The sequence below is a fragment of the Enemella evansiae genome, from assembly GCF_004362375.1.
Lineage (GTDB): Bacteria > Actinomycetota > Actinomycetes > Propionibacteriales > Propionibacteriaceae > Enemella > Enemella evansiae.
On record NZ_SNXA01000010.1, the window covers coordinates 56,852 to 167,287 of the forward strand.

The following is a 110,436-nucleotide window of genomic DNA, read 5'->3' on the forward strand; positions in this document are numbered from 1 at the left end:
GATCAGCACGCCGATCAACTGCTGGCGGGAAAGCCTTTCGTGCAGGAAGATCCCGGCGAGCAACACGGTGAACGGCGCCGAGGACTGCAGCACCACCGAGGCCAGCCCGGCCGGCATCCCGGCCACCATCGCGACATAGAGGAAGGCGAACTGCAGCACGCCGAGCCCGATCCCGGTGCCGATCAGCCAGCGCAGCTTGATCTGCGGCCGCGGGACGAACAGCAGGGTGGGGATCGCCAGCAGGGTGAACCGCAGGGAGGCCGCGAGCATCGGCGGATAGTGCTGCAGGGCGTACGCGGTGGCCGGGAAGTTGAGCCCCCACAGCACGGCCACGCTCAGGGCCAGGAGCTTCTCGCGTGCGGTCATGGTTTCATCCTGCGCCCGGCGATCAGTGAAGGACAATCACAATGTTCTGAAGTGACGATGTAGCATCCCTTCATGGATCTTGCTCAGCTCGAAGCGCTCCGCGCGCTGGCCGAGTATGGGTCGGTGACCGATGCGGCGCTGGAGACCGGGCGTACGCCGAGCGCGGTTTCCCAACAGTTGAAGGCATTGCAGCGGTCGGTGGGTGCGCGGTTGGTCGAGCGCGACGGCCGCGGCGTCCGGCTGACCGACGCCGGGGCGGCCCTGGCCGCGGCCTCCCGCCGGGTCGCGGTGGCGATGGCGGAGTTGGAGGAGGAGTGGGCCGCGTGGCAGCAGGCCCCCGGTGGCACCGTGCGGGTGGCGACCTTCCACTCGGCCGGCGAACTGCTGCTCCCCGGGCTGCTCAACCGGCTCGGCGACCGGCCCGATCTGCGACTCGAACTCGCCGACCAGGACGTCTCCTCCGACAGCTTCGCCGCCCTCACCGGCCAGCACGACATCGTGATCGGCCACCGTGGTGACGACGCGATCCCCGCCGGCCGGGACCGGGTCGAGGTGCATCCGCTGTTCACCGAACCGGTCGATGTCGCGGTACCGGTCGATCACCGGTTGGCCGGCCGCTCCGGGGTGCGCGCGGCCGACGTCGTCGACGAGCCCTGGATCGGCGTACCACAAGGATTTCCGCTCGATCGGATCCTCACCGCGCTCGCCACCACCGCGGGCAACCCGGCCCGGGTGCGGCACCGCTCGGTGAACTTCCAGCTGGCCGAACGACTCGTCGCCACCGGGCACGGGGTGGCCCTGTTGCCGCGCCACACCACCGCGCTGCACGCCGTACCGGGGCTGGTGCTGCTGCCGGTCACCGATGTCCGGTTGCGCCGGCATGTCGAGGCGCTGGTCCATCCCGAACGCGGGGTACGCCGGGCGGTGCGCGCCGTGCTCACCGAGCTGACCGCCGAGGCCACCTCGATCGGGGCCGATACCGATGGATAGCGCACGCACTAGACATCCCTAGAAAAAGGTATCCGCCGGGCCCGGGGGCCCGGCGGATACCGGTGTCGGCGGCGTCGTCGCCGACTCAGCGCCCGGCCTCCCTCACCGCCCGGTCTCCCTCACCGCTTGGCCTCCTTCAGGGCGAAGGTGCCGTTGCCCGCCGGGATCGAACCGGTGTAGCGCTCCAGGTAGTAGTCCAGCCAGGGCGCCCGGCCACCGTGGGTCGGGATGTCGCCGGCCGGGTTCTGGGTGGCCAGGTCGAGCTTGGCCTGCTTGACCCGGATCGGCTGGTTGGTCGGGGTGACGATCCAGCTGCCGTTGCCGTCCACCGAGCCGATGCTGACCGCCAGGCTGTGCCCGGCCAGCAGCTTCCAGTCCTGCGACTTCAGCTCGAAGCTCAGCTCCCCGTCACCGGAGATCCGGGCCACGTTCTCGTTGAACATCACCGCCTGCCGGCTGCCGTCGGCCTGGGCGCCGGGGGAGACGTCCCACAGCCGCACCATCACCTGCGAGGAGGTGACACCCGGCGGCACGTCGACCTGCATGGTGACCTTCGGCGTACCGGTCAATCGGACGTCGTTCTTCACCGGTTGGCTGTAGCGGACGTAGCTGTCGGTGACCTCACCGGAGTTGCCCGGGTTGCCGGGTTTCGCGGGCTTGCGGGATCGGGCCTGTGCCGAGTTGCCGGGCGGGGCGTTCTCCATGTCCCACTTCTGACCGTTGCGCTGCCCCTGGGCCGCCTCGGTCGCCAGCGCCCGGGTGTCCCGGCCGGCGTCTATGAAGGTGCCGGACTGCAGGTTCACCGAGAAGTCGGTCCGCGGACCGGTCCAGGCGGCCTGCTGGCGCCAGCTGCCGTAGTTGTCCTGGACCGCGAAGTTCGGATCGATGACGCTCGGCTGGATGCCCTTGAGGTTCTTGTCATAGAAGCGCATCACCTCGTCGAACCAGCCCTCGCGGCCCATCTTGAGCCGACCGGCGCTGTCGGTCTCGTTGCCGCGCACGTGTTCCCACGGTCCCAACCAACCGCGTTCCTCACCGGTGTGGTTGTTCAGGTAGGTCTCCATCGCCTCGGGCTTGGTGTTGTTCTCCAGGAAGCCCTGGGTGACGATCAGCGGGGTGCTCGACCCGGCGGCCTGCGCGGCCAGGTTGCGCGCCTGCCAGTAGGGCGAGTTGTGGTCGGGATTGTTGTTGTTGCTCAGATTGTTCGCGAAGCACTGCGGATTCGACTTCTCGAAATCGGCGTTCTTCTTGTACCGATCGGTGTCGTCGGCCATCCCGGGCAGGCTCGCGATCGAGTTGTACGCCCGGGGCGTGCCGGTCACGTTCGGGCGCGGGACGCCGTTGCTGAACAGGTAGTTGTAGAGATCCCACACCGGTTCCTGGGCGACCACCGCCGACAGCCCGGGGGTGCCCAGGTTGTTGCCGATCAGGCCGGTGACGCCGTCGTAGGACTTGCCGTAGAGGCCGACCTTGCCGGTCGACCAGGGTTGGGTCGCCGACCAGCGGATCGCCGCGTCGACATCGGCCTGCTCCCCGGGGCCACCCCAGTCGAGACAGCCGGTGGAGCCGCCGAACCCGCGCAGGTCCACCAGCACCACGGTGTAGCCGCGCTCCATCAGCTGCCCGCCCTCGATCAGGTCGTTGAAGCGCTCGGAGGGGCCGGTCTGGCTGAACCCGTCGTCACCGGTCTGGCCGATATGGGCGAAGTAGGGCCCGACCGACAGGATCACCGGGGAGCGGTCGGTGGGCTTCAGGTTGGCGGGCCGCAGGATGTCGGCATGCAGTTCGACGCCGTCGGTGGAGCCGAAGTAGTCCTCGCTCCAGGCGGCGCCGTCGGGCACCCGGTCGTTCTGTGCGTTGGTGATGCCCGGGGCGGCACCCACCGGCGCGGGTGCCGCGGCGGTGTCGGTGGCGGCCGGCGGTGCGGCGTACGCCAGCGCGGGGCCAATTCCCAGCGTCAGGGGTCCCAGCGTCAGGGCCGCGGTGGCGGCCAGCAGGGGTCGGCGGAGCATGGAGGTGCACCTTTCGTCGTGCCACAACGGTGTGGCTGGGGTGTGACGTGTGTCAGCAACCTAATCGGTGCTCCCCCGACTGTCCATGGTCTGACCAGTGTCGTTCGGGTTGAGCGTGGTGCGGGGCGACGCCCGCGTCAGAGGTCGATCCGGTACCGCAGCTTCGCCGGATGGGGCGGGTACTCGGTCGCCTCCACGGTGCCGTCACCGACCCAGCCGTGCTTGGCATAGAAGGCCCGGGCGCGATGGTTCTCGGCCAGCACCCAGAGCCGGGCGCTGGCGTACCCGCGCTCGGCGATCGTCCGCAATCCCTGCTGCAGCAGGCGATGCGCCAATCCGGTACCGGCCTCGGTGGCGAGCACGCCGAGGTGGTCGATCCAGTCCTCATGGGTGGCGCAGTAGCCCAGGCCGGTCCCGTCGCGTTCGGCCCACCAGATCAGGTACGCCGGATCGGCCAGTTCGCGGTGCCACTTCGCCCGGATCTCCTGCACCGGAAAGGGAAACTCCGCCGGCGGGAAGATGTGCGCGAACGCCGGGGTGGTGATCCGCTGCTCCAGCAGCGCGCCGGCATCGGCGTCGGCGGGGCCGGCCGGCCGCAGCGTCGCGGCGCTCACCCGTCGGCGAGCGCGGCCAGGGCCGCACCGGTGAGCCGCTGCGAGGTCCACTCGCTCAACGGCAGCGCGCCGATCGAGCGATAGAACGCGATCGACGGTTCGTTCCAGTCGAGCACCGTCCACTCCAACCGCGGATAGCCGCGCTGCACGCACAGCTGCGCCAGCGAGGCGATGAGTGCCTTGCCGTAACCCTGCCCGCGCTGGGATTCGTCGACCCACAGGTCCTCCAGCCAGATGCCGTGCCGGCCGGTCCAGGTGGAGTAGGTGAGGAACCAGACCGCGATCCCGACGATCCCGCCGTCGCGCTCGACGACGTGCGCGAATGCCTTCGGCTCGGTGCCGAACAGCGTCTCGGTGAGCTGCGCCTCGGTGTTCGCCACGGCGTCGGGTTCCCGCTCATAGGTCGCGAGCTGTTGGATGCAGCGCAGGATCCCGGCCGCGTCACCGGCGACCGCGGGACGCAGCACCGCCCCGCCGGTCAGCGTGCGCGGCGGCAGCGGGGCAGTGGTCACCGCCCGCCCTGCTGGTGCTCCGAGGACAGCACCGAGATGCCCGGCTTTCCTTCGTGCACGATCTTTCCGGGGTTCAGATTGCCCTTCGGGTCGACCCCGTCGAACAGTTCGCCGATCATTCGCTCACCGGCCGGGGAGACGTCCTGGCTCATCCACGGGGCGTGCTCCAGACCCACCCCGTGGTGGTGGGACAGGGTGCCGGAGGAGTCGATGAAGGACTGCTGGATGGCCCGCTTCACGTGGTCGTACTTGTCCAGCACCTGCTCGGAGTCGTCGGCGATCGCGAAGGTGAAATAGAGGCAGGCGCCGGAGTGGTAGTTGTGCGAGAGGTGGCACATGATGTAGCCCTGCGAGCCCACCTCGGCCATCGCCTCCTCGGCGGCGGCGATCGTGTTGTCATACAGCGGTTCCAGCTTGGAATAGGGTGCCGCGGTCTCCGACACGTCCGCCGCCGCGCCCCGGTCCAGCAGGAAGTCGCGCAGGTAGGGGGTGTCGAACTTCTTCTGGTCATAGAGCGCGCCGGGGCCCTTGCCGACGACCATGCCGCCGTGCTCGGTGACGAGCTCCTTGACCAGCTGCTTCTGCCGGGCGACGTGCGCCTTGGAGCCCTCGAAGCCGATGAAGCTCATGCACAGCTTGTCCAGATCCCAGCCGCGGCGCTGCAACAGCTTGAAGATCGCCTCGGTGGCGTACTTCTTGACGCCCTTCTGCTTCTTCTGGGTGGCGAAGGAGAAGGCGGTCTCGCGGGGATCGGAGACCCGGGCCACGATCACCTGGGCCTCGGACTTGCTGATCGCCTGCATCGCGCGCAGCGCCCGGGACCAGTCGGGGAAGAAGTACGCCAGCACCACCCGCTCCTCGGGCAGCCGGTGCACGTTCACCCAGGCCTCGGTGATCACGCCGAGCCGGCCCTCCGAGCCGAGGATCATCTCCCGCACGCTCGGGCCGGTGGAGGTGGCCGGTAGCGGGTTGAGCACCAGCACGTCCCCCGGCTGCACCATCCGCAGCCCGCGGGTGACATCGCCGATGTCGCCGTACTTGTCGGACTGCATGCCCGAGGACCGGGTGGCGATCCAGCCGCCGAGGGTGGAGTGGGTGAAGGAATCGGGGAAGTGGCCCATCGTCCAGCCGCGCCGGTTCAGCTGCTCCTCCAGCGCCGGGCCGAGCGCGCCGGCCTGGATCCGGGCCAGCCCGGCCTCCTCGTCGATCTCCAGCACCTTGTTCAACCGGCCCAGATCCAGCGAGACGACCTGGCGGTCCTCACCGGCCAGCGGCTCCAGGGCGCCGACGATGTTGGACCCGCCGCCGAAGGGGATCAGCACCGCATCGGCCTCGACCACCGCGTCGACGACCCGGCGTACCTGCTCCTCGTCGGCGGGGTAGACGACCACATCGGGCACCCGCTTGAGCTGGCTGCGGCGCATCCGGATCAGGTCCCGGACGGACTTGCCGAAGGTGTGCACCACCCGGTCCATGTCCTCGGTGACCACATATTTCTCACCGAGCGCGTCGACGAGCTGGCCGCGCAGCGGGTCGCCGAGCCGGGAGGCGGGCACCTCGATCTCGTCGAAGGCCGGCGGCCGGCCGGCGGGGGCATCCAGATCCAGGCCGACCTTCTCCAGCACGAACGGCGCGAAGTTCGGCTTGTCCTCGTGGTGGAAAGCGACGCCGTCGACACCCCAACCCCACCACTTCATGTGCTTGACGCCGTTCATTGGTCGTTCTCCTTCTCATCGGGCGAATCGAGGCTCCTGGTCATCTTCTCCGCCAGCGCGGCCTCTTCGTAGTCCTGCATCCGCGGCAGGCCGACGGCCTGGGCGGTGGTGTCGTGCAGTTCGCGGATGTAGCTCGCGATCCGCTCCGAGAACTGGTGTGCGGTCTCGCCGGGCTCGGCCCACATCGGATCGCCGAAGACGACGTGCACCGACGGGCGACCCCAGCGCGGCAGGCTGGCGCCGCGCGGCATCGCCAGCGCCGCACCGACCAGGGCGACCGGGAGGCAGGGCACATTGCGGGAGATGCACAGCGCCGCGACCCCGGGGGTGAACCGGCCCATCGCCTTGGTCCTGGAGCGGGTGCCCTCGGGGAAGAGCAGCAGCGGTACGCCGTCGTTGAGCAGGTGGCCGGACATGCCGCGGGACCGGGAGCCGCGCTCACCCTTCTGCCGCTGGCTGAAGCCGCGTTCCACCGGGAAGGCGTTGAAGAACAGCGAGGTGGGGGCGCGCCGCCAGAAGGATTCGAAGAAGTAGTCGGCGGCCGCCCCGGTGGCCAGATGCCGGGACAGCCGGCGCGGCAGGCCGCCGATGATCAGCGGGGAGTCGAGGTGGGAGGAGTGGTTGGAGACCACGATGAAGGGGTCGGACAGGTCACGCAGCCGCTCCCGGCCGTGCACCGTGACGTCCACCAGGCCCCACACCGCGGGCTTCAGCATCAGCTGCTGGGCCACGAATCGCGCCGCCCGATGGCCACGCGAGGTGTAGCGCCCTCTTTCACTCACCGCCACAGACTAGTGCCCCCTTCAGTGCCGCCGGGAGGTCAGCCTGGCCGAGATCGTGCGGATCACCGACCGCGGCAGGAACTTGGCCACCGTGATCGCGGTCTTCCACAGCGGGGTCGGCACCGAGATCACCCGGCCGCGGTCCAGGTCGACGAGCGCGTCGGCGACCAGCCGGTCCGCATCGATCCAGGCCCAGCTGGGGATCGAGCTGGCGTTGATGTTGGCCCGATCGTGGAATTCGGTGTGCACCCAACCGGGGCAGAGCGCGGTCACCGTCACCCCGGTGCCGCGGAGCTGGGTGGCCAGGCTCTCGGAATAGCTGGTCACCCAGGCCTTGATCGCCGAATAGTGGCCCATCGCGACGAAACCGGCGGTGGAGGAGGTGTTCAGGATCCGGCCGTGCCCGCGGGCCTTCATCGCCCGGGCGGCCGCGCCACCGAGAACCAGCACCGCCCGGCACATCACGTCCAGGGCCCGCTCATCGACGGCGGTGTCGGGGTTGAGCAGGTTGGAGCTGAGCCCGAAACCGGCGTTGTTGATCAGCACCTCGATCGGCCGGTCCGGGTCCTCGAGCCGGTCCGCGACCCGCTGGGTCTGCTCCCGGTCGGCCAGATCGGCGGTCAGCGTCTCCACCTCGACCCCGTAGCTGCTGCGCAGCTCCGCGGCGTAGGTCGCCAGTCGGTCGGCGTCGCGGGCGACGAGCACCAGATCGTCGCCGCGGGCGGCGAGCTGGCGGGCGAAGGTCGCGCCGATACCGGCCGTTCCTCCGGTGATCAGGGCAGTGGGCATGCCCGCACCCTATCGACGCCGGTACGCCGGGTGCGAGCCGTGACCACTGGCGGCGTACCGGCGGCGTATCGTGCCGGGGGTGGCCGATGACCAGTCCGAGGCGGTGCGCGCGGATCCCGCGCTCGCATGGCACTACACCAACGGGCCGGGGCTGATCTCGATCCTGCGGTCGCACACCCTGTGGGCCACGTCGGCGGCCTTCCTGAACGATCGGCACGAGGTGCAACTGGGGGGCCGGCTGATCGCCGAGCGGGCCGCCGCCCGGGCGGCCGGGCAGGGGCGGCCGGAACTGGACGAGCGGCTGCGGCGGATCTCCGAGGACGGGCTGGGGCCGGCAGCGTCCCGGTTCTACATCCTGTCGGCATCCCAGTTGTGGGATTCGCTGGCGATGTGGCGGCTCTACGGCGGCGCGCAGGAGTCGTACGCGATCGGGCTGGACACCCGCGAGCCGCTATCGGTGCTGAGCGGACGGTCGACCGGTGCGGACGACCCCGGCCCGGTACCGGGGTTGTTCCTGCAGCGGCAGAGCTGGGCCCCGGTCCGCTACACCCCCGAGCGGCAGGCCGAACTCGCCGACACCGTGCTGGACGGGATGGACGCCCAGCTCGCCGAGCTGCGCACCCTCGGCATCGACCCCGGGCAGGTGCCGGATTCGGCCGCCGATCGGGAGGCCGCTGAACCCGACCCGCGCGATCGCTTCGACACCCAGTTGCCGGCCGCAGTGCGGGACAAGATGGCCGCGCTGTTCGAGGACATGCAGCAGGCGCTGCTGCTGATCAACCATCCCGGCTTCATCGACGAGCGGGAGACCCGCTACTCGCTGATCCTGCAGGCCCACCCGGGGTTTGCGGAGGCGGTGCGGGCCGAGGACGCGGCGCTGAACTACCGGCCGACCGGCTACGGCATCGCGCCCTACCTGCGGCTCACCGGCGCGGCACCGGGTCCGGCCGAGCGGACCGGCAGCCTGACCTCGACCGCGCGCGCCCTGCCGGTCCGGGCCGTGGCGATCTCCCCCTCACCCAACGGTGCGGTCGCCGCCGACTCGGTACGCCGGTTGCTGGCAGCGTCCGGTTACGGGGAGGTACCGGTGCTGCGGTCGGAGATCCCGTTCCGCGGTTGAGTGCTCAGACGCGTTCGCGCAGCCAGTCCAGGTCGGCGCGGTGTTCGTCGACCCCGCCCGGGGTCTCCAGCATCAGCGGTGCCCCGGCGAGCCGGCAGACCTCCGCCAGGCCCTCGGGATCACAGTTCCCGCTGCCCAGGTTGGCGTGCCGGTCGGCGCCGGAGTCGAAGTCGTCGCGGGAGTCGTTGATGTGCACCAGGTCGATCCGGCCGGTGATCTCCTGCACCCGGCCGACCAGGCCGAGCAGTTCGTTGCCGCCGGCGTGTGCATGACAGGTGTCCAGGCAGAAACCGACCTGGTCGCCGCCCTCGGCGGAGAGCACCGCGGCCCAGAGCCGCTCGATCCGCTCCAGGTGCCGGGCCATCGCGTTACTGCCGCCGGCGGTGTTCTCGATCAGCACCGGCACCGGCATCTCCAGCCCGTCGATCGCCTTGCGCCAGTTGTCGAAGCCCTTCTCCGGATCGTCCTTGGCGCCGAGATGTCCGCCGTGCACGATCACCCCGGCGGCGCCGACCTCGGCGGCCAGGTTGACGTGCTGCTGCAGCAGCTTGCGGCTGGGGATCCGGATCCGGTTGTTGAAGGTGGCGACGTTGAGCACATAGGGAGCGTGCACATAGAGCGTCACCCCGGCATCGGCCGCGGCCTGCCTGAGCCCGTCCGCACCCCCGGCGTACGACACCACCGGCGCCTTCCAGCCCTGCGGATCCCCCAGGAAGAACTGGGCCACGTCGGCGCCTCGCGCCACCGCCTCGGCCACCGGATCGGTCTGTTCGACATGGGCTCCCATCAACATGCCGCCGACTCTAGCGAGCCGCCCCGACACCCACCCCGACACGAAGATGTCAGGGGTTATGCACGGTCGCAAGGGGGTCCGACCATGAGGTTGGACCCAAGAGATCAAAAGGTCAGGCGGGCAGGCCGAGTACGCCCGGGTCGAGGTGTGCGTCGATCGCGTCGGCGACCCGGTTCAGCATCGTCTCCCGACGCTCCGCGAACCCGGGTACGCCCGCAGCGGGCCGCCAGTCCGATCCGGACTCGGCCGCGATCCGGCTCAGCCAGGCCCGCCGGAAGGCATCGGATTCGAAGCAGCCGTGCCACATCGTCCCCCACAGCGGACCGAGCCGCAGCCCACCGGGGAACGGATCGGCCTCGGCCACCGGGGCCACCGACCCGTGATGGACCTCGTACCCGGCCACCTCCAGACCCTGCCAGACACCCCTCGGCAGCCCGAGGGTCTTCTCCGCGGTGAACGTCACCCGGGTCGGCAACAGCCCCAACCCGGGCACCAGACCGGCACCGGATTCGACCGGGTCGTCCAGGGTGTCGGCGAACATCTGGAAGCCACCGCAGATGCCCAGCACCGGACGGCCCAGGCGGACCCGCTCGGCGATCGCCTCGGCGAGTCCGCGTTCGCGCAGCCAGCCCAGATCGCTGACGGTGGCGCGACTGCCCGGCAGCACCACCAGGTCGGCACCGAGCACCGTCGCCGGGCTCGCGGTGACCAGCACCTCGACCCCCGGTTCGGCGGCCAGCGCCTCCACATCGGTGGCGTTCGAGACCCGCGGCAACCGGACCACCGCCACCCGCAGGCTGCCCTCACCCGGGCGTACCGCCGCCTCGCTCCAGCGGTCCGGCCGCAGCGCATCCTCGGAGTCGATCCAGACCTCGGCCAGCCAGGGCAGCACCCCGGCGAACGGGACACCGGTGCGGGCGGTGATCTCGTCCAGGCCGGGTTGCAGCACCGCCTCGTCGCCGCGGAATCGGTTCACCACAAAGGATCTCAGCAGTTTCTGGTCGGCCGGATCCAGCAGCGCCCAGGTGCCGTAGAGGGCGGCCAGCAGCCCGCCGCGGTCGATGTCGCCGACCACGCTCACCGGCAGCCCGAATCGTCGCGCCAGGCCGAGATTCACATAGTCACCGCGACGCAGGTTGATCTCCGCCGGGCTGCCCGCACCCTCGCAGATCACGACGTCGAAGTCGGCGGAAAGCTCTTCGTAGGCGGCGAATGCGGCCTCCGCCAGGTGCTGCCGGCCGGTTGCATAGTCACCGGCCTCCAGGGTCTCGGCGGCCCGGCCCCGGAGCACCACGAACGCGCGCCGATCGCTGCCCGGTTTGAGCAGCACCGGGTTCATCGCCGAGCTGGGTGCCACTTGGGCGGCGACGGCCTGGGTCCACTGCGCCCGACCGATCTCGACCGCACCGCCGTCCGGATCCAGGCACACCATCGAGTTGTTCGACATGTTCTGCGCCTTGAACGGTGCGACCCGGATTCCCTTCCTGGCAAGGGATCGGCAGATGCCGGCGACCAGCAGCGACTTGCCGGCATCGGAGTTCGTACCGGCGATCAGCAGCCCGCTCACTCGTCGACCTGGGCGGCGGCGGCCTGGGCGGACTTCACCACCGAGGGCATGCCGAGCCCGTCGAAGGCCGACCCGACCAGGCGTACGCCGCTGCCGGTCAGCCGCTCCCGCACGCTCGCGATCCGGGCCGCATGCCCGACCTCGAGCTGCGGGTACGCGCCGTTCCAGCGGGTGACCAGGCTGTCGAGCGGCCGCTCGGCGATCCCGGTGAGCTCGGCGACCTCCTTGTGCACCTGGCGGGCGATCGCGGTGTCGTCGTGCAGGTCGAGCACATCGCTGCCGGCGCGGCCGGCGGAGGCCCGGATCACGAAGACCTCGTCGGAGGACAGGTGCTGCCACTTGCGGGAGAGGAAGGTGGCGGCCTTCACCATCCGACCGGAGCGGGAGTTCAGCAACAATCCGTTTCCGCCTGCCAGGGTTGGATTCTTCGCGACCGCGGCCGGATAGGCGAGCACGATGGTGGCCACGTCGGCGACCCGGCCGAGCGCGAGCTCGGCGGCGACCTCGGGGTGGTGCGGGGCGAGCAGGTCACCGGCCACCCGGGCCGGGACGGCGAGCAGCACCTCGTCGGCGACCAGCGTCTCGCCGTCGGTGACCACCTGCCACTCGGCCCCGGTACGCCGCAGCTCCCGCGCCGGCGTACCGACCCGTACCGGCGCCTCGGCCGCCAATGCGTCGACCAGCCGCCGCAGGCCGTCGTCGAAGGAGGCGAACATCGGCACCTTCGCCGCACCCGGTGGCGGGGTGGGCCGCTTGCGCAGCACCAGCGAGCGACCCTCCCGGGCCACCGGCAGCAACTGGGGGGCGGTGGAGACCAGGCTGAGCCGATCCACATCACCGGCGTGCAGGTTGCCGAGCAGCGGGTCGACGAAGGTCTCGGTCACGGCCCGGCCGAAGCGCCGGCTGGTGAAGGCACCGACCGATAGGTCACCGGAGATCTTCCGCGCGAACAGCGGCTCCATCCCGGCGCGGGCGAGCGCGATCGGGGAGAGCAGTCCGGAGCGGATCACCGGCCCGAGCCGGGTGGGGCCGGTGGGCCCGACGCCGGCCGGCAGCGGGGTCAGCCCGCGCCGGGTGTGCAGCCAGGAGCTGCCGGGATTGGCGCCGACGACGGACTCGGTGAGCCCGAGTGAATCGACCAGGGCGGCGAGCTGCGGGGCGCCCAGGTGCATCGCCTCGGCGCCCACGTCGACCGGGAGCCCGCGGAAGTCCACGGTGCGGACCTGACCACCGACCCGGTCACCGGCCTCCAGCACGCTCACCGGATGACCCCGGTCGATCAGTTCCCGGGCCGCGACCAGCCCGGCCAGTCCGGCTCCGACGATGACGATGCGCTTCACCCCGGCGAGGTTACTCGGGAAATCGGGACCTCGATCCCAGGTCGAAGCGGGGCTGCTCGGATCACCGCTGCTGAGGTAGCCTGAATCCATGAGGCGCACACCCAGAAGGCCCCTGCGGGTCAAGGCCCGGACGCAGCCGCGCGTCCCGGTGGCCGCGCTCGCCGCCGCGCTGTTCGCCTTCGTCGCCCTGACGCTGGTCGCGCTGCTGGGCCAGGGCACAGTCACCGGTTCGGGGCTGCTCGCCGACACCGGTTCCAGCCTGAGTGCGTGGGGCCTCGGCGCGATCGCGGTGATCGTGCTCGTCGGCATCGCCTGCTTGGTGATCGGCCGGCTGCGCGGGAACTCCCACACCGACTGACGCACACCGCACAGACGCGGAGAGCCGCCCAGGACTCGAGGTCTCGGGCGGCTCACGCTTTGGACGGCCCTGCCAGTGCGCCTCTCGGCGAGTGGCCGCTCGCAGCGGCTATGGGTTGGGGCCCGGGGCATGTCCAGGACCGTCGCTGGGTACAACTGTCGGCCGTCCGGTTTTGTTCCCGGGTGGCGCGAGTCATTCGGCGTAGGCCAGGACCCGCGGGAAGAGCACGTTGTTCTCCTTGTGCACGTGCTCGTGCAGATCGCGCTCCATCCGCGCGAGCCGCTGCATCACCTGCTGATAGGACTGGCACCCGTCCGCCGGCGTACGGAAACCGTCGGTCAGTCCATGCAGCTCGGTGAACAGCTCACCGACGTAGTCGTGCTCGCGGAGCATCTGGGTGATCGGGCTGCGCAGTGCCGTCGCGAGCGGCCCCCGGTCACCGGGGGCGAGCGCGTCGAGCCGCTGCAACCGGGGGAAGATGATCCGCTCCTCCTTGAACAGGTGCGGTTCCAGGTCCGCCATCGCCAGCCGGTACGCCTCAGCGACTCGGGCCAGTTCGTGGTGCCGGGTGCCGTGCACCCGGTGCACCTTGTCCAGCAGGGTGCCGAGCGGACCCATCTCCCGCCACAGGTAGCGGTGGTGCACCTCGATGATGTGGGCCGCCAGGGCCCCGACATCCAGCGACTGCCATTCGGGGGCCGGTTCGGGATCGGGCAGGTTCAGTGCGGAGGCGACCAGCTCGGCGTCCAACTCCGCGGCCGCGCAGGCCTCCCCGAGTGTGCGGGCCCCGCCACAGCAGTAGTCGAGCCCGAAGCTCTCCAGTACGCGCGCCCGGCGCGGGTCCGCGGTGACCAGGTCACCCAATTGCTGGGTGACCGGAATCGCTGTGCTCATGGGTCTTCCTTCCATCGGTGCCGGGCAGTCGGGCCTGCCAACTGGCGGCGGGGGTGTTCGCGAGGTCGTGCAGCAACGCACCGCGGGCTCTGCTCCACGCCTGGTGGACGACGCAGGGGGTCAACCCACCGCAGGGCCGGTCGACGACCACGCACTGTCCGGTGTCGGTGGGTCCGTCGACGGCCTCGATGACCTCCAACACGCTCAATCGCCCGGCCTCCGGGTGCAGCAGATATCCGCCGCTGGGCCCGGGCTCGGAGCGGACGAATCCGGCCTTGACCAGCGGATTGACCACCTGCGCGACGAAACCGGGGGTGGTGTCGAGTGCCGCGGCCAGGGCGCCGGACTTCAGCCGGCCGCGCTCGGTCAGCACGGTGATCGCCTGCACTGCGAGCTCGGCTCGCCGCGTCACCTCTAGTCTCATAGTAGGAGACTAAACAATTCATCGGGTGGGGTGCAGCAGGTCAGACCACAAACCGCCACGCCGTCCAATAAGGTAACGATTCGGTCACGGCCCGGGCCACCGACTATCCGCTGTGAACCGGCACACACCAGTGTTGCTCCCACGACGAGGCCTCACCCCGGGCCCGTGCGACCACGGTTGCGGGGCAGGTGACTCCAGGGGGGACGATGACCGCAACCAGTGACCAGACATCGTCCTTCGCCGCGGCCGACATCGGCCGACCCGAAACCCCCGCGGGCCGGTTACGAGCCCGTCGACAACCCCGGTGGATGGCGGCCGGTGTGTTGGCGATCGCGCTCGGCGGACTCGGGGCGACCCTGCTCTGGCAGGAACTCACCACCGCCCAGCAGGTGGTCGTGGTGCAGCGCACCATTCCGCGTGGCGAACCGATCCGCGCCGGTGACCTGCGCGCGGTCGAGGTCGGCAGCATCTCCGAGGTCTCCACCGTTCCGGCTGCCGAGATCCCTTCCCTGGTTGGGAAACGGGCGTTGGTCGACCTGTCCGAGGGATCGATGCTGCCGAACGGTGCGGTGGGTACGCCCAGTCTGGACCGCGGCGTCACCCAGGTCGGGCTCAAACTTGCCCCGGGGCGGTTGCCGAGCGGCGAACTGCCCCAGGGCACCCCGGTCCGTCTGGTTCCCCTGGAGGACCAGCGGCAGGGCCCGGGGCAGAGCGCGGCACCGCTGCCTGCGGTGATCACCGCCAGCATCGCCTCACCCCCGCGGACCGGGCCGGACGGCGTCGCCACCCTCCTCGACGTCCGCGTCGACCAGGCCCTGGCCCAGCAGGTGGCCGAGCTCGCGGCCGCCGAACGGCTCGCCCTGGTCAAGGAAGCCGGTCGGTGAGATGGCGCTGCTGCTGCTCACCTCCGCGGCCGGTGCTCCGGGAGTCACGACCACCGCGCTGGGGCTGGCGCTGCACTGGTCGGGGGACTCGTTGCTGGTCGATGCCGACCGGCAGCCCTCGCAGGCGATCCTCGCCGGGCACCTGCACGGCGTCTCCGGTCTGGGCCGCGGCCTGACCGGTCTCGCCCGGGTGCAACGGGAGCGTCGTCCGCTGGCCGCCGAGCTGACCGTGCACTGCCTGCGGCTGGGCAGCGCGGACGAGGAGCACCGCCGGATGCTGCTGCCCGGCTTCAGCCATCCCGGCGCGCCGGCGCTCTTCGGCCCCGTCTGGGGTGAACTCGCCGACACCCTGCACCGGCTCTCCCTCGGTGGCACCGGTGTGGTGGTCGACGCCGGTCGGATCGGTGAGGGCCTGCCCGCCCCGCTCGCCGCGGCCGCCGATGTGGTCCTGGTGGTCACCCGCTGCACGCTGCGGCAGCTCGCCGGCGTACGCCTCCAGCTGCCGGTGCTGCAGCAGCGGATCGACCAGCTCGGCTCCGGAACCGCGCTCGGACTGCTGCTGATCGGCCCCGGGAATCCCTATGGGGCCAAGGAGATCGCCGAACAGTTCGGCGTCGAGGTCTGGGCGAGTCTGCCGGAGGATCCGGCTGCGGCCCGGGTCTGGTCCGATGGTGACCCGGCACCTCGCCGCTTCACCCATTCCCCACTGGTGAAGGGAATCCGCTCGGCCGTGTCCTCCCTGGCGATCCGCACCCAGACCACCCAGGTCCGCTCATGAGCAGCGGGCCGCAGGTTCGCCTGGACCAGGTCGAACTGTTCCATGCACCGGTGCTCGACCCCAGCAGCGCCCCCGGGCTGATCACCGGCATCCCCACCGCGTTCAGTCCCGACCAGCTCGCCGAGACCCACCGCCCCGTGCGCCGCGCCGAGGGAGCGGTGGACTGGGGCCTGGTGGTGGCGCTGCGGCGTACCGCCGGCACGCGGATCACCGAACAGCTGCAGCACGAGGCGGATCAGCAACGACCGCTGAGCGAATCGGATCGACGTCGGATGAGCCACGCCACGATCCGCCGGGTGGTGCACGAACGCGCCGAGCAGTTGCAGGCCGAGGGCCAGGCGATGTGGTCCACCGAGCTCGAGGAGGCGTACACCCGCGCGGTGGAGAGCGCGATGTTCGGTTACGGCCGGTTGCAACCGCTGTTCGAGATCGCCGAGGCCGAGAACATCGAGATCCACGGGCACGACTCGGTGGTCGTGCAATACGCCGACGGCACCCGCCGCAGCCATCCACCGGTCGCGGACAGCGACGACGAACTGGTCGAGGCGATCCGCTTCCTCGGTGAGCAGGCCAGCCCGAGCAGGCCCTTCGACGACGCACATCCCACCATGACCCTGGCGCTGGGCGACCGTTTCCGGTTGCACGCCATCGGTTTCGGACTGGCCTTCCGGCCCTCGGTCACGATCCGGCAGCACACCCTGGTCGATGTCACCCTGCCCGATCTGGTCGCTGCGGGCATGCTGCCCGAGGCGGTCGCACGCTATCTGCACGCGGCCATCCAGGACCGGCGGTCGATCGTCATCTCCGGTGACCAGGGCGCGGGCAAGACCACCCTGCTCCGCGCCCTGATCGCGGCGATCCCCGACACTGAACGATTCGGGACGATCGAGACCGACTACGAACTGCTCACCCATCTGCAGCCGACCCGCCGCAACATGATCGCCCTGCAGGCGCGGATCGGCCTCGGGGAACGCCAGGACGGTCGGCCGCTCGGTGAATACACGGTGGCCGATCTGCTGCCCGAGGCGCTGCGGCAGAACCTGACCCGGATCGTCGTCGGCGAGGTGCGCGGCGTCGAGGCGGCGGCCATGTTCGAGGCGATGAGCGCCGGGGCCGGCACGATGAGCACCACCCACTCCCACTCGGCCTCGGCGACGATGGACCGGTTGGCGATGCGGATCGCCCAGGGCGGGTCCCTGCAGATGGCCGATGCCTACCGCCAGATCGCGCACAACATCGGCTTCCTGGTGCACGTGACGCTCATCGACGACACCTGGCGCGGTGGGACCCGGCAGCGGTTCGTCTCCGAGATCCGCCAGCTCACCGGCACCTTCGAGGGTGAGCGGCCCACCACCCATCTGTGCTACCGCAGTCTCGGCCCGGGTGACCCGGAGACCTTCTTCCGGCCCGATCCGCTGACCAGCCAGGAACTCGCCCGGTACGCCGCCGCCTGGCCGGGGCGGTCGTGAACGCCGCACTCGCGGCCGCCGTGGGCGCGCTGCTGGCGGCGGGAATCCTGATGCTGGTCCACGGTCTGATCCCGCGACCGGTCGCCGAAACCTCATCCAGCAGGGAAAACCTGGCACAGCGCTGGGCGCGGCTCAGCCGGCGACCGCCTGGACCCAGGGGTCGGCGCCGGGACCGGTTGCTGCTCATCGCACTGGGTGCCGGGCTGATCGGCTACCTGGCCACCGGGTGGCTGCTGCTGATCCCGCTGGCGCCCCTGCTGGTGCTCGGTATCCCTTATCTGCTGGGTGATCCGCCCAATCGCGAGGTCGAACTGCTCGGTGCGCTGGATCGCTGGGTGCGGTCGCTGGCGGCGACGCTGCCGATCGGCCAGTCGATCGTCGATGCCATCCGCGGTTCGGTGCGGACCGCCCCCGAACTGCTCGTACCACACCTGCGGCACCTGGTCGGCCGGCTCGATCAGCGGTGGAGCACCCGCGACGCGCTCACCGAGCTCGCGGACCGGTTGCACAGTCCCGATGCCGATGCGGTGCTGGCCGCGCTGACCCTGGCCGCGCATCGGGGTGGCACCGGCGCCACGCTGACCCTGAACGAGCTCTCCGATTCGATCAGCGAACGGCTGAAAGCCCTGCGAGACATCGAATCCGAGCGGGCGAAGCCGCGGGTCGTGGTACGCCAGGTCACGGTGATCAGCGTGCTCGTGCTCGGCGGCGCGCTGCTCACCGGGGGTGAGTTCTTCGCGCCCTATCGGACCCCGCTGGGTCAGTTGATCCTGGCCGTGCTGCTCGCCGCCTACGTCGCTGCCCTCGTCGCGATGCGGCGGATGACCGCGCCGGTCCGCCGGGAACGGATCCTCACCTCCGGCCAACAGGCCGCCGATCGGGTCGAGACGGGCGCGGAATGACCGGCCAGCAGCTCTCCGGACTGGTCCTGCTCACCGGCATGCTGATCGCCGGCGGACTGGCCGCGGTGGCGTACGGTCTGCGTCGCAGCCATCCCCGGTTGGCCGATGCGCTGGCCGAACTGGACGGCCACCCCGCCGGTGGTGTGACGGCCCCGACGGCGAGCGCGACCCGGGGCAGTGAACGGGCCGGGCTGTGGCTCTACCAGCACAGCCCGATTCCGTTGCACAGCAGCCAATTGCGGCTGCTCGAGCTGCGCAACAAGTCGGTGGCCGAGTTCTTCGCCGACAAACTCGTGCTGGCGCTGCTCGGGCTGTGCGTGCCGACGATCCTCGGTGCGGTCTTCACCATCGCGGTCGGCATCCCGGTGACCGTACCGGCGGTGCTCGCCCTGGTCGGGATGCTGGCCGGCTGGTTCGCGCCCGATGTCCAGCTGCAGCGCGCCGGCGAACGATCGCGCAGCGACGCCCAGGAGGCACTGTTCAGCTACTTCGATCTGGTCACCCTGGAACGGTTGGCGAATCGGTCGGCGACCCAGTCGCTGCAGTCGGCGGCGATGGCCTCGGACCATCCGTTGTTCCTGGCGATCCGCGGCGCCCTGCTGCGTGCCCGGCTGGAGCAGCAGGCACCGTACGCCGAGCTGCGCCGGCTGGCCGACCGGCTCCGGTTGCCGCAGCTCGCCGACATCGCCGATGTGATGCAGCTGGACGAACAGGGTGCGGCGGTGGCGGGCACGTTGCGGGCCCGGGTACGCGAGCTGCGCGACGCGCACCTCACCGAGGCCCGGATCGCCGCCCACGCGGTGAGCGAACGGATGACCGTGTTCATGGCGATCCCCGCGATGGTGTTCGGTCTGATCTTCCTGGTACCCCCACTGATTCGGCTGATCGGCTGACATCGACCCCCAGAAATCGGCCTGTAGAGGGTGGGAGCACTCAGCAACCACCCGGGGCCCGCACCGAAGGAGACCAACGATGACCCGCACCAATCCGCTGCACCTGTTGCTCGGGGTCCTGCTGACCCTCGCCGCGATGGGTGGCAGCGCGCCGCCCAGGCGCGACGAGCGGGGCCTGTCGCAGTCGACGGAGAACGCGATCCTGCTGGCGGGGGCGGTGACGATCGCCGGTCTGGTGATCGCGGCGGTCACCGTCTATGTGCAGGGCAAACTGCCCAAGTGAGCCATCGTGCACACCAGGGATGAGCGGGGCCTCAGCGAATCGGTGCAGTGGGCCATGCTCACCCCGGTGCTGCTGCTCACCCTGCTCGGCGGCATCCAGGCGGGCCTGTGGTGGCACGGCCGGAACACCGTGCTGCATGCCGCCGCGGCGGCGGCCGAGGCGGAGTCCGCGCTCGGCAGCGGGCAGGGTGCCGGGTCGAGCGCAGCGGCATCGATCGCGGCCGCGGGCGGGCTCACCGGTGTGGAGGTCTCGGTACGCCGCAGCTCCTCCACCGTGGATGTCGAGGTCACCGGCCGGATCCCCCTGCTCGTCGACCTCGGCATGAGCCGGGTCACCGAACGGGCCAGCTCACCGGTGGAGCACCGATGAGGCGCCGCGATGAGGCCGATCGCCGGGGTGAGCGCGGGGCGACCGCGCTCGAGGTCGCGGTGCTGACACCGGTGGTGCTGATGGTGGTGGCGGTGATGGTCGGCGGTGCCCGGGTCTGGTTCGCCCGTGCCGCGGTCGCCGATGTCGCGCACAGTGCCGCGCGGGCCGCCTCCTTGGCCCGCGATCCCGGGGCCGCACGGCAGCAGGCCCAGGCGGCGGCCGCCACCGGATTGTCCACCGCGGGGCTGCGCTGCACCGGGCGGTCGGTCAGCGTCGACGTCAGCGGTTTCGCGGTCGCGGTGGGTACGCCGGCCCAGGTCACCGCGCGGGTGCAGTGCCGGGTCGAGCTGGCCGACCTGATCGGGTTCGGGCTGCCCGGTTCGGTGGACGCCTCCGCCGAGGCCGTCTCGGCGCTGGACACCTACCGGAGGCGCTGATGCGATTCGTCCGCGGCCTGCTCGCCCTCGCGCTGCTGCTCGGCACGATCGGCGGCGCGCCCTGGCTGCTGCTCCGCGCCGGCCGGCTGGGTGAGTTGGCCCGGTTGTCGACCGATTTCCCCGCCGTGCTGCTCACCCCGGACAACGGCACCCTGCTGCTCGGTGTGCTCACCCTCCTCGGCTGGCTCGCCTGGGGTGTGTTCTCCCTGTCGGTGCTCGGTGAGCTGCTCGGGATGCTCAGCGGGCGGCGGATCCGGGTCCGGCTACCGGGTCTCTCCCGCCCGCAGGCCCTCGCCTCGGTGCTGCTGGTGAGCGTCGCGGCGATGCTCACCGCACCGGCGGCCACCGCATCGGCACTGCCACCCGAAGGAACCCACCCGGTGCCGACCCCCGACCATGTCGCCACCGCCGACCAGACCCCGACCCCGGCCTCGGAACCTGCCGCCGAACAGTGGCTGCGGCACCGGGTGCAGCGCGGGGAGAGCCTCTGGACGATCGCGGAACAACACTACGGTGACGGCCGGCAGTGGGCACGGATCGCCGAGGCCAATCCGTTCGTCACCGATCCCGACGAGATCGAGGTCGGCTGGTTGCTGAGCCTGCCCGGGATCCAACCGGCGCCGGCAGCGGAACCGGCACCCGACCCGCCACCGGCACCCGACCCGCCACCGGCGCCACCGCCGACCGCCACGCCGACACCGGGCACCGCACCCGCCCAGCTGTGCGCCATGCCGGCCGCGATACCGCCCCCGCCGGCCGCCGAACCGGTGGCGAACCAGACCCGGACGCCCGCGGACCCCGCGCTCACCCCCGCCGCACGGATCGCGTTGGCCGCCGCCGGGATCAGTTCGCTGACCGCGGCCGCCCTGCTCGGCCGGGTCGCGGTCCGCCGCCAGGTCCAGCTCACCCGGCGGCCACCCGGCCGGCAGCTGCTGCCGCCGACCCCGCCGCAACAACACCTGGAGAGCGCCCTCGGCCAGGCCCAGGATCCGCTCACCCTGACCACCCTGGACCTGGCGCTGCGCGCCCTCGGCCGGCACTACCGCGCGGCCGGGGAGCCGTTGCCGTCCCTCGGGGCGATCCTGGTCGGTGAGGACCGGATCAGCATCGCGGTGGACCGGATTCCGGGCACCCTGCCGGTCGGTTTCCACGCCGATGCCACCCACCTCTGGCTGGACGCGACCGGGGCCACCGAGCTGGCCGGGCTCGGGCTCGAGGGTGAACCCTGCCCCTATCCCAGCGTGGTCTGCCTGGGCGAGCTGCCCGACGACCGGTTGCTGCTGCACGATCTGGAGACCATCGGCCTGCTCGGGCTGGCCGGTGATACGGAACCGGTGGCCGGCGTGCTCGACGCACTGCTGCTGGAGCTGGGTTGTTCCTGGTGGGGAGCGGGCCAGTCGATCACCGTGATCGGTGCCGACGCGGCCCTGCCCGAGGCGGTCGGTGAGGTCGGCATCCGGGTGTCACCCACCCTGTCCCCGGTGCTCGACGAGCTGGAGGCCGAACGGGCCCGCCGGCCCGACACCGACCGCCATCCCCGCGATCTGCGCACCCGGCCGGAGTTGGCGGAGGCGTGGCGACCGCGGGTGCTGCTGATCCACGATCCGCTCGCCGCCGGTGAACTGGAACGGCTCTCCGCCCTGACCGAGGCCCGCCTGCTGATCGCGGTGGTCGCCGATCCGCGGATCCCGGGCGCCGAGATCCGTACCGCGCCCGAGCTGTCGGTGCTGCCGAACGGGATCGAGTTCCGCGCCCAGCAGTTGGGCGCGCAGACCCGGGCCAACCTGGTCGGGCTGCTGGAGCGTACCGATGCCACCGTGACCCGGCCTGCGCCGTGGTGGTCCGCCCCGGTCGAGGAGTACGCCGAATCGCCCGACCCCTACCCGAACGTCACCCCACTGGGCCCGAGGCGGGCCGATCCGAGCACCGAGGAGCCCGCTGCCATGGACGCCCACGAACCGACCCTGCACCCAACCGCGACCCGGACGAGCGCCGCCGCGCACCCGCTGGTCCTGTTGATGGGCCCGGTCGAGCTGGTCGGCGCCCGCGGTGAGACGCCCACCCGGGCCCGCCGGCAGTGCATCGAATACTGCGCCTGGCTGTTGGAGAACCCGAACGCCACCTCGGCGATGATGGCCAACGCGCTGTTCGTCGCCGAGGGCACCCGGCGCTCCAACATGAGCCGGCTCCGTGCCTGGCTGGGTGACGACGGCGCCGGCGAACCCTATCTGCCGGACGCCTATTCCGGACGGATCTCCTTGCACAGTGCGGTTTCCTCGGACTGGCAGCGCATCCAGCTGCTCACCTTCGGTGGCATCGACCGGTGCGCCGAGGGCAACCTGGTGCAGGCCCTGGAGCTGGTCCGCGGCGCCCCGATCGCCGACGCCGCACCCGGGCAGTGGCACTGGGCCGAGGAGTTGCGGACCGATATCGCCTCGATGGTCCGCGACATCGGTCTGGTGCTCGGCGCGCGGGCGCTGGAGCGCGGGGACCTCGACCTGGCCCGCTGGGCGGCCAACCGGGCCCTGATCGCCGCCCCGGAGGACGAGCGGCTGCTCTGCCTGCGGGTGCGCATCGAGCACCGTGCCAACAACCCTGCCGAGGTGGAACGGCTGGCGCTGCGGATGGTCCGGCATGCCCGCCGGCTCAACATCGACCTGGACGAGGAGACCGTGGAGCTGCTGCAACAGGTGATGGAGGGTCAGCCCCGCAGCCGGGGCCTGCTCGCCTGAGGAGTGGTGCGATCCATCGAGCCCTCGGGCCATCCATCGAGTGCTGCAGCGCGCGACGGGTGCACCTGGGATTCGATGGATCGCCCTACCCCGTAGATTCGCTGGGGTGCGAGTGACCGTTCAGGAGTTGGCAGACCGGGTGCGCCGTTGGATCCGACCCGGAGAGCGGCGCATTCTGGGGATCACCGGGCCGCCGGGGACCGGGAAGTCCCATCTGGCCGGGGCACTGGCGGCCGCCCTCGGCGACCGGGCGGTGCTGGTCGGGATGGATGCCTTCCACCTGGCGAACACCGAACTGGTACGCCTCGGCCGCCGGGATCGCAAGGGGGCTCCGGACACCTTCGATACCGACGGTTACCTCGCCCTGCTGGGCCGGCTCCGCGACCAGCGCACCGGCACGATCTACGCCCCGGTGTTCGATCGCAGCATCGAGACCGTCATCGGCAGCGCCATCCCGATCCCGGTCGAGGTGCCGCTGGTGATCACCGAGGGCAACTATCTGGTGCACGACGACGAAGCGTGGGTGGAGGTCCGCGGGGTGCTCGATGAGGTCTGGTACCTCGACACCCCCGCCACCGAGCGCGCGCGTAGGCTGCTGGGACGGCGCCGTTCGTTCGGGTACGCCACCGAGCAGGCCGCTTCGTGGGTGCGCGACGTGGACGCCGTCAACGCCGAAGTCGTCGAGCAGAGCCGGGAAAGGGCTGACCTGATCGTGCAACTGGACAACGAACCCACCCCACTCACCGCGGCGAACCTGCCACGGTTCACCGCACCCGTCACCGCCCCCGACTATCCGCGCGACCCGGAAGGGATCAAGGTCGTGCACTTCGGCGTCGGCGGATTCCACCGCGCCCACCAGGCGATGTATTTCGACGCACTCCTCGCCCGCGGCGAGCACTGGGGAATCTGCGGTGTCGGCACGCTGCCGCAGGACACCGCGATCCGCGACGCGCTGAACGCCCAGGACCAGCTCTACACACTGCTCACCGTCGCCCCCGACGGCCGCGAAACCGTCCGGATCATCGGTTCGCACTTCGCCCACCTGCACGCCCCCGACGACCCCGCCGCGGTGATCGAACGACTGGCCCACCCGGACACCCGGATCGTCACCCTGACCATCACCGAGGGCGGTTACGGCGTCGACGATGCCACCCCCGACAGCGTACTCGGGCTGATCACCACCGGCCTGGCCACCCGCCGCGAACGCGGGCTGCCGGCGTACTCGGTCGTCTCCTGCGACAACATCCTGCACAACGGGCGGGTGGCCCGGGAGGCCATTCTCGGGTACGCCGCCCGGACCGATCCCGAGCTCGCCGACTGGATCGCCGACAATGTCGCCTTCCCGAACTCGATGGTCGATCGGATCACCCCCGCGACCAGCGAGGAGGTCCGCGCGGACGTCGCCGCGCTGGGTATCGGCGATCGGTGGCCGGTGCGCTCGGAATCCTTCACCCAGTGGGTGATCGAGGATTCGTTCAGCAACGGTCGGCCCGAGCTGGCTGCGCTCGCGGAGGCCGGCGTCCAGGTCGTCGAGGACGTCACCCCCTACGAGATGATGAAGCTGCGGCTGCTGAACGCCTCGCACCAGGTGATCGGACAGCTCGGCCTGCTCGCCGGTGCCACCGAGGTGCACGAGGTGATGCGCGATCCGAAGTTCGCGGAGTTCGTGGACGGCTATCTCCGCGAGGAGGGGCTGCCGACCCTGCCGGAGGTGCCGGGAATCGATCTGGATCGCTACTGCACCCAGCTGCTGGAACGCTACGGCAGCGAGGCGGTGCGCGACACCCTGGAACGGTTGGTGACCGACGCCTCCGATCGGATCTCGACCTTCCTGTTGCCGGTGATCGCCGACCAGCTCGCCGGCGACGGCCGCATCGAACGCAGCACGCTGACCATCGCTGCCTGGTGCCAGCGGCTCGCCTCCGGGGTCGAGATCAACGACCGCCGACGCGACGAGGTGGTCGCCGCCGCCCAGCGCGACGAGCAGACCCCCGGTGCCTTCCTCGACCTGCCGCTCTTCGGCGAGACCGGCCGCAATCCCAAGCTGCGTGAGGAATTCATCCGGGCCCGCGAACGGCTCCGGGTCGACCCGCACGTCGGCTGAGAGCCCACACGCTCAACCCCCGAGATGCGCCAGCGAGCGGGTCGAGATGAACGCCGCTCGGCCGCAGGGCGTCGCTCAGCCGGTACGCAGCGGAGGCTCATCTCGACACGCCCCGCGCTGCCTTGCTTCGCGGCGGCACCGCAGGGCTACTCGATGAGCGTCGGATCCCGCGGCACCGCAGGGCTACTCGATGAGCGTCGGGTGCGATGAGCGGCTCACCGTTCCAGTGGATCGCGTTCGCGCTGTTCGGCGTGGGCGGCCAACCGGATGACGGTGTTCGGGGCGCCGTACCCGGCGTACCCGCCGGTGCGCTGCAGCACCTCCAGATAGAAGCCGTTCCCGAGGATCGGGGTGTAGACGTGGAAGAGTTCACCACCGGTCTCGTCGCGGTCATAGAGGACGCCGCCGGAACGCAACCGGGTGACCAGCTCCGCATCGAGGTCGGGGAAGCGGGCCGCCAGGTCGACGTAGTAGTTGTCCGGCACCGGCATCAGCTTCAACCCCGCTCGACGGGCCTGCTCGACGACGGTGAAGATGTCGGAGACCGCGATCGCCACCTGGTTCAAGCCCCGGCGTGCCTCATCGGGGCGGGTACCGTCGTCGACCGAGACGATCACCCGCAGATCCCCGACCGCCGGCGTCAGCGGCCGGGACCGCATCCGCCCACCCGGCTGCATGAACTCGCTCAATGCCCCGGCCCGCATCCCGAGCACGGTGCGGAAGAACGACTGCTCCGCGGGCAGCAGGTTGGGGTCGATGGAGGCACCGACGTGGTCGATGCCCAGCCCGGTGCCCTCCTCGGCGAGCGGTGCGTCGGTGGCTTCGTCTCGCTCGTTCCTCGCTCGCTCAGCCATCGTGACGGAGGCCGGGGCGCGGAAGTCGACCTGCCAGCCGTCCCCGTGCTCACCGGCGGAGAGGAAGACCGCCAACCCACCCGGGGTGTCCAATCCGGGCAGCGGCGCATCCCCCGGTCGGCGCCGGGATCGCGCCCGCGGCCAGAGCAGCGCCTCGGCCCGGGAGGCCACATCCAACGGATCGCCGACGCCGACCCCGAGCGCGGTCACCGACAGCGGCGCCGCGGTCGGCAACGCGTTCAGCACGATGTGTGCATCACCGTTGCGCCACCAGTGCACCGGCAGGCCCCGATGCGTACCGACCTGGCTGAATCCCAACCCGGACAGGGTTTGCTGGATCCCCCCGGAGCCGAACTCACCGCCGACCGCGATCTCCACGAAGGCCGCGTCCACCCGCTCGGGCGCCGGCGGCGGATCGAAGAGTTCCACCCGCGGCCGTCGGGTACCCGCACCCTCGGCCGACCAGATCTCCCGCAGTTCCTCCTCCAGATGCAGCAACGAGCGCATCGCATCCAGCGCGGTCGCGCGCGGGTCGGCCTCCCGGACCACGTCGGAGAAGATCTCCAGCGACAGCGGCCCGCGATACCCCCGGGCGTACACCTCGGCGACCAGCGGGGCCACCTCGAGATTGCCCTGACCGGGGAAGCAGCGGAAATGCCGGGACCACTCCAGCACCTGCATGCCCATCCGCGGCGCGTCGGCGACCTGCAGGAAGGCGATCCGCTCACCCGGTACGCCGGCCAGCGCCTGGGGTCCGTCACCGCGGCCGAGCATGTGGAAGGTGTCCACCACCACCCCGACATTCGCGTGATCGCAGCGCTGCACGACATCCCAGGAGTCGACGAAGCGGCTGGTGGTCCGCCCCCAGGCCAGCGCCTCGTAACCGACCAGCACCCCGGCCTCGGCCGCCAGATCACCCACCGCAGCCAGCTGTTCGGCCATCAGGTCACGGTCCTCGGTGATCGCATCGGGTGCGACGCTGGAACAGATCAGCATCCGATCCACGCCGAGCTCGCCCATCACCCGCAGCTTGGACCGCACCCGGTGCAGCACCGCATCGAAGCGCTCCGGCGGCGTACCCTCCACATCGCGGACCGGTTGGAACAGGTCGATGCTCAACCCCAGATCGGCGCAGCGGCGGGCGAGTTCGGCGGGGGAGAGCGGGGCGGAGATCAGGTCGGCGTCGAAGATCTCGATACCGTCGAAACGGGCCGCGGAGATCGCGTCCAGCTTCTCGGTGAGCGTGCCGCCGACCGAGACCGTCGCGATGCCCTTGCGCATCACTGCCCCCGCAGTGCGGCGATGCGTTCCACCGCGAACTGGTAACCCTGCACGCCGCAGCCGACGATGATGCCGCTGGCGATCGGTGAGAGATACGAGTGGTGCCGGAACTCCTCGCGGGCGTGCACATTGGAGATGTGCACCTCCAGCAGCGGTCCGGCGATCGTCACCAGGGCGTCCCGCAGCGCGACCGAGGTGTGCGTCCAGCCACCCGCGTTCACCACGAAACCGGCCGCCTCGGTCCGCCACTGGTGCACCGCATCCAGGATCACACCCTCATGGTTGCTCTGCAGGCAGCGCGCCTCCATCCCGAATCGCGCGGCGGTCTCGGTGCACAACCGCTCCACGTCGGCCAGCGTGTCGTGGCCGTAGACCTCGGGCTGCCGCTGGCCGAGCAGGTTCAGGTTCGGGCCGTTCAGCACGGCGACGAAATCACTCATGGCTATTCTCCTCAGGCCCCGCCGCACGCCTCGCCGATTGGGCGGCGTGGAACACTGGGCACGTAGTTGGTATCAGCGAAGGGGCGAGTGGATGTCGAACCAGGCACCGGCCGAGTTGCAGCGCGACGCCGCGCGGACCCGGGCCGAGATCCTGGCGGTGGCCACCGAGGAGTTCGCCCGGGTGGGCTATTCCGGGGCGCGGGTCGACGACATCGCCGCCAAGACCCGCACCACCAAGCGGATGATCTACTACTACTTCGGCGGCAAGGCCGGTCTCTACACCGCGGTGCTGGAGGAGACGTACGCCAAGATCCGTGCCGAGGAACAGAATCTGGCCCTCGGTGACCTGTCGCCGACCGAGGCGATGGCCGAGATCGTGCGCTTCGAGTTCGACTATCACGGGGAGCATCCCGAGCTGTGCCGGCTGGTGTCGATCGAGAACATCCACCACGCCCAGTTCCTGCGCCGTTCCGAGCGGGCGATGGCGCTGAACTCGCCGGTCATCGATCTGATGGACGAGGTGCTGGAACGCGGCCACGCCGACGGCACCTTCCCCCGCCGGGCGACGGCGATGGAGGTGCATCTGCTGGTGATGTCGCTGGCGATGTACTCGGTCAACAACCGCAATTCGATCGCCGCGATCTTCGCCTACGACATGGCCGACCCGGCGCATCGCGCGCGGCTGCGGCAGATCGCGGTCGACTCGGTGCTCGCCTGGTTGTGCACGCCCGACGACTGAGCTGGTGACCCCGGGCATCGGTCAGCCGATCCCCAGCAACCTGGCGGCCGAGCCGCCGAGCACGGTGTCCCGCTCCTGCTCCGACAGTCCGACCGCCTCGACCGCGCCCACCGGGTCGCGATCGGCCAGGTCGAACGGGTAGTCGGTGCCGACCAGCACGTGCTCGGCCCCGACGTCCTCCACCAGCCGGCGCAGCAGCACCGGATCGAAGACCGCGGTGTCGTAGTAGAGCCGTTCGAAGATCGCGCTCGGCGGCAGTTCGGTGGTGTGCGCCACCGGCTTGCGGTCCCAGCCCATGTCGAGACGCCCGCGCAGCGCCGGCAGGCAGCCACCGCCGTGCGCCAGGCAGAGCGGGAACCGGTTCGCCTCCAGCACCCCGGAGAACGCCAACCGGGCGGTGGCGATCGCCGTCTCGATCGGATAGCCGACCAGCTGCGGGAACCAGAAGTCCTTCATCCGTGGCGGTTCCGGGGTCGCCGAGGGGTGCAGGAAGGTGAACACCTCACGCTCGGCGAGCAGCGACCAGACCGGTGCGTTCACCGGATCGTCGAGATCCCGGCCGGCACCCCGGGAACCGATCGCGGCCCCGCCGAGCCCCAGCGAATCCAGTCCGCGGCGGACCTCGTCGGCGGCCTGCGGGTGGCCGAGCGGTACGCCGACCAGTCCGATCAGCGCGTCGTCGCCGGCGACCAGCTCGGCCAGCGCGTCGTTGCCCCGGCGTACCAGCTCACCGACCAGCTCGCTGTCGTCGCAGGTCGAACCCATCAGGAACGGCGGCAGCGAGATCGCCTGATGGGTGACACCCTGCTGTTCCATCTCGGCGCGCCGCACGGTGTTGTCATACATCGATTCGGGCAGCGGCAGCGGCGCCCCGGCGCCGACCCCGGAGACCCGCGGGTCGATCACCACGATCCGCTCGTCCTTGCGGGACAGGTCGGCCAATTCCTGGTCCGCGAGCCATTCCAGCAACGTCAACGGCATCGCGTGCGCGTGCACGTCGACGACCGTGCGCCCCATCAGGCGCCACCCCGGACGGGCGTGTGCAGCACCGCGGCCATGCCGTTGATCCACTCGTAGATCGGCTCGTAGGCGAGTGCCTCGGTCTTCGATCCGGCCATCGCCCCGGCGACCATCACCCAGGCACGGACCTCGCCGGTGCCGTTGCCGGCCTGGGCGAGTTCCTCGTTGCCGAGATCCAGCAGCTCGTCGGGACAGCCGTCCTCGAGCATCTGCAGGAACCAGCGATCGAAGTCCTCATCGAGATCGCCGACCCGCGGCTCGCCGACGAAGTGCGAAACGCCGCCCGCACCGCAGATCGCCACCCGATCGAGGCCGTCGAAGTCGCGGATCGTCTCACCGAGCTTGACCCCGAAGTTCCATGCCTGCCGCAGCGTCATCAGCGGCGGGGTGGTGCAGTTCACCACCACCGGCACCAGCGGCAGATCCTTGCTCGGTGAGATCTTGTCGTAGACGGTCATGAAACCGTGGTCGACGATCAGCTGGTGCGACAGCGCCGGGAGCTGGTCGCGCTCGATCAACCCGGCCAGGATGTGGTCGGCCAGCGCGGGCTGCCCCGGGATGACCACCCGGTCGATGCCGAGCCACTTCTCCACCGGACCCAGATGGGTCTCGCCCAGACCGATGGAGATCTGCGGCAGGTTGTCGAGGAAGAAGTTGCTGAAGTGCTCACCGGAGACCATCACCAGGGCCTGGGCGTCGCTCTCGCGCACCGACTCGGTGAGTCGGTCGATCGCGGCGAAGAAGCGCTCGGCCTGGCCGGGCGGGGCGGACCCCGGGTCCGCCGACATCATCGGCGCGTGCGATGCCGAGAAGCCGGTCACGATTTCTGCCATCGGGTCCTCCCGGTGTTCTCCGCCTGCCGGATCTGTTCGGCCCGGAACAACTGTTTGTAGTCGGCGCGCTTCCAGCCGTTCGCGCGGCAGTAGCCGTTGATCAGCACCGGATGCACACCCAGGTCGTGGAACTCTGCCACGTCCCCGTTGCGTGCGGCCGCCCTCTCTCGCTCATCGAGTTCATAACCCTCGGTCACCAGATCGTCCGCGGCCCGATCGCTGTTCGGGTCCTCGAGTCGACGCAGGTGGTCGAACACACATTTCTGAAGTGCATAACTGGACAAGTTCCGCTCACCCCCTTGTGAAACTTAGCAAGACGAGATTAATGTACCGTCTCGTACATTGTTTGTACCAGACGGTTCATTGCTTGAGACGGCAGGACCGGACAACCCAGCCAGACCCAACCATCCAACGACGAATGGAGTGGCAGCATGACGAACGCTGCTGGCGGTGCCCGACTGAGCGCCGGTGACCACGAGCCGCAGGGCGAGCGCAGCCCCCGGAAGGCGGCCGCCTCCGGATTCATCGGCTCGGCCCTGGAGTACTACGACTTCTTCATCTACGCCCAGGCCGCGGCCCTGATCTTCCCGCAGATCTTCTTCCCCTCGGGTGACCCGACCGTCGCCATCGCGACCTCGCTGGCGACCTACGGCGTCGGCTACGTGGCCCGCCCGATCGGCGCCTTCTTCCTCGGCCGCTGGGGCGACGTGCACGGGCGCAAGAACGTGCTGGTGCTCTGCATGATGCTGATGGGCGTGTCCACCCTCGCGGTGGCCTTCCTGCCCACCTATCAGCAGGTCGGGGCGCTGGCGCCGATCCTGCTGGTGGTGCTGCGGTTGATCCAGGGCTTCGCGGTCGCCGGTGAGATCTCCGGTGCCTCGTCGATGATCATCGAGCACTCACCGTTCGGCAGGCGTGGCTATTTCGCCTCGTTCACCCTGCAGGGCACCCAGTTCGGCCAGATCCTGGCGGCGGCGGTGTTCATCCCGCTCGCCCGGCTGCTGCCCGAGCAGGCCTTCAACTCCTGGGGCTGGCGGATCCCGTTCGTGCTCTCGGTGGTGGTCGTCATCGCCGGTTACCTGATCCGGCGCCGAGTCCCGGAGACCCCGGCCTTCAAGGAGGAGGTCCGCGAGGTCGACCAGGGCGAGCTGGCGAAGGTCAACCCGATCACCGCCGCGTTCACCGAGACCGGACCGAACATGATCCGGGTGGTGCTGATGGCGCTGATGAACGTGATCCCCACCGTGGCGACGATCTTCGGGGCGGCGTACGCCACCCAGAAGGCGTACGGAATCGGGATGCACAAGGACGTCTATCTGTGGATTCCGGTGCTCGGCAACATCCTGGCCTGCATCGTCATCCCGATGGTCGGCAGGCTCTCGGACCGGATCGGGCGCCGACCACCGATCATCGTCGGCTGTCTCGCCTCCGGGGCGTTGTCCTTCGGTTATCTGTGGGCGATCGGACAGGGCAGCGTGACGCTGGCGATCGTGTTCTCGCTGGCCATGTGGGGATTCGTCTACCAGGGCTACAACGGCATCTTCCCGTCGTTCTACCCGGAGCTGTTCCCGACCCGCACCCGGGTGACCTCGATGGCCATCGCGCAGAATGTCGGCACCATGCTGACCGCCTTCCTGCCCACCATCTTCACCCTGGTGGCGCCGCCGGGAAGCACCGGCATCTGGTGGAAGATCGGTTCGATCACCTTCGCGATCACCATCATCTCCGCGCTGGCGGCGCTCTCGGCGCGGGAGACCTACCGGATCCCGGTGCAGGAGCTCGGTGAGAAGGATGCCCAGCCGATCCCCCAGGAGGAGTACCTGCGGCTGCGCGCCGAGTCCGGGAGTCGGTCCTGATGCTGCGGGTCGCCGTGGCCGGGGCGGGGCTGATCGGCCGCCGGCACCTCGCCGCGATCCAGGCGTACGCCGGGACCGAGGTCTGCGCGATCGCGGACCCGGCCCCGGCGGCCGCCGAGATCGCCGACGAGCTGGCGGTCCCGGGGTACGCCTCGGTGGCCGACCTGCTCGCCGACCAGCGCCCGGACGGGGTGATCCTGGCCACCCCGAACCTGCAGCACCATGCCGATGGACTGGCGGTGCTGCGGGCCGGGATCCCTGTGCTGGTGGAGAAACCGCTGGCCACCACGGTCGCCGAGGCGGCCGACCTGGTGGCCCTCGCGCAGGCCGGTGGCGTACCACTGCTGACCGGCCACCACCGCAACCACTCCGCGATCATGCGGACCGCCCGCGAGGTGATCGCCTCCGGTCGGCTGGGCCGGTTGGTGGCGGTCCAGGGCAGCGCCTGCTTCCGCAAACCCGATGACTACTTCGAGGTCGGCGGTGGCTGGCGACGCCGGAGCGGTGGCGGCCCGATCCAGCTCAACCTGATCCACGAGGTCGACAACCTGCACCAACTGCTCGGCCCGGTGGTCGAGGTGCAGGCGATGACCTCGGCCGCCGCCCGCGGATTCGAGGTGGAGGACACCGCGGGAATCCTGCTCCGGTTCGCGAACGGGGCGCTCGGCAGCTTCCTGCTCTCCGACGTGGCGGCCTCGGCGCGGTCGTGGGAGCAGACCAGTGGCGAGAACCCCGACTACGACCACCACGACGACGAGGACGCCTATGTGGTGATGGGCACCGAGGGCTCACTCGCCATCCCGACCATGCGGCTGAAGTCCTTTGCCGGCGAAGCTTCCTGGACCGAGCCGCTGATCGGCGAGAGGGTGCCGGTCCCGGCCGTCGACCCGATCGACGCCCAGCTGGCGCATTTCGCCGCGGTGATCCGCGGCGACCAGCAACCGGTGTGTGACGGTGCCGCCGGGCTGGCGGCCGTCGCCACCATCGACGCGATCCTGACCGCCGCCCGCACCGGCAGCACGGTCACCGTACCCACCCCCGGAAACGAGAGGAATCCCCATGCTCACGGGAAACTCGACCCTGCTCCTGCACCTCGGTGATCCGACGCACTCGTTCAAGGCACCGATGATCTACAACCCGTGGTTCGCCCATGCCGGGATCGATGCCTGCGTGGTACCGCTCGGGGTCCGGGCCACGGAGTTCGCCGCCGAGTTCGGGCTGCTGATGAAGGCGACGAATGTGCGCGGGGCGCTGGTCACCATGCCGCACAAGGTGACGGTGCTCGACCTGGTCGACGAGGTCCGCCCCGCTGCAGCCATCGCCGGTGCCGCCAACGCGGTCCGGGTGGAACCCGGCGGGCGCCTGGTCGCGGACATGTTCGACGGGGAGGGGTTCGTCCGCGGCATGCGGCGTAACGGGCGCCCACCACAGGGCCTGTCCGCGCTGGTCGTCGGTTCCGGTGGTGTGGGATCGGCGATCGCCGCATCCCTCGCCACGGCAGGGGTTTCCCGGATCGCGGTGTTCGATACCCGGGAGCCGGTGATGCTGGGCCTGGCCGACCGGCTGCGCAGCCACCATCCGGCACTCGAGGTGCAGACCGGGAGCAGCGATCCGGCGGGTTTCGATGTGGTGGTGAACGCGACTCCGATGGGGATGAACCCGGGTGACCCGATGCCGGTCGCGGTGGACCGGTTGGCACCCGGCACCTTCGTCGGGGAGGTGGTGATGACCACGGCGATGACACCGTTTCTGCAGGCGGCGCGGCAGCGCGGCTGCACCACCCAGGTCGGCACCGACATGCTCTTCGAACAGATCCCCGCCTATCTGGAGTTCTTCGGGTTCACCCCGCTGCCAACCCCCGCCCAGCTCCGCGAACACGCCCAACTCGCCGCCTGACCCATACGTTCATCGAGTAGGTCGCGCAGCGACCGTGTCCCCTACGTTCATCGAGTAGGTCGCGCAGCGACCGTGTCGAGATGAACCACCTCGATCGGCACATCTCGACACGTCCGGCGCTGCCTCGCTTCGCGTCGGCACCGCCGGACCACTCGATGAGCGTCAGCGTTCCGGCAGGCCGTGACGCTCCTCCAGTTCCCGGATCTCGGCGAGCACCGACGGTGCCCGGTTGGCGACCGACTGACCACCGAAGAGGTACGCCAGATCGAGCGTCTGCTGCAGCTGCTCCCAGCTCGCCCCCTGACGCCGCGCCGCCCAGCCGTGCAGCTTCGCCGCATCGCTGAGTCGGCTGGCCAGGATCGCGAACAGCATCAGTTGCACCGTCAGCTGGTCCAGGTCGGCCGGGTTCGACACCAGCGCTCGCGCCTTCTCCTGTGCCAGCAGAAGTTCCGGGTTGCTGGAGCGCAGCGACTCGAAGCGAGCCGCGACCCGCGGCGGCACGAAACCCATCAGCTCCCGGTAGCTGGCCAGGTAGCCCTCGATCTCGGCGTTCTGCCGTTCGCTCGTCATGGCCCGATTCTTCCATCGGCCATCTCGACACGCTGCCCCGGCTCCGCTCCGCTGCGCCGGGGCAGTTACTCGATGATCGTCAGTCGAGCTCGATGACCAGATCCGCCAGGTCCCGCGGCCGATCCTGCAGCCAGTGCCGGCGCTCCTGGGCCGCCCAGCGCTCCCAGTGCGGCTCGTAGGCGGCACCGTCCCGGGCCAGCGCCCGCTGGCGGCGTACCGGCTCGGACAGTTCCAACCAGACCGACACCGACGCCAGCGCGACCGATGCCCGGGTGATCGCCCCGCACCCCTCGATGATCAGATCCGCGGCCGGGTCGAGCGGGACCCACTCCCCGGGCCGATCGGCGGCCCAGTCCCAGCGCCGATAACCCGCGCGGTCCGAGAGGATGTCGGCGGTCACCATCGCTGCGCCGGCGGTCAGGCCGTCCCAGCCGGGATAGCAGTCGTCCAGGCTGACCACCCGCGGTGCCGGATCGAGAAGTCGGGCGAGCTCGTGCGCGGTGCTCGTCTTGCCGGATCCGGAGCCGCCGTCGAGGAGCGCCACCCATCGCCCGGGCCCGGTCAGTCCCGGCTGCAGCAGCGGTGCCAGCGCCTCGGCGATCACGAGCCCACCCAGTTGGCGGTGCCGAACCAGACCGCGGCGCCGACCGCGACCGCACCCATCACCGCACACACCAGCACACCCACCGCGTCGGCGCCCCGCAGCCGGGATTCCCTTGCCCAGCTGCGTTCCGGAGCATCCGGACCGGTCGCGCCGAAACCCTTCGCCTCCATCGCCGTGGCCAGTCGGCTGCCGCGCCGGATCGCCAGCACCAGCAGCGCGAAGGCCATCGACAACCAGCGCCGGACCCGTCCGGTGTCACCGAGGCCGCGGGCGCGGCGGGCCAGTCCGAGGCTCCGCCAGTCGTCGGTGAACAGCCCCAGCATCCGGATCCCGGCCAGCGCGCCGAGCACGAACCGCGCCGGCAACCGGGCCACCTGCGCCAATCCGTCGGCCAGGTCGGTGGGGTCCACATCGCCGAACAGCAGCACCGCCGACAGGCCGAGCGCCAGCACCCGCAACAACACAGCCACCGCCAGCAGCAGCGAGTTGTCGGTGACCCGGATCAGCAACCAGGCAAACCATTCCGCGCCACCGGGGCGCCCGTACAGTGCCATCGAGATCGCCGCCAGCATCCCGACCACGAACAGCACCGCCAGCCGGCGGGCGATCAGCCGCGGCGGGAATCCACAGACCAGCGCGGCGATGAGCACCAGCACCAGCCCGACCGCGGCACTCAACCAGTCCAGGGTGAGGATCAGCGGGATCGAGAGCACCAGCGCCATCGCGAATCGGGTCACCGGATTCAACCGATCCAGCAGCGTGTTCGCCTTCTCGGTCATCGTGCCGCCACCGCCAACCGGCGCTGCCCGAGCACCTCGATGAACGGCTCGTCATGGGTGACCGAGAGCACCGCACGCCCCTCACCCAGCATGCCCGCGACCAGGCGTACCAGGTCCAGCCAGGTGGTCCGGTCCTGGCCGAAGGTCGGCTCGTCGAGCACGATGAGTCGCGGGCCGGTGGCCAGCACCGTACCGACCGAGAGCCGGCGTTTCTGCCCACCGGAGAGGGTGAACGGATTCGCCGCGGCCAGCGGTTCGAGATGCAACAGGGCAAGGAGTTCCTCGACCCGCCGGGTGATCTCGGTGGCGGGGACGCCCAGCGCCCGCAGCCCGACGGCGAGCTCCTCGCGGACCGTGGCCGCGACGAACTGGTGCTCGGGCTGCTGGAAGACCGTACCGATCCGGGGCAGCAGATCCACCGAGCGCCAGGTCGCCGGATCGGCCGGATTCGGCGTACGCCCGAAGGCACGTCGCCGGGCGGGGGGCCGCAGCTCCGGAGCCGCCACCAGGTCACCGCCGAGCCGGGGCAACAACCCGGCCAGGGTGAGCGCCAGGGTGGTCTTCCCGGCACCGTTCGGGCCGGTGAAGACCGTGGAGGTGCCCGCCGGGAGGGTGACGTCGATGCCATCGCGCAGCACGGTGTCGTAACCGATGGCGAGCCCCCGGCCGACCAGCAGCTCGGTGGCATCGGCCGGTGGCGTGGGCACGGCCACCTCGGGCAGCGGTACGCCCGGCACCCAGACCCCGGCGGCCAGCAACCGGTCCCGCTGCTCGGCGAAGACCCGGTCGGGCGGGCCGTCGGCGAGTACGCCACCGCCGGCGTCGAGCACCACGACCCGGTCCACCAGGTCCTGCCAGAGATCCACCCGGTGCTCGACCACGACCAGCGTGGTCGAGCGGTCGGCGACCAGCTCGCTGACCGCGGCCCGGACCTCCTCGATGCCGACCGGGTCGAGGTTGGCGGTGGGTTCGTCGAGCAGCAGCAGCCCGCTGCGCATGGCGACAGCTCCGGCCAGTGCCAATCGCTGCTTCTGCCCGCCGGAGAGCTGGCTCGTCGGATGATCCGACGGCATCCGCAATCCCAACCGGTGCAGGGATTCGCTGACCCGCGGCCAGATCTCGGACCGCGGTACGCCGAGGTTCTCCAGTCCGAAGGCGACGTCGTCACCGATCCTGGCCAGCACCACCTGGGATTCCGGGTCCTGCAGGACCAGCCCGATCCGGCCGCGCTGCCGGGAGGGATGCTTGCCGCCGACGAGCAACCGGCCGGTTTCCTCGCCCTCCTCGGCGCCGCCGAGCACACCGGCCAGCGCGTGCAGCAGGGTGCTCTTGCCCGCCCCGGACGCGCCGAGCAGCAGTACCCGCTCACCCGGTTCGATGGTCAGATCGAGGTCGGTGACCGCCCAGGCGCGCCGCCCCGCATGCCGCCAACCCCAGCCCTCGGCGCGGACCGCGAGCGGGGTGGCGGCCGGGTCGGTGGTGTTGCTCAGACCAGCCGCCTGGACTCGCGCCCGGCGGCGAAGCGATCCAGCGCCCCGGCACGCGCCAACGCCTTCATCAGCAGCCAGGCCAGCAGGCCCGCCAGCACCGCACCGGAGAGCGCGGTGCAGATCAGGTACAGCGTGTTGTAACCGGCCGACTTGGACCAGTTGCCGAGGATGAACTCATTGACCCAGGCGCCGACGCCGGCGAGCAGGCCGGCCAGGATGGCGACGATCGCGCCGAAGCGGCGGTAGGCGAAGATCGCGAAGACCAGCTCCGCGCCGAGCCCCTGAGCGAGTGCGGAGTACATCGTCTCCCAGCCCCACTGGTTGCCAAGCGCCATCGAGACGAAACCGGCGACCAGTTCGACGAACAGCGCCGCACCGGGCTTGCGGATGATCAACCCGCCGAGCGGGCCGCCGAGGAACCAGACGCCGGCGGCCAGGCCACCCAGGCCCGGGGTGAGCGCATCCATCGCCGAGTACCAGGCGTACCCCAGGGAGTTCCAGCCGAAGAAGATCAGGCCGCAGGCGACGCCGAGGACCGCCGCGACGACGATGTCGACCACCCGCCAGCGGTGCCGACCACCGCTGTCCGGCCGGGTCTGGTCGTCGACGCGAGCCTGCTCGTGCTTCTGGTTGCTCATCGTGTGCCTCTCTGCTCGCACGGGCCCAGCGGCGGCTGGTGCAAGAGGCCTCCCTGCGCTGGCATGACCCAGATCAGGTGTGACGGTCGAAGGTCTGACCTTCCTCTCAGCCCGGTGCCCCGGACTCCCGTGATCCGAATCAGTATAGAACCGGGCCGCGGTCCCGGTCGCGGGGGCGTGCCGGGAATACCACCAAGTAGTTGACTGTTGAACGAGTGTGAAGAAAATTGGTTTCCTGAACTTCGGCCATTGGAGCGAGACGCCCTACTCCAAGGTGCGCACCGCCTCCGATGCGCTGCTGCAGTCGATCGACCTGGCCGTCGCGACCGAGGAGCTCGGCGGTGACGGGGCGTACTTCCGGGTGCACCACTTCGCCCGGCAGCTCGGTTCGCCGTTCCCGCTGCTCGCCGCGATCGGTGCCCGCACCAAGCGGATCGAGATCGGTACCGGGGTGATCGACATGCGCTAGCGCATGTCGCGGTTGCAACACTCGTTCACGTAAGCTTGGTTGCATGGTTGAACTGGTATCGCTGAGGAAGACGAACGAGGTCGCCGCGTACGTCCGCGCCTCGATGGATCGCAAGGGCGACCGGTGGACGGTCGAGACCCAGTTGCGGAAGATCAGGGCTCTCGCCGAGGCCAAGGACTGGGAGGTCGTCGAGGTCTACGACGACAACGCTGTGTCGGCGACGAAGAAGCGCCGCGCTGGCACCCGGTGGGCCGAGATGCTGGACGACGCCCGCGCGGGCAGGTTCTCGATGGTCGTCGCCGTGGACATGGACCGCCTCCTGCGCAGCACGAAGGACCTGAACACGCTGATCGACCTCGGCCTGCGCGTCGTCACCGTGGACGGCGAGATCGACCTCTCGACGGCGGACGGCGAGTTCCGGGCGACGATGCTCGCCGCTCTCGCGCGGTTCGAGGCGCGCCGCAAGGCGGAGCGTCAGATCAGGTCGAACGAGCGCCGCCGCGCCGAGGGCATCCCGGCGTCCTCCTGGAAGGCGTTCGGCTGGACGAGGGAGGGTGAGCTGATCGAGGCGGAGGCCGACGCCGTACGGCGGGCCTTCGATGCGTTCCTCGGCGAGCCGTCGCTGTCGATCCGTCGCATCCGCGAGGACCTGAACAGCGCCGGTCATCTGACCGCGCGCGGGTCGGCGTTCTCCGTCGATGCCGTGCGGTACCTGCTGGCGAACCCGCTCTACGCTGGCTACATCAAGCACTACGCCTCGGGCGAGCTGTACCCGGTGCAGGGCGACGCGTTCCCGCCCATCGTTGGCGAGCAGACGTGGCGGGCCGCGGTGGCAAAGCTGGAGGACAACGTGCGGAGGTCGGCGAGGCAGGGCAACCAGCCGAAGTACCTCCTGTCCACGATTGGCCTGTGCGGGAAGTGCGGCGCGACGCTCGTCTCGGGGACCAACAGCCGCAAGCAGCCGACGTACCGCTGCGGCGAGCAGTTCCACCTCACCCGCCAGCGCGAGCCCGTCGATGCGATGGTCACCGAGGCGGTGCTCACCCGCCTGTCGTCGGTGGACGTGCACGACCTCGTGATGCCGCAGGAGGACGACGGGCCGGACCGCGAGGCGCTGCTGACCGAGCGGAACGCTCTGGTCGAGCGCGTCAAGGAGCTGAGCCCGCTGCTGCTGGACGTGCGCCAGCCCGTCCTGGAGATCACGGAGGCGATCAGGGGCGGAAAGGCCCGCATCGACCAGATCGACGAGGAGATACTCGACCGCTCGGTGTCGGTGGCGGCGAAGCTGCTGGGGGACGTGGACGAGTCGCTCGGCACCATGGAGCGCCGGGAGGTCGTCGAGTCGAAGTGGAAGGCCTTGGACATGGACCGCCGCCGGATGCTCGTGGACGAGCTGGTAACGGTGACCATCGAACCCATCGCGCCGGGTCACGTGAAGTTCGACCCCGACCTCATTCGAATAGAGCCGCGTCGCGACTGACACGCGAGTCGACTCGTCAGTGGACTGGTGAGTCGAGTCATGGGAGAATGGTTGCAGACAAGAATATCCCACCGGGGCCGCGACTTAGAAGCGCGGGTTCTACTCCCGGATGAGTAGCCGGTCAAACAGCCCAACTACCGTGGCGGGGAACCGGAAGCACACTCATGTTTGAGGACTTCCGATGTCTGTCGTCATCGACGCTCCCCGCGCCTCCGCGCTGGACCGTCCTGGGCTCGACCAGGACCTGATCCCCGTTTCGCAAGCTGATGGGCTCGATCCCGTCATCGCCGTTGCCCTCGCCGCCGGTCGTCGTGCCGGTGAGCGCCTGACCAGCACGCCGCTGACCCCGCGCCAGCGCGCCGCCGTCGCCGCCGTGATGGGTGGTGGTCGCTGATGAGCGCCAACTCCGCTGCCTTCGACCACGTGAACGGCTTCCGCTGGCGTCTGGGCGATCCCACTCTCGCCGACGCGGAAGCGCATCTCTACGACCTCGGCGTGCTCCGCTCCGTGCTGGAAGAAGCCGTCGAGATCGCCGTCGCCGACGCCCGCGCCGATGGGGTGACCTGGGCGAGGATCGGCGATGCCCTCGGCGTCACGCATCAGGCCGTCATCAAGCGCTACCGCAAGGGCGGTGCCCGATGAGCACCACCGACTGCACCAGCGCCCTCGTGTCCGCCGACCTGACCCCGCCCGGAGGGCCTGCCCTGGCACCCGCCGGAGGCGGGCTGCCCGTCGTCGTGATGACCGCCGGAAGCCGTGTTCCGCACTCCAAGAGTTTCGGGAGCTTCATTCGTTCCTACGGGCGCGGCAAGGGCTTGTCGATTGCCGCGCCATGCACCAACATGCCTGGTCAGGAGCCGGTTCCGCCCTCGCACCGCCGCGTGACCTCGCGGGATCATTTGGGGTCTCATTTGGGGGTCAATAGGGGGTCATTTAAGGCGCCGCACGCTCCTTACGATGTCGCGGGCGGTGGTCGCCGTGGCTAAGCAGGAGAACAACCCCACGAGCATCGGACTCACGCAGTACCTCGATCCGTCGTACTGGACCTGGGCTGCCGAGGATGCGAACGGGGCCGCGCTGCTCCAGCAGGGGGCCGGGCCGATCCTCACCTACATCGTGCAGCGGCTCGAGGCGGTCGGCTGCGAAGTCGTCGAGGCCTACGGCATCGTGCACGACAAGGACGAGCGCGAGGTCTGGAGCGACACGGAGAAGGCACTCGTGGTCGAGCCGAAGCCGGATCACCTGCACGCGGTGATCAAGTTCGCCAGTCGTTCGAAGAGCGCGCCGCTGGATCGGCTCGCGTTCGGCATCGGCGTCGAGCCGCAGTACGTCGAGAAGCCCGGTCGCGGACGCTACGCCTTCGACAACATGCTGTCGTACCTGACGCACGTGAAGTACGCGGACAAGCACCAGTACGCCCCTTCGGAGGTCGCCACGGTGCGCGGGCCGGACTACCTCGGCATCGACGCCCTGCGCCGGGAGACGTGGCTCAAGGGCCGCGCCCACGTGAAGAAGAAGGTCGTCGCCGAGAACTTCGAGGACATGCGCGAGCGGGTGCTCCAGGGCGAGATCACGCGCGATCAGATCATGCTCACCGATGGCCTGTTCGACATCTACTCGCGGCATCAGCGGGAGATCGACGACGCACTGTCGGCCTATGGTCAGCGCCGCGCGTATCGGGCGGCAGCGAAGCTCCGCGCCGGTGATTTCTCAACGCATGTGGTGTTCGTCCACGGGGATGCCGGGATCGGCAAGACGCGGTTCGCAACGGACTTCATCATGGCGGCGATTGACGCGGCGAACGCGAACGGCGAGCGGTGGCAGGTCTACCGGGCCGCGACGGGCAACCCGCTCGATGACTGGCGCGGGGAGGAGGTTCTGCTGCTCGACGATCTGCGGGCTTCGGCGATGGATGCGAACGACTGGCTGTTGCTGCTCGATCCGTACAACGCCTCCCCGGCGAAGGCGCGTTACAAGAACAAGGGCGAGGTGGCTCCGCGACTGATCGTCATCACGGCCACCATCGAGCCGGTCGAGTTCTTCTTCTACGCCCGCCAGAAGGGCAACGTGGACGAGGCGCTGGACCAGTTCATCCGTCGCCTGGCATCGGTCGTGAAGGTGTTCCGCGCCGACGATATCAACCGCTACCTCGTGCAGCACATCGGGAAGATCGAGCCCTACGAGTGGCATCAGTGCAGCCTTCCGGCGGCCGCGCACACGCCGGGCGTCAACGGCAACTCGTACCACCAGCAGGTGGCTCCGTCGCGCGAGCTCACCTACGGTCCGGAGACCTCCGCGGAGCACGACGCCGAGAGCGCGGTTGTCGAACTGCTGAGCGGGCTCGCGGTGCGCAGCCCGGACGTGCCGCTGGCGCTGATCGGAGGTGCGGCATGAGCGCCGATCAGCACCCGCTCTTCCAGGGGATCGAAGGGGGCGGAGCCCCCTCGCAAGCAGGGCTGGAGGACACGAGCGTCAGCGATGTGTCCGACAGGCCTACTGCTTGCCACTCTGGCGTACAGGTGGAGCAGCAGGCCGACTCCCAGGTGAAAACCGGTCGGGCTGATGCGGAGGCTGTGCGCCAGAGTCACGGCGGCGCGAAGCGTCGTCGTGGGGGCGGCGGGCGGCTTGATACGCGCTTCGATGAGGCCACGCTCGGGGCGCTGCGCACTCGTGCGGAGCGGCTCGGGCTGGCTCCGAGCACCTGGGTGCGGAGCGTCGTGCGCGATGCTCTGCACGCCTCCCGGAGCGAGGAGCTGGACGCCGCCGTGGCCGCGCACCTGCTCGGCGTCGAGGCGCGCGTGCAGGCCTCGGCGGACGCCCGGGAGCTTGCCGCGCAGGTGCGCCCGCTGGCGATCAACGTCAACGACCTGGACCGCCGCGCGCGGGCCGGCGAGGCGGTCGCGCTGTCGGCGGAGGTGCCCGAGCTGATCGAGCTGCTGCGCGAGGTCCGGACCCTGCTCGGGGATCGGACGGCCTCATGAGCACCACGCACTACAGCCCGAGCACCAGCGCCGGAGACACGGAGCGCTACATCCGTGGCAAGGAGGACGAGCGCGGGGTCGCGATCACGTGCGACGTGCCGGGAGGCCCCGGCGCATTCTCGGCCCGCGCCCGCGCGCTCACGCAGAACACGAAGCGCGACGTCGAGGCACTGCACTACCGGCAGTCGTTCAGCGACGAGGAGTTCGACTCGAGCAGCCCGGAGGACGTGCAGCGGGTGAACGATCTGGGCTACCAGCTCGCGAAGAAGATGCACCCGGACTCGGACTGCCTCGTGGTCAGCCACGTGGATGGTCGGGGCAAGAAGCCGCACAACCACATCCTCGTGATCAATCACAGCAACCGGACCGGAAAGGCCCTCTCGGATTACCGCACGTTCCACGACCGCAAAGCCGGGAACCAGCGGGGCGTGCAGTCGGCGAACGACGAGTTGATGCGCGATCACGGCCTCTCGGTCGTGAAGCGGCTGGAGCACGCCCCGAAGGACTGGGAGCTGCGCCGCGAGGACTTCGCCGAGGGCGGTCTCGACCGCGAGATGGGCGACCGGATGAGCGCCGCCCTGGCCGATCCCCGGTCGGTGGACAAGGCCGGTCTTGAGGCGGTGATCGCGGAGCAGAACCAGCAGCTCGGCGGCGACGGGGAGCGGGTGCCGCGGATGCGCCTGCACAGCCCAGTCAGCAAGAAGGGCAAGCGCGCCGGTCAGGAGACCTGGACGCTCTACATCGAGGACCGCCGCGGCGGGTCCGGGCGCGCTGAGCGCCGCAAGCGCACGAGTGCGCTCTCGGCGGATTTCACACCGGAGGGCGCAGCCGCGTTCTTCGACTACCACCAGCAGCAGAAGGAGCAGGAACATGAGCGCAGCGCTCGACAGGCTGAAGCAGCAGAACGCGCACGAGCAGCCGCCGCAGCAGCTCGGCAGTCCGGCGACGATGGAGGTGTTGACCTCGATCCTCACCGCCGTCGAGGCGCAGAACGCGAGGCTCGACCGGCTGGCCGAGCAGCAGAAGAAGCTCGCGGGGTTCGTGAAGGTCATGGACGAGGAGACGACGAGGCGGCTGGAGAGGATCGCGGCCCCGGCGTCGACCTCCTCGCCCTCCAGCGACGTGTCCGCGAGGATCGCGAGTATCGAGAGCAGGCAGAACGAGATCGCGAGCACGCTCGGCGAGTTCGCGCGGAGTCTCAACGGCGAGAGCTTGAACGCCGCGTCGCGGAGCTTGGTCGCGGAGGCGCAGAAGAATCACGCGGCTACGGCCTCGGCGATTGAGGGGCTCAAGGCGCAGGCCGCAGCGAACCAGAAGCTCGTGAGCCAGGTCGGCGGAGCCGTGCAGCGGATCGAGAAGCGCACCGAGGAGCGGGTCGAGAAGGCCGTCGAGCAGGTCACCGGGGAGGCCTCGGCGACGATGACGGCAAACCTCGACGCGTCGAACGAGCGGGCCGAGCGGATCATCGCCGCCACGGCGAAGCTGGAGACCCGTCAGCTCTGGTCGGCTGCCGCCGCGATGTGCCTCGCACTCCTGCCGGTGGTCGTGGTCATCGCTGGGCTCTGGATGGGCATCGCCGGGCTCATCACGGGCGCTCAGTGGGCGCTGGACGTAAACGGGAGCGTGTGGCTCGGAATCGGGCGCTGGCTCGTGGTCGGTGTGGGCCTCGCCGGGGCCAGCTACGGGCTCTTCGCGTCCGTCCGCTGGGTCGCTGGCCTCGTGGAGACCTGGAAGGACCGCGGGCTGCCGAAGTGGCCGCGCTGGCGAAAGTAGGCGACCAGGGTTCCCGAGGGCAAGCGCGCGGAGCGCGTGCGGCAGCCCTGGCGAGTCGACAATAAGTCAGCCAACACTGTATAGTTCAGTGCATGCTGACTGTTGCTTCTCGTCTCGACGTCATGAACCGGCTCGGCCGGGCCATGGCGGACCCGACGCGCTCCCGGATTCTGATGACCCTGCTCGACGGCCCGAGCTACCCGGCCGTGCTCTCGCGCGAGCTGGAGCTGACTCGCTCGAACGTCTCCAACCACCTGACCTGTCTGCGCGACTGCGGCATCGTCGTCGCCGAGCCGGAGGGGCGGCAGACGCGCTACGAGATCGCCGACCCGCATCTGGCGGCGGCGCTCACCGCACTGGTGGACGTGACGCTCGCTGTCGACGAGCACGCGCCCTGCGTGGACTCTTCGTGCACAGTGCCGGGTTGCTGCGGGACGGGGGCGGGCGAGTGAGCGCGGCGTGCGGCTGCGAGCACGACGAGCCTGAGACCACTTCGGGAGAGGAAGCCGAGGAGGCGGCGCGTCCCTGGTGGCGGGACCGCGGGATCATGGTCCCGGTCTTCTCCGGCGTCGCGTTCCTGACCGGCCTGGTGCTGGAGTGGGCGGGGCTGGAGGTCCCGGCGCTGGTGCTGTTCTGGATCGGTCTGCTGTTGGGCGCGTCGACCTTCACCCCGGGCGCGATCCGGAAGCTGTTCAAGGGCAAGCTCGGCATCGGCCTGCTGATGACGATCAGCGCGGTCGGCGCGGTGATCCTCGGGTATGTCGAGGAGGCCGCCGCCCTGGCGTTCCTGTACTCGATCGCTGAGGCGCTGGAGGACAAGGCCATGGACCGTGCCCGCGGCGGGCTGCGGGCGCTGCTCAAGCTCGTCCCGGAGACCGCGACCATCCGCCGCGACGGAGCATCGGTCGAGGTCCCGGCGAAGGACCTGGCTGTCGGTCAGCTGATGCTGGTGCGGCCGGGTGAGCGGATCGCGACCGACGGCATCGTCCGCACGGGACGCTCCAGCCTGGATACGTCCGCGATCACTGGCGAGTCGATCCCGGTCGAAGTCGAACCCGGCGACACCGTCTCCGCGGGCGCGATCAACACCGCTGGGGCGCTCGAGGTCGAGACGACCGCGGCGGGCACCGACAACTCGCTGACCACGATCGTCGACCTGGTGGAGAAGGCGCAGGCAGAGAAGGGCGACCGCGCCCGCCTCGCCGACCGCATCGCCCGGCCCCTCGTCCCGGGCGTGCTGATCCTCGCCGCCCTCGTCGCGATCATCGGGTCGCTGCTCGGCGACCCGGAGCTGTGGATCACCCGCGCCCTCGTCGTGCTCGTGGCGGCATCTCCCTGCGCGCTGGCGATCTCGGTGCCGCTGACCGTGGTGGCCGCGATCGGGTCGGCGAGCAAGTTCGGCGTGATCATCAAGTCCGGGGCCGTGTTCGAACGGTTCGGCGTGATCCGCCACGTCGCCGTCGACAAGACCGGCACCCTGACCCGCAACGAGCCCGCCGTCACCGCCGTCCTCACCGCCGAGGGCGTGACCGAGAAGCAGGCGCTGGCCTGGGCCGCCGCGCTCGAGCAGCACAGCACCCACCCCCTTGCGGCCGCGATCACCGCCGCGGCCCCCGGGGCCCCCGCGGCTGACGGTGTGACCGAGCAGGCCGGGCACGGCATCGAGGGAACCCTCGACGGTGCGCGGATCACGGTCGGCAGCCCGCGCTGGCTCGACGCCGGGACGCTCGGCGAGCAGGTTGCTGGGCTGGAGGAGCAGGGCATGACGGTCGTGATCGTGCACCGCGACGGCACGCCGGTCGCCGCGATTGGCGTCCGCGACGAGCTGCGTCCCGAGGTCCCCGAGGTCGTCCGCACCCTCGCCGCACAGGGCATCGGGGTCACCATGCTCACCGGCGACAATGCTCGCACCGCCCGCGCCCTCGCCGCCCAAGCCGGGATCGGCGACGTGCGTGCCGAGCTGCGCCCGGAGGACAAGGCCGCCGCGATCGCAGAACTCGGCGAGAAGGGGGCTGTGGCGATGATCGGCGACGGCATCAACGACGCTCCCGCCCTCGCCGCTGCCGACATCGGCATCGCGATGGGCGCGACCGGCTCGGATGCCGCGATTGAGTCCTCCGACGTCGCGTTCACCGGCCACGACCTGCGCCTGCTGCCGCGTGCGTTCGACCACGCCCGCCGCGGACGGCACATCATCAACCAGAACATCATCCTTTCGCTGCTGATCATCACCGCCCTGCTCCCGCTCGCCCTCTTCGGCGTCCTGGGGCTCGCGGCCGTGGTGCTCGTGCACGAGATCGCCGAGGTCGTCGTGATCCTCAACGGACTCCGCGCCGCCCGCACGCGTACCCCACGGCTGGAGAGCTGATGCTTGCGACCATCGGCTCAGCGATCGGCTTGTTTGCTGCGACCAACATCGATGACATCGTCGTGCTGACCGTGCTGTTCCTGGCCTCCAGCCGAGGGAAGCCGCGACCGTGGCAGATCGTCGCAGGCCAGTACCTCGGGTTCATCACCCTCGTCGTGATCAGCGTGATCGCCGCGCTCGGCCTGACCATCGTCCCCGACGAATGGGTGGGCTTCCTCGGCCTGATCCCGCTCGGCATCGGCATCTGGACCCTCGTGCGGGGCCTGCGACGCAACTGTGACGACGATGACGACGACGAGAAGATCACCGCGGTCGGGCTGTGGGGCGTCGCCGGGATCACGATCGCCAACGGGGCCGACAACATCTCCCTCTACACGCCGATCTTCCGCACCAGTTCGCCCGGCGACGTCGTCGTCATGATCGCGGTGTTCCTCGTCCTCGTCGCCGTCTGGTGCGCTGCTGGACGCCTGATCGGAACCCACAAGGCCGTCACCGAAACGCTTGAACGCGTCGAGCACTGGCTCGTACCCGTCGTGTTCATCGGCCTGGGCCTGTTCATCCTGATCGATTCCGGCGTCATCGTCCGCCTCGTCGAGGTCCTCGCATGACCCCGGACGCGGCTGCCGATGCTGAGCTGACGTCGGGAGAGCGGCAGCAGAGGGGGCGTTGGCGGCTCACGGCGGGGGCACTCGCGCTCGGCGGGCTCGTCCTCCTGATCGATCAGGGGACGAAGGCATGGGCGGAGGCCACGCTCACAGTAAGTGAGCGCCTCCCGCTGATCGGCGACCTGCTGGGCCTGCAACTCGCTTACAACCCCGGCGCGGCGTTCTCCTTCGGTGAAGGTTCCACCTGGGTGTTCGCGCTGGTGGCCGTCGCGGCCACCGTCACCGCGATCGTGTTCGCGTTCCGTGTCCGACACCCCGGGTGGGCGATCGTGATCGGCGCGCTTGGCGGGGCCGCCGCCTCCCACGCCGGCGACAGGCTTTTCCGTGCTCCAGGGTTCGCCCAGGGGCACGTCGTGGACTTCCTCGCCTACGGGAACTGGTTCATCGGGAACGTCGCCGACGTCGTGATCGTCACCGCCGGTGTCGGCCTGGTATGTCTGAACCTCCTCACGCAGACCCCTCGCACGACAGCTGAGGGTGAACGAACGGAAGAAGCTTCATGAAGGTGGAACTGCTGCACATCGCCGACTGCCCGAACACGGGAATCGCCGAAGCCAACGCACGGGCAGCGCTGGACGCTCTCGGACTCGGGGCCGTGCCTGTCGAGCTGGTGACGATCGGGACCGAGGCCGAAGCGGCGAACACTGGGTTCGGAGGCTCGCCTACGATTCTCGTCGACGGCATCGACCTGTTCCCGACAACACTCGTTCACTCACTGGCGTGCCGTGTCTATGTGGCTGAGAACGGTTTCGCCGGCGCACCGGCGGCAACACAGATCGATGAGGCGTTGCGCGACCGCATGCAAGGCGGCGAGAGCGACCGATAAGGCGAGTGTTGCAACCGCGACATGCGCTATGAGAACCCGATGTACATGGCCGAGGACGCGGGTGCCGCGGATCTGATCTCCGGCGGCCGGCTCGAGCTCGGCATCAGCCGGGGATCGCCCGAGCAGGTGATCGACGGCTGGCGCTACTTCGGCTACCAGCCCGCCGAGGGTGAGACCGCCGCCGACATGGCCCGCCAGCACGCCGAGGTGTTCCTGGAAGTGCTGTCCGGCAAGGGATTCGCGCGACCCAACCCGCGGCCGATGTTCCCCAACCCGCCGGGTCTGTTGCGTCCCGAACCGCATTCCCCCGGTCTGCGCAGGCGGATCTGGTGGGGCGCGGTCTCGGATGCCACCGCGCGCTGGACGGCCGAGAAGGGGATGAACCTGATGAGCTCCACACTCAAGGCCGACGAGACCGGTGAGCCGTTCCACGTCCAGCAGCGCAAGCAGATCGAGGCCTTCCACGCCGCCTGGCAGGAAGCCGGTCACGACTGGCAGCCGCGCACCTCGGTGAGCCGCTCGATCATGCCGATCACCACCGATGAGGACCGGATGTATTTCGGCCACGAGGGTGAGAGCTCCGATCAGGTGGGTCAGATCGAGCAGGATCTGCGGGCGGTCTTCGGGCGCAGCTATGCCGCCGAACCGGACAAGCTGATCGAACAGCTGGCCGACGATGAGGGCATCGCCGCCGCGGACACGCTGCTGCTCACCGTGCCGAACCAGCTCGGGGTGGACTACAACGCCCGGCTGATGGAAACGGTGCTGACCCAGGTCGCCCCCGCGCTCGGCTGGCGCTGAGGCGCAGCCGGGGTCGCGGGTGGGGCAGGATGAACCCATGGCGACCACGTTGAGCTGGGATGAACTGGGCGAGGGGATCGGGCGCGCCGGGACGGTGCTGCGGGCGAACGCTGCCAGCAGCGGTCTCGACGCCCCGGTGCCCACCGCACCGGAGTGGACGGTCCGCGACCTGGTGGCGCACCAGGGCCGGGTGCACCGGTGGGCTGTCGCGGTGCTGGACGGTCGCGCCCAGCTCGCCGACAGCGGCGACTTCGCACCGACCGAGGACGAGGCCGCCGATCTGCTGGAGTGGTTCGACGACGGCTGGGCACTGCTGTTGCACACCCTCGGCGGTGCACCGGAGGATCTCGACGTGCCGTTCTTCCTGCGCACCGGGGATTCGCCGCGGGTCGGTTGGGCCCGCCGCCAGGCCCACGAGACCAGCATCCACGCCGTCGACGCCCTCGCCGCGCGGCTGGGGCGTACGCCGGCCGCGGACGAGACCTGGTTGCAACCGATGTTCGCCGCCGACGGTGTCGACGAACTGCTGATGGGTTTCGCACCCCGCCGTTCCACCGGGTTGCGCAACGACGAACCCATCACCGTCGAGGTGTCGACCACCGACACCGGAGGAGTCTGGTCGCTCGATATCGGCCCGGAGGGGACACGTCCCCGCGCCGAGCCCTCGCCCGATGCGGCGGTACGCCTCAGCGGCCCGGCGGTCGAGCTCTACCTCGGGCTCTGGAACCGCGGCGACTCGAATCGGGCCGGGCGGATCGACGACCCGCAGAATTTCCTGCCCAGCTGGGCGGAGCGGGTGCGGATCTGAGCAGACGCGTGCGGTGAGACGGCCGACCGAAAGGCTTAACACCTCAGACCTCCAGCGGTAGTGTCCGCCAGCAACGACCGCGGGAGGCACGATGACGAGCACCGAGGACCCGGAACGGACCGGCGAGAGCCGTTACGAGCAGGGTTACCACACCTCCGGCGTGATCACCTCGATGCAGCGGCGGGTGCTCGCCGGCGCCTCGGTCGGCCAGTTCATCGAGTTCTATGACTTCGCGCTCTATGCGATCTCGGCGATCACGCTGTCCCGGCTGTTCTTCCCACCCGGCAACGAAACCACCGCGCTGCTCTCGCTGTTCGCGGCCTACGGTGTCTCCTTCTTCATCCGTCCCGTCGGCGGGCTCGTCTTCGGTGCCCTCGGTGATCGGATCGGCCGCCGCAACGTGCTCTTCGCGACCCTGCTGCTGATCGGTGTCGCGACCGCCGGAATCGGTTCCCTGCCGAGTTATCACACGATCGGCATCACCGCGACGGTGCTGCTGGTCTTCCTGCGGCTGGTCCAGGGCTTCTCCGCCGGCGGGGAATCGGTGGGCTCACCCGCTTTCGTCTTCGAGCATGCACCGGTCGATCGGCGCGGTTGGTGGATCAACGTCGCGCTGGCCGCGACCGCGTTGCCCTCGGTGGTGGCCTCCGGGCTGGTGCTGCTGCTGCAGACCACCATGGAGCCGGCCGCCTTCGGTTCCTACGGTTGGCGGATCCCGTTCTGGATCGCGTTGCCGCTGGCGGTCTTCGGCATCTGGATCCGGTTGCGCACCGACGAATCCCCGGCCTTCAAGCAGATGGAGGCCGCCCAGCGCGCCGAACTCGCCCGGGCCACCCCGGTCCGCGACGCCTTCCGCGAGAACTGGCTGACGATGGTGCAGGTGGTCTTCGTGATGGGGATGACCGCGATGGGCTTCTATTTCCTGTCCGGCTACTTCATCTCCTACGTCGCCACCACCGGCCGGTTGAGCAGCAGCCAGTCGCTCGGTCTGAACGCGCTCGCGATGCTCGCCTACACCATCCTGCTGCCGATCATGGGCCGGATCGGTGACCGGGTCGGCCGGCGCACGATGATGCTGGCCGGGCTGGCCGCGATCCTGGTGCTGGCCCTGCCGGCGTTCCTGCTGGTCACCAGCGGCAATGTCGCTCTGGCGCTGCTCGGCCAACTGCTCTTCGTCCTCGCGATCACCATCTATGGCGGCGGTTGCTACACCTTCTTCATCGAGGTCTTCGACACCCGTACCCGCTTCACCTCGGCCGCGTTCAGCTACAACCTGGGGTACGCACTGTTCGGTGGCACCGCGCCGCTGATCGGGACCGCGCTGGTGTCGGCGTCGAAGATCCCTTACTCACCGGCGTTCTATGTGATGGGCTTCGCCGTCCTGGTGCTGGTGCTGATGTTCGCACTCCGCATCCCGGAGACCCGCGGCCGGATTTCCTGAACCCGCAAGCTGCGCAGCAGAAGGAGAATCGATGGAGACGAACAGGTCCGCTGCCGAGGTGCTGGCATCCTTCGCGGAACTGAGCCGGATCGGGGCCACCGAGGCCGGCGGGGTGGAACGGCAGGCCGCGACCGCGGCCGACGGCGAGACCCGGGCCTGGTTCCGGCGGTTCGCGAGCGAGCGCGGCTGGTCGACCCGGGTGGACGGGATCGGCAACCTGTACGCCCTGGTCGAGTTGGTGCCCGGTGCGCCCTCTGTCTATCTGGGTTCGCATCTGGACTCCCAGCCGCGCGGCGGCAGGTTCGACGGGGCCTACGGTGTGCTCGCGGCCCTGCACGCGGCCGACCGGTTGCAGCGCCGCGCCGCCGCCGAACCGGGTGCGGTGGCGTACAACCTGTGCGTGGTGGACTGGTTCAACGAGGAGGGCGGCCGGTTCCAACCCTCGATCATGGGCAGCTCGGTGTTCGCCGGGATCATGGACCGCGAGACGATGCTCGAGGGCACCGATGACGACGGAATCACCGTGCGGGAGGCACTTGCGGCGATCGGCCAGCTCGGCACCGATGAGCCACCGACACCCGCCGCGTACGCCGAGATCCACATCGAGCAGGGCCGGATCCTGGAGCGCGAGGGGATCGGTTTCGGCGCGGTGGATTCCACCTGGTACACCCAGAAGCTCGATATCGAGGTCGACGGCGAACAGTCGCACACCGGTGCCACCTTGATGGCGGACCGGCATGACGCGCTCTACGTCGCCTCCCGGGTGATCACGATGCTGCACGACATCTGCGACGAGTTCGAACCGGAGGCGCTGCTCTCGGCGGTCGGCTATTTCACCGTCGAACCGAACTCGCCGATCGTGGTGAACCGTTACGTGCACATGGTCGGCGATCTGCGTTCCAACGATCCGCAGATCGTGCACCAGGCCCGGGACCGGCTGGTCGAGCGGTTCGCCGAACTGGCCCGGGAGACCGAGGTCCGGATCACCGCCAGAGATGTCGACATCCGACCCAAGCTGCACTACCCGGAGGCGGGGATCGAGCTGGTGGAGAAGGTCGCCGCCGATGCCGGGGTCGAGGTGCGCCGGATGCAGACGATGGCCGGCCACGACTCGGTGCCGATGAACACCGTGGTCCCGACGGTGATGATCTTCATCCCCAGCGTCGACGGGGTTTCCCACTGTGAAAGGGAGTTCACCCGCGACGAGGACCTGCTCGCCGGTGTCGATTTCCTGGAGAACGTCGTCTGGGAACTGCTGCAGGGCCGGTTGGACGGGGTCGAACCGGCACCCCGGTACTGAGCCGGTGACCCCGGCGCCGACCTACCCTGTTGGGGCACGGTTGTCGGTCCAGGAGGTAGGCGTGCCGGTGCTCGGGATGGTCCTGCTGGTGGCGATCGTCGCGCTCGCCCTGGTCACCGTGCTCGACCTGATCCGCCGGGTGCCGCTGATCTGTGCACCGGTGCTGGCGCTGGCCGTGCCGGTGATCCTGAACGCACCCCTGCTCGGCTGGTACCTCGACCGCGAGCTGGGCGGCCGGTGGCGCGCCCCGATGATCGTGCTGGCGGTGCTGCTCGGCTACCTGTGGCTGCGGTTGCAGCTCGCCCCGATCCGCGACGGCGTCCGGCTCGGACCGCTGACCAAGATCCTCGGCGGTGCCACCCCGATCCTCTATGCGCTCTGCTATGCAACGATTCTGCAGGCCATCGTGCTGCCGGTGGTGTGGGTCCGCTGGGGTGCGCTGATCCCGACCGGCGTGCTGGTCACCAACCTCGTCTGGTCGGTGTTGAGCTGCCTGCTGCTCTATCTCAACGGCGCCCTGCGCGCCGTGCTGCTGTCGAAGAGCCTGTCGGTGGTCAGCCGGGTGTTCCTGCTGGGCACCCTGTGGATCCCGGTGCTCGGTTGGATCGCCGGGGTCGGCGCCGGGCGTACCGTCCGCCGCGAGTATCTGGCCGCCGTCGACCGGGCCGAGTGGGAACGGGAACTGCCCACCGACGACCGGTGCGCGACCCGGTATCCGATCCTGCTGGTGCACGGCGTCGGCTGGCGGGACCGGATGCTGTTCAACGCCTGGGGCCGGATCCCGCGCTATCTGAAGCGGCACGGGGCGAGCATCTACCACGGTGAGCAGGAGGCCTGGGGCACCATCGAGGAGAACGGGAAGCAGGTCGCGGCCCGGATCGCGCAGGTCTGCGAACAGACCGGCTCGCCGAAGGTCAACGTGATCGCGCACAGCCGCGGCGGGATCGATTCCCGGTACGCGATCTCGACCCTCGGCATGGGTGATCGGGTGGCCAGCCTGACCACGATGAACACCCCGCACCACGGCGTACGTTTCGCCGACACCGCAACGAAACTGAAGGAACCGGTCTATCTCAAGCTCGCCGCGGTGGTGAACTGGGTCTTCGCGGTGGCCGGTGACACGACCCCGGACTTCCTCACCTCGACGATGGCCTTCCGCACCGAGCTGGCCCGCGAGTTCAACCGCAACACCCCCGATCATCCGGCGGTCCACTACCAGTCCTACACCTCGGTGATGAGCTCGGCCGCGAGCGATCCACGGTTGGCGGTGCCCTATCGGGTGATCAAGGCGCTCGGTGAGGAGAACGACGGGCTGGTCTCGGTGGATTCGGCGAAGTGGGGCGAGTTCCGCGGGGTCTTCCGCAGCACCGGACGCCGCGGTGTCTCGCACGGCGACCTGGTCGACTACAACCGCGAGGACTTCCACGGGTTCAACGTGCTCGCCGAATACATCCAGATCGTCGGCGAACTCAAGCAGCGCGGCTATTGAGCTCGCGCAGATATCGCCGGACCGCGGTCGCGGCCGCGCGCCCACCCCGGTTGCCGCCGATGGTGCTTGCCGACGGGCCATAGCCGACGAGCTGGACGCGCGGGTCCCGCGCGGCGGTGACGGCGGCCTGCGGGCCGCTGCCCGAGGGCAGCAGCGCGATCCCGCCGAGCTCGGAGCGCAGGTGCAGTGGCGCGAGATGCGAGACGGCCGGCCGGAACCCGGTGGCCCACAGGATCACGTCGGCCGCCTCGAAGGAGCCGTCGGCCCAGCGCACCCCGTCCGGTTCGATCGAGTCGAACATCGGGCGACGATGGTCGTACGCGCCCAGCCGTCGCGCCTGTTCCTCCTGCGGCCGGAGCATCAATCCGGTCACGCTGACCACGCTGGCCGGCGGCAGCCCCTGGGTGACTCGTTCGGCCACCCTGGTCACGGCCGCCAGTCCGGCATCGGGATTGAAGTCCCCGCTGCGCCAGACGGGTTCGCGGCGGGTGACCCAGATCGTCTCGGCGACCGGGGCCAGCTCGCCGAGGAACTGGATCGCCGATGCGCCACCGCCGACGACCACGATCCGCTTGCCGGCCAGCTGCTCGCGCCCCGGATAGTCGGCGGTGTGCCACTGCTCGCCGGTGAAGGACGCCTGGCCGGGATAGCGCGGCACGAACGGGCGGGTCCAGGTGCCGGTGGCGTTGACCAGGGTACGGGTCCGCCAGAACCGGTCACCGGCCTCGACCCGCAACAGTTCCGGCTCCTCGGGATCGTCGCGGACGGTGTCGACGCGCACCGGACGGATCACCGGAAGTCCCTGTGTCTGTTCATAATCCGCGAACCAGGTCGGGATGACCTGGTTGGCGCGGTCGGTGGAAGTGCCGGGTGCCGGTGCATCCGGCAGGTCCGCGACCCCGTGCACATCGGTCATCGTCAGCGAATCCCAGCGGTGCTGCCAGGCGCCCCCGGCGCGCTCATCGGCGTCCAGCACGACATGGTCGATCCCGCGCCGCTTCAGGTGATGGGACGTCGACAACCCGGCCTGGCCCGCGCCGATCACCAACGAGTCGAGAACATCCATCACGATGGGTGGAACAACGAAACCGCCGCGGTTATGCCCGATCGGCCAGTGTCGTGCCCCAGTCGGGGTCGATCGCACCGCCCACGGCGTCGGCAAAGGTGCCGCGCACCAGCGCCACCAGACCGGTGAGATAACCGGTGCGCAGCGCGTGGGTGTCCGCGGTGTCACCCGCCAGTTGGCCGAGCGTGCCACGGGCCAGTTGCAGGGCGCTGCCGGCCAGGTGCTCGACGCCCTCGGGGTCGATCGGCTGCAGTTCCAGGGCGTGGGCGATCGTGCGGTAGTGACCGGTCAGCCGGTCCCGGTCCTGCGTGTCGATCTGGGCCAGCCGCTCCCGCAGACCGGGATCCGGTGAGGTCATCGCCAGCGCCCGGACCGCGACGAAAGCCCGCCAGCGCTCCGAGCCGGTGAAGATGGTCAGCTCGGCATCCGCGCTGTCGGCGATGAAGCGGGCCGCGCAGGCACGCCGATCGCGGTCATCCGGCAGCACGGCGCGCCGGGCGATGGCCACGACCTCCTCGCGGCCGAGGGTTGGGCTGCTGTGCACGGCCAGCGCCTGGTCGATCGCGAACGCCTGGAACTCGGCGCGATTGCGCCAGATCCGGTACGCCGAGGCGCGGGAGACGCCGGCGGCCTCGATGATCTGCTCCATCGGCAGATCGGCACTCACCGGTACGCCGTGTTCGGCGATCTGGCGCAGTACCGATGCGACGACGAGTTCGCGGGTCTGCTGTTCGGTGCGGTGGGTTCTGGTCGTCACGTGGGCCTCCTTGACGTCGAGACACAGTGTCTCATACGGTTGTTGAGACATCACATCTCAAAGGAGTCCGATCATGCCGCAGAATCGTTCGCGTACCGCCGTGCTGGCCGGGATCGTGGCCAGCGTGCTCGCCATCGCGGCCGTCGCGCTCAGCAGCGACGCGCTGCGCTCCCAGCTCGCCGGGGCGTACGCCTATCCGAATGCGTCGGGGATGAGCCTGGACGACGCCACCTCCTGGACGACGACCTATCTGTTCCTGATCTCCGGCGCCGCCCTGCTGGTCGCGTTGATCTATCTGATCCCGCGGGTCGCCGGCTCGCGCGCGGGCTGGTGGACCGGTGCCGTGCTCACCGTGCTCGGTGCCGCCCTGGCGATCTACAACGCGACCCAGGTCTTCCCGCTGCTGATCAGGGTCGCCGGCTTCCTGCCCGTTGCCGCCGGGCTGGTCTGGCTCAGCCTGTCTGGCTCCGGCCGGCGCACGGCTCGGGCTGCCGCTGCGGCGTGACCGATGCGGTGGCGGTCGGCGTACGCCCCGGGATGGTCAGCGCGACGAGCGTCGCGATCCCAATGATCACGGCGATTCCGCTCATCGCGACCGTGAGCGGTACGCCCCCACTGATGGTGACCACATTGATCAGCACCGCCAGGCCGATCGCACCGCCGAGCTGTTGACCGGTGGTGGCGATCCCGCTGGCGGTGCCCTGATCGGCCTCGGTGGTGCCGGTGGTCGCGGTGGCGTACATGGTCGTGAAGACGACGCCCTGCCCGATGCTGAAGAGCGCGGCCAGTGCGAGCACCAGCGGCCACCCGGTCGCGTCCTGCACCAATCCGGCGAACAGGGCGACACCGGTCAGGCCGATCAGTTGACCGGACAGCATCGCCGTCCGCAGTCCGGTGCTGGTGGCGAGTCGGCCGCCGATCGTGGTGCCGATCAGCACCCCGGCGCACGGGATGACGAAGGCGAGTCCGGTCACGAACGGGCTCAAACCCCGTACCTGCTGGAAATACAGGGTCAGGAAGTAGGCCGTCGCACCGAATCCGGCCATGAACAGGAAGGTCGACGCGGTGCCGGTGGACAGGTGCCGGTTGCGGAAGCGGTGGAGGTCGAGCAATGGATCGGCGGCCCGTCGTTCGACGAGCAGCAGGACCGCGGCGGCGACCAGCCCCGCGACCAGGGTGCCGAGCGCGGCGGTGGAGGCCCAGCCGCCCTCGGCGGCGAAGGTGAAGCCCATCACGACCAGTACCGCGGTGGCGGTGGTCAGCACGGCGCCGGGGAGGTCGAGGCGCCCGGCGTGCGGGCGGTGCGCATCGGCCGGTACCGAGCGCGCGGCGAGCAGCGCGACCAGCGCGACCAGCGGCAGGTTGATCGCGAACACCGCCCGCCAGCCGAAGAGGTCGGTCAGTACGCCGCCGAGGATCGAACCGAGCACCATGCCCGATGAGCCGGCGGCGCCCCAGATGCCGAGCGCCCGGTTGCGGGGCGCGCCCTCGGTGAAGCTGGTGGTCAGCAGGGCCAGGGTGGCGGGTGCCAGGGCTGCGCCGCCGATGCCCTGGATGCCGCGACCGAGGATCAGCATCCATTCGGCGACGGCGATGCTGCCGAGCAGTGAGCCGAGGGCGTACCCGGCCAGTCCGAGCAGGAACATCCGGCGCCGCCCGAGGGCGTCGACGAGTCGGCCGCAGAGCAGCAGGAACCCACCGAATGCGATCGCGTACGCGCTGACCACCCATTGCAGGGTCTCGGCGGAGAAGCCGAGCCCGGCGATCTGGGGGAGTGCGACGAAGACGATGTTGTAGTCCAGTCCGATCAGCAGCTGGGCCGCGGCGAGCACGGTGAGCAGCAGCGCCGGGTGTCGTGGGGATGCGGGTTTCGTGGGGTTCATCTCTCTCCGAAATAGTCCGAGTTACCATCTTCCGAGTTCGGACAGTAACAGTTCGGGAGAGGTCCGGCTAGAGTCATGGTGTGAAAAGTTCCGGTGGTGATGTGGAGCTGTGCGGGTTGGTGGCGCGGCTGAATCAGCGGCTGGATTCGCATGTCCGCCGGGTCGCGGACCGTCTGGGGATCACCTCCTCGCAGACGATCGCGTTGCGCGAGCTGTCCGAGGCGATGACGCTCACCGAGCTGGCCGAGCGGATGAGCTGCGAGGCCTCCAATGCTGGGTATGTGATCGACCGGATGGCCGAACAGGGCCTGGTCACCCGCGAGCCGCATCCCGGTGACCGGCGCCGCAAACTCCTCGAACTCACCGCGGCAGGGCAGCGGTGCCGCCGCAATGTGCTCACCGCGCTGGCCCAGCAGGCCCCGGTCGACACCCTCGACGCGGCCGAGCAGGACGCGCTGAAAACCCTGCTGCGCAAGGCGACCGGGGGCTGATGCCCCGTTCATCGAGTAGCCGGCCTCCCACGTTCATCGAGTAGCTGGCCCGGTGTGGCGAAGCGGAGCCCGGGGCAGCGTGTCGAGATGAACCGGTGCCCAGGGTCAGTCGCCGACCTGGCCGATCCGCTGCGTACCCAGTTCGTCCTGCAGTCCGGCCAGCAACTTGCTCAGCAGGCGGGCGAGAGCCTCGCGTTCCTCGCTGTCCAATGATTCCAGCAGCTCCAGCTCGCGGCCGAGAACGGCGTCGACGAGACGTTCGACGGTCTCGTGGCCGGCCTCGGCCAGCGTGACGTCGACCGCGCGTGACCCGGCTCGTGGGGTGCGTCGGACCAGGCCCTGCTTCTCGGCCCGGTCGACGCGTTGGCTGATCGCTCCGGCGGTGACCATTCCTGCCACCGCCAGTTCGCGGGTGGTCAGCGTGTAGGGGTCGCCGGAACGGCGCAGGGTGGACAGCAGGTCCAGGGTCGCGGCATCGGCGTCATTGCTGCGCAACAGGCGGGTGCGATCGTCGCCGAACAGTTTCGCGGCGTGCCAGATCCGGGTGACGATGCCGATCGACTCGACCGAGGTGCCCGGGCGTTCTCTCAACCAGGCCAGTGCGATCGCGTCGACCTGGTCATCGGGGTCGTAGGCCATCGTGCGGCTCCCGTCGGATCGGATGCTAACGTTTAGGCCTAAACGTCAGCTCTGAGGAGGATGTCATGGACAGGACCGTGATCGTAACCGGTGGTGGTACGGGAATCGGGCGGGCGATCGCCGAGCGATTTGCTGCCGCAGGGGACCGGGTGATCATCACCGGCCGGCGCCGTGAGGTGCTCGACAAGGCGGCCGACGAGCTGGAGGGGAATGTCGAGGTGCGCGACTTCGACGCGTCGGATCCCGGGCAGGTGGAAGCGTTCGTCGTTTCGCTGGATGGGGTGGACGTCCTGGTCAACAACGCCGGCGGCAACACCGACTTCGATGGCGCGGAGCCCGGCAGCCTGGCGGAGGTGGCTGATGCCTGGCAGCGAAATCTGGCTGCGAACCTGATCTCGGCGGTGCTGGTGACCACGGCCCTGGGACCGAAGCTGGGCGCCGGGGCCTCGGTGATCTCGATCGGCTCGATCGCTGCCGACAAGGGCGCGGGTGCCTATGGGGCGGCCAAGGCGGGGATCGCTTCCTGGAACATCGGGCTGGCCCGCGAGCTGGGTCCGCGTGGGGTCACCGCGAATGTGGTGTCTCCGGGATTCATCGAGGCGACCGAGTTCTTCCGCGACGCGCTGACCGACCAACGCCGCCAGTCGCTGATCGATGCCGCGCTGACCGGGCGGGCCGGCGTGCCGGACGATATCGCCGCCATGGTTGAATTCCTGGCCTCCGAGGGGGCCCGCCAGATCGCCGGCCAGACGTTCGCGGTCAATGGGGGCGAGTGGCCGAGTCGCTGAGTGTCATGATGGGTGGGACGCGGAGGGAGTTGCGATGGCGGAACGCTTCGAGGTCGGCGATCATGTCGGCTGGAACTCCGAGGCCGGGCAGGTGGCCGGCCGGATCATTCGCGTGCACACCGCGGACTTCGACTACAAGGGCCACACCCACCGCGCCTCACCCGATGACCCGCAGTACGAGATCAAGAGCGACAAGACCGATCACATCGCCGCACACAAGGGTGGCGCGCTGCACCGGCTCGACGACTGAGCGGCGATGGGTACGCCGATCTTCACCATCGGACACTCGAACCGGTCACTCGAGGAGTTCATCGGTCTGCTGCAGGAGACCGAGATCGAGAGGGTCATCGATGTCCGCAGACTGCCGGGTTCGACACGCTACCCGTGGTTCGACGAGAGTGCGCTTGCCGGATCCCTTGCTGCGCAGGGGATCGCGCTCGATCGGTTGAGCGCACTCACTGGCCGCCGCCCGGTCAGCAAGGACGTCCCGTTCGAGGTCAACGCCTGGTGGGAGAACCGAAGCTTCCACAACTTCGCCGATCATCCCCTTTCGGCCGAGTTCACCGCGGCGCTCGCCACCCTGCAGGAATGGGGAGCTCTGGGGCGTACCGCGGTGATGTGCTCGGAGGCCGTCTGGTGGCGCTGCCACCGCCGGATCATCGCCGATCACCTGCTCGCCCACGGGGCCGACGTCCGCCACATCATGGGCCCGAAGCACGTCGACCGGGCCAGACTCAGCGAGGGCGCCGTGATCGGTGGTGACCTTGAGGTGACCTACCCGGCAACGGAGCGGTCCACGGTCTGATTCCGCGGTGGTCTTTGGGCCGATGTGGTGGCCAGAGCCCCGTAGATAGCTTGATGGCGTGTCGGCTGAACAGTTGGAGTCAGGGATGACGATCTTCGGGCGAATCATGCTGACGCTCGCGGTGATCGCCATCGTGATTCTGTTGGCCATCGGGGGAATGCGGGCATTGGTCTCCGGGTTCCTCTATCAGGGAAAGCTGTTTGCGTTCCAGTTTCCGGGCACTGCCAGCCACCATGCCTTCTTCCAGTGGAAGTACGACAGGCTCGCGCAGATCGCTCCCAGCCTGGGTGACAACGATCCGCTTCCGGCCGACTACGCCGAGATGGGCGTCGATGGTGTGGCGCATCGGGCGGATGGTTCGCCGACCGGCGAGTTCTATCTCGTGGCGTTCCGCAACTGGCGTGATGAGGCCGGCATGCTGATCGTTCTGACGGCTGCCACTTGGCCATCGAATGGAGTCAGCGTCAGCGGTGGTTGGGGAATCCAGCAGTGTGAGCGCCTCGACGATCGATGGCTGACCTGCTGGGGAGACTGACCCAGACGATTCACCCGGCGTACTCCCCGGGTGAATTGGACAGCTCCCGCACCGGTTGTACACAGAGTTCAACTCGGACGATCAGTGACAGGTGACGTTCGCCTGCTCGGCATGGACCGTTCGCCGGGAGTTCACCGGGCGGGAGTGAGGTTGGGCCATGACTCCTCTCATTCGTAACACGCGTCGTTCCGCGCTCGCGCTCGCCACGGTGGCGGTGCTGGGCATCTCCGCGACGGCCGCGTACGCCGCGGGCGGGCTCGCCGCCCAGGGTGGCGCGGCCCGCCTTTCCGGCGACCAGACCACGACGGTGAAGAAGGCCATCGACGGTGGCAAGGCCCGCAACGTCATCCTCATCATCGGCGATGGCATGGGCGATTCCGAGGTCACCTCGGCCCGCAACTACGAGTACGGTGCCGCCGGGAAGCTCCCCGGCATCGACGCCCTCCCGCTGACCGGCCAGTACACGACCTACTCGCTCTACAAGGACGGCAAGCCGGACTACGCTCCCGACTCGGCCGCGACCGGTACCGCCTGGGCGACCGGCACGAAGACCTACGACAACGCGGTGTCGGTCGACATCGAGGGTAAGCCGCAGAAGACGCTGCTGCAGCTCGCGAAGGAGCGCGGCCTCAAGACCGGCAACGTCACCACCTCCGAGATCCAGGACGCCACCCCGGCCGTGCAGGTCGCGAACATCTCGCAGCGTTCCTGCTACGGCCCGAACAAGACGAGCACGACGTGCCCGGAGGCCGCGCTGGAGAACGGCGGCCCCGGATCGATCACCGAGCAGACGCTCACCACCCGTCCCGACATCACCCTCGGCGGCGGTGCGGCGACCTTCGCCGAGACCGCCAAGGCCGGTGAGTACGCCGGCCAGACCCTGGCGCAGCAGGCGACCGCGCGCGGGTACCAGACTGTGACCGACGCCGCCGGCCTCGCCGCCGTCACCGAGGCGGACCAGTCCAAGCCGCTCCTCGGGCTCTTCGCCTCCGGCAACCTGCCGGTGCGCTACACCGGCCCGGAGGCCACTCCGACCGGCGGCTCCCTGCCGGCCGCGAAGTGCACGCCGAACCCCGAGCGTCCCGCGACGCAGCCTAAGCTCGCCGACATGACCAAGAAGTCCATCGAGCTGCTCGACAACAAGGGCAAGAAGGGCGGCAAGGGCTTCTTCCTCCAGGTCGAGGGTGCGAGCATCGACAAGCAGGACCACGCCGCCAACGCCTGTGGCCAGATCGGTGAGGCGGTCGACCTCGACGAGGCCGTGCAGGAGGCGCTCAAGTTCGCCGAGGCCGATAAGAACACCACGGTCCTGGTCACCGCCGACCACGCGCACACCAGCCAGATCGTCGAGGCCGGCTCCACCACGCCCGGTCTCACCGCGAACCTCCTCACCAAGGACGGCTCGCCGATGACGATCGCCTACGGCACCGCCGCGGCCGGTCGTTCGCAGCAGCACACCGGCTCGCAGCTGCGCGTCGCCGGTTACGGTCCGCAGGCCGCGAACGTCGTCGGTCTCACCGACCAGACCGACATGTTCTTCACCATCTCCCGTGCGCTCAGCCTCGGCGGTCGCTGACGCACATCTCTGCCGGTCCGGTCATCGCGATGCGGTGGCCGGGCCGGTTCGCGTCCGGACCTGCTTGACAGCGTGCGAACCACTGCTAGGGTCAGTGCATGTACACACACTTAGAGGATGGGGGATGGCATGAGCGAATCAGCGAGCGGCGCCTGGGCGCAGGTCGCGGCGTTCGCCTCGGCGGTGGATGCCAACCTCGACAAGTGGCTCGGTGACACCTATCGACTGGGGCTGACCGAGTATCGCGCGCTGACCTTCCTGAGCCAGTCACCGGACAAGGAGCTGCGGATCGCGGCGCTGGCCCAGCGGGTCGGGCTCACCTCCACCTCGACCACCCGGCTGGTGAGCCGACTGGAGAGCAAGGGGCATGCGCGTCGGGATGTGTGCGAGGACGACGGTCGCGGTGTGTACGCCGTGATCGACGAACCGGGCGAGGAGCTCTGCCGCGAGATCCAGGCGGCCTTCGATGCCCGCGTCGAGGAGCTGCTGAGCAACCCGGCCAAGCACTTCCCGCACCTGGATGCTCGCGCCCTCGCCTCGGCACTCCAGCAGGTGCGCGCGCTCGTCAAACCCTGACGCTCCGGTGGCTGCTGGAGGCGTACTTCTCGCAGCACATAAATGCATGTACACACACAGATAAAAGGAGATGTCCATGACCACGAAGATCGACGTGTTCGTCGACTACGTCTGCCCGTTCTGCTTCCTGGTGGAGCCGGCGATCGACGAACTCAAGCGGGACCGCGATGTGGAGGTGACGATCCGACCGTTCGAGCTGCGGCCCGATCCGGTGCCGACCCTGCGGCCGGAGGATGATTATCTGCCGCGGGTCTGGCAGCAGTCGGTCTGTCCGATGGCCGACCGCGTCGGCATTCCGATGACCCTGCCGTCGATCTCGCCGCAACCGCGGACCGAGAAGGCGTTCATGGTGCTGCAGCTGGCCCAGGAGCGTGGTCTCGCGGAGGCGTACAGCGAAGCGATGTTCGCCGCCTTTTTCCAGCAGGACAGGAATATCGGCCTCGACGAGGTGATCATCGCGGTCGCCACCGGTGTCGGTCTCGACCGGGACGAGGTGGTGGCGGCCCTGAACAGCGAGGAGCGCCGCACCCGTCAGCGGGCCGATCAGAAGCATGCGGTGAACACGGTCGGGATCGACGCGGTGCCGGGCATCGTGGTCGAGGGCCAGGTGCTGCGCGGCGTACCGTCGGCGAACCGATTGAAGAAGGTCGTCGACGATCTGCGGCGGGACCAGCCGTGACCGCCGCGCACCTGATGACGCGGGCCGTCGACTTCTGCACCGCGCACGTCGAGGCGGGCGGGCTCCCATTCGTCGGTGTCGTGGTGAATGCGGACGGTGTGGCGATCTCGGGTTTCGGCGTGAACCGGGTCGCCGAGACCGGGGATCCGATGGCGCATGCCGAGGTCGTCGCGATCCGCGAGGCGATGGCCGGGTCGGATCTCACCACCCTGGCCGGTTGCACGTTGCTGGCGACCGGCGAACCGTGCGGGCTGTGTTACCGGTACGCGATCGAGCGCGGTATCGATGCGATCCTCGTCGCTATCGACCGCGACGAGGTCGCCGGGTTCGGCTTCGACTATCGCGCCAGCTATGCCGCCTTCGGCATCACCGAGGCGCAACGCGCCGACCTGTTCCACCCGCTGCGCGTCGCGCACGGTGACACCCCGTTCGCCCGCTACCTGCACCTGCGCCACCCCGCACATCCAACCCTGAAAGGAACATCGACATGAGTTGGCTCCACCTGGCCGTCGCGGTCGTCTTCGAAATCACCGTCGGCATCTCGGCCGGCAAGGCGAACGGCTTCAAGCATCTCGGGTGGACGATCGCGACCCTGGTCAGCGGCGCGATCGCCACGTTCTTCCTCAGTCTGGCGCTGCTCACCTTCGACGTCGGCGTCGGGTACGCCCTGTGGACCTCGCTGGCCGGGGTCGGGATCGTCGTCGTCGGCGCACTCTTCCTCGCCCAGAAACTCACCTGGCGCAAGGCCCTCGGCATCGCCATCGTCATCGCCGGCGTCGTCGGGCTCAACCTCGCCGGCGCCTGACCTGCCGGAATCACTGTTCAGAAAGGAAATGTATGAGCACCACATCCACACCCACCGCTACCGTCGAATCCGCGAGGAAGGGCCGCGCCTGGCTCGCGCTGCTGATCGCGGGCGCCTTCGAGGTCGGCTATGCCCTGTCGGTCAACGGCAGTGCCGGATTCACCAATCCGCTCTGGTCCGCCGTCGCTGTGGTGTTCTTCCTGTGCACGCTGTTCTTCCTCAGCGTTGCGCTGAAGCGGATCGACGTCGGCATCGGGTACGCCGTATGGGCCGGCATCGGCGCCATCGGCGCCGCCGTGTTCGGCCCGGTCTTCTTCGAGGAGACCCTCACCTGGGTGAAGGCGTTCTGGCTCGCCGTGATCATCGGCGGGGTCGTCTGGCTCAAGCTCGCCGACAGCCCGAAGCTCGAGGCGGCGTCGAGCTGAGCGCCCGCGGGGTCGCCGATCGGATCAGTTGGTCCGGTCGGCGAAGCCGGCTGGCAGGTCTGCGGGTGCGACGGAGATGAGCGAGTCGTCGTCGGCGCCCACTTCTTCGAAGAGCGTGATCCGCGCGAACTCGGGGACGACCCAGATCGGGTAGGTGGGGCCCTGGTCGCGAAGGGTGCGCATCTGGTCAAGGTGGTCGTTCTGGAAGACCACGGTCTTCGAGCCGTCCTCCTCGATCCAGTGGGGGAAGAAGATCGTGCCGTGTACGCGGTGCTTCTCCGGCATCACGTTCACCACGACACAGGTGCCGGTCGGTTCGTTCCAGGAGACCTTGTAGACACCGTCGTCGATCTGGGCGAGGTCGACCTGCTGGTCCTTCACCCATCGTCCGCCGACGATGCCGCTGTGGATGCGGTAGTCGATCGTCGTCGCGTTCTTCACATACATCTCGTACTGCCAGCCGTTGGCGTACCACGCGGAGCCGGCGCGCAGCACATGCCGAGACGAGCGGACCGGGAAGGACCCGGACGGGAAGCCGCAGCCAGAAAGGAAAGACGAGAAGGAGACAGATCAATGTCTGATCAGAACATCAATATCAAGCTGGATCGCGGTCCCGACAACCACGCCTGGACGGTTCTCGGCACGCTGCTCGCCTGCGGCGCGGCGGGCATGGTCGCCTGGGTCGTCAGCGCGGCCGGGATGCTCGACCTGGCCGCCACCGGCCTCACCTTCTTCACTCAGCTGCTCTCGATGATGTTTAAGGTCGGCCTGCTGGTCCTGCCGGAGAAGAAGAGCAGCGACTTCAGCGAGACCTCCGGCCTGCTCAAGACGGCCTGGCGCGAGTTCCAGGAGTTCCAGGCCAAGTCGCCGATCTGGCGTCTCGCGGTCCTGGCGCTGGGCTTCACCATCGTGTTCATGATCGCCCGCCTGGGCCTCAGCTTCGCACTGGGCGTCTTCGGGAACATCTGGATCGCCGGCGCGGCAGCGGCGCTTCTCGCCTCGCTCATCGTCGCGCCGAACCTCTTCAGCGGGTTCTTCTCGCGGCTCAAGTCGAAGAGCGGCGTGCAGATCAAGCCCCGCATCGACGACGAGCCGGAGTCCGGGAAGGAGGCGGCGTGATCATGAGCGCCACGACCAAGACCATGAGCACGGTCGCCGGCCTCGCGCTGGCGGCGGTGGCCCTCAGTGGCTGCGTCGTCGTCGAGCCCGCCCCGAGCGAGGCGGACGGCAAGCCGAAGGTCAGCGCTCCGGCCGACCCGGTGCCGACCGAGAAGCCCCAGCCCTCTGAGACGGCAACGCCCAGCGAGTCGCCGGAGCCGACCAAGAGCGGCGGCCCCATCGTCGACCTCGAGCCCGAGACCGGCACCAGCTACGTCAAGGCGATGAAGCCGGGAGGCCTGCTGTCCCCCAGCAAGGTGGTGGGTCCCTGGCTTTTCCAGTGGCACGTCGACGGCGACAAGGTCGTCTACAAGGAGGTCCTCTGCACTGGCACCGCCGCTCGAGAGGCGACCGCGACCCTCGAGGGCTCCGGCAAGGACCGGACCGTGCGCTGGGTGGACAACGGCGACGGCGAAGCTGACGATCCGTGGGTCGGAAATGCTCCCACGAAGACCACCCGCGCCGACGTGACCGACACGACGATGCGCGTCGGACTCCTCGACACCGCGACGACCGACGTCGCCGACGAGAAGTCGAAGTTCAAGCAGTACTGCATCGACTCCGGCGAGGACGTCGCCGGGTATTTCAAGTGACGATGCTCGAGCACGAGGTCGAAGCCCATCTGCGGGCGCGGTGCCGACAGATGGGCTTCCTCTGCATGAAGTTCACCAGCCCCGGCCGCGCCGGCGTCCCCGACCGGGTCGTCGTCACGCCCGCGGGCACCGTGTTCGTCGAGACCAAGCGGCCCGGCGGGAAGCTGCGCCGACTGCAGGAGGAGGTCACCGAGAAGATGCGGCGCGCGGGTGCCGAGGTCCACGTCGTCGACACTGTCGCCGGCGTCGACGAGCTGGTCGAGCGCCTGGCAGAGAGAAGGGCAGCAGCATGACCAGGTACGGCTACACGCGCACGTCCACCAAGGACAAGCAGGACGACGACCTCCAGCGCCGCGCGCTCGTCGAGGCAGGCGTCGACGAGAAGCACATCCATTCGGACCAGGTCTCCGGATCGAAGGCCGCGAGGACGCGCACGGGCTGGTCCGCGCTCGACGCCCTTCTCCAGGACGGCGACGAGCTCGTCGTGTGGCGCATCGACCGGATCGGGCGCTCCATGATCGACATCATCAACACCGTCCACGACCTGCTCGCCCGCGGCGTGAGCATCCGGTCCGTCTCCGATGGCATCGACCCCAGCACGCGCGAGGGCCGGATGCAACTCAACCTCATGGCGACGTTTGCCGAGTACGAGCGCGAGCTGATCCAGGAGCGCGTCCAGGCCGGCGTGGACGCTGCAAAGGCACGCGGCGTGAAGTTCGGCCGCCCGGCACCGGACGCAAAGATGGTCGCCAGGAACCTGAGGACCGTCCAGCACCTCATCGACGCGGAGGGCCTGGGCGTGGTCGAGGCGGCGAAGACCGTGGGCTGGTCGAAGGCCACCTACTACCGCCACCGGGCAGCGGCCGGTCCGTAGGAGCCCGTCGTCGGCTCCCCGTGCTAGAGTTGAGCCATCACGATCAGCCCGTTGCCGCAAGGCGCGGGCTGATTTTCTTTACCGGGAGGACGATGGTCGAGTACAGCAAGCCGTGGCTGCCGGTGGAAGGGCAGGTCGACCGACTGGTCGAGCACGGGCTCGATGTCGGCGATCGAGAGCATGCGGCTCGGGTGCTGGAGGCGATCGGCTACTACCGGCTCACCGGCTACCTGTACCCGTTCCGCGAGTCCGAGGAGCACGTCGATGACGACGGCCGGACCCGCATCCGCGTGCTCGGCGACTTCCGGCCGGGGACGCGCCTCGCGCACGCCGAGGAGATCATCGACTTCGACCGAGAGCTGCGCATGCTCGTCCTGGACGGCTTGGAGCGGGTCGAGGTCGCCGTGCGCATGCCCATGGGCTACGTGCTCGGTCGTTCGGCCGTCTTCGCCTACGAGGATCCCTCCCTCTTCATGACGGCCTTCACCGCCGACGGCACCGACGTCCGGGATCCGAAGCCGAGCAAGCACGTGCAGTGGCTGCAACGGGTCCGCGATCGGCAGGCCGGCTCCGACGAGCAGTTCGTCGAGCACTTCCGCACGAAGTACGACGACCGGATGCCGGTCTGGGCGCTCACGGAGATCCTGGAGCTCGGACACCTCTCCGTCCTCTACCGCGGGATGAACCAGAAAGACGCCGAGGAGGTCGCTCGGGCTTTCGGAGTCCCGGGCAAGAGGATGATGGCCAGCTGGCTCGCGAGCCTCAACTACGTCCGGAACGTCTCGGCCCACCACGCGCGGCTGTTCAACCGAAAGCTCCAGAACGCGCCGTCACGACCCAAGATCGGCCAGATCCCCGTGCTCGATCACCTCCGAGACTCCGAGAGCGCCAAGCAGGTTTACGGCACCTATAACGCTCTCGCCGTCATCGCCTACCTGCTGCCGTCGATCGAGGCCCGCTCGACCTGGTCGGCGCAGCTCGCATCGCTGCTCCGCAGGTTCCCGGCCACGGAGGCGCTCACGATCCAGTCCTTGGGCGCGCCCGAGGACTGGGCGTCGCTCGCTCTCTGGCAGTCCTGAATAGACGCGGTCTCAGGAACCCCGTCTCGGTCGGGCGCTCAACGAGACAGGGTTCTGAGACCGAGGCCCCCGCAAGACTGCGGGGGCCTCGGTCGCGTCCCGTCAAGGAGATGTCTACGAGACCGACGCAGCCGAGCCGGACGCGGAACCTCGTGTCGGGCCGGGGACGACCTTCGGGACCAGCCGGACGAAGATCACCATGGCGACCAGCTCGGCCAGGGTCTGGGTGACGACGACCAGCGGAGCGAGGTCGAACGCCGCGGGCAGGGCGAGCACCAGCGGCAGCACGACGAGCGAGTTCCGCGTCGCGCCGCTGAACACGACGGCCCTTCGTCCGGGCGCGTCCAGTCCGGCGATCCGGCCGGCCGCCGCGCCGATGGGCACCATGACGGCGGCGAAGAGGACGTAGACCGGGACGACGAGGAGCAGCGAGCCGAGCCGCGCGCTCACACCGGCGACCTGGGAGGCGACGACCACGGCGAGGGTGAGCATCATCAGCGGCACCATCGCGCCAAGGACGACCTCCTGCACGACCCGGCCCGCACGGGTGCGTAGGGCAGCGAACTGCGTGATGCCGGCAGCGGCCAGCGGCAGGACGATGAGCAGCGCGAACGCCTCGACGAACGGCGCGAGGTCGACGGCCTGGACGAACTCGGCCCCGACGAACAGCCACAGATAGAGCGGCAGGAACAGCATCTGCGCGAGCATCAGCAGCGGCGCTGCGGCCAGCAGCCGGTCCTTCGCACCGCCGGCGATGCCGGTGAACACGATGACGTAGTCCACGCACGGGGTCAGCAGCACGAACAGGACGCCGACCAGGAGCACCCGGTCGTGGGCGACGATCCTGGAGAGGGCGAGCACGACGACCGGGACGACGACGAAGTTCACCGCCATCACGGAGGCGAGGAACCGCCAGTCGCGCAGCGCCCGGCCGATCCTGGCGAACGGAACGCCGAGGAAGGTCGCGTAGAGCAGCAGGCCGAGAACCGGGCTGATCGCGGACTCCGCGGGGTGCGCGACGGCGGGTACGACGAGGCCGAGCGCCGCCCCGGCCGCGAGGGCGGCGAGGTACAGCGGCACCTGGTGCCGCTCCATCCACTCCGCTCCCGAACGCATGGCGTCCATTCTCCCGGACCTCCCGATTAGTCAGCAACTGCTGTATAGTTCAGTGCATGCTGACCATTGCTTCGCGCCTCGACGTTTTGAACCGGCTCGGCCGGGCGATGGCCGACCCGACGCGCTCCCGGATCCTGATGGCGCTGCTCGATGGCCCGAGCCACCCCGCCGTGCTGTCGCGCGAGCTGGGGCTGACGCGTTCGAACGTGTCGAACCACCTGTCCTGCCTGCGCGACTGCGGGATCATCGTCGCCGAGCCCGAGGGACGGCAGACCAGGTACGAGATCGCCGATCCGCACCTCGCGGCGGCGCTGACGGCGCTGGTGGAGGTCACGCTCGCGGTGGACGAGGACGCGCCGTGCATCGACCCGCACTGCTCGGTGCCCGGCTGCTGCGCCGCGAACGGCTCGGGGAACGCCTCGTGAGCGACGCCTGCGGCTGCGACGAGCCGACCACCAGCGCCGTCGAGGAGGTAGAGGAGACCGAGCGCCCGAGGTGGCGCGACCCGGGCTTGGCGGTGCCGATCCTCTCCGGGGTCGGGTTCGGCACCGGCCTGGTGCTGGAGTGGTCGGGGCTGCACGTCGCAGCGCTGGCCGCGTTCTGGGCGGGCCTACTGCTCGGCGCGTACACGTTCGTCCCCGGCGCGATCCGGAACCTGGTCGTCAAGCGGAAGCTCGGCATCGCGCTGCTGATGACGATCAGCGCCGTCGGCGCGGTGATCCTCGGCTACGTGGAGGAGGCCGCGGCGCTGGCGTTCCTCTACTCGATCGCCGAGGCCCTGGAGGACAAAGCGATGGACCGGGCCCGCGGCGGCCTGCGCGCGCTGCTGAAGCTCGTGCCGGAGACCGCGACCGTACTGCGCGACGGTGCCTCGGTCGAGGTCCCGGCGAAGGAGATCGCCGTCGGCGACGTGCTGCTGGTCCGCCCCGGTGAGCGGGTCGCGACCGACGGTGTGGTCCGCGCTGGCCGGTCGAGCCTGGACACCTCGGCGATCACCGGAGAGTCGATCCCCGTCGTGGTCGCCCCCGGCGAGGAGGTCTCCGCCGGCGCGATCAACACCACCGGCGTCCTGGAGGTCGAGGCGACCGCCGCGGGCACCGACAACTCGCTGACCACCATCGTGGAGCTGGTCGAGCAGGCCCAGGCCGAGAAGGGCGACCGGGCCCGCATCGCTGACCGGATCGCCCGGCCGCTGGTGCCCGGCGTGATGGTCCTCGCGGTGTTGGTCGGCGTGCTCGGTGCGCTGCTCGGCGACCCCGAGACCTGGATCACCCGCGCCCTGGTCGTGCTGGTCGCGGCCAGCCCGTGCGCGCTGGCGATCGCGGTGCCGGTCACCGTGGTGTCCGCGATCGGGGCGGCGACGAAGTTCGGCGTCGTCATCAAGAGCGGGGCCGCCTTCGAGCGCCTCGGCGGCATCCGCCACCTCGCCGTGGACAAGACCGGCACCCTGACCCGCAACCGGCCCGAGGTCACCGCCGTGGTCGCAGCCGACGCCTTCGACGAGGCGCAGGTGCTGGCTTGGGCCGCCGCCGTCGAGCAGCACTCGACGCACCCGCTCGCCGCCGCCATCGCCGCCGCAGGCCAGGGAGCCCCCGCCGCGCAGGACGTGACCGAGGAGGCCGGGCACGGTATCGGCGGCCTGGTCGACGGCCGCCGGGTGAGAGTGGGCAGCCCCCGCTGGATCGACGCGGGCCCGCTCAAGGCCCGGGTCGAGGACCTGGAGGCCGAGGGCCAGACCTGCGTGCTCGTCACGGTCGACGGCCAGCTGGCCGGGGCGCTCGGCGTCCGCGACGAGCTGCGCCCCGAGGTCCTCGACGTCGTGCGCACGCTGCAGGCCCAAGGCGTCGAGGTGAGCATGCTCACCGGCGACAACGCCCGCACCGCGCACGCGCTCGCGCAGCTCGCCGGGATCGGCGACGTGCACGCCGAGCTGCGCCCCGAGGACAAGGCCCGCATCGTCGCCCAGCTGGCGGAGAAGTCGCCCACGGCGATGATCGGCGACGGCATCAACGATGCCCCCGCCCTGGCCGGGGCGACCGTCGGCATTGCGATGGGCGCGACCGGCTCAGATGCCGCGATCGAGTCCGCCGATGTCGCCTTCACCGGCCACGACCTCGGCCTCATCCCGCAGGCGCTGCGCCACGCCCGCCGCGGCCGGGCGATCATGAACCAGAACATCGTGCTGTCCCTGGCCATCATCACCGTGCTGCTGCCGCTGGCCATCACCGGCGTGCTGGGCCTGGCCGCTGTCGTGCTCGTCCACGAGGTCGCCGAGGTCGTCGTCATCGCCAACGGGCTGCGCGCCGCGCGTGCCAAGCGTCCTGCGGCGGCTGCGTCGCGTGAGACGACGTCACCGGCAGCGGCAGCGGTCCGCGCGGGCAGAGACTGAGAGGAGTTGATCATGGAGATCACGCTGCAGTACTTCGACGGGTGCCCGAACTGGGAGGTCCTCGACCAGCTGCTTGCGAAGGTGCTCGACGGCCGACCAGACGTCCGGGTCGGCCATGAGCGGGTCGAGACCGCCGAGGACGCCGTACGCCTCGGGTTCCACGGCTCGCCGACCGTCCTTGTCGACGGCGTCGACCCCTTCGCCGACGAGCACGCGCCCGTCGGGCTCGCGTGCCGCGTCTACCGGACACCCGACGGCCTCGCCGGTTCGCCGACCGTCGACCAGCTGCACGCTGTCATCGGTGGAGCGCCGATGACAGCGGCGACGCGAGTCGAGTCGCCCGTCGGGCCACTGCCAGGATTGCCGATCGCCTGCGCGCTCACGCCCAGCGCGGGCAAGGAGCAGGTCCAGAGGTGGCGGGCGTTCGACGACGAGCATCTCCTCGCGGTCGAACGCGGCGAGACCAGACTGGTCGTGCACTACGCCAGAACCGACGACTCCGCGCAGCGGCTGCGCGACCTGGTCGCAGTCGAGAGTTCCTGCTGCTCGTTCGTGGACTGGCGGATCGACGACGACCACGACGATCTGCGTCTCGTCGTCACCGGCACCCCGGACGAGCTCGCCGCGCTCAGCGTCGGATAGCTCGGCGCGCCGCTTGCTCGGGCGCGTCACCGCACTGCGATGGGCTGTCATCGCCGGTTGCACGCTGAATCGAAGAGTGTCAATATAGAGGCATGTCTAATCAAGCGGCGACCGCTGCGCCTCCGGCGACCCGACGGCTCTCGACCCTGGACCGGTGGCTGCCCGCCTGGATCGGCCTGGCGATGGTCGCCGGCCTGCTCCTCGGCCGTCTTGTCCCCGGCCTGTCCGGCCTGCTGTCCCGACTCGAAGTCGGCGGGATCTCAGTGCCGATCGCGCTGGGACTGCTGGTGATGATGTACCCGGTGCTCGCAAAGGTCCGCTACGACCGGGTCGCCGCCGTCACCGGCGACAAGAAGCTGCTCATCTCCTCGCTGGTTCTGAACTGGCTCGTCGGACCCGCGGTCATGTTCGCCCTGGCCTGGGCCTTCCTGCCGGACCTGCCCGAGTACCGCACCGGCCTGATCATCGTCGGGGTCGCGCGGTGCATCGCGATGGTGGTGATCTGGAACGACCTCGCCTGCGGCGACCGCGAGGCCACCGCGGTGCTGGTGGCGATCAACTCGGTGTTCCAGGTCGTGATGTTCTCGGTGCTGGGCTGGTTCTACCTCGCCATGCTGCCCGGCTGGCTGGGCCTGGACACGCAGGGTCTGGACGTGTCCGTGGGCCAGATCGCGCTCAACGTCCTGGTCTTCCTCGGCGTCCCGCTCGTCGCCGGCTTCGCCTCCCGGTGGATCGGCGAGAAGCGCCGCGGCCGGGAGTGGTACGAGGAGAAGTTCCTGCCCCGGATCGGGCCCTGGGCGCTGTACGGGCTGCTGTTCACGATCGTGCTGCTGTTCGCGCTGCAGGGCGAGGCGATCACCTCCAACCCGCTCGACGTCGCCCGGATCGCGCTGCCTCTGCTGGCCTACTTCGCGATCATGTGGCTGGCCGGGATGCTGCTCGGCCGCGGCCTCGGCCTGGGCTACGCCCGGTCGACGACGCTGGCGTTCACCGCTGCGGGCAACAACTTCGAGCTCGCCATCGCCGTCGCCATCGGCACCTTCGGAGCCGCATCCGGGCAGGCTCTGGCCGGCGTCGTCGGCCCCCTCATCGAGGTGCCGGTGCTCGTCGGCCTCGTCTACGTCTCGCTCTGGGCGGCCCGCGCCTGGTTCCGCACCGACCCCTACGCCGAATCGAGCCCATCATGACCACTGCCGAAGTCGTCACCGACGCCGGGGCCTGCGCGCCGTCCGCGACGCACGCGATCGGCCAGGACGCCGCCGCGACCGTGGCCGGCGCGCTCAAGGCGCTCGCGGAGCCGCTGAGGCTGCGGATGCTCTCGGCGATCGCGACTGATCCCCGCGGCGAGTCGTGCGTGTGCGACCTCGCCGAGCTGGCCGACGTGTCCCAGCCCACCGTCTCCCACCACCTGAAGGTGCTCAAGGAGACCGGCCTGCTGCTGTCCGAGCGCCGCGGCACCTGGGTCTGGTACCGGATCGCCCCGGCGAGGCGGCGCGCCGTCGCCGCGCTGCTCGACGCATTCGCACCGGCCGCGGTCGCCGACGCCACCGAGCAGACCGTGCCCCGCGCCGCGGCGCTGCCTGACATGGACGGCCGGGTCACCCGCCTGGGCGAGGAACTGGCCGACGAAGCAACGAGCCTGGACCGCGACCTCGTGATCGCGATCGTGCGGGAGTCCTACGCGGGCCTCGCGCGCTCAGCCAAGCTGACCCAGCACATGATCCCGCTCACCGAGCGCTTCGCCCGCCAGCGCCTCGCCGACCTGACCCGGGACCGGGAGACCGGGGTGCCGCAGGTGCTGTTCGTGTGCGTGGCCAACGCCGGCCGCTCCCAGCTCGCCGCCGCGATCGTCAACCGGCTCGCGGACGGCAAGGTCATCGCCCGCTCCGCGGGCTCGAGCCCGGCTCCCGACGTGCACCCGCACGTCCGATCCCTCCTGACCGACATCGAGGGAGCGAAGGAGGCGGAGACGGCGTTCCCGAAGCCGCTCACCGACGACGCCGTCCGCGCCGCCGACGTGGTCGTCACCATGGGCTGCGGCGACGTGTGCCCGATCATCCCCGGCGTCCGCTACGAGGACTGGGCCGTCGGCGACCCCGCGCTGGCCTCGCCCGAGGGCGTCGAAGCGATCCGCGACGACATCGAGCGCCGCGTCCGCACGCTCATCGCCGCCCTCACCGACTGAAAGAAAACATCGAAAATGCCTGAACAGAATCCCTCCGCACCGAAGCCTTCCGTGCTCTTCGTGTGCGTCCACAACGCCGGCCGCTCCCAGATGGCCGCCGGCTTCCTGCGCCACCTGGCCGGTGACCGCATCGAGGTCAGATCGGCGGGCTCGACGCCCGCCGACCAGATCAACCCGGTCGCCGTCGAAGCGATGCTCGAGGAGGGCATCGACATCGCCGCCGAGCAGCCCAAGATCCTCACCACCGAAGCGGTGCAGGACTCCGACGTCGTGATCACCATGGGCTGCGGCGACACCTGCCCCTTCTACCCCGGCAAGCGCTACGAGGACTGGACCCTCGACGACCCCGCCGGCCAGGGAATCGACGCCGTACGCCCCATCCGCGACGAGATCCGCGCCCGCATCGAGAGGCTGGTCGACGAACTGCTCGCGCCCGCCGACGCCGAACAGGCGTCCGACCACGCGCCGTCGGTACTGTTCGTCTGCGTCAAGAACGGCGGGAAGTCGCAGATGGCCGCCGCCCTCATGCGCCAGATCGTCGGCGACGCCGTCGAGGTCCACTCCGCGGGCACAGCCCCCGGGTCGTCGCTCAACGCGCTATCCGCCGCCTCGGTCGCCGAGGTTGGCGCGAGCATGGCCGACGAGCACCCCAAGCCGATCGACCCCGCCCTGCTGCGCACCGTCGACCGCGTCATCGTCATCGGCGACGAGGCCGTCATCGAGCCCGCACAGGGGATGACCGGCACCATCGAGACGTGGACGATCGACGAGCCCTCGGGCCGCGGGATCGACGGCGAGGAGCGGATGCGCATGATCCGCGACGAACTGGCCGAGAAGGTCCGCTCCCTCGCCTCGGAGTTTGAACTGGTCGACTGACTGAGCTGCTTACTGAACCCGCGGCGACAGTCGAGCAGCTCGACGCCGCTTCTCGTCAGCGCGGCGCTGACCCTGCGCAAGGGCGACGCCCTCCCCGGCTAGCACAGGGAGGGACGATCGCATCAGCAGCAGTCGCATCCGCAACCGCAGTCGGGCGGGCAGGACGGGTCGTCGCAGCAGCACCCGTCGGCCCTGATCTCGAGAACAGTGTCGGTCAGCATGGTCATGTCACCTCCCCTCGACGCTCTGGAGCGCTTCGCCAGGCGGGCACCAGCTGGTGCCCGGCGCGGGCGGAGCGCAGTCCTCTCCGGGCAGCGCCGCAGCCATCTCCTGCATCTGGCGTCGCAGCGCCGCGAGAGCGGCGATCTCGGCATCGACCTCGGCGATCCTGCGGTGCAGGAGCTCAGCGGCAGGCTCGCAGGGGCACGAGCCCGTGTCCCTGATCGCGAGCAGGTCGGCAATCTCCTTCAGCCGCAGACCCAGTCGCTGGCAGCCCTGGATGAACAACAGCCGCTCGACCGCCGACCCCTCGTACTGTCGATAACCCGCCGCGGTCCGTGCCGGAGCGGGCAGCAGCCCTTCACGCTCGTAGAACCGCACGGTGTCCGACGACACCCCAGCGCTGGCGGCCAGTTCGGACACCCGCAGGCCGCGCCCGCCCTGCACGGCAGTGGCCCGGCCCGCCTGCCGCGTGGTGATGCTCATGCCTTGAGCGTAAACCTTGGACCTGACTCCAAAGTCAAGCCTCGGGGGCCCAGAAGCCGCACTCGAAACCGAGCCTCCCGATGGCTGCGCAGAGGTGGCCGCAGTCGCAGGCCCCCAGCGGTCGGTGATCGCGTTCACCTGCAGCAGCGTCTCGATTCCCGCGCCCGATCTCGGCACCGCGGCCAGGCGAGCGTGCTCGCAGTCACCGATCCGCGGGGCGAGCACCGGGAACGCGTAGTACAGCAGTCCCCAGGAGACGATCTCGGTCACGCACAGCGCCGCAAGCACCGTGCCCAGGGAAGGGCGCGTCGCAGACTCAGGCAACGGCGGCACCCCGCGCCTGCCTGGCGAGAGCGCCGACGACGTAGTCGGCGTCGCGGTGCACCCCGCGCAGCGTGTTGGAGGAGAACGAGCGCTGGAACTCCAGGCCGAGGAAGCCCACCCCGGACAGCCCGGTCGCCACGCCGCGCTCGTGCTTCGGCGACCCGGAGCCGTCGAGGACCCCGAGGGAGCGCAGGTACGGCAGGTGCGGCCGGTAGCCGGTCGCGAAGACCACCGCGTCGATCCGCTCCCGCGAGCCATCCGGCCACACCACACCGTCGGGGGTGAACGCGGTGAACATGGGCCGCTGGTCGGGCCGTCCGGCCTCCAGCGCCTTCTGGTACTTGCCGGCATCGATGACCGGGGTGCCGGTGACGAGCCGCTCGAGGACCGACGGCGGCAGGAGGTCGGCGCGGGAGACCCTCAGCCACCAGTGCAGATCCCTGCCGGCGATGACCTGGGGCGCGAACCGGACCCGGTCCCGCACCGCCAGCGAGGTCTTGGCGTGCTCGGCCAGCTCGTGGGCGACCTGGACCGCGGAGTTGCCCGCCCCGACGACCACGACCCGCTGACCGGAGAAGTCCTCCGGTGACCGGTAGCCGGCGACGTGCAAGACGCTGCCGCCGAAGGCCTCCAGGCCGGGCATCGTCGGCACGTGCGGGTTGCCGAACGAGCCCGACGCGGCGACCAGCGCGTCCCCGACCAGACCGCTGCCGTCGGCGAGGTCGACCGCGAACGAGGGACCGTCCGCGGCCACGTCGACGACCCGGGCACCGGTGCGGAACTCGACATCAAGACTGCGGGCGTAGCCACGGAGGTAGTCGACGACCTCGTCGCGGCCCGGGTAGCCGTCCGGATCCCCGGGGAACGAGTGGCCCGGGAAGGCGCTGAAGCGGCGCGGGGAGAACAGGTGCAGACTGTCGTAGTACCGGGGCCAGGACCCGACCGGCTCCTGCCCTGCCTCGAGGACCACCGGCTCCCAGCCCTTCTCCCGCCAGGCGCGGGCGGCGGCGAGCCCGGACTGCCCCCCGCCGACGATGATCAGTCGGCCGCGGCTCATCCCGCTGTCCTCGCACCGAGCTGGATCAGCTGCGGCGCGGGCGCGCAGCAGCCGCCCGACGACGCCGCCTCGGGCGCGTCGAACAGGCCCGACCCGCCGCACACCCCGGTGTCGGGCAGCTCCAGGTCCACCCGCGACGCCGCCTCGTGGTCGCCGGCGAGCTCGGCGACCACGCTACGGACCTGCTCATAGCCCGTCATCGCCAGGAACGTCGGTGCCCGGCCGTAGGACTTCGCCCCGACGATGTACAAGTCCGGCTCGGGGTGTTCGAGGTCGGCCGCACCCGTGGCCCGCATCGAGCCGCAGGAGTGGACATTCGGGTCGACCTCGGCGGCGAGCTTCGCCGGAGCCTGCAGCCGCACATCCAGGTCGAGGCGCACCTCGGACAGGAACGACAGGTCCGGGCGGAACCCGGTCGCGACCACCACCCGGTCAGCGGGAGCGAGCCGGCGGCCGTCCTCGGCCACCAGGACCGCCTGGCCGTCCTCGACGACGACTTCTTCGGTGCGAAACCCAGTGACCAGGTCGACGAGGCCGTCCTCGACGGCCCTCCTCGCCCGCTGCCCCAAGGCCCCGCGCTCGGGCAGCTCGTCGGCGACCCCGCCGCCGAAGGCGTTGCCGACCGCGCCGCGGCGCAGCGCCCAGGTCACCCGGGTGGCGGGTTCACGGCGCACGACCGTCGCCAGGTCCCCGATCACGGTCGCCGCCGAGTGGCCGCTGCCGACGACCACCACGTGCCGCCCCGCCAGCGACGCCGCCTCCTCGCGGCTCGGCGTGCGGTGGCCCAGCAGGCCCGCGTCGACCGCGGCGAGCTCGCCCAGCGCAGGCAGGCCGTCCGCGCCCGCTGAGCTCGGGGCCCGCCAGGTGCCCGAGGCATCGATCACCGCACGGGCCTCCAACCGCTCCTCGCCCTCGTCGGCGCGCCGGACGTGAACGACGAACGGCCGCTCGGCGCGACCCGCGTCGACCGAGAGATCGCGACCCTTCCTGCCCACCCCGACCACGCGCCAGCCGTACCGGACGCGGTCGCCCAGCGCCTGCGCGAGCGGGGCGAGATAGCCCTCGACCCACTGCGCGCCGGTCGGGTAGCCGGTCTCCGGCGCGGTCCAGCCGGACGACTCGAGCAGGCGGCGGGCCGCCGGGTCCACGAGCTCCGACCACTGCGAGAACAGGCGCACATGACCCCACTCCGCGACCGCCGAGGCCGGGCCGTCGCCCGACTCCAGGACCAGCGGCTTCAGCCCGCGCTCGAGCAGATGTGCGGCGGCGGCCAGACCCTGCGGACCGGCCCCGATGACGACGACGGGATTCACTTCAACCTCCACGTATTGACGTTCTTCGATGAGTCGAGCCTGCCTCACGTATCGACAGATGTCAGTACGTGAGGCAGAATGGAGGCATGAGCACCACTCCCTCCCTTGAGGCCCCCGTCACGACCGACATCGCGCCCTGCTGCGTCCTCGGCGAAACGATCGACGACGCGGTCGCCCACGACCTGGCGAAGGTGTTCAAGGCCCTCGGCGACCCCACCCGGGTCAAGCTCATGGCGATGATCGCCGGCAGCAGCGACGGCGAGATGTGCGTATGCGACCTCACCGAGCCCGTCGGCCTCTCCCAGCCCACCGTCTCCCACCACATGAAGCTGCTCGTCGAGGCCGGGCTCGTCGAGCGCGAGCAGCGCGGGCGCTGGGCCTACTACCGACCCACCATCGACACCCTCGCATCCGCCGCCAAGGCCCTCATCGCCTGATGGGAATGTTGACGACCAGGCCCATGACGCCGGCTGACTGGCCCGCCGTCGAGGCGATCTACCGCGCGGGCATCGCGACCGGGCACGCCACCTTCGAGCCGCAGCCACCGCCGGACTGGGAAGCGTTCGCCGCCGGCAAGCGCCACGACCTCATGATCGTCGCCGTCGACGCCGACGACAGTGTGCTCGGCTGGGCCGCCGCCGGACCCGTCTCGGCCCGCCCCGTCTACCGGGGCGTGGTCGAGCACTCGGTCTACGTCGACCCTCTCGCGGCCGGGCGCGGAGTCGGGGCGCAGCTCCTCGGGGACTTCCTCGCCCTCACCGACCGCTCGGGCGTCTGGACGGTCCAGTCCTCGGTCTTCCCCGAGAACGCCGCCAGCCTGAAGCTTCACTGGCGCGCGGGTTTCAGGGTCGTCGGCCGGCGCGAGCGCATCGGGCTGATGCCGTGCGGGCCGCTCGCCGGCCAGTGGCGGGACACCGTGCTGATCGAGAGACGGACACTCCCGGTCATCGATTGAGCGTCTTCACTCGGGTTTATTCCGTCGGAACCGAACTGCTCGAATTAATTCGCCGACCCCGGTTCGGCCACGAAATGGCCGGCCAGCCCGTCGCAGACCAAGTCGTGTGCACAGAGCCTTGGATACGCTCGTCGGCCTCCGAGTCCAAGCGCTGATTCGGCGCGCTCCCGTAAAATCGAGGCATGGAGGGTGAGCCCGTGCGAGGCCGTCGAGTCGGGCGCTCGGGTCGCCGCGGAGATCGCCGTCCGCCGAGACCGGGAAATGCCGGCTCCAATCTGGACGGGACGAGGGGGACCGTGATGGACAGTGATCACCGCTCCGCGGCCGCGCCGCTGTGGTCGACTCCGCCCGAGGACCTCGCCCGGGCGATCGCCAAGCGTCCGGGCATGTACCTCGGCGGGGCATCGTACGAGCGCGCCATCGGCTTCCTCACAGGCGTGGCCAGCATCGCCTCCGCGCCGAGCTCATCAGCTTCTACCGGCGTTGCTCCCGAGGAGTTCAGTGCCGGGAGCACCTCCGATCTGCTAGTGCGCATCGCGGCTCTCCGCCGCGACCCGGACATCAACGAGCGCGAGGCGATCCTGGCACTCGAGCCACTGCTCGCAGAGACACTCGCTTCACTGCAGGAGTCGGACGGGGCCTAGCCTCGTCGCTGCTCGGTGAGCTACGGGAAGCGCTCCTCCCACGCCTGCTGGATGCGCTACGGCAGGCCGAGCTCCGTCCAGAGCCGCACGAGGCTGTCGCGGTCGACGTAGTCGCGCAGGTCGTCCTGGGTACGGGCCTCACGCAGGAAGATGCGGATCATCGAGCGCAGCCGGGCCTCGTCCGAGAGGTCGAACGGCCGCGAAGGATTCCACAGCAGACGGTTCAGCAGCTCGACGGTGCCGGTCGCCAGCCCGCGGAGGTCAACGAGCGAGTCAGGGAGCACGAACAACGACGAGAAGGGCACAGCGTCGGAAGAACTCGACCCGTCGGTGCCACTTCGCCTCCTGCACTTCGGTCCGCTGGCAAGCCATGCAGACTTTCTTCGGGGATCACGCCGCGGTCGGCGACCCCGGAAGCCGTTCTCGCGGTCGGCCAGCCGCAGGTTCCCCTATGCCGGATGAGCTCCTACTCGTCCGAGGCCATGCCGAGCTGCTCGCGCAGGCGCTGCGCCTCGGCCTCGATCTTCGCGAGCCGGGTCTCCGCCTTCCTGCGCTTCAAGCCCTCGTCCGGATCCGCGCCCGGAGCGGCCGGCGGCTCCTTCGGGACCAGCCACCCGACGCGCTGGTAGCCGGTGATGCGCCTGGCGTAGCGGCACGTGCGGCACTCCTGCTCCGGCTCGGGTCGTGGCCACCGCAGATCGAGCATCTTGCGGACGTGGTCGCGCTCCGGGCCCTCCTCGGGCCATCCCGTGTGCCCCTCGACGGACCACATGCTCTCGAAGTCGCTACGCATCTCGGCGGCGCGCTCCGCGGTGCACAGCCTCGGTCCGTGCTCAGGCTTCCACTCAACGTCTGCGATGACGTGATCGCAGACGTGCCCGCAGGAGAGCCGGACGCGCCAGAACGCCGAGGAGTGCGGCTCCGGGTTCCGCATCCTCGCCCAGGTCTCGGCGTCCACGCCCTCGTGCGGGCACTCCTCCGGGTCCGGCGGGAACTCCCTGATACGCGAGTCGATCCACTCGACGACGTCGCGGTAGGCCTTCTCCACTCCGCCGTGGTCGCCCGAACACCAGATCTCGCCGACGGGCAGAGGATGCCGGGTGATCGGGTCGAGCCAGGCGTGGCCGTCCGGGTAGTCGTCCGCGCCGCGCAAGAAGATCTCATGCACGCAGCCGCACTCCAGCTGCACTCGCCACCGGAACGCTTCCGTCGCCTCCGGGATGAAGAACGGCCAGAATTCGGGCTTGTACCGGCGACGGAGCGCCTCGACGTGCTCCTCGAAGTCCTGGAGCGCCTGCTTCCGGGGCCGGGCGCGTCCCGGCAGGCGCGCCAGGAGAGCGCCCCGCGTGGTGTCGACCGGGTCAGGCTCCACGTCGTTCTCGTTCACGATGCCGCCTCCGCCCGGGCGTCGACGTACGCCCGGTAGATCTCCTTGGGAATCATCCCGCGGTCGGCGAGCTCGAAGCCGTTCTCACGGGCCCACTTGCGGATCGCGGCTCGCTCCTCGGCGGTGGTCACGGGGATGTCGCGGTTCGGCTTCGGCGCTGCCTGCTCGGCGCGGCGGCCGGCGCTCAAGTAGGGCCGGAGCAGGTCGTCCAATTCGGCGCGCTCCGCCTCGGTGAGGTCGACGTCGCGTCGCTCCGAACCGAGGGCCAGCTGGACGGTGGCGGCACCGGGCTCGCCGGAAAGGTCGGAGACCGTGAGGTGCTTGGTGGCCATGAGGTGTCCTCTCGACAGTGGTCAGGGTCTTCGCCGGCCCGGACCCGCCCAGCCGCCAGCAGGCATCCCCTGCTCCTGTCCGATGCCGTTCATCCGAACTGCTCCTCGCAGTACTTGTCATGCTCCGCCTCGATGTCGGCGACCTCAGGCTGCCCCTCGCGGACGAACGACTTGTCGGATTCGAACTGGATGCGGTTCTCCGTAACGGTGAGGTGTGACTGGTTCACCAGATCACCGCCGTCGCCCCAAACGATCACGGTCCTGTCGTCGTCGAGCTCGCCGTGGCTGGTCGCGCCCTCGTCGGGCCCTTTGCACAGCTCGACCGTATAGGTCGCCTGGTTCCCGTCGATGACGAGCTTCTTGATCTTCCCGTGCGATCCGTCCGTGCCGTAGTAGGTGCCGTCAAGGCCGGACGCCGCCGCGGGAGCCGACGAAGAAGCGGATGAGGCGGAGGCCGAGGCCGAGGGTTCAGACGACCCTCAGCAGCCGGTGAGCGCCAGCAGCGCGGCCAATGCCAGCGCTGCCGAGGCGATCGCCGCAGGGCGAGCAGTCCTTCGTCTCAAGGAGGTTGGCATCATCAGCAGCTCATTCCAATCCACATCGGCTCGCCAACCAACCTACAGGAAGTCATAAGTACCTGGTACTGATCGCTTCCGTTCGCGAGCGTTGAGAGGTGGCGCACAAGGCACTCAAGAAGGTTCTCGGAGAGCAGGTCCGCGCCATTCGACTCGCACGGGGACTCACCCAGGAGCGGATCGCCGAGCAGCTCGGTGTGACCGTCCGCTACTACGCGGGCCTCGAGCGCGGCGAGCGGAACCTCTCGCTCTCATCGGTCGACGCACTGGCCGAGCAGCTCGGAGCAACGGTCACGCTGGCGTTCGACGACGTTTGAGGCCAGAGCCAGCCCACTTCAGTTGCGGTTCAATCCGTGCCTGCGGGTGTCGAGGGCGTTCTTGAAGTGGCTCTCGGCCTCGTCGATGACGCGTGTCGGCGTCGCCGGGTCGAGGACCCTCAAGATCGAGTAGCGGAAGCCGGTCGGATCGACGTTAGGCAGCTCGACGTTGCCGCCGTGGCCATTGGCCGCAAAGGCGCTCCAGCGCTGCCGGATGCTCTCAGCGCCGTCGGCCTTGCCGACGTACTGGCGGCCGTCGCGGGTGTCGGTGATGAGGTAGACGCCGACCACGGACGAGAGCGCTGTCCTCCATGCCGCGTACCTGTGCTCGCGCATCACCGCCTGCAGCTGCGGGCGGTCGAGGACGAGGCGGTCGAAGCCGGGGAACGGCACCGGCTGCGCGTCGGCGATCTCCATGACCGGGTAGCCGGCGGCCGTCGGGCCGTTGAGCCTCCAGGTGCGCGGAGACCTCCAGCCGATCACGAGCCGGTTCCTGAGGTCGGCGAGATGCTCGGAGGCGACCAGGTCGAAGGTGCGCAGAGCGCCGTCGTTCGAGACCTCGCCGCGGTTCTCCAGCACCGACCAGAGGCGAGCCCTGTCGCCGCCCTCGCGGATGAACACCACCCAGATCGGCGGAGGATCGACCGGGAAGATCCGCGGCTTCGCCGACTGCTGACTCGTGTACGCGAGGATCTCCTGGTCGGTCGAGTCCGCATGGATTCCGGGCAGGCCAGTGTCCTCGTGCTCGCGCACGAAGGCGTGGCGGATGGCATGGGCGTCCGCAGGGTCGATGCCGGCACTCCGGAGGATCGCGTCGAGTGTCAAGGGCATCGCAGGTTCCTGCTCTTCGAGGGGCTCAAGTGGGCAGTCCCAGCTTGTCGAAGAACGCCCTGTTGCGCTCAGTGGCCGCGTTGACCAGCCCGTCGAAGCTCATGACCTCGATGTAGGCCTTGGCGGCATTGTTGTAGCCGAAGTACCCGAGGCCGTCGTGGGTGGGACGCAGGTCGGAGATCTCGCACCGCTCGATCATCTTCTCCGTGAGGTCGGCGATGATGTAGCAGAACGCCGGCGGCTCCTGGGTCGGCGGGATCGGCCGGCCCGTCGCGGTCATCACGCCGCCGGCGCGGATCCGCTTCACGTAGTCGAGGCACTGCTGGATCGGGTTCTTGTCCTCGGTGGCGTCCTTGCGCATCGGGCGCTTGATCTCGACCACGACGATCGACGGCAGCGGTAGCTTCTGCCCCTCCGCGGCGAGCACCGGCGAATCGATGAGCCGTGTCGAGAGGACGTCGGGCTCCTTCGTCGACTCGGACCCGGTGACCGGCATGCTCTTGAGCGTCTTGTCCGATGCGAGGTAGTCGTGGAACGCCAGCCTCTCGTCGATGATCCACAGGTTCGATCCGTCGGAGGCGAGGTCGTTCGACTCCGTGCGCATCGGGACGATCAGCGAGTGGATCGCGTCCTCCCGGCTGTACTTCCCGTCCTGGTCGGCGCGGATCAGGCGACCGAGCAGGTCCAGGACCGTGCGGCGGCGCGAGACGTAAGCGGCCAGGTCGGACTGGTTGATCTCGCTGACCGTCGCGAGGTAGCCGGCGAGCCGCTCCGCGAAGTCGTCCGAGGGGTCTGCCTCGGCCTCCGCGAAGATCTCCTGCCCCTTCACGAACGCCTCGGACTCGATCTTCTGCAGATGCTTGTGGAGCTGCAGCTCGAGGTCCTGGTCCTTGACCGACGGGTCGACCGTGATGCCGCGCTCCTCGATCTTTGCCAGCACCGGCCGGTACCGCGGGGCCCGCTTCGCCACGTAGTCGTGGATCCGCTGCTTGCCCTGCTCGCGGGCTGACTCGAGCGGATCCTTGAGGATCTTGGCCACCTCCTCGAGCACGGCCTCGCGGATATCGTCCAGCGAGAGGTCGTCGACGAGCGGCTGACCGGGTATCCGGTCGCTGATGTCGAATGCGGTCCGGTCGGAGCGCACGCGCTCGTCGAGGAAGTCCGACGTCAGGTAGCACGCGTAGACGAACTCGCCGGAGGCCTCGTCCGCGAGCCTGCCGTGGAGCCCCGGCACCTTGCCGCTCAGGTTCTCCTCGATGACGACGCGGCTCGCCGCGCACCAGTGCAGGCGCGGGACGGAGTTCCGCGCGGTCGCCTTCAGCCGGAGGTTGAGCATGTCGAACTTCTGGCCCTTGACCTCGATCGTCGACGACGTCATCGCCGAGTCGACGAACTCGTCCATCAAGTCCGCCAGGGACACCGACTCGTCGTCGTCCGCGACCGTCACGACGGGGGCACCTCCGGGGCGGAGGAAGTACCAGATGCAGTGCTCGAAGATCTCTCGCGCGATCGCGTCGACGCCCTTCGGAGCGTTCTGCTGGAACGACTTCTTGAAGCCGTCGAGACTGATGACCGCTCCCGGGCGCGCGAAGCCGTCTGCGTCCCCATCGTGCTCGACCTCCTGAGCTACGGAGAACCTGAACTGGCGACCTCGGAGCTTCCCGTCGCCGTCCTCGTACGCGCTGCGGACGGACACCATGTCGAAGGCTTTCAGCCAGAGCAGTCGCCCCACGCCGCGGCAGCCGAGGTCGGCCTTGAAGTCGCTGTCCAGCGTCTCGAACGAGGACATGTTCTGCGGCGTGAATCCAACGCCGTCGTCCGAGACGGTGAACCCGATGATCGGCTTCATGGGGGCGCGCCCGGGGCCGGCAGGGCCGAAGTCGAACTCGGCCTGGGAGTCTCGGTGCACCCTCACGTCGATCCGTCCAGGATCGTCGGAGCCGGGCCGCGCGTCGATCGCCTGGATGCCGTTGACGATCGCCTCGAGGAGCGGCAGGAGGGCATGGCTCTTGGGCAGGCTCGTGTTCCGGACTCTGCCCGCCAGGGACGTCGTCAGCGCCATGATCCATCCCTTCCCCGCCGTCGAGGCGACCCTAGCGTCGGCCACCGACACGAACGGTGCGCAGGCGCGATCGGAGCTGCTCCCACGGTCAGCCGCCGTCCCGGAGCTCGAGCTTCAGACCGAGCGCCTGCGCGACCTTCGCGATGGTCGCAGTCGTCACGTCGTTGTTCGCCTCGACGCGCGCGATGGTCGGGCGCGACAGACCGGACTTCTCCCCGAGCTCCGCCTGCGACCATCCCTGCTTCTTCCGGGCCTCGCGGATCACGTCGCCGAAACCGTGCTGCTCCGGTTGGTCCATGCTCACTGGCGTTCCTTAGATCCTGGGTGAGGGTGGCGATTCAGGGCGGCGTCATGCGAAGGTGTCAGGCCATCGGCTTGACGCGCGACTCGATGAACTCGATCTCGGCATCGTCGAGGCCGTACTTCGCGTACAGCCGCTGATCGATCTCGGAGATCGACAGCGACCAGTCGATGTCAGAGTCCGTGGTGAAGTCCTGGTTCGGGACGTGTCGCCAGGTGTGCGCAGCGGTGTGCTGCGTCACCTTGAGGACTCCGAGCATCGCGCGAGCGAACTTCGACTTCACGTACTTCAGCAACGCCTCGGCCTCGGCCTCTGACGCAAAAGATCCGATGGTGAGGAACGTGCTGGTCACCGCCACTCCTGGACCGAGCACTGTCGGGTTGTTCAGCGCTACGCCGAAGAAGTCTGTTGTCGCTCCCGTCCCGTTCGCTTCAGGGAGGGCAACCTTAAAAGCATCAAACGATGAAGGGCCCGTGATGTATTCGCGGCGAAGCCACCGGGTTGTGCGCTTCCGCTCGTAGAGACCGAGCACTTCGACGTAGTCGTGCTCGTCAGAAGGCTTGTGCTCGTGGAAGAGGAACGGGAGCCGTCCGAAGGCGCTGGCGTCAAGCTTGTACGGATTGTCTTTCGACATCAGCGCCCGTGCACCAGGGTTCTCTGAGTGCATCTTGTCCGTGTAGCGATGCTGACGGTCGTTGGTGATGCCCAGGTTGGTGAGAGAGGAGTCGTCCGAGGCCTCGACCTTCAGCAGGATCGCGTTGAGTTCGGGGAACTTGGTGAAGAAGCCGATCGGGCCGAGCTCGCGCTCCGAATCACGGTAAGTGACGGCGATGCCACCCTTGATCGGGTCCGCGAGCCCCGGAAACAGGCGGTTCGAATCGGGTTCGAAGTGAGCCACGGTCAGGTGCTCATCAGCGAGCATCTTCTTGTTCCACGGCTTCGGCGTGAAGCCCGCGTTGGACAGGAATCGTGCCGGTGTGATGAGTACGACTTTGGTGCCGACTTCGTAGACCGCGTCCATGAACAGGTGGTAGATCGGCATATTGTGCGTTGATTCGCCGACCGAATCTTCTTGGTATGGCGGGTTGCCGATCACGACATCGAACTTCTTCACCATGGTCAGTCGCCTTCCGTCAGCATGTCGTCGACAATCTTCGCGCGCTGGGCGCTGGTCATCTTCGCGATGTTGCCCCACCGGAAGTGCCCGGAGGAACGCAGCCAGTCCTTGCGCTCCTCGACGCCGCCCGAGACGGCTTCGAGCGTGATCTCGTGGAAGATCCGGCTGTGGCTCATCTCAAACAGTTGCTTGGTCAGGATGTGTTTGAGCCGCTCCTTCGGATCCGGCATCCGGCTGGCCAACCCCGTCTCAAGACGGCGCACCAGCTCCATGAGGAAGAGACCCGCTGTGGAGAACAGATCAGCGAAGGTCTTCTCGGGGTCGGAGAAGATCCCAGGGTTCTCCTGCTCGAGGATGTCGACCATCATCTTGACCACGGGCTGTGGCGTGAAGACGAGCGAGGTCTTCTGCTGCGGGATGTAGGCGAAGATGTTCTCGGTCTGCGTGTCGTCGAAGTAGTCCGCCAAAGCTTCCTTCTTGTCGAGGAACTCTTGGATTGACTGATCGAATACGGCCTCGTCGAAGAGACCCGGGATCATCGTGACCGTGCCGTCTTGCTCGGTGACCTGCTGGCCATCGCGCAGGAGGCGGAACTCGACCTCACTGATGCCAGTGATCTCTTCGAACACGTCGTCGGGCGTGTAGTCGTCGAAGTTCGACAGCCGAGTGTCCCGGTCACCGTAGGCCATGAGGAACATCGGGATCGTGCGGGCGAAGCCGCGTAGGTGCGAGCGCGCGTCGTCCATAGTCTTATCGGCCCGCTTTTGCTCCTTCTTCTCCTCCTCCCGCTCGACCACCGTCCTGGTGATCGACTCGGACGTCTCCATCAAGATCTCGGCGACGCTGTCGTGGAAGGCTTTGTCCTGCTCGGCCTTCTTTGCCGCGATCGCTGAGGCTTCTGCTTCGGTCGGTGCCTCGGCCAGCTCGTCCTGGAGGTGCTTCGATGCGATTTCGTGCTCGACGCGCACACGCTCGTACTTCCGAGCGACCTCTGCTTCAGTGGCCTTCTCGTCGCGCTCAACCTGCTTCTTGGTCAGCCCATACTCGGTCTGCAGCTTCTCGCGGGTATCGCGGGCCTTCTCGGTCACGAGCTTAGCCAGCTTCTTGGCCACCTCAGCCGTGGAAGCACCCGGATCGGTCGGCGGGATGTCCTCGACCCGCCACACCGGAGCGCCGAGCTCGGCGACCTTCGGGTTGATGACAGTCTCCATGTCGACCTCGGCGTTGCCGTCCCGGTCCACGTTCGGCATCGGCTCGGGCAGCTCGAGATCCTTCTTCTTGAGCTTCCCCTGCTCGGCGGTCGGAAGCTTGTCGAGGATCTTCTTGACGTGGTCGGAGTACCGGAAGATCCCGGCGACGTTCGCGAACAGCAGGTTCGAGAGGAAGCCACGGCGCACGACTTCGCGGGCCTTGAACACCTTGGGGAACGTAAGGACCTGGGAAGCGTCCAGTTCGACCATTCTGCCCTCGGCGTCCTCGCCGATGACGGGAAAGAAGTTCAGGAGTGTCTTGATGTTCTCGCGGCGCACTCCCTCGTCGCCAGAGGGGTTCGGGCGGAGGTTGTTCGCGAACTCGTCGAAGATCGTGAGCGTGCGCTCTGGCGCGAAGTCGAAGATGTAGGCGTTCTTCTTTTGGTAGACCTGTCCGTCGCGCTCGAAGGTGCACGGATTCTGGGCGCGGAACGCCGCCTGCATGTACAGCGCAGGTGAAGTCACGTTGGAGAGCATCACGACGGCAGTCCACTCGGGGATCGTCACGCCGGTGGTGAGCTGGCCGACCGAGAGCGTGATCGTCCTGCCGCCGGTCTCTTCTGCCTCGGCAATGGCCTCGCGGACCTTGTCGAGGGACGCCTTCGACTGCACGAGGTCGCTGTCGTCGTCCGCACCGCGGCCGTCGCCGGCGGCCAGCACGACTGTGTACTCCTTGAACACCTCGTGCTTGTTCAGCATCCGCTGGAGAGCCTTCGCCGAGGCGACGCGGTCGAGCAGCCAGAAGGAGTGCCGGATCTCGTCACGAAGCTCAGGAGTCGAGAACGGGTACTTCTCGTTCACCGAGAGGCGGTCGAGAAACGTCTGGACGTCGGCTTCGTGCTCGAAGTATCCGTTGTCCTTGGTCCGGAAGAACTCTCCGAGGTCGAAGGCGTAGTCGATGTTCGCCTCGTCCTCGGCGATCGCGACGCCCTCAGCGAGGCGATCGCTGATCATCCGCGACACCTGGTAAGTGAGCAGGTTGAGCGTGGGCAGCGCCTCGTACGGGTTCTCCAACTCGGGGTCGTCCCACTCGGCGCGCGCGGTCTGCTCATCCTCATAGGTCCAGTTGAAGATCTGGTCCTGGTCGAACTTGCCAGCCGCGAGCGCCTTGAATGGCGTGCCCGACAGGTGCAGCGTCCGCCGACGCTTGATCTGGTCGAAGGCGACGTCGGTCTTGGTCGTGTCGACGCCCTCGTGCGCCTCGTCGATGACGAGCAGGTCCCACTCGAACTGCGCGATGTGCTTCAGCTTCTCGTGGCTGCCGCCGAAGTACACCGAGCCCTTGAGGTCCTGCAGGGAGAGGAACTCGACGATGCGCGGATCGTCGTCGTTCGTGTGCGAGACGTATGCCGACCACTGGTCGCGCGTCATCGTCGGGCGACCGTTGAGGGATGCCGACTCCGAGACGAACCGATAGGTCGTCTGGTGCCCAATGAAGCGCAGAAAGTCGTCGAGCCATGAATTCGCGATCGCGGGCCGGTTCGTGACGATGAGCACCCGGCGCGCGTCGAGTCGCCGCATGAGGTCGTAGGTGGTGAGGGTCTTGCCGAAGCGCGGCTTGGCGTTCCAGAGCACCTCGGTCTTGCCGGCTCCGAACGCCTCGAGAGCCTGCTCCACGGCCGCACTCTGCTCCGGACGAAGCTCGTAGTCCTATTCCAGGATGCCCGAAGCGTCGATCGAGAAATCGCCCGATGCGAAATCCAGAAAGTACTGCCGAGAGGTCTTCGGTGCGCCGTCGAACCGGTGCCACTCCGTGCGCTTCGGCCGCTCAGGCGTCGCCGGGACGCCGTCGCGTTTGATGCCGTGCTGCCTGAGGTAGGCGTGGAAGTCGTGGTCGGTGAACCGCCCGCCGTCAGGCGTCATGTATGTCGCCTTGAAGACCCAGTTGACCGTCTTGCTGATCGACAGCTGCGACGCCTGCTGGTCGATGCGCGCCTTCGCGCCGCCCTCCTGCTCGGTGTACCCGATCTTCTCCCAGCCCGCGTACTTCGGGATATCGGTCGTGGTCCACGAGTAGATCTGCGGTGTGATCTTCCGGAATGTGCTGATCTTCGGGCTAGACATCGGAGTTCGCCATCTTGTGGACGTGGCGGATCGGGCACGGCTCGTACGAGGCGTACACGCTGAAGTCAAAGGCTCCGACCTCGCGCAGCGCGTTAAAGGTGAACGGCTCTCTCTTGACCATCGATGGATCATTTGCTTGCCGGGTCCACCACGAGAACTCGATCTCCTCGCCGCCCGGCGTCCGCCCGGTGAGCGTGTTGCCGCGGACGATGTTCGTCGCGACGAGGAAGGTCGCGGCGCGATAGAGGTCAGTGCGAGGGCTGCAGCGCGTGCCGTGCGACTCGTGGAACTTCACGAACTCGTTGACGAGCGCCTCCTGCGCGTCTCGGTGGTTGTCCTCGAGCAGCTCGATCGCGTAGATCGAGGCAAGCGCGAACAAGGACTCGCGCGGCCAGACCGATGGGTCGAGCTGCCTCTCGATGGTGGCAAGCTTGCGCTGCACGATCGCGACCAGGAAGTTACCGTCGCCCGCCGCGGGTTCCAGGAACGTCTTGTCGACGAAGCCCTCTCCAGCCTCGAGATCGTCGCTGACGAGATCAAGCATCTGATCGACCATCGCGCGCGGTGTGAAGACCTCGCCGTACGTCTTGACGCGGTGCCGCGACTTCATGAAGAGGCGGTCTGCATCAGGGGAGCTCATGGTGATCGTCCGTCGGTAGGAGGTCAGCGGAACCGGGGCATCGTCGTACGGCGAGAGAGCGTCCTCGTCGACGTCGGATGCCGCGAAGGAGTTCGTGCTTCGGCGCGCCGCACGCATGGGGGCCATCGCCGGCGGAACTGCCGAGGGTGCGATTGCCGACTCGGCCATGTTCACCTGTTCCTTCTCGATCCGTACCCTGTATCAAGGACTTTACATCGCTTCGTGTATCAGGAACGTGGCATTTCGTCTCGTGTCAAGGGCCCGCTCGTTACGCAGCCGAGGCTCAGACGGTGCAGAGCGCGTGTATGAAGCCGATCGCCGACTCGACGCGGATGCGCAGCGCGTTGAGCTGGGTGATGGTGAACCGGCCGGCGTGGCCATGCGTCCCGTTGTTGAACTCGCGAAACAGCCCGAGGACGTTGTCCATGTCCTCCTCGACCAGGGTCTCGATCGATTCTTCCTCGATGCCCTTGCGCCTCAGGAGGAAGCCGACCTTGGCTCGCCGGGTTGGCACCCCCTTGTCCGTACGGTCACAGCTAGGCTCGACCTCCGCGACCCGGGAGTCTGGCGCTGCGCCATCAATCATCGCGATCAGCACCTCTCGGGCGCTGGTGCAGAAGTGGCGTGCGGCATCAGGGTTGCGCGGGCTAAGGGAGAACAGTGCTCCCGTCCATCGGTCGACCAGGTCCTGCCCAAACGTCGCGAGTTCGGTCTGCATGCTCGGGCTCCGCAGCTCGTCCTCGGTGGGGTCGTCCTCGGGCGTGCCGTCGCCCTCCATCGCGTTTAGAAAGTAGGCGCTGTTGGCCGCCTCCTCGCTTCCGAGGTCGATCAGCTCGCGTCCCGCCGGTGCGACCGGCCGTCCGGCCAGCCTGTCCTCGGTCTCGGCGTACGTCCGAGTGAGAGACTCGACTGACGCGCGATAGGTGACGAAGGTCGTCGCTGGGCGGGAGTTCAGGCGACGAATCTCCTGCTCGAGCCGTCGGCGCTGGTTCTCGACCCGGGCGTTGTGGGCGCGCGCCTTGGCGTTGTAGGCCCGCACGTCGCGGTTGTAGTCGTCGAAGGCCCTCTTAACCGCGGCATTGTTCCGCCGGGCCTCGCGGTTGTACTTGTCGATCGCCTGCTTCTGCTCGCGCTGCGCCTTGTTCACTGCGGCCTTGAACTGCGCGGGAGTCATCTTCCGGACCATGCCCTGAGTATGGCTACTGGCACCGACAGTTCCGGCCACAGTTGTCACGCCGGGCACACCGGTCATGTAGGTGATGGGCACTGTCGCTCAGCCCTCCTGGAGCCGCTGCGCCTCCGCCTCCAGTTCCCGAACTCTTGCCTCCAGCTCGGCCTTCGTCGGCTTCGCCGACCGCTTGGACTTCGCAGCCTCGGCGGCAGGTCCACGTGCGCTCGGCCCCTCGGCCTTCAGCCCGATGGCCTCGCCGTCGACGATGGTCGCGGGGTCGAGGCCGCACTCTGGACAGGCCCTCGCGCTCATGAACGCCGCGTGGAGGGTCTTGTGCGTGTAGTGCGCGGTCCGCTCCACGACGTGGCCGAAGTAGAGGCGGAGCCGCCACCTCATCAGTTGCTGGGGTGGCGTCGGTCGTCCGAGCAGCCGCGCGATCTCATCCCTCTGCGAGGGCGACATCGGCGGAGGCGGGCAGCACTTGCCGCAGTGAGTGGTCAGCGACCCCGAGACCGGGTGCCGATGAGAGCCGCAGGCGGGGTGGTCCCGCTTGTAGCGCTCTTGCTCGGCGTCATACCGGGCACGTTCCTCGTCGGTGAAGTACATCGTCCCCTTGGACTCCCAGTGCTCTTCGTCCCGATACGGCCGCCCGCAGCCAGGACACGGCTCCCCGGCGACGTATTGCTCCCAGGTCAGCGAGGGGACCTCACACCTGACCGCATCACGAATCTGCTCGCTCTGCCTCTGAGCCCACTCGGCCTTCTTGGTCGGCTCGAACGGAGCGTCCAGGTCCCCGCGCCGCTCGTAGTCCGTGATCTCCACCATGCATCGACGCTAACCCACCTCAAGGGACCGCCGTGGACGGCGGAAGTCGTGGTCGACGACCTGAATCTGCTAGGGCGCACCGGGCGCACCAGGTCAGATCGGTGTGGGAGCCGCCTCGTGTTTCCGCAGGTCGAGGGGGGCGCACAAGACGCACGCAACTCAACACGGATTACTACCAAGATTCATTATATCGCTACTAGTAGTCGAGGCACCTGCCGAGCCGCCGAGCAACGGAAGAGGCCGTCCCCACCTCGTGGAAACGGCCTCTGACCTGCGGTTTTGTGGAGCGTAGGGGAGTCGAACCCCTGACCCCCGCCTTGCAAAAGCGGTGCTCTACCAGCTGAGCTAACGCCCCGTATTGAGTTGTAGCAGCCTGCTTGCAAAGCAGGTGCGCTACCAATTGCGCCATAGCCCCAAGGCTGGTACCGCGCGGGCCGAAGATCAAGCGTACCGGCAAGGCGAAGGGGGCGCCACCGCGATGGTGACGCCCCCTCGGTTGCCGAAGCGGTGGCTCAGGCCTGGGAAACGGGCTGCGAGCCGTCCGGGTTGTCGTACTGGACGCCCTCCGGCTTGGACTCGCCGGCCAGGAGGACGAGCAGGATGATGCCGCCGACGAACGGGATCAGGCTCAACAGGTACATCCAGCCGGACTTGCCCGTGTCGTGCAGTCGGCGCACGGCGCTGGAGAGGCTCGGGATCAGGGTCGCGAGGGCCCAGAGCCCGTACAGCCCGATCAGTGCGGTCGCCATGCCCGGCGCCGTGTCACCGCTGCTTGCCGCGTTGGTGGTCATGATCGTCGCCGGCAGGTAGAGGACCAGGCCCACGATCACCTGCAGCAGGAACGGCCACCAGTACTCGGACTTCGAGGCGCGGCCGTAGAACTGCGCGTAGTTCTTGAAGTAGAGCTTGATCGCCTGGCCGAAGCCGACGCTCGGACGCGGCGCACCGGCACCCGCGGCGGCGCCGTAACCCGCACCGTAGGGCTGGGTCTCGGTGCCGTAACCACCGGCTCCGTAACCGCCCTGGTCGTAACCCTGCTGCTCGTAGCCGCTCTGCTGCTGGCCGTAGTCCTGCTGCCCGTACTCCTGCTGGCCGTAGGCCGCCTGCTGCTGGCCGTACTCGTTGGCCGACTGCTGGCCGTACTCGTTGGCCGAGGGCTGACCATAGCCACCGGACTGCTGGCCGTAATCGCTCTGGCCGTAACCACCGGACTGCTGCCCGTAGTCGGCGCCCTGCCCGTAACCGCCGGACTGGCCGTAGTCGCCCTGGCCGCTCTGCCCGTAGCCACCCTGCTGGGGGTACTGGCCCTCACCGCCCTGGCCCTGGCCGTAGCCGCCGCCCTGGCCGTAATTGTTGTTGCCGTAGCTCATTCTCTCCCCTTCATTGAGTGGCAGATGCCGCTGCGCTGACGAGCCTGCCGTATCCCAGGTTCCATTTCCACCGATTCGACCCCATCAGCCGGGCAACAATCCGGTGACAACTTCGCCGCCCAGTGAATCGCTCGGTCAGTCCACCGCCGGCTGAGTGCCGTCCGGGTTGTCATAGCGGACGCCCTCGGGCTTGGATTCCATGCAGCACATCACCAGCGGGGCGATCCAGCCGACGTAGGGCACCATCCCGATGAGCGTCATGAAACCGGAGAAACCGGCGTCGTGCAGGCGGCGTACCTGCAGCGCCAGCAGCGGGACGAACACCGCCAGCATGCCGACGAACATCACCAGCATGAGCACCACGCCCGGTCCCTCGGTACCCGATCCGGAGTTGCCGCCGATCGTCACCACCGCAACGACGGCAGCCGTGAACACCAGGTAGACCACGAGCAGGGCCAACTGCACCCACCAGTACTCCGACCGGGATGCCCGGCCATAGAAGTTGGCGTAGTTCTTGAACATCAGCCTGATCGCGGTGCCGAAACCGACCGAGGGTCGCGGCGGATGCGCCGCGTCGTAGGCGTACATCCCATAGCCCGGTCCGTACGCCCCCGGGGCCGGGTAGGGCTGCCCGTACGGCTGCTGCTGGTAACCCTGCTGCTGCGGCGCGTAGGGATCGTGGCCGATGTAGCCGCTCGGTTCGCTGGTCTGCTCCTGGCCGTACGCCGACTGCTGACCATAGCCCGACTGCCCATAACCGGACTGCCCATAACCGGACGGCTGCTGCCCGTGACCCGGCCCGTTCTGGTATCCGTTCGGGTCGTGACCCTGTCCGTAACCCTGCTGGCTCACGTCGACCTCTCTCATTCGGTACGCCAATGGCTGCGTCTGCGACCGTGGTCCAGTCTTTCACGGCAGGGGTCCGACAACGGTGCCGAACCTGCCCCCCACGCGGTTCCGCGGCAGGCCAGCCATGGATCGGCGACGTACCCTAGAGCCCATGTGGTCCCGCAGGGAGGTCATCGACTACTCGCTGCAGCGCCGGAACACCCTCTCGGCGCTGCGGTCGCGCGTGCGTACGCTCACCCCGAACGACGCCTGCGACGCCGACCCGATGTTGATCCGAGCCGCCCTGCACCACGGCGAAGAAGCCGACGACCCGTGCCCGATCTGCCGGCACCAGCCGATGGTCCACCTGAACTACGTGTTCGGTGACCAGCTCGGTCAGTACTCCGGCCGGATCAAGAACACCCACGAACTCGAAGCCATGCAGGACGAGTTCGGGGAGTTCAAGGTGTGCGTGGTCGAGGTCTGCACCGAGTGCGGGTGGAACCACATGATCCAGTCCTATCTGCTCGGGGACGGCCGCAAGCGTCGTCCACCGCGCCGCCAGCAAACCGTTGAGGATATCTATGGCTGAACCCGCCAAACGCTCTGCCAGCTCGAAGTCCACGGGTAGCAGCCCACGGAGGTCGAACCAGAAGCGCGGGGGCGGCGGTGCCAAGCCACGCAGCAGGGGCAGGACCATCGCGCTGCGCGTGCTCACCGGCGCCCTCGTGCTCGGCCTGGTCGGCGCGATCGCCGGCATCGTCGGCGTCGCCTGGGCGTACCAGCGCACCACCATCCCCGACCCGAACGCCGAGTTCCAGACCAACACCTCCTACGTCTACTTCAACGACGGGGAGACCAAGCTCGGCAATTTCATGATCCAGAACCGGCAGTCGATCGACTACGACAAGATGCCGGCCTCGATCAAGGACGCCGTGGTCGCCGCCGAGAACCGCACCTTCTGGACCGACGGCGGCATCTCGATCTCCGGGATGATCCGGGCGGCGTACACGATCGCCCGCGGCGGGGAGATGCAGGGCGGGTCGACGATCACCCAGCAGTACATCAAGATCCTCTACCTGAACTCTGAGCGCACCCTGAACCGCAAGTTCAAGGAGCTCTTCCTGGCCGTCAAGCTCGGCCGCGAGGTGCCCAAGGAGCAGATCCTGCAGGGCTACCTGAACACCATCTACTTCGGTCGCGGCGCCTACGGCATCCAGGCCGCCAGCCGGGCGTACTTCAACATCGACGCCGAGAAGCTGAGCGTCCCGCAGGCCGCGGTGCTGGCCAGCATCGTGAACAACCCCTCCGCCTTCGACCCGAGCGACCCCGACGACCAGCAGCGGCTGCTGGACCGCTACCGCTACACCCTCCAGGGGATGGCCGAGCTGGGGAAGATCTCCCAGGCGCAGGCCGCCGAATACGGCCAGCAGCTGCCGGAGTTCCCCGACGTGCCGAGCAACCAGCGGTACGCCGGGACGAACGGCTTCCTGCTCAAGATGGTCGAGCAGGAACTCGCCGCCAAGGGTCTCAGCCAGGCCGACATCGCCGGCGGCGGGCTGAAGATCGTGACCAGCTTCGACAAGGCCGCCCAGGACGCCGCCGTCGCGTCCGCGCAGAAATACACCCAGCAGGCCGCCAGCCGGGCCAGCAAGAAGCAGGACCCGAACAACCTGCACGCCACCATCGCCTCGGTCGACAACGCCTCCGGTGAGGTGCTGGCGCTCTACGGCGGCCCCGACTATCTGAAGAGCCAGAAGAACTGGGCGACCACGCCCCGCCAGACCGGCTCCACCTACAAGGCGTTCGCGCTGGCCGCCGGGCTGCGCGACGGGTTCAACCTCTACAGCACCTTCCAGGGCGACACGTTCACCCCGAAGGGCGACTCGGTGCCCTCCCGCAACGAGTTCTCGATGCAGTACGGGCCGGTGAACCTGATCGAGGCCACCGCGCAGTCGATCAACACCGCCTTCGTCGATCTGACCACCCAGCTCAGCGACCGCGGCCAGAGCAATGGCCCGGAGAAGGTGCTGAAGGCCGCCGAGGACGCCGGTGCCCCGCGCGGCGCCGGCTGGGATCCGGCCTCCAACCGGATCACCCTGGGCATCCCGGAGGTCAGCCCGCTGGCGATGGCGGGGGCGTACGCCACCTTCGCCAACGACGGCAAGCAGATCACCCCGCACGTCGTCCGCGAGGTCTTCGACGCCCAGGGCAACTCGATCTACAAGGCCGACACCGCCGGCAAGCAGGCCTTCGACACCGGTGTGGCCCGGGACGTCACCTACGCGCTGTCCAACGTGGTCGAGCAGGGCACCGGTCGTTCGGTCGGCACCCTGGATCGTCCGGTGGCCGGCAAGACCGGTACCGCCGGTGTCGAGGACGACGTGATCTCGTCCTGGTTCGTCGGCTACACCAAGCAGATCTCCACCGCGGTGATGTACGTCGCCGGGGACCAGGGCACCGGTGACCTCGACCCCTACGCCCGGCCCGGGGACCAGACCTTCTTCGGCGGCTCCTATCCGGCGATGACCTGGGCGGACTACATGAAGACCGCGACCAGGGGCCAGAAGGTGCTGGACTTCCCGAAGCCGGCCTTCGTGAACCGCAACAAGGCCCGCAACACCGCACCCACCAAGTCGAGCGCGGTGACCGCCCGGCCCACCCCGCAGGCCTCCAGCGCGGCCCCCTCGACGACCCGTCCGCCGGAGACCACGCGTCCGCCGGAGACCACCCAGCCGCCCACCACCACCCAGCCGCCGACCACGACGCGGCCGCCGGAGACCACCCGGCCGCCGGAGACCACCCGGCCGCCCGAGACCACCCGGCCGCCGACCACCCAGCAGCCGACCTTCGGGGGTGGCAACAACGGTGGTGGATCCGGCGGGTCCGGAGGCTCCGGGGGCTCCGGGAGCGGCGGTTCCGGCGGTGGCCAGCAGGGCCAGCGGGAGACCCAGGCGCCGTCACAATCGGCCCCCTTGGAGCAGATGGCCACGCCGTAACCCGATTCCCCCTAGTCTGGCTCCTGCGCACGCGCCCGCGTGCGCCCAGCCACCTGGTGTGGAACGGCGGAAAGGAGTGGCGTGGCACGGTCAGGCCCACCGACGACGGTCGAACCCTTCGGCCAACTCGTCACCCGATTCGTCGGCGGACCGCTCGGCCGGCACGCCCAGCTGATCTCGGGCACCGCCCGCAGGGCGTACTCCTGGTTCAACCCGGCGACCGTCGCACTGGCCGTCGCCACCTTCATGTGGGTGCTCACGGTGATCCGCCAGGACCCGTGCCGACAGACCGTGCCCGGGGTGCAGCCCAACGGCTTCATCGAGCAGTGCTATTCCGACATCCCGGCGCTGTTCCGCAGCCGCGGGCTGATGGACGGCAACACCCCCTACTTCGACACCGGCAACTACCAGGTGCTCGAGTACCCGGTGCTCACCGGAATGTTCATGGAGCTGATGCGGCTGATCACCGTCGCCCTCGGCGCCCCGGTCGGCCCGGGCCTCAACGAGCAGCAGGTGATCGACTCCACCAACCTCTACTACTCGGTGAACATGGTGGTGCTGTTCGCGCTGCTGGTCGTGCTGGTGCTCGCGCACATCGCCAGCACCCCCGGCCGCGGCTGGGACACCCTGATGATCGTCGCCTCCCCGTCGATCATCCTCACCGGGCTGATCAACTGGGACATGCTGCCGGTCGCGCTGACCACGCTCGGCCTGCTGTTCTGGCAGCGGAAGAAACCCGGCTGGGCCGGGGTCATGCTCGGCCTGTCGATGGCGGCCAAGTTGTACGCCGGCTTCCTGCTCGGGCCGCTGCTGCTGCTCTGCCTGCGGACCGGCAAGTGGCGCGAGTTCCTGCGTACCCTGATCTGGTTCCTGATCGCCTGGGTGGGTGCGAACCTGCCGGTGATGATCGGCGCCCCCGAACAGTGGATGGCGTTCTGGACCTTCAACTCCGACCGGGCCGGTGACTTCGGGTCGATCTGGTATCTGTTCGTGCTCGGTGAGAACCCGGTCGTCGACCTCAACCTGGTCTCCACCACCTTCTTCCTGATCGGCTGCGCCGCCCTCGGCGTACTGATCCTGCTCGCCCCGCAACGCCCCCGGATCGGCCAGGTGTCGTTCCTGGTGCTGATGGCGTTCCTGCTGACCAACAAGGTCTACTCGCCGCAGTACGTGCTGTGGGTGCTGCCGTTCCTGGCGATGTGCCGCCCCAAGTGGCGCGACTGGTTGATCTTCGGCGTCGGTGAGGCGCTCTATGTGATGGCCATCTGGGGCCATCTCGGGCAATACCTCAACCCGGCCGGCGGCGGCCCGGACAAGATCTTCTGGGCCGCCACCATCCTGCGGATGCTGACCCAGCTCTGGGTGGTCGGCATCGTGATCCGCGACATCCTGCAGCCGCGCTTCGACCTGGTCCGCAACGGATCCCTGCCCGGTGACCGCTCCGCCTACATCGACGACCCGACCGGTGGCGTGCTCGACGGCGCCGCGGACACCCCGTTCTGGTCGATGGTGCAGCGCCGCGGCAGCGAGGCGCTCGCCGGCGTCCGCTCGCTGATCCCGCCGCGTACCGTGCCGGGCACCCCGATCCCCGGCCTGCGGATCCGGATCGATCGCTGGGACTCCGCCGGGGCCCGGTGGACCGCCGCGGTCTGGGTGCTCAGCCGGGGCCTGCTGATCGCCGTCGCGCTGTTCGCGATGTCGGAGAGCGGGCGCACCTTCAGCCAGGTGCTGATGAACTGGGACGCCGAGCACTACGTCGGGCTGGCCCGGGACTGGTACCAGTACACCGGCAATCCCGAGATCGACAAGCGGATGGCCTTCTTCCCCGGCCTGCCCGCGCTGCTCAAGGCGGCGATGGTCGTCGGCATCCCGGGGGAGTACGCCGGGATGGCGATCTCGCTGGTGGCCTCCGTCTTCGCCGCCGCCGCGCTCTACCGGACGGGCGGCTTCTGGGCCGCCGCGCTCTGGCTGACCGCGCCCACCGCGATCTTCACGATGATGCCCTACACCGAGTCGCTGTTCTGCGCCTTCGCCTTCTGGGCCTGGGAACGCGCGCGCTCGGACAAGTGGTGGCAGGTCGCGATCCTGGCCTCGGCCGCCTGCTCGGTGCGGGTGTCGGGACTCTTCCTGATCGGCGCGCTCGGGATCATGATCCTGACCTGGAAATTCCCCAGGGGCACCAGTGTCCCCGAGCGGATCATCGGCTGGCTGCAGCGGGCGATGTATCTGCTGCCACCGGCCGGGGTGATGGTGCTCTACGCGGCGTACCTGAAGAAGCTCACCGGCTCCTGGATGATGTGGTACGAGGCGCAGGCGATGGGCTGGTCCCGCGGCTGGACCGCGCCGTGGCAGAGCGTGCGGACCACCTTCGATGTGATCCTCTCGACCCAGTACGACAACAGTCCCGGCTGGGATCTGGTGTTCAGCTTCGAAATTCTGTCGATGGCCTTCGGGCTGCTCGCGGTCGGTTTCCTGCTGCGCCGCCGGATGTGGGCCGAGGCCGCCTGGGTCGGCGTCCAGGTGCTGGCGTTCTCCACCTCCGAGTGGTTGTTCTCGGTCAACCGGGCGGTGCTGCTCTGGTTCCCGCTCTGGCTGATCGCCGCCGAGCTGATCGCCTGGAAGCCCGCCACCCGGCGCGGGGTGATCATCCACCGGGTGGTGCACATCTCCTGGATGATCGGCTCGGTGGTCATCATGATGTGGTGGGCGCGGATGTTCTATCTGGGGCAGTGGTCCAGTTAGACCTGGTCACCGCGATCCTGGAGGATCTGGCGGCGGCCGCGGACCCCGAACGCGCGGAATCCCTGCGGGCGTACCTGAAATCGGAGCTGCCCTGCCACGGCATCGGCAACGCTGCGGTCCGCCGGCTCGTGGCTGCCCGGGTACGCGGGGTGGCGCTGACGGTCGGGGAGTGGGAGGCGCTGATCCGCGCGCTCTGGGACCGGGCGAGCCATCGCGAGGAGCGGTTCGCGGCCCTGTCGGTGGCGCGGGCGCGGGAGTTCCGGGCGTACGCCGAACGGCCGGAATCGCTTGTGCTGTATGAATATCTGATCCGCACCGGGGCCTGGTGGGATCTGGTCGATGAGATCGCACACCTGGTCGAGGAGGTGCTCGTCGCGCATCCGGACGAGTCGGCGGGGGTGTTGCGGCGGTGGGCGGTCGATGACGATGTCTGGGTACGCCGGGTCGCGATCACCGCACAGCTGCACCGCGGCGCGCAGACCGATCTGGCGCTGTTGAGCGAGGCCATCGCCGGATCGGTGGACGACCCGGATTTCTTTGCCCGCAAGGCGATCGGCTGGGCGCTGCGGCAGTACGCCCGCACCGACCCGGACTGGGTGCGTGGCTATCTGGCGGCCCATCCGGAGCTGTCGCCGCTGTCGGTCCGCGAGGCCAGCAAGCACCTGTAGCGGCTGTTCACCGTGCACAAGCCGACCCGCGGAGTTGTCGCCTCGGCACATGGTTCCGCGGGCCGCCCCGCCAGCACACTGGCTGCACCGAACCGAGACGAGGGAGGCCGGCCCATGGCGCACGACTCGACGATCACCAGCCACGACGACGACAGCATCTGGATCACCCTGGCCCGCGGCGAACGGAACATGCTCGATGCCGAGCTGACCCGCTGGCTGGTCGATGCGATCCGGGAGGCCGACGGCGCCGAACCGGTCGCGATCGTGCTCACCGGCGCGGGCACCGCGTTCTGCGGAGGCGCCGACGGGCCCCACCTGCGCGAGACCGGCACCGCGCGCGAGTTCGCCGACGCCTGCATCGACCTCTTCGAACTGCTGAACGGCATGGGTACGCCGGTGATCGCGGCACTGAACGGGGACGCGCTGGCCGGCGGGTTCGCGCTGGCCTGCTCCACCGACATCACCCACGCCGTCGCCGATGCCCGGATCGGCACGATGGAGGCGACACTGGCTGGCTGGCCGTGGATCGCCCAGGCCCCGGCGGTCGCGCGGCTGCCGGCCAAGGCCGCCCTCACCAATCTGCTCACCGGCATCCCCTTCGACGCCGCCCGCGCCCGCGAGCTCGGCCTGGTCGATGAGGTGGTCGACCCCGCGCGGCTCACCGAACAGGTGCAGGAGACCGTCGAACTGCTGCGCCCCGGCAGGGCCGCCGCCCGGCGCGGCCGGCCGATGCTGCGCGGCATGCTCGCCCCGAATCTGGCGGCCGACCTGCGCGCCGGTGCCGAGGAGTTCGTGGTGGCCTTCGGCTGAGCACCGGGCCCGCCGGTCACTCGTCCTCGATGAGCACCCCGGGCATCCACTCCACGATCGTCAGGGCACATCGGATCCGGGTCTGGTCCCAGTCCCCGCCGAGCAGCTCCTCCAGCTGACGCAGCCGGTAGCTGACGGTGTTGCGGTGCATGTAGAGGGCCTGCGAGGCCGCGGCGACACTGCCGCGGCAGTCGATCCAGGCGGCCAGGGTCTCCCGCAGCTCGGCCGAGCGGGCATCGGTCCCGGCGATCGGGCCGAGGGTGCGGCGTACGAACGAGCGGGCCCGGTCGAAGTCACAGGTGAGCAGGGAGAGCAGCTCCACCTCGGGATAGGCGATCACCCGGCGGCTCGCCGACGGACCGTGCCGGGCCACCCGGGCGGCTGCGGTGGCCTCGGCGTGGGTGGCCGCGAAACCGCGGATGCCCGGCTGCGGCGTACCCACCGCCGCCCGCAGCGCTGCCGGCCAGCGCTCGCTGGCCAGCACCTCACCCACCGGAACCCGCGGATCGCCCAACCACAGTTCCAGGGTGATGCCGTTGCCGGCGAGCAGATGGTCGGTGCTCTCGGTGGCCGTGCTGATCTCCCGCGCGATCGCGGGGAAGTCGAAGAGCCGCACCGCATCCAGATCGACGCCGTCGAACCAGAGCACGCAACCCACGTGCGGGAGCTCGAGGTCGTAGCCGAGCGCCTGGCTGGACTCGGCCACATCGCCCTGGCCGAGCTGCACCAGCCGCCGCGCCAGCCGGGCCCGCTGCTCGTCGGCATCGCCGAGCCAGGCGTCCTGCTGCCGGTGGTACTCCTCACCGATCCGGCCGATGAAGCTCGACCAGGCCGAGGTCACGTCCCGGGTCATCCGGCTGATCGCGGCGACCCGCTCGCTCTCCGGCACCAGCTGAGCGATCGCCTCCATCAGCTCCTGGATCAGGAATTCCTGGCCCGCATGCATGTTGCGGACCACCTCGGGCAGCGGAATCTGACTGCGCACATAGGAGCCGACGTTCTCGATCGGTTCGAAGGAAGCGAACAGATGGCTCGGTTCCCCCGAGACCAGCGCGGCCAGGGTGTCCAGGGTGGTCGCCTCGGTCGCCCGCCGCAGGGTCTGCCGCTCCTCCTCCGAGCGCGAACCCGGCCAGTCGGTCAGCGAATCGAGGATGTAGGTCGCCATCCGGGCGCCGACCTGGATGCCCCACGCGGTCGCCCGCTCCCCGATCACCCTGCTCACCCGGCGACGCACGCTGAGCGAGGTCACACCGAGCATCGTTCCGGTCGAATCGAGACGGTGCACCCAGTCGTGGGCAACGGCGGTGTTGCTCATGAGGTGAGCCTAAGGCCGCCATGACCCCCGACAAGCCCCGCGGACAAGGCATGTGCTGGGCGTACCAGCGGTTGTGCACCGGTACCAACTGTGAGCTGGGTCACCACATCGGATGTGCACCGGCTCACAATCGGGGCCGTCGATGTCGTTCCGACCGCCCATTCCGCTCGACCGGGTGGGCGCGGAGGGTGAGGGAATCCTCTGATTCACCTCACTGTCGACGGGAGTCACGCATGACCACCACCGTGAAGGATGCCGGAACCGACACCACCGCGCCCGATGAGGAACTCATCGCCCGCGCCACCGGCCTCAAACGGGTGATCGCCGACGGAGCCGCCGAGGGCAGCGAACTGGGGCATGTGCCAGACCAGGTGATGCAGGCCATCCGCGATGCGGGGTTGCTGCGGCTGACGGTGCCGCGGCGCTACGGCGGTTTCGAGACCAACCAGCGCACCTTCACCGCGGTGCTCACCGAACTGGCCCGCGCCGACGGTTCGACCGGCTGGTCGGCGATGCTGCTGAACATCGGCAACTGGTTCGCCACCACCTTGAGCAAGCAGGCCCAGGATGATGTCTGGGGGACCGACCCGGATGCCACCACCTGCACCGTGCTCGCCCCGCAGGGCAAGGCGATGCGGACCGAGGGCGGCTACCGGGTCAGCGGGAAGTGGGGGTACGCCTCCGGCTCGTTCGCGGCGACGCACGGCCTGCACGGCGTCCTGGTCGAACAACCCGACGGCAGCATGCGGCACGCGCTCGCGCTGATCTGCCCGGGCCAGTGGCGGATCGAGCGGTCCTGGAATCCGATCGGGATGCGCGCCACCGGCAGCGACACGGTGATCGTCACCGACGAGTTCGTCCCGGCACACCGGATCCAGTACTTCGACGACATGGTCGAGGGCCGGTACGCGACCGAGTTCCAGGCCACCGAACCGCGCTCCCGGGCACCCTTCCTGCCGACCGGGACGATCATCTTCGCCGCGGTGCTGCTGGGGCTGGGCAAGGCCGCCTTCGAGCAGTCGGTGGAGCGGATGAAGAACAAGGGGGTCGTCGGCACGGCGTACACCCAGAGCAAGGAATCCCCGACCCACCAGATCTCCGTCGCCCGCGCCGCCGGTCTGATCGACGCCGCCGAACTGCTGATCCAGCGCTCCTGCTTCGACATCGACGACCACGCCCTGCACGGTGCGGGACAGATGCCCGAGCTGAACCGCGCCCGGATCCGGCACGACACCGGCATGGTCGTCGAGCTGGTCACCGAGGCGGTGGACCTGCTGCTCAAGGCCGCCGGTTCCAGCGCCTATCTGGAGGGCACCCCGCTGAGCCGGGTCTTCTGCGACCTCGGCATGGGTGGCAGTCACGTGCACGCCACCCCCGGCATCGCCAACGACAACTACGGCAAGCTGCTGCTCGGTTCCAGCACGCCGATCCCCGCCCACGTCTGAGGCCGGTGCGATGACCGCCCTCGCGACCCGACCGATCAGCCATCCTGGAAGGGAATCCGTCGTGGAACCCGGAACCATGCGCCAGGTGCTCGGCCACTATCCGACCGGTGTCTCGGTCGTCACCGCGCTCGGCGCCGACCAGTGCCCCGTCGGGCTCACCATCGGCACCTTCAACTCGGTCTCCCTGGACCCGCCGCTGGTGGCGTTCTATCCGATGCGCAGCTCCCGCAGCTTCACCGAGATCCGCGCCCACGGGGCCTTCGTGGTCAACGTGCTCGGCTCCCGGCAGGACTACTACTGCCGGGCCTTCGCCCGGGACCGTGACCAGCGGTTCGCCGGCATCGACTGGACACCCGGCCGATCCGGTGCCCCGGTGCTCACCGCGGCCGCGGCCTGGATCGACTGCACCATCGAGCGGATCGAGGAGGCCGGCGACCACTACTGGGTGCTGGGCCGGGTGCAGGCACTCGATATCGGCACCGGGGAGGAACCCCTGGTCTTCTTCAAGGGCGGTTACGGCCGGCCCAGCGACCTGTCCGATCCGCGCAGCCGTTGGCACGTGGATGTCGATCTACCGGAGGAATCATGACCACCGACACCACCGCGCCCACCCTGGCCCGGTCCGCCGAGCAGCTCGCCCGCCGGATCCGGTTGCGGGCGGTGCAGATGATCAGTCCGCACGGGTACGGCTATCTGGGGCAGGCACTGTCCTCGGCCGAACAGCTCGCCGTGCTGCACAGCGGTCACCTGCGCCAGGGCATCGACCGATTCGTCGTCTCACCGGGGCACTACATCATCGGGGCGTACGCCGTCGCCCGCGAGGCCGGCCGGTTGAGCGATGCCGACCTCGCCGACTACGGCAACGACGGTGCGCTGCTGGAATCCATCGGCACCGAGACCAGTCCCGCGGTCGACCTCACCTGCGGGTCGCTCTCCCAGGGCCTGTCCGGTGCGCTCGGGTTGGCCCTGGCCGACCGGTTGCACGGTTCCGAGGGCGACCGCAAGACCTATGTGCTGATCAGCGACGGCGAACTGGAGGAGGGCCAGACCTGGGAGGCGGCGATGTTCGCCGGACATCACCGGCTCGGTGATGTCGTGGTGCTGCTCGATGCTAACGACTCCCAGGTCGACGGGCCGGTCAGCTCGATCACCACCGTGGAACCGATCGCGGACAAGTGGCGGGCGTTCGGGTGGTACGCCGAGGACGTCGACGGGCACTCGGTGGAACAGCTCGATACCGCGCTGAGGAGGGCCATCGACGACCCGCGGCCCGCGGTGGTGATCGCCCGCACCTCCACGGTGCACGGGCTGGACTGCCTGCCCGCCGATGCCGACGGCCACTTCATCAAACTGCCCGCCGACCTGGCCGCCCGGGCACTCGCCGAACTGGAGGACGACGATGATGCATGAGCCGCCCTATCCGACGGTGCTGAAACCCTACGGCCGGGCCCTGGTCGAGCTCGCCGCCAAGCGTCCGGAAATCCTTTGCCTGTCGGGAGATCTGACCCGCCAGTGCGAGGCGGACCTGTTCGCCGAGGCGTATCCGGATCGGTTCATCCTCGCCGGGATGGCCGAGGCGAACATGATGTCGATGGCCGGCGCGCTCGCCCGTGAGGGATTCCAGCCCTGGGTGCACACCTTCGGGGTGTTCGCCACCCGCCGGCCCTTCGACCAGATCGTGAACTCGATCGCCTACCCGAACCTGCCGGTCCGGTTGATCGGGTTCATGCCCGGCGTCTCCACCCCCGGTGGGCCCAGCCATCAGGCCATCGAGGACGTCGCGATCATGCGCGCGCTGCCGAACATGACCGTCATCGATGTGGCCGACGCGGTCCAGATCGAACAGGTGGTGCCCGAGATCGCCGACCTGCCCGGTCCGGTCTATCTGCGGTTGAAGCGCGGTGAGATCCCGGTGATCTTCGACGACACGCACCGGCTGCGGGTCGGCCCGGTGCAGCCGTTGCTCGACGGCGCCGAGCTGTGCCTGGTGACCAGCGGGATGATGCTGCCGGCGACCCTGGCCGCGGCCCGGGTGCTGCGCGAGCACGGGGTGGCCGCGGGGGTGGTCAATGCGCCCACCCTGAAACCCTTCGACGCTCCCGGTCTGCTGGCCGCCCTCGACGGGACGCGCGGGGTGATCAGCATCGAGAACCACACCATCATCGGCGGACTCGGCAGCTGCGTCGCCGAAACCCTCGCCGAGGCCGGTGTCGGCGTACCGCTGCGCCGGATCGGGCTCGATGACACCTTCGCCGAGGGGTCGAAGACCGCCCCCTATCTGTTCGAGAAGTACGGACTGTCCAGTCAGCGGATCGTCAACACCGCTTGGGAACTGCTCGGCCTGGCCGGTGCCGCACCGACCGTCGTCCAACCCGAGACCGAGGCCGGCGAGTATGCGCCGGTGTGAGAGGAGATCATCATGACCACCATCGCATCCCCGGGTGCCGTGCTCGGCGTGGACTGGGAGGAGCGCGTCAACTTCGCCCGGTTGCGCACCGAACGGCTGGCCCGGGCCAGGGCCGCACTGGAGGCGTCCGAGTTGGGCGCGCTGATCCTGTTCGACCAGAACAACATCCGCTACACCACCGCCACCCACATCGGGAACTGGGCGCGGGACAAGCTGTTCCGTTGTGTGCTGCTGATGCGTGACGCGGACCCGATCCTGTGGGACATCGGCTCGGCGGCGCGCCAGCACAAGATGCACGCCAGCTGGCTGCCGGAGAGCAGCTGGCAGGCCGGCATCTCGTCCTGGCGCGGATCGATCCCCGAGGACGTCGGGGTGGAGACCGGCAATGCGAAGCGATTGGCGGATCACCTGCGGGAGAAGGGATTGCACGGGGAGCCGATCGGCGTCGACGTGGTCGAGATCCCGGTGCTGCGGGCGCTGGAGGCCCAGGGTCTGCACATCGTCAACGGCCAGGAGCTGATGCAGCAGGCACGCAAGATCAAGACCGTGGACGAGATCGCGCTGCTGGACCACTCCGCCGGCATGGTCGATGCGGCCTACGACGAGCTGTATCGCAACCTGCACGTCGGGATGCGGGAGAACGAGGCCGTCGCACTGGTCAACAAGGTGCTCTATCTGGCCGGTTCGGAGGAGGTCGAGGCGGTCAACGCGATCTCCGGGGAGCGGTGCAGCCCGCATCCGCACGTGTTCAGCGATCGGGCCACCCGGCCCGGTGACACGGCGTACTTCGACATCATCCATTCCTTCAACGGTTACCGGACCTGCTACTACCGCACCCTGAACGTGGGCAGCTCGAATGCCGCGCAGCGCGACGCCTACCAGCGGGCCCGGGACGCGATCGACCAGGCGATCGCGGCGGTACGCCCGGGGGCGACCAGTCAGGATGTGGCGCTCGCGCTGCCGAGTGCCGCCGATCTCGGCTACTCCTCGGAGGAGGAGGCGTTCGGGCTGCAGTACTGCCACGGCGTCGGGTTGTCGGTGTGGGAGCAGCCGTTGATCAGCAGGTACCACTCGCTGGAGCATCCGGTGCCGATCGAGGAGGGCATGGTGTTCGCGCTGGAGACCTACTGGCCGACCAAGGACGGGGCCTCGGCCGCCCGGATCGAGGAGGAGGTGGTGGTCACCGCCGACGGTGCCAAGGTGATCACCCGCTTCCCCGCCGACGAGCTGCTGGTCGCCGGAACCCGTTACTGGAACGGCTTCAGCTTCAACACCGCCACGCTGGGTGAGCGGGCGCCAGCGAGTCGAAACCATCCCACCGATGCCGAAGGAGGCGCGTGATGCTGGAACACTATGTGATCTTCAAACCCCTCCCGGGCAAGGAATCCGGCCTCGATACGGCCTGTGCCGAGCTCGCCGCCGGATTCACCGACGGGCTGCCGGGGCTGGTCGAGCTGAGCTGGGGGCGCAACACCAACCGCTCCGGGCTGGACCGCGGCTTCACCCACGGTTGCCTG

The 110,436-nt window shown here is 69.2% G+C and carries 119 protein-coding genes, 1 tRNA gene, 2 pseudogenes and 1 riboswitch (2 of these 123 only partly in view); of the genes and pseudogenes, 74 read left to right on the top strand and 48 right to left on the bottom strand.

The window, feature by feature from the left end; all coding sequences use genetic code 11:
* Positions 1-366 carry the 5' portion of an EamA family transporter gene (locus C8D81_RS11675; RefSeq protein WP_166646788.1) on the bottom strand. Its footprint begins 540 nt before the window's first position, so only the first 366 of its 906 coding nucleotides appear in the window; the start codon lies at positions 364-366; its stop codon lies beyond the left edge, outside the window.
* A gap of 72 nt (positions 367-438) precedes the next feature.
* Here C8D81_RS11675 and C8D81_RS11680 point away from each other — a divergent pair, with 72 nt between their 5' ends.
* A complete protein-coding gene (locus C8D81_RS11680) occupies positions 439-1,356 on the top strand; it encodes a LysR family transcriptional regulator (RefSeq protein ID WP_094431375.1) in 918 nt (305 codons plus the stop codon).
* A 119-nt stretch (positions 1,357-1,475) separates the two neighbouring features.
* On the opposite strand, the gene C8D81_RS11685 is transcribed toward C8D81_RS11680, so the two are convergent.
* The 6 genes from C8D81_RS11685 to C8D81_RS11710 all read right to left on the bottom strand — a co-directional run bounded on the left by C8D81_RS11685 (position 1,476) and on the right by C8D81_RS11710 (position 7,780).
* A complete protein-coding gene (locus C8D81_RS11685; RefSeq protein WP_094431372.1) occupies positions 1,476-3,368 on the bottom strand; it encodes a CocE/NonD family hydrolase in 1,893 nt (630 codons plus the stop codon).
* A 137-nt stretch (positions 3,369-3,505) separates the two neighbouring features.
* Positions 3,506-3,982, bottom strand: a complete 477-nt coding sequence (locus tag C8D81_RS11690) for a GNAT family N-acetyltransferase (protein WP_166646789.1) — start codon at positions 3,980-3,982, stop codon at positions 3,506-3,508.
* Positions 3,979-4,494 carry a GNAT family N-acetyltransferase gene (locus tag C8D81_RS11695; protein WP_229119579.1) on the bottom strand — a complete coding sequence of 172 codons (516 nt, stop codon included), beginning with the start codon at positions 4,492-4,494 and terminating at the stop codon, positions 3,979-3,981. The genes C8D81_RS11690 and C8D81_RS11695 overlap by 4 nt, the downstream gene beginning before the upstream one ends.
* The gene (locus C8D81_RS11700; RefSeq protein ID WP_094356863.1) at positions 4,491-6,209 is read right to left on the bottom strand and encodes an FAD-binding oxidoreductase; all 1,719 of its coding nucleotides are present in this window, start codon (positions 6,207-6,209) and stop codon (positions 4,491-4,493) included. The genes C8D81_RS11695 and C8D81_RS11700 overlap by 4 nt, the downstream gene beginning before the upstream one ends.
* Entirely contained in the window at positions 6,206-6,991 is a 786-nt protein-coding gene (locus C8D81_RS11705) for a lysophospholipid acyltransferase family protein (protein WP_407644072.1), read from the bottom strand. The genes C8D81_RS11700 and C8D81_RS11705 overlap by 4 nt, the downstream gene beginning before the upstream one ends.
* 21 nt (positions 6,992-7,012) lie before the next feature.
* Positions 7,013-7,780: an SDR family NAD(P)-dependent oxidoreductase gene (locus C8D81_RS11710; RefSeq protein WP_094356862.1), complete on the bottom strand. Its 768-nt coding sequence runs from the start codon at positions 7,778-7,780 to the stop codon at positions 7,013-7,015.
* 79 nt (positions 7,781-7,859) lie between these two features.
* Between C8D81_RS11710 and C8D81_RS11715 the strand changes: the two genes are divergently transcribed.
* Positions 7,860-8,900 carry a hypothetical protein gene (locus tag C8D81_RS11715; RefSeq protein WP_094431370.1) on the top strand — a complete coding sequence of 347 codons (1,041 nt, stop codon included), beginning with the start codon at positions 7,860-7,862 and terminating at the stop codon, positions 8,898-8,900.
* A 4-nt stretch (positions 8,901-8,904) separates the two neighbouring features.
* On the opposite strand, the gene C8D81_RS11720 is transcribed toward C8D81_RS11715, so the two are convergent.
* The 3 genes from C8D81_RS11720 to hemG all read right to left on the bottom strand — a co-directional run bounded on the left by C8D81_RS11720 (position 8,905) and on the right by hemG (position 12,600).
* Positions 8,905-9,693 carry a deoxyribonuclease IV gene (locus C8D81_RS11720; protein ID WP_094431368.1) on the bottom strand — a complete coding sequence of 263 codons (789 nt, stop codon included), beginning with the start codon at positions 9,691-9,693 and terminating at the stop codon, positions 8,905-8,907.
* A gap of 112 nt (positions 9,694-9,805) precedes the next feature.
* On the bottom strand, positions 9,806-11,260 hold the full coding sequence (locus tag C8D81_RS11725; RefSeq protein ID WP_094431366.1) for a cobyric acid synthase: 1,455 nt from the start codon (positions 11,258-11,260) through the stop codon (positions 9,806-9,808).
* Positions 11,257-12,600 carry a protoporphyrinogen oxidase gene (hemG, locus tag C8D81_RS11730; protein ID WP_166646790.1) on the bottom strand — a complete coding sequence of 448 codons (1,344 nt, stop codon included), beginning with the start codon at positions 12,598-12,600 and terminating at the stop codon, positions 11,257-11,259. Before hemG ends, C8D81_RS11725 begins: the two co-directional genes overlap by 4 nt.
* A gap of 88 nt (positions 12,601-12,688) precedes the next feature.
* Here hemG and C8D81_RS21585 point away from each other — a divergent pair, with 88 nt between their 5' ends.
* Positions 12,689-12,958, top strand: a complete 270-nt coding sequence (locus C8D81_RS21585; protein WP_166646791.1) for a hypothetical protein — start codon at positions 12,689-12,691, stop codon at positions 12,956-12,958.
* A gap of 192 nt (positions 12,959-13,150) precedes the next feature.
* Here C8D81_RS21585 and ric read toward each other — a convergent pair whose 3' ends face one another.
* Together ric and C8D81_RS11740 are read right to left on the bottom strand one after the other, a co-directional pair.
* A complete protein-coding gene (gene ric / locus C8D81_RS11735) occupies positions 13,151-13,852 on the bottom strand; it encodes an iron-sulfur cluster repair di-iron protein (RefSeq protein WP_166646792.1) in 702 nt (233 codons plus the stop codon).
* Positions 13,815-14,264 (bottom strand): RrF2 family transcriptional regulator, encoded by a 450-nt coding sequence (locus C8D81_RS11740; protein ID WP_208109240.1) that lies wholly within the window; start codon positions 14,262-14,264, stop codon positions 13,815-13,817. Before C8D81_RS11740 ends, ric begins: the two co-directional genes overlap by 38 nt.
* 218 nt (positions 14,265-14,482) lie before the next feature.
* Between C8D81_RS11740 and C8D81_RS11745 the strand changes: the two genes are divergently transcribed.
* From C8D81_RS11745 to C8D81_RS21270, 10 genes are all read left to right on the top strand, one after another.
* The gene (locus tag C8D81_RS11745; RefSeq protein ID WP_094356856.1) at positions 14,483-15,160 is read left to right on the top strand and encodes an SAF domain-containing protein; all 678 of its coding nucleotides are present in this window, start codon (positions 14,483-14,485) and stop codon (positions 15,158-15,160) included.
* Position 15,161: 1 nt separating this feature from the next.
* On the top strand, positions 15,162-15,938 hold the full coding sequence (locus tag C8D81_RS11750; protein WP_094356855.1) for a P-loop NTPase family protein: 777 nt from the start codon (positions 15,162-15,164) through the stop codon (positions 15,936-15,938).
* A complete protein-coding gene (locus tag C8D81_RS11755; protein ID WP_133626118.1) occupies positions 15,935-17,407 on the top strand; it encodes a CpaF family protein in 1,473 nt (490 codons plus the stop codon). The genes C8D81_RS11750 and C8D81_RS11755 overlap by 4 nt, the downstream gene beginning before the upstream one ends.
* A complete protein-coding gene (locus tag C8D81_RS11760; RefSeq protein ID WP_133626119.1) occupies positions 17,404-18,309 on the top strand; it encodes a type II secretion system F family protein in 906 nt (301 codons plus the stop codon). Before C8D81_RS11755 ends, C8D81_RS11760 begins: the two co-directional genes overlap by 4 nt.
* Positions 18,306-19,202, top strand: a complete 897-nt coding sequence (locus tag C8D81_RS11765) for a hypothetical protein (RefSeq protein WP_094431354.1) — start codon at positions 18,306-18,308, stop codon at positions 19,200-19,202. Before C8D81_RS11760 ends, C8D81_RS11765 begins: the two co-directional genes overlap by 4 nt.
* A 79-nt stretch (positions 19,203-19,281) precedes the next feature.
* A complete protein-coding gene (locus C8D81_RS11770; protein ID WP_094426336.1) occupies positions 19,282-19,485 on the top strand; it encodes a hypothetical protein in 204 nt (67 codons plus the stop codon).
* Between the two features lie 6 nt (positions 19,486-19,491).
* Positions 19,492-19,854: a TadE/TadG family type IV pilus assembly protein gene (locus C8D81_RS11775; protein ID WP_094431351.1), complete on the top strand. Its 363-nt coding sequence runs from the start codon at positions 19,492-19,494 to the stop codon at positions 19,852-19,854.
* The gene (locus C8D81_RS11780; RefSeq protein WP_133626120.1) at positions 19,851-20,291 is read left to right on the top strand and encodes a TadE/TadG family type IV pilus assembly protein; all 441 of its coding nucleotides are present in this window, start codon (positions 19,851-19,853) and stop codon (positions 20,289-20,291) included. The genes C8D81_RS11775 and C8D81_RS11780 overlap by 4 nt, the downstream gene beginning before the upstream one ends.
* Entirely contained in the window at positions 20,291-23,023 is a 2,733-nt protein-coding gene (locus tag C8D81_RS11785; protein WP_133626121.1) for a LysM peptidoglycan-binding domain-containing protein, read from the top strand. Before C8D81_RS11780 ends, C8D81_RS11785 begins: the two co-directional genes overlap by 1 nt.
* A 106-nt stretch (positions 23,024-23,129) precedes the next feature.
* A complete protein-coding gene (locus C8D81_RS21270) occupies positions 23,130-25,127 on the top strand; it encodes a nucleoside/nucleotide kinase family protein (protein ID WP_133626122.1) in 1,998 nt (665 codons plus the stop codon).
* 215 nt (positions 25,128-25,342) lie between these two features.
* Here the strand turns inward: C8D81_RS21270 and C8D81_RS11795 are convergent, their stop codons facing one another.
* Both C8D81_RS11795 and aroQ read right to left on the bottom strand, forming a co-directional pair.
* Complete coding sequence (locus C8D81_RS11795) at positions 25,343-27,262, bottom strand: sugar phosphate isomerase/epimerase and 4-hydroxyphenylpyruvate domain-containing protein (protein WP_133626123.1); 1,920 nt, start codon at positions 27,260-27,262, stop codon at positions 25,343-25,345.
* Positions 27,262-27,702 (bottom strand): type II 3-dehydroquinate dehydratase, encoded by a 441-nt coding sequence (gene aroQ / locus C8D81_RS11800; RefSeq protein ID WP_094402236.1) that lies wholly within the window; start codon positions 27,700-27,702, stop codon positions 27,262-27,264. The genes C8D81_RS11795 and aroQ overlap by 1 nt, the downstream gene beginning before the upstream one ends.
* Before the next feature lie 91 nt (positions 27,703-27,793).
* Here aroQ and C8D81_RS11805 point away from each other — a divergent pair, with 91 nt between their 5' ends.
* Positions 27,794-28,441: a TetR family transcriptional regulator gene (locus C8D81_RS11805; RefSeq protein WP_133626124.1), complete on the top strand. Its 648-nt coding sequence runs from the start codon at positions 27,794-27,796 to the stop codon at positions 28,439-28,441.
* A gap of 21 nt (positions 28,442-28,462) precedes the next feature.
* Here C8D81_RS11805 and C8D81_RS11810 read toward each other — a convergent pair whose 3' ends face one another.
* From C8D81_RS11810 to C8D81_RS11820, 3 genes are read right to left on the bottom strand one after another with little or no spacing between them, the layout of a single operon-like run.
* Positions 28,463-29,458 (bottom strand): amidohydrolase family protein, encoded by a 996-nt coding sequence (locus C8D81_RS11810; protein WP_133626125.1) that lies wholly within the window; start codon positions 29,456-29,458, stop codon positions 28,463-28,465.
* Positions 29,458-30,294 carry a DODA-type extradiol aromatic ring-opening family dioxygenase gene (locus C8D81_RS11815; protein ID WP_094356842.1) on the bottom strand — a complete coding sequence of 279 codons (837 nt, stop codon included), beginning with the start codon at positions 30,292-30,294 and terminating at the stop codon, positions 29,458-29,460. The genes C8D81_RS11810 and C8D81_RS11815 overlap by 1 nt, the downstream gene beginning before the upstream one ends.
* Entirely contained in the window at positions 30,279-30,551 is a 273-nt protein-coding gene (locus tag C8D81_RS11820; protein ID WP_094356841.1) for a hypothetical protein, read from the bottom strand. Before C8D81_RS11820 ends, C8D81_RS11815 begins: the two co-directional genes overlap by 16 nt.
* Positions 30,552-30,725: 174 nt before the next feature.
* Here C8D81_RS11820 and C8D81_RS11825 point away from each other — a divergent pair, with 174 nt between their 5' ends.
* Genes C8D81_RS11825 through C8D81_RS11835 form a run of 3 tightly spaced genes read left to right on the top strand, consistent with a single transcriptional unit; the run spans position 30,726 to position 34,046 of the window.
* Positions 30,726-32,150 (top strand): MFS transporter, encoded by a 1,425-nt coding sequence (locus C8D81_RS11825; RefSeq protein ID WP_133626126.1) that lies wholly within the window; start codon positions 30,726-30,728, stop codon positions 32,148-32,150.
* Positions 32,150-33,250 carry a Gfo/Idh/MocA family protein gene (locus C8D81_RS11830; RefSeq protein WP_133626127.1) on the top strand — a complete coding sequence of 367 codons (1,101 nt, stop codon included), beginning with the start codon at positions 32,150-32,152 and terminating at the stop codon, positions 33,248-33,250. Before C8D81_RS11825 ends, C8D81_RS11830 begins: the two co-directional genes overlap by 1 nt.
* A complete protein-coding gene (locus C8D81_RS11835; protein WP_133626128.1) occupies positions 33,210-34,046 on the top strand; it encodes a shikimate dehydrogenase family protein in 837 nt (278 codons plus the stop codon). Before C8D81_RS11830 ends, C8D81_RS11835 begins: the two co-directional genes overlap by 41 nt.
* Positions 34,047-34,208: 162 nt before the next feature.
* Here C8D81_RS11835 and C8D81_RS11840 read toward each other — a convergent pair whose 3' ends face one another.
* From C8D81_RS11840 to C8D81_RS11860, 5 genes are all read right to left on the bottom strand, one after another.
* Positions 34,209-34,616 carry a carboxymuconolactone decarboxylase family protein gene (locus tag C8D81_RS11840; RefSeq protein WP_133626129.1) on the bottom strand — a complete coding sequence of 136 codons (408 nt, stop codon included), beginning with the start codon at positions 34,614-34,616 and terminating at the stop codon, positions 34,209-34,211.
* A gap of 79 nt (positions 34,617-34,695) precedes the next feature.
* Positions 34,696-35,220, bottom strand: coding sequence for a nucleoside/nucleotide kinase family protein (locus C8D81_RS11845; RefSeq protein WP_208109241.1), 525 nt, complete (start codon positions 35,218-35,220; stop codon positions 34,696-34,698).
* Positions 35,217-35,999 carry an energy-coupling factor transporter transmembrane component T family protein gene (locus tag C8D81_RS11850; protein ID WP_133626130.1) on the bottom strand — a complete coding sequence of 261 codons (783 nt, stop codon included), beginning with the start codon at positions 35,997-35,999 and terminating at the stop codon, positions 35,217-35,219. Before C8D81_RS11850 ends, C8D81_RS11845 begins: the two co-directional genes overlap by 4 nt.
* Entirely contained in the window at positions 35,996-37,489 is a 1,494-nt protein-coding gene (locus tag C8D81_RS11855; RefSeq protein ID WP_133626131.1) for an ABC transporter ATP-binding protein, read from the bottom strand. The genes C8D81_RS11850 and C8D81_RS11855 overlap by 4 nt, the downstream gene beginning before the upstream one ends.
* The gene (locus tag C8D81_RS11860) at positions 37,486-38,127 is read right to left on the bottom strand and encodes an ECF transporter S component (protein WP_094356834.1); all 642 of its coding nucleotides are present in this window, start codon (positions 38,125-38,127) and stop codon (positions 37,486-37,488) included. The genes C8D81_RS11855 and C8D81_RS11860 overlap by 4 nt, the downstream gene beginning before the upstream one ends.
* Before the next feature lie 33 nt (positions 38,128-38,160).
* Positions 38,161-38,268, bottom strand: a riboswitch (TPP riboswitch).
* 76 nt (positions 38,269-38,344) lie between these two features.
* Here C8D81_RS11860 and C8D81_RS11865 point away from each other — a divergent pair.
* The 18 genes from C8D81_RS11865 (at position 38,345) to C8D81_RS11955 (ending at position 54,528) form a co-directional block, all read left to right on the top strand.
* Positions 38,345-38,596, top strand: a complete 252-nt coding sequence (locus C8D81_RS11865) for an LLM class flavin-dependent oxidoreductase (protein ID WP_208109242.1) — start codon at positions 38,345-38,347, stop codon at positions 38,594-38,596.
* A 43-nt stretch (positions 38,597-38,639) separates the two neighbouring features.
* The gene (locus C8D81_RS11870; protein ID WP_133626132.1) at positions 38,640-40,076 is read left to right on the top strand and encodes a recombinase family protein; all 1,437 of its coding nucleotides are present in this window, start codon (positions 38,640-38,642) and stop codon (positions 40,074-40,076) included.
* A gap of 181 nt (positions 40,077-40,257) precedes the next feature.
* Positions 40,258-40,470 carry a hypothetical protein gene (locus C8D81_RS11875; protein ID WP_077350345.1) on the top strand — a complete coding sequence of 71 codons (213 nt, stop codon included), beginning with the start codon at positions 40,258-40,260 and terminating at the stop codon, positions 40,468-40,470.
* Positions 40,470-40,718, top strand: a complete 249-nt coding sequence (locus C8D81_RS11880) for a hypothetical protein (RefSeq protein WP_077350343.1) — start codon at positions 40,470-40,472, stop codon at positions 40,716-40,718. Before C8D81_RS11875 ends, C8D81_RS11880 begins: the two co-directional genes overlap by 1 nt.
* Before the next feature lie 315 nt (positions 40,719-41,033).
* On the top strand, positions 41,034-42,470 hold the full coding sequence (locus C8D81_RS11890) for a Rep family protein (protein WP_212754163.1): 1,437 nt from the start codon (positions 41,034-41,036) through the stop codon (positions 42,468-42,470).
* Positions 42,467-43,057, top strand: coding sequence for a hypothetical protein (locus C8D81_RS11895; RefSeq protein ID WP_119030964.1), 591 nt, complete (start codon positions 42,467-42,469; stop codon positions 43,055-43,057). The genes C8D81_RS11890 and C8D81_RS11895 overlap by 4 nt, the downstream gene beginning before the upstream one ends.
* Positions 43,054-44,340 carry a relaxase/mobilization nuclease domain-containing protein gene (locus tag C8D81_RS11900; protein WP_133626133.1) on the top strand — a complete coding sequence of 429 codons (1,287 nt, stop codon included), beginning with the start codon at positions 43,054-43,056 and terminating at the stop codon, positions 44,338-44,340. Before C8D81_RS11895 ends, C8D81_RS11900 begins: the two co-directional genes overlap by 4 nt.
* A gap of 37 nt (positions 44,341-44,377) precedes the next feature.
* The gene (locus C8D81_RS11905; protein WP_077352894.1) at positions 44,378-44,830 is read left to right on the top strand and encodes a hypothetical protein; all 453 of its coding nucleotides are present in this window, start codon (positions 44,378-44,380) and stop codon (positions 44,828-44,830) included.
* A gap of 92 nt (positions 44,831-44,922) precedes the next feature.
* Positions 44,923-45,282, top strand: a complete 360-nt coding sequence (gene cmtR / locus C8D81_RS11910) for a Cd(II)/Pb(II)-sensing metalloregulatory transcriptional regulator CmtR (RefSeq protein WP_077350333.1) — start codon at positions 44,923-44,925, stop codon at positions 45,280-45,282.
* Positions 45,279-47,198, top strand: coding sequence for a heavy metal translocating P-type ATPase (locus C8D81_RS11915; protein ID WP_208109243.1), 1,920 nt, complete (start codon positions 45,279-45,281; stop codon positions 47,196-47,198). Before cmtR (C8D81_RS11910) ends, C8D81_RS11915 begins: the two co-directional genes overlap by 4 nt.
* Positions 47,198-47,806: a cadmium resistance transporter gene (locus C8D81_RS11920; protein WP_133626135.1), complete on the top strand. Its 609-nt coding sequence runs from the start codon at positions 47,198-47,200 to the stop codon at positions 47,804-47,806. Before C8D81_RS11915 ends, C8D81_RS11920 begins: the two co-directional genes overlap by 1 nt.
* Positions 47,803-48,366 (top strand): signal peptidase II, encoded by a 564-nt coding sequence (locus C8D81_RS11925; protein WP_133626136.1) that lies wholly within the window; start codon positions 47,803-47,805, stop codon positions 48,364-48,366. Before C8D81_RS11920 ends, C8D81_RS11925 begins: the two co-directional genes overlap by 4 nt.
* On the top strand, positions 48,363-48,689 hold the full coding sequence (locus C8D81_RS11930; RefSeq protein ID WP_077350327.1) for a hypothetical protein: 327 nt from the start codon (positions 48,363-48,365) through the stop codon (positions 48,687-48,689). The genes C8D81_RS11925 and C8D81_RS11930 overlap by 4 nt, the downstream gene beginning before the upstream one ends.
* A gap of 21 nt (positions 48,690-48,710) precedes the next feature.
* The gene (locus C8D81_RS11935) at positions 48,711-49,490 is read left to right on the top strand and encodes an LLM class flavin-dependent oxidoreductase (protein WP_133626137.1); all 780 of its coding nucleotides are present in this window, start codon (positions 48,711-48,713) and stop codon (positions 49,488-49,490) included.
* Between the two features lie 37 nt (positions 49,491-49,527).
* Positions 49,528-50,298 (top strand): maleylpyruvate isomerase family mycothiol-dependent enzyme, encoded by a 771-nt coding sequence (locus C8D81_RS11940; protein ID WP_133626138.1) that lies wholly within the window; start codon positions 49,528-49,530, stop codon positions 50,296-50,298.
* A gap of 91 nt (positions 50,299-50,389) precedes the next feature.
* The gene (locus C8D81_RS11945; protein WP_208109244.1) at positions 50,390-51,739 is read left to right on the top strand and encodes an MFS transporter; all 1,350 of its coding nucleotides are present in this window, start codon (positions 50,390-50,392) and stop codon (positions 51,737-51,739) included.
* Positions 51,740-51,770: 31 nt separating this feature from the next.
* Positions 51,771-53,039, top strand: coding sequence for a M20 family metallo-hydrolase (locus C8D81_RS11950; protein WP_133626139.1), 1,269 nt, complete (start codon positions 51,771-51,773; stop codon positions 53,037-53,039).
* Positions 53,040-53,100: 61 nt separating this feature from the next.
* Positions 53,101-54,528: an esterase/lipase family protein gene (locus C8D81_RS11955; protein ID WP_133626140.1), complete on the top strand. Its 1,428-nt coding sequence runs from the start codon at positions 53,101-53,103 to the stop codon at positions 54,526-54,528.
* On the opposite strand, the gene C8D81_RS11960 is transcribed toward C8D81_RS11955, so the two are convergent.
* Both C8D81_RS11960 and C8D81_RS11965 read right to left on the bottom strand, forming a co-directional pair.
* Positions 54,509-55,594, bottom strand: a complete 1,086-nt coding sequence (locus C8D81_RS11960) for an NAD(P)-binding domain-containing protein (protein WP_133626141.1) — start codon at positions 55,592-55,594, stop codon at positions 54,509-54,511. The genes C8D81_RS11955 and C8D81_RS11960 overlap by 20 nt on opposite strands.
* Before the next feature lie 31 nt (positions 55,595-55,625).
* A complete protein-coding gene (locus tag C8D81_RS11965) occupies positions 55,626-56,351 on the bottom strand; it encodes a hypothetical protein (RefSeq protein WP_094459721.1) in 726 nt (241 codons plus the stop codon).
* 73 nt (positions 56,352-56,424) lie between these two features.
* Here C8D81_RS11965 and C8D81_RS11970 point away from each other — a divergent pair, with 73 nt between their 5' ends.
* On the top strand, positions 56,425-56,856 hold the full coding sequence (locus C8D81_RS11970; protein WP_133626142.1) for a hypothetical protein: 432 nt from the start codon (positions 56,425-56,427) through the stop codon (positions 56,854-56,856).
* Here the strand turns inward: C8D81_RS11970 and C8D81_RS11975 are convergent.
* Complete coding sequence (locus C8D81_RS11975; RefSeq protein ID WP_133626143.1) at positions 56,804-58,234, bottom strand: MFS transporter; 1,431 nt, start codon at positions 58,232-58,234, stop codon at positions 56,804-56,806. The genes C8D81_RS11970 and C8D81_RS11975 overlap by 53 nt on opposite strands.
* Positions 58,235-58,314: 80 nt before the next feature.
* Between C8D81_RS11975 and C8D81_RS11980 the strand changes: the two genes are divergently transcribed.
* Entirely contained in the window at positions 58,315-58,725 is a 411-nt protein-coding gene (locus tag C8D81_RS11980) for a MarR family winged helix-turn-helix transcriptional regulator (protein WP_094356818.1), read from the top strand.
* 105 nt (positions 58,726-58,830) lie between these two features.
* Here C8D81_RS11980 and C8D81_RS11985 read toward each other — a convergent pair whose 3' ends face one another.
* Positions 58,831-59,364: a MarR family winged helix-turn-helix transcriptional regulator gene (locus C8D81_RS11985; protein WP_094404346.1), complete on the bottom strand. Its 534-nt coding sequence runs from the start codon at positions 59,362-59,364 to the stop codon at positions 58,831-58,833.
* A gap of 65 nt (positions 59,365-59,429) precedes the next feature.
* Between C8D81_RS11985 and C8D81_RS11990 the strand changes: the two genes are divergently transcribed.
* From C8D81_RS11990 to C8D81_RS12035, 10 genes are all read left to right on the top strand, one after another.
* Entirely contained in the window at positions 59,430-60,152 is a 723-nt protein-coding gene (locus C8D81_RS11990; protein ID WP_094431315.1) for an SDR family NAD(P)-dependent oxidoreductase, read from the top strand.
* Between the two features lie 34 nt (positions 60,153-60,186).
* The gene (locus C8D81_RS11995; RefSeq protein ID WP_094404348.1) at positions 60,187-60,402 is read left to right on the top strand and encodes a hypervirulence associated TUDOR domain-containing protein; all 216 of its coding nucleotides are present in this window, start codon (positions 60,187-60,189) and stop codon (positions 60,400-60,402) included.
* A 6-nt stretch (positions 60,403-60,408) separates the two neighbouring features.
* Entirely contained in the window at positions 60,409-60,957 is a 549-nt protein-coding gene (locus C8D81_RS12000) for a DUF488 domain-containing protein (protein WP_094404349.1), read from the top strand.
* Between the two features lie 58 nt (positions 60,958-61,015).
* Positions 61,016-61,492 carry a hypothetical protein gene (locus tag C8D81_RS12005; RefSeq protein WP_144008655.1) on the top strand — a complete coding sequence of 159 codons (477 nt, stop codon included), beginning with the start codon at positions 61,016-61,018 and terminating at the stop codon, positions 61,490-61,492.
* Positions 61,493-61,649: 157 nt separating this feature from the next.
* Entirely contained in the window at positions 61,650-63,068 is a 1,419-nt protein-coding gene (phoA, locus tag C8D81_RS12010) for an alkaline phosphatase (protein ID WP_094404351.1), read from the top strand.
* A 129-nt stretch (positions 63,069-63,197) separates the two neighbouring features.
* The gene (locus C8D81_RS12015) at positions 63,198-63,644 is read left to right on the top strand and encodes a MarR family winged helix-turn-helix transcriptional regulator (protein ID WP_094356811.1); all 447 of its coding nucleotides are present in this window, start codon (positions 63,198-63,200) and stop codon (positions 63,642-63,644) included.
* 76 nt (positions 63,645-63,720) lie between these two features.
* Positions 63,721-64,323 (top strand): DsbA family oxidoreductase, encoded by a 603-nt coding sequence (locus C8D81_RS12020; RefSeq protein WP_094404352.1) that lies wholly within the window; start codon positions 63,721-63,723, stop codon positions 64,321-64,323.
* On the top strand, positions 64,320-64,814 hold the full coding sequence (locus C8D81_RS12025; protein ID WP_208109245.1) for a deaminase: 495 nt from the start codon (positions 64,320-64,322) through the stop codon (positions 64,812-64,814). Before C8D81_RS12020 ends, C8D81_RS12025 begins: the two co-directional genes overlap by 4 nt.
* Entirely contained in the window at positions 64,811-65,128 is a 318-nt protein-coding gene (locus tag C8D81_RS12030) for a DMT family transporter (protein WP_094404353.1), read from the top strand. Before C8D81_RS12025 ends, C8D81_RS12030 begins: the two co-directional genes overlap by 4 nt.
* 32 nt (positions 65,129-65,160) lie before the next feature.
* On the top strand, positions 65,161-65,553 hold the full coding sequence (locus C8D81_RS12035) for a DMT family transporter (protein WP_094404354.1): 393 nt from the start codon (positions 65,161-65,163) through the stop codon (positions 65,551-65,553).
* Between the two features lie 24 nt (positions 65,554-65,577).
* Here C8D81_RS12035 and C8D81_RS12040 read toward each other — a convergent pair whose 3' ends face one another.
* A complete protein-coding gene (locus C8D81_RS12040) occupies positions 65,578-66,048 on the bottom strand; it encodes a phenolic acid decarboxylase (RefSeq protein ID WP_229117617.1) in 471 nt (156 codons plus the stop codon).
* Between the two features lie 78 nt (positions 66,049-66,126).
* On the opposite strand from C8D81_RS12040, the gene C8D81_RS12045 reads away from it, so the two are divergent.
* From C8D81_RS12045 to C8D81_RS12060, 5 genes are all read left to right on the top strand, one after another.
* A complete protein-coding gene (locus C8D81_RS12045) occupies positions 66,127-66,672 on the top strand; it encodes a hypothetical protein (protein WP_094404355.1) in 546 nt (181 codons plus the stop codon).
* Complete coding sequence (locus C8D81_RS21590; protein WP_229119576.1) at positions 66,669-67,304, top strand: hypothetical protein; 636 nt, start codon at positions 66,669-66,671, stop codon at positions 67,302-67,304. Before C8D81_RS12045 ends, C8D81_RS21590 begins: the two co-directional genes overlap by 4 nt.
* Positions 67,305-67,306: 2 nt before the next feature.
* On the top strand, positions 67,307-67,597 hold the full coding sequence (locus C8D81_RS21595; protein WP_229117670.1) for a VRR-NUC domain-containing protein: 291 nt from the start codon (positions 67,307-67,309) through the stop codon (positions 67,595-67,597).
* Entirely contained in the window at positions 67,594-68,178 is a 585-nt protein-coding gene (locus tag C8D81_RS12055; protein WP_094404357.1) for a recombinase family protein, read from the top strand. The genes C8D81_RS21595 and C8D81_RS12055 overlap by 4 nt, the downstream gene beginning before the upstream one ends.
* Before the next feature lie 92 nt (positions 68,179-68,270).
* Complete coding sequence (locus C8D81_RS12060; protein WP_094404358.1) at positions 68,271-69,257, top strand: Abi family protein; 987 nt, start codon at positions 68,271-68,273, stop codon at positions 69,255-69,257.
* A gap of 114 nt (positions 69,258-69,371) precedes the next feature.
* Here C8D81_RS12060 and C8D81_RS12065 read toward each other — a convergent pair whose 3' ends face one another.
* Positions 69,372-70,352 carry an arsenic resistance protein gene (locus C8D81_RS12065; RefSeq protein WP_229117619.1) on the bottom strand — a complete coding sequence of 327 codons (981 nt, stop codon included), beginning with the start codon at positions 70,350-70,352 and terminating at the stop codon, positions 69,372-69,374.
* Positions 70,353-70,429: 77 nt separating this feature from the next.
* Between C8D81_RS12065 and cmtR (C8D81_RS12070) the strand changes: the two genes are divergently transcribed.
* From cmtR (C8D81_RS12070) to C8D81_RS21610, 7 genes and pseudogenes are all read left to right on the top strand, one after another.
* Complete coding sequence (gene cmtR, locus C8D81_RS12070) at positions 70,430-70,798, top strand: Cd(II)/Pb(II)-sensing metalloregulatory transcriptional regulator CmtR (protein WP_094404359.1); 369 nt, start codon at positions 70,430-70,432, stop codon at positions 70,796-70,798.
* Positions 70,795-72,762 carry a heavy metal translocating P-type ATPase gene (locus C8D81_RS12075; RefSeq protein ID WP_094404699.1) on the top strand — a complete coding sequence of 656 codons (1,968 nt, stop codon included), beginning with the start codon at positions 70,795-70,797 and terminating at the stop codon, positions 72,760-72,762. Before cmtR (C8D81_RS12070) ends, C8D81_RS12075 begins: the two co-directional genes overlap by 4 nt.
* 12 nt (positions 72,763-72,774) lie before the next feature.
* Positions 72,775-73,404 (top strand): hypothetical protein, encoded by a 630-nt coding sequence (locus C8D81_RS21275; RefSeq protein ID WP_208109246.1) that lies wholly within the window; start codon positions 72,775-72,777, stop codon positions 73,402-73,404.
* Positions 73,405-73,496: 92 nt separating this feature from the next.
* Positions 73,497-74,591 carry an ACR3 family arsenite efflux transporter gene (gene arsB / locus C8D81_RS12085; protein WP_094404360.1) on the top strand — a complete coding sequence of 365 codons (1,095 nt, stop codon included), beginning with the start codon at positions 73,497-73,499 and terminating at the stop codon, positions 74,589-74,591.
* A complete protein-coding gene (locus tag C8D81_RS21785; RefSeq protein WP_094404361.1) occupies positions 74,588-75,589 on the top strand; it encodes a metalloregulator ArsR/SmtB family transcription factor in 1,002 nt (333 codons plus the stop codon). The genes arsB and C8D81_RS21785 overlap by 4 nt, the downstream gene beginning before the upstream one ends.
* Positions 75,590-75,604: 15 nt before the next feature.
* Positions 75,605-76,015: pseudogene (locus C8D81_RS21605) on the top strand (arsenate reductase ArsC); the annotation flags it as partial.
* A 99-nt stretch (positions 76,016-76,114) separates the two neighbouring features.
* The gene (locus C8D81_RS21610) at positions 76,115-76,465 is read left to right on the top strand and encodes an arsenate reductase/protein-tyrosine-phosphatase family protein (protein WP_229117672.1); all 351 of its coding nucleotides are present in this window, start codon (positions 76,115-76,117) and stop codon (positions 76,463-76,465) included.
* 228 nt (positions 76,466-76,693) lie between these two features.
* On the opposite strand, the gene C8D81_RS12100 is transcribed toward C8D81_RS21610, so the two are convergent.
* From C8D81_RS12100 to C8D81_RS12110, 3 genes are all read right to left on the bottom strand, one after another.
* Entirely contained in the window at positions 76,694-77,170 is a 477-nt protein-coding gene (locus C8D81_RS12100; protein WP_094404700.1) for a heavy metal-responsive transcriptional regulator, read from the bottom strand.
* Between the two features lie 316 nt (positions 77,171-77,486).
* Positions 77,487-78,551 (bottom strand): flavin-containing monooxygenase, encoded by a 1,065-nt coding sequence (locus C8D81_RS12105; RefSeq protein ID WP_094404363.1) that lies wholly within the window; start codon positions 78,549-78,551, stop codon positions 77,487-77,489.
* A complete protein-coding gene (locus C8D81_RS12110; RefSeq protein WP_208109247.1) occupies positions 78,548-79,864 on the bottom strand; it encodes an NAD(P)-binding domain-containing protein in 1,317 nt (438 codons plus the stop codon). The genes C8D81_RS12105 and C8D81_RS12110 overlap by 4 nt, the downstream gene beginning before the upstream one ends.
* Before the next feature lie 86 nt (positions 79,865-79,950).
* On the opposite strand from C8D81_RS12110, the gene C8D81_RS12115 reads away from it, so the two are divergent.
* The 3 genes from C8D81_RS12115 (at position 79,951) to C8D81_RS12125 (ending at position 81,463) form a co-directional block, all read left to right on the top strand.
* Complete coding sequence (locus C8D81_RS12115; RefSeq protein ID WP_094404365.1) at positions 79,951-80,301, top strand: ArsR/SmtB family transcription factor; 351 nt, start codon at positions 79,951-79,953, stop codon at positions 80,299-80,301.
* Positions 80,302-80,324: 23 nt separating this feature from the next.
* On the top strand, positions 80,325-80,819 hold the full coding sequence (locus C8D81_RS12120; protein ID WP_094404366.1) for a GNAT family N-acetyltransferase: 495 nt from the start codon (positions 80,325-80,327) through the stop codon (positions 80,817-80,819).
* Between the two features lie 299 nt (positions 80,820-81,118).
* Entirely contained in the window at positions 81,119-81,463 is a 345-nt protein-coding gene (locus C8D81_RS12125) for a hypothetical protein (protein WP_094404367.1), read from the top strand.
* A gap of 56 nt (positions 81,464-81,519) precedes the next feature.
* Here C8D81_RS12125 and C8D81_RS12130 read toward each other — a convergent pair whose 3' ends face one another.
* The 4 genes from C8D81_RS12130 to C8D81_RS20955 all read right to left on the bottom strand — a co-directional run bounded on the left by C8D81_RS12130 (position 81,520) and on the right by C8D81_RS20955 (position 83,439).
* Entirely contained in the window at positions 81,520-81,768 is a 249-nt protein-coding gene (locus tag C8D81_RS12130; protein ID WP_094404368.1) for a hypothetical protein, read from the bottom strand.
* 161 nt (positions 81,769-81,929) lie between these two features.
* Complete coding sequence (locus C8D81_RS12135; RefSeq protein ID WP_094404369.1) at positions 81,930-82,850, bottom strand: hypothetical protein; 921 nt, start codon at positions 82,848-82,850, stop codon at positions 81,930-81,932.
* The gene (locus C8D81_RS12140; protein ID WP_094404370.1) at positions 82,847-83,182 is read right to left on the bottom strand and encodes an Lsr2 dimerization domain-containing protein; all 336 of its coding nucleotides are present in this window, start codon (positions 83,180-83,182) and stop codon (positions 82,847-82,849) included. Before C8D81_RS12140 ends, C8D81_RS12135 begins: the two co-directional genes overlap by 4 nt.
* An 89-nt stretch (positions 83,183-83,271) precedes the next feature.
* Entirely contained in the window at positions 83,272-83,439 is a 168-nt protein-coding gene (locus tag C8D81_RS20955; RefSeq protein ID WP_166646793.1) for a hypothetical protein, read from the bottom strand.
* Between the two features lie 416 nt (positions 83,440-83,855).
* Between C8D81_RS20955 and C8D81_RS12145 the strand changes: the two genes are divergently transcribed.
* Entirely contained in the window at positions 83,856-84,074 is a 219-nt protein-coding gene (locus C8D81_RS12145) for a helix-turn-helix domain-containing protein (protein WP_094404371.1), read from the top strand.
* Between the two features lie 18 nt (positions 84,075-84,092).
* On the opposite strand, the gene C8D81_RS12150 is transcribed toward C8D81_RS12145, so the two are convergent.
* The 12 genes and pseudogenes from C8D81_RS12150 to C8D81_RS21295 form a co-directional block, all read right to left on the bottom strand.
* Positions 84,093-84,905: a GIY-YIG nuclease family protein gene (locus tag C8D81_RS12150; protein WP_094404372.1), complete on the bottom strand. Its 813-nt coding sequence runs from the start codon at positions 84,903-84,905 to the stop codon at positions 84,093-84,095.
* Positions 84,906-84,930: 25 nt separating this feature from the next.
* On the bottom strand, positions 84,931-86,967 hold the full coding sequence (locus tag C8D81_RS12155) for an ATP-binding protein (protein ID WP_094404373.1): 2,037 nt from the start codon (positions 86,965-86,967) through the stop codon (positions 84,931-84,933).
* Between the two features lie 88 nt (positions 86,968-87,055).
* Positions 87,056-87,265 carry a helix-turn-helix domain-containing protein gene (locus C8D81_RS12160; protein WP_094404374.1) on the bottom strand — a complete coding sequence of 70 codons (210 nt, stop codon included), beginning with the start codon at positions 87,263-87,265 and terminating at the stop codon, positions 87,056-87,058.
* 64 nt (positions 87,266-87,329) lie between these two features.
* The gene (locus tag C8D81_RS12165; protein WP_094404375.1) at positions 87,330-88,385 is read right to left on the bottom strand and encodes an Eco57I restriction-modification methylase domain-containing protein; all 1,056 of its coding nucleotides are present in this window, start codon (positions 88,383-88,385) and stop codon (positions 87,330-87,332) included.
* 2 nt (positions 88,386-88,387) lie between these two features.
* A pseudogene (locus tag C8D81_RS12170) lies at positions 88,388-91,270 on the bottom strand (DEAD/DEAH box helicase family protein); the annotation flags it as partial.
* A gap of 15 nt (positions 91,271-91,285) precedes the next feature.
* Complete coding sequence (locus C8D81_RS21290; protein WP_208109250.1) at positions 91,286-91,699, bottom strand: hypothetical protein; 414 nt, start codon at positions 91,697-91,699, stop codon at positions 91,286-91,288.
* Entirely contained in the window at positions 91,692-92,513 is an 822-nt protein-coding gene (locus C8D81_RS12175; RefSeq protein WP_094431308.1) for a DNA methyltransferase family protein, read from the bottom strand. The genes C8D81_RS21290 and C8D81_RS12175 overlap by 8 nt, the downstream gene beginning before the upstream one ends.
* Before the next feature lie 109 nt (positions 92,514-92,622).
* On the bottom strand, positions 92,623-93,525 hold the full coding sequence (locus tag C8D81_RS12180; RefSeq protein ID WP_208109251.1) for a pPIWI-associating nuclease domain-containing protein: 903 nt from the start codon (positions 93,523-93,525) through the stop codon (positions 92,623-92,625).
* Positions 93,526-93,612: 87 nt separating this feature from the next.
* The gene (locus C8D81_RS12185) at positions 93,613-94,335 is read right to left on the bottom strand and encodes a hypothetical protein (protein WP_094404378.1); all 723 of its coding nucleotides are present in this window, start codon (positions 94,333-94,335) and stop codon (positions 93,613-93,615) included.
* A gap of 282 nt (positions 94,336-94,617) precedes the next feature.
* Positions 94,618-94,690, bottom strand: a tRNA-Ala gene (locus tag C8D81_RS12190).
* Positions 94,691-94,847: 157 nt separating this feature from the next.
* On the bottom strand, positions 94,848-95,705 hold the full coding sequence (locus C8D81_RS12200) for a DUF805 domain-containing protein (RefSeq protein WP_094402299.1): 858 nt from the start codon (positions 95,703-95,705) through the stop codon (positions 94,848-94,850).
* Positions 95,706-95,840: 135 nt separating this feature from the next.
* Positions 95,841-96,572, bottom strand: a complete 732-nt coding sequence (locus tag C8D81_RS21295) for a DUF805 domain-containing protein (protein WP_208109252.1) — start codon at positions 96,570-96,572, stop codon at positions 95,841-95,843.
* Positions 96,573-96,705: 133 nt separating this feature from the next.
* On the opposite strand from C8D81_RS21295, the gene C8D81_RS12210 reads away from it, so the two are divergent.
* From C8D81_RS12210 to C8D81_RS12230, 5 genes are all read left to right on the top strand, one after another.
* Complete coding sequence (locus tag C8D81_RS12210; protein ID WP_094356775.1) at positions 96,706-97,125, top strand: DUF5318 family protein; 420 nt, start codon at positions 96,706-96,708, stop codon at positions 97,123-97,125.
* Positions 97,118-99,532 carry a transglycosylase domain-containing protein gene (locus C8D81_RS12215; protein WP_094402301.1) on the top strand — a complete coding sequence of 805 codons (2,415 nt, stop codon included), beginning with the start codon at positions 97,118-97,120 and terminating at the stop codon, positions 99,530-99,532. Before C8D81_RS12210 ends, C8D81_RS12215 begins: the two co-directional genes overlap by 8 nt.
* 81 nt (positions 99,533-99,613) lie before the next feature.
* Positions 99,614-102,274 carry a glycosyltransferase 87 family protein gene (locus C8D81_RS12220; RefSeq protein WP_094404379.1) on the top strand — a complete coding sequence of 887 codons (2,661 nt, stop codon included), beginning with the start codon at positions 99,614-99,616 and terminating at the stop codon, positions 102,272-102,274.
* On the top strand, positions 102,262-102,942 hold the full coding sequence (locus C8D81_RS12225; RefSeq protein WP_094431306.1) for a DNA alkylation repair protein: 681 nt from the start codon (positions 102,262-102,264) through the stop codon (positions 102,940-102,942). Before C8D81_RS12220 ends, C8D81_RS12225 begins: the two co-directional genes overlap by 13 nt.
* A 114-nt stretch (positions 102,943-103,056) precedes the next feature.
* Positions 103,057-103,752: an enoyl-CoA hydratase/isomerase family protein gene (locus C8D81_RS12230; protein WP_094404380.1), complete on the top strand. Its 696-nt coding sequence runs from the start codon at positions 103,057-103,059 to the stop codon at positions 103,750-103,752.
* Positions 103,753-103,768: 16 nt separating this feature from the next.
* Here C8D81_RS12230 and C8D81_RS12235 read toward each other — a convergent pair whose 3' ends face one another.
* Positions 103,769-105,067, bottom strand: a complete 1,299-nt coding sequence (locus C8D81_RS12235; RefSeq protein ID WP_094356770.1) for a PucR family transcriptional regulator — start codon at positions 105,065-105,067, stop codon at positions 103,769-103,771.
* Between the two features lie 233 nt (positions 105,068-105,300).
* Between C8D81_RS12235 and C8D81_RS12240 the strand changes: the two genes are divergently transcribed.
* The 6 genes from C8D81_RS12240 to C8D81_RS12265 form a co-directional block, all read left to right on the top strand.
* Entirely contained in the window at positions 105,301-106,512 is a 1,212-nt protein-coding gene (locus C8D81_RS12240) for an acyl-CoA dehydrogenase family protein (protein WP_166646794.1), read from the top strand.
* Positions 106,513-106,573: 61 nt separating this feature from the next.
* Positions 106,574-107,101 (top strand): flavin reductase family protein, encoded by a 528-nt coding sequence (locus C8D81_RS12245; protein WP_208109253.1) that lies wholly within the window; start codon positions 106,574-106,576, stop codon positions 107,099-107,101.
* Positions 107,098-107,922, top strand: a complete 825-nt coding sequence (locus C8D81_RS12250) for a 1-deoxy-D-xylulose-5-phosphate synthase N-terminal domain-containing protein (RefSeq protein ID WP_094404382.1) — start codon at positions 107,098-107,100, stop codon at positions 107,920-107,922. The genes C8D81_RS12245 and C8D81_RS12250 overlap by 4 nt, the downstream gene beginning before the upstream one ends.
* Positions 107,912-108,919: a transketolase family protein gene (locus C8D81_RS12255; protein WP_208109254.1), complete on the top strand. Its 1,008-nt coding sequence runs from the start codon at positions 107,912-107,914 to the stop codon at positions 108,917-108,919. Before C8D81_RS12250 ends, C8D81_RS12255 begins: the two co-directional genes overlap by 11 nt.
* Before the next feature lie 12 nt (positions 108,920-108,931).
* Positions 108,932-110,260 (top strand): M24 family metallopeptidase, encoded by a 1,329-nt coding sequence (locus C8D81_RS12260; RefSeq protein WP_133626145.1) that lies wholly within the window; start codon positions 108,932-108,934, stop codon positions 110,258-110,260.
* Positions 110,260-110,436 carry the 5' portion of a Dabb family protein gene (locus tag C8D81_RS12265; protein ID WP_133626302.1) on the top strand. 132 nt of this gene lie beyond the right edge of the window, so 177 of the gene's 309 nt are visible here — the first part of the coding sequence; the start codon lies at positions 110,260-110,262; the stop codon falls past the right edge of the window. The genes C8D81_RS12260 and C8D81_RS12265 overlap by 1 nt, the downstream gene beginning before the upstream one ends.

Bases quoted from the DNA above. Each gene is read 5' to 3' on its own strand.
- C8D81_RS11680 (WP_094431375.1), top strand. From the start codon at position 439: ATGGATCTTGCTCAGCTCGAAGCGCTCCGCGCGCTGGCCGAGTATGGG.
- C8D81_RS11685 (WP_094431372.1), bottom strand. From the start codon at position 3,368: ATGCTCCGCCGACCCCTGCTGGCCGCCACCGCGGCCCTGACGCTGGGA.
- C8D81_RS11700 (WP_094356863.1), bottom strand. From the start codon at position 6,209: ATGAACGGCGTCAAGCACATGAAGTGGTGGGGTTGGGGTGTCGACGGC.
- C8D81_RS11710 (WP_094356862.1), bottom strand. From the start codon at position 7,780: ATGCCCACTGCCCTGATCACCGGAGGAACGGCCGGTATCGGCGCGACC.
- C8D81_RS11720 (WP_094431368.1), bottom strand. From the start codon at position 9,693: ATGTTGATGGGAGCCCATGTCGAACAGACCGATCCGGTGGCCGAGGCG.
- C8D81_RS21585 (WP_166646791.1), top strand. From the start codon at position 12,689: ATGAGGCGCACACCCAGAAGGCCCCTGCGGGTCAAGGCCCGGACGCAG.
- ric (WP_166646792.1), bottom strand. From the start codon at position 13,852: ATGAGCACAGCGATTCCGGTCACCCAGCAATTGGGTGACCTGGTCACC.
- C8D81_RS11745 (WP_094356856.1), top strand. From the start codon at position 14,483: ATGACCGCAACCAGTGACCAGACATCGTCCTTCGCCGCGGCCGACATC.
- C8D81_RS11750 (WP_094356855.1), top strand. From the start codon at position 15,162: ATGGCGCTGCTGCTGCTCACCTCCGCGGCCGGTGCTCCGGGAGTCACG.
- C8D81_RS11755 (WP_133626118.1), top strand. From the start codon at position 15,935: ATGAGCAGCGGGCCGCAGGTTCGCCTGGACCAGGTCGAACTGTTCCAT.
- C8D81_RS11765 (WP_094431354.1), top strand. From the start codon at position 18,306: ATGACCGGCCAGCAGCTCTCCGGACTGGTCCTGCTCACCGGCATGCTG.
- C8D81_RS11770 (WP_094426336.1), top strand. From the start codon at position 19,282: ATGACCCGCACCAATCCGCTGCACCTGTTGCTCGGGGTCCTGCTGACC.
- C8D81_RS11780 (WP_133626120.1), top strand. From the start codon at position 19,851: ATGAGGCGCCGCGATGAGGCCGATCGCCGGGGTGAGCGCGGGGCGACC.
- C8D81_RS11785 (WP_133626121.1), top strand. From the start codon at position 20,291: ATGCGATTCGTCCGCGGCCTGCTCGCCCTCGCGCTGCTGCTCGGCACG.
- C8D81_RS11795 (WP_133626123.1), bottom strand. From the start codon at position 27,262: ATGCGCAAGGGCATCGCGACGGTCTCGGTCGGCGGCACGCTCACCGAG.
- aroQ (WP_094402236.1), bottom strand. From the start codon at position 27,702: ATGAGTGATTTCGTCGCCGTGCTGAACGGCCCGAACCTGAACCTGCTC.
- C8D81_RS11805 (WP_133626124.1), top strand. From the start codon at position 27,794: ATGTCGAACCAGGCACCGGCCGAGTTGCAGCGCGACGCCGCGCGGACC.
- C8D81_RS11810 (WP_133626125.1), bottom strand. From the start codon at position 29,458: ATGGGGCGCACGGTCGTCGACGTGCACGCGCACGCGATGCCGTTGACG.
- C8D81_RS11815 (WP_094356842.1), bottom strand. From the start codon at position 30,294: ATGGCAGAAATCGTGACCGGCTTCTCGGCATCGCACGCGCCGATGATG.
- C8D81_RS11825 (WP_133626126.1), top strand. From the start codon at position 30,726: ATGACGAACGCTGCTGGCGGTGCCCGACTGAGCGCCGGTGACCACGAG.
- C8D81_RS11830 (WP_133626127.1), top strand. From the start codon at position 32,150: ATGCTGCGGGTCGCCGTGGCCGGGGCGGGGCTGATCGGCCGCCGGCAC.
- C8D81_RS11835 (WP_133626128.1), top strand. From the start codon at position 33,210: ATGCTCACGGGAAACTCGACCCTGCTCCTGCACCTCGGTGATCCGACG.
- C8D81_RS11840 (WP_133626129.1), bottom strand. From the start codon at position 34,616: ATGACGAGCGAACGGCAGAACGCCGAGATCGAGGGCTACCTGGCCAGC.
- C8D81_RS11850 (WP_133626130.1), bottom strand. From the start codon at position 35,999: ATGACCGAGAAGGCGAACACGCTGCTGGATCGGTTGAATCCGGTGACC.
- C8D81_RS11860 (WP_094356834.1), bottom strand. From the start codon at position 38,127: ATGAGCAACCAGAAGCACGAGCAGGCTCGCGTCGACGACCAGACCCGG.
- C8D81_RS11870 (WP_133626132.1), top strand. From the start codon at position 38,640: ATGGTTGAACTGGTATCGCTGAGGAAGACGAACGAGGTCGCCGCGTAC.
- C8D81_RS11875 (WP_077350345.1), top strand. From the start codon at position 40,258: ATGTCTGTCGTCATCGACGCTCCCCGCGCCTCCGCGCTGGACCGTCCT.
- C8D81_RS11880 (WP_077350343.1), top strand. From the start codon at position 40,470: ATGAGCGCCAACTCCGCTGCCTTCGACCACGTGAACGGCTTCCGCTGG.
- C8D81_RS11890 (WP_212754163.1), top strand. From the start codon at position 41,034: ATGTCGCGGGCGGTGGTCGCCGTGGCTAAGCAGGAGAACAACCCCACG.
- C8D81_RS11895 (WP_119030964.1), top strand. From the start codon at position 42,467: ATGAGCGCCGATCAGCACCCGCTCTTCCAGGGGATCGAAGGGGGCGGA.
- C8D81_RS11900 (WP_133626133.1), top strand. From the start codon at position 43,054: ATGAGCACCACGCACTACAGCCCGAGCACCAGCGCCGGAGACACGGAG.
- cmtR (WP_077350333.1), top strand. From the start codon at position 44,923: ATGCTGACTGTTGCTTCTCGTCTCGACGTCATGAACCGGCTCGGCCGG.
- C8D81_RS11920 (WP_133626135.1), top strand. From the start codon at position 47,198: ATGCTTGCGACCATCGGCTCAGCGATCGGCTTGTTTGCTGCGACCAAC.
- C8D81_RS11925 (WP_133626136.1), top strand. From the start codon at position 47,803: ATGACCCCGGACGCGGCTGCCGATGCTGAGCTGACGTCGGGAGAGCGG.
- C8D81_RS11930 (WP_077350327.1), top strand. From the start codon at position 48,363: ATGAAGGTGGAACTGCTGCACATCGCCGACTGCCCGAACACGGGAATC.
- C8D81_RS11935 (WP_133626137.1), top strand. From the start codon at position 48,711: ATGCGCTATGAGAACCCGATGTACATGGCCGAGGACGCGGGTGCCGCG.
- C8D81_RS11940 (WP_133626138.1), top strand. From the start codon at position 49,528: ATGGCGACCACGTTGAGCTGGGATGAACTGGGCGAGGGGATCGGGCGC.
- C8D81_RS11945 (WP_208109244.1), top strand. From the start codon at position 50,390: ATGACGAGCACCGAGGACCCGGAACGGACCGGCGAGAGCCGTTACGAG.
- C8D81_RS11950 (WP_133626139.1), top strand. From the start codon at position 51,771: ATGGAGACGAACAGGTCCGCTGCCGAGGTGCTGGCATCCTTCGCGGAA.
- C8D81_RS11960 (WP_133626141.1), bottom strand. From the start codon at position 55,594: ATGGATGTTCTCGACTCGTTGGTGATCGGCGCGGGCCAGGCCGGGTTG.
- C8D81_RS11970 (WP_133626142.1), top strand. From the start codon at position 56,425: ATGCCGCAGAATCGTTCGCGTACCGCCGTGCTGGCCGGGATCGTGGCC.
- C8D81_RS11975 (WP_133626143.1), bottom strand. From the start codon at position 58,234: ATGAACCCCACGAAACCCGCATCCCCACGACACCCGGCGCTGCTGCTC.
- C8D81_RS11985 (WP_094404346.1), bottom strand. From the start codon at position 59,364: ATGGCCTACGACCCCGATGACCAGGTCGACGCGATCGCACTGGCCTGG.
- C8D81_RS11990 (WP_094431315.1), top strand. From the start codon at position 59,430: ATGGACAGGACCGTGATCGTAACCGGTGGTGGTACGGGAATCGGGCGG.
- C8D81_RS11995 (WP_094404348.1), top strand. From the start codon at position 60,187: ATGGCGGAACGCTTCGAGGTCGGCGATCATGTCGGCTGGAACTCCGAG.
- C8D81_RS12000 (WP_094404349.1), top strand. From the start codon at position 60,409: ATGGGTACGCCGATCTTCACCATCGGACACTCGAACCGGTCACTCGAG.
- phoA (WP_094404351.1), top strand. From the start codon at position 61,650: ATGACTCCTCTCATTCGTAACACGCGTCGTTCCGCGCTCGCGCTCGCC.
- C8D81_RS12015 (WP_094356811.1), top strand. From the start codon at position 63,198: ATGAGCGAATCAGCGAGCGGCGCCTGGGCGCAGGTCGCGGCGTTCGCC.
- C8D81_RS12020 (WP_094404352.1), top strand. From the start codon at position 63,721: ATGACCACGAAGATCGACGTGTTCGTCGACTACGTCTGCCCGTTCTGC.
- C8D81_RS12030 (WP_094404353.1), top strand. From the start codon at position 64,811: ATGAGTTGGCTCCACCTGGCCGTCGCGGTCGTCTTCGAAATCACCGTC.
- C8D81_RS12035 (WP_094404354.1), top strand. From the start codon at position 65,161: ATGAGCACCACATCCACACCCACCGCTACCGTCGAATCCGCGAGGAAG.
- C8D81_RS12045 (WP_094404355.1), top strand. From the start codon at position 66,127: ATGTCTGATCAGAACATCAATATCAAGCTGGATCGCGGTCCCGACAAC.
- C8D81_RS21595 (WP_229117670.1), top strand. From the start codon at position 67,307: ATGCTCGAGCACGAGGTCGAAGCCCATCTGCGGGCGCGGTGCCGACAG.
- C8D81_RS12055 (WP_094404357.1), top strand. From the start codon at position 67,594: ATGACCAGGTACGGCTACACGCGCACGTCCACCAAGGACAAGCAGGAC.
- C8D81_RS12060 (WP_094404358.1), top strand. From the start codon at position 68,271: ATGGTCGAGTACAGCAAGCCGTGGCTGCCGGTGGAAGGGCAGGTCGAC.
- C8D81_RS12065 (WP_229117619.1), bottom strand. From the start codon at position 70,352: ATGGAGCGGCACCAGGTGCCGCTGTACCTCGCCGCCCTCGCGGCCGGG.
- cmtR (WP_094404359.1), top strand. From the start codon at position 70,430: ATGCTGACCATTGCTTCGCGCCTCGACGTTTTGAACCGGCTCGGCCGG.
- C8D81_RS21275 (WP_208109246.1), top strand. From the start codon at position 72,775: ATGGAGATCACGCTGCAGTACTTCGACGGGTGCCCGAACTGGGAGGTC.
- arsB (WP_094404360.1), top strand. From the start codon at position 73,497: ATGTCTAATCAAGCGGCGACCGCTGCGCCTCCGGCGACCCGACGGCTC.
- C8D81_RS21785 (WP_094404361.1), top strand. From the start codon at position 74,588: ATGACCACTGCCGAAGTCGTCACCGACGCCGGGGCCTGCGCGCCGTCC.
- C8D81_RS21610 (WP_229117672.1), top strand. From the start codon at position 76,115: ATGCGCCAGATCGTCGGCGACGCCGTCGAGGTCCACTCCGCGGGCACA.
- C8D81_RS12100 (WP_094404700.1), bottom strand. From the start codon at position 77,170: ATGAGCATCACCACGCGGCAGGCGGGCCGGGCCACTGCCGTGCAGGGC.
- C8D81_RS12105 (WP_094404363.1), bottom strand. From the start codon at position 78,551: ATGAGCCGCGGCCGACTGATCATCGTCGGCGGGGGGCAGTCCGGGCTC.
- C8D81_RS12115 (WP_094404365.1), top strand. From the start codon at position 79,951: ATGAGCACCACTCCCTCCCTTGAGGCCCCCGTCACGACCGACATCGCG.
- C8D81_RS12120 (WP_094404366.1), top strand. From the start codon at position 80,325: ATGACGCCGGCTGACTGGCCCGCCGTCGAGGCGATCTACCGCGCGGGC.
- C8D81_RS12125 (WP_094404367.1), top strand. From the start codon at position 81,119: ATGGACAGTGATCACCGCTCCGCGGCCGCGCCGCTGTGGTCGACTCCG.
- C8D81_RS12140 (WP_094404370.1), bottom strand. From the start codon at position 83,182: ATGGCCACCAAGCACCTCACGGTCTCCGACCTTTCCGGCGAGCCCGGT.
- C8D81_RS12150 (WP_094404372.1), bottom strand. From the start codon at position 84,905: ATGCCCTTGACACTCGACGCGATCCTCCGGAGTGCCGGCATCGACCCT.
- C8D81_RS12155 (WP_094404373.1), bottom strand. From the start codon at position 86,967: ATGGCGCTGACGACGTCCCTGGCGGGCAGAGTCCGGAACACGAGCCTG.
- C8D81_RS12160 (WP_094404374.1), bottom strand. From the start codon at position 87,265: ATGGACCAACCGGAGCAGCACGGTTTCGGCGACGTGATCCGCGAGGCC.
- C8D81_RS12165 (WP_094404375.1), bottom strand. From the start codon at position 88,385: ATGGTGAAGAAGTTCGATGTCGTGATCGGCAACCCGCCATACCAAGAA.
- C8D81_RS21290 (WP_208109250.1), bottom strand. From the start codon at position 91,699: ATGTCTAGCCCGAAGATCAGCACATTCCGGAAGATCACACCGCAGATC.
- C8D81_RS12180 (WP_208109251.1), bottom strand. From the start codon at position 93,525: ATGGTCCGGAAGATGACTCCCGCGCAGTTCAAGGCCGCAGTGAACAAG.
- C8D81_RS12185 (WP_094404378.1), bottom strand. From the start codon at position 94,335: ATGGTGGAGATCACGGACTACGAGCGGCGCGGGGACCTGGACGCTCCG.
- C8D81_RS12200 (WP_094402299.1), bottom strand. From the start codon at position 95,705: ATGAGCTACGGCAACAACAATTACGGCCAGGGCGGCGGCTACGGCCAG.
- C8D81_RS21295 (WP_208109252.1), bottom strand. From the start codon at position 96,572: ATGAGAGAGGTCGACGTGAGCCAGCAGGGTTACGGACAGGGTCACGAC.
- C8D81_RS12210 (WP_094356775.1), top strand. From the start codon at position 96,706: ATGTGGTCCCGCAGGGAGGTCATCGACTACTCGCTGCAGCGCCGGAAC.
- C8D81_RS12215 (WP_094402301.1), top strand. From the start codon at position 97,118: ATGGCTGAACCCGCCAAACGCTCTGCCAGCTCGAAGTCCACGGGTAGC.
- C8D81_RS12230 (WP_094404380.1), top strand. From the start codon at position 103,057: ATGGCGCACGACTCGACGATCACCAGCCACGACGACGACAGCATCTGG.
- C8D81_RS12235 (WP_094356770.1), bottom strand. From the start codon at position 105,067: ATGAGCAACACCGCCGTTGCCCACGACTGGGTGCACCGTCTCGATTCG.
- C8D81_RS12240 (WP_166646794.1), top strand. From the start codon at position 105,301: ATGACCACCACCGTGAAGGATGCCGGAACCGACACCACCGCGCCCGAT.
- C8D81_RS12250 (WP_094404382.1), top strand. From the start codon at position 107,098: ATGACCACCGACACCACCGCGCCCACCCTGGCCCGGTCCGCCGAGCAG.
- C8D81_RS12255 (WP_208109254.1), top strand. From the start codon at position 107,912: ATGATGCATGAGCCGCCCTATCCGACGGTGCTGAAACCCTACGGCCGG.
- C8D81_RS12260 (WP_133626145.1), top strand. From the start codon at position 108,932: ATGACCACCATCGCATCCCCGGGTGCCGTGCTCGGCGTGGACTGGGAG.